At 41.4% G+C, this 115,343-nt stretch carries 101 protein-coding genes and 1 other RNA gene (1 of these 102 cut by a window edge); 45 read left to right on the top strand and 57 right to left on the bottom strand.

All coding sequences use genetic code 11. The annotated features are described in order from the left end of the window. From ACFEL9_RS22180 to ACFEL9_RS22165, 4 genes are all read left to right on the top strand, one after another. Positions 1-1,726: the 3' portion of a sodium-translocating pyrophosphatase gene (locus tag ACFEL9_RS22180; protein ID WP_385894685.1), read on the top strand. 497 nt of this gene lie to the left of the window's left edge; only the last 1,726 of its 2,223 coding nucleotides appear in the window; its start codon lies beyond the left edge, outside the window; its stop codon occupies positions 1,724-1,726. 179 nt (positions 1,727-1,905) lie between these two features. Beyond that, positions 1,906-3,825 (top strand): histidine kinase, encoded by a 1,920-nt coding sequence (locus ACFEL9_RS22175; protein ID WP_385894684.1) that lies wholly within the window; start codon positions 1,906-1,908, stop codon positions 3,823-3,825. Between the two features lie 141 nt (positions 3,826-3,966). Continuing rightward, entirely contained in the window at positions 3,967-4,350 is a 384-nt protein-coding gene (locus ACFEL9_RS22170) for a BlaI/MecI/CopY family transcriptional regulator (protein ID WP_385894683.1), read from the top strand. A gap of 2 nt (positions 4,351-4,352) precedes the next feature. Next, on the top strand, positions 4,353-6,068 hold the full coding sequence (locus ACFEL9_RS22165) for a M56 family metallopeptidase (RefSeq protein ID WP_385894681.1): 1,716 nt from the start codon (positions 4,353-4,355) through the stop codon (positions 6,066-6,068). Between the two features lie 146 nt (positions 6,069-6,214). Here the strand turns inward: ACFEL9_RS22165 and ACFEL9_RS22160 are convergent, their stop codons facing one another. From ACFEL9_RS22160 to ACFEL9_RS22150, 3 genes are all read right to left on the bottom strand, one after another. Continuing rightward, on the bottom strand, positions 6,215-6,382 hold the full coding sequence (locus tag ACFEL9_RS22160; protein WP_385894680.1) for a hypothetical protein: 168 nt from the start codon (positions 6,380-6,382) through the stop codon (positions 6,215-6,217). A gap of 186 nt (positions 6,383-6,568) precedes the next feature. Continuing rightward, complete coding sequence (gene lipA, locus ACFEL9_RS22155) at positions 6,569-7,498, bottom strand: lipoyl synthase (RefSeq protein WP_385894678.1); 930 nt, start codon at positions 7,496-7,498, stop codon at positions 6,569-6,571. Between the two features lie 50 nt (positions 7,499-7,548). Then, the gene (locus ACFEL9_RS22150) at positions 7,549-8,343 is read right to left on the bottom strand and encodes a hypothetical protein (RefSeq protein ID WP_385894676.1); all 795 of its coding nucleotides are present in this window, start codon (positions 8,341-8,343) and stop codon (positions 7,549-7,551) included. A gap of 464 nt (positions 8,344-8,807) precedes the next feature. Here ACFEL9_RS22150 and ACFEL9_RS22145 point away from each other — a divergent pair, with 464 nt between their 5' ends. Both ACFEL9_RS22145 and ACFEL9_RS22140 read left to right on the top strand, forming a co-directional pair. After that, positions 8,808-9,521, top strand: coding sequence for a LytR/AlgR family response regulator transcription factor (locus ACFEL9_RS22145; protein ID WP_385894675.1), 714 nt, complete (start codon positions 8,808-8,810; stop codon positions 9,519-9,521). 226 nt (positions 9,522-9,747) lie between these two features. Next, positions 9,748-11,115 (top strand): T9SS type A sorting domain-containing protein, encoded by a 1,368-nt coding sequence (locus tag ACFEL9_RS22140; protein WP_385894674.1) that lies wholly within the window; start codon positions 9,748-9,750, stop codon positions 11,113-11,115. A 12-nt stretch (positions 11,116-11,127) separates the two neighbouring features. Here ACFEL9_RS22140 and ACFEL9_RS22135 read toward each other — a convergent pair whose 3' ends face one another. The 6 genes from ACFEL9_RS22135 to ACFEL9_RS22110 form a co-directional block, all read right to left on the bottom strand. Beyond that, positions 11,128-12,411 (bottom strand): DUF2851 family protein, encoded by a 1,284-nt coding sequence (locus ACFEL9_RS22135; RefSeq protein ID WP_385894672.1) that lies wholly within the window; start codon positions 12,409-12,411, stop codon positions 11,128-11,130. 74 nt (positions 12,412-12,485) lie between these two features. Further along, positions 12,486-13,049, bottom strand: coding sequence for a Maf family nucleotide pyrophosphatase (locus tag ACFEL9_RS22130; RefSeq protein ID WP_385894670.1), 564 nt, complete (start codon positions 13,047-13,049; stop codon positions 12,486-12,488). Continuing rightward, positions 13,046-13,978: a geranylgeranylglycerol-phosphate geranylgeranyltransferase gene (locus ACFEL9_RS22125; protein ID WP_385894669.1), complete on the bottom strand. Its 933-nt coding sequence runs from the start codon at positions 13,976-13,978 to the stop codon at positions 13,046-13,048. The genes ACFEL9_RS22130 and ACFEL9_RS22125 overlap by 4 nt, the downstream gene beginning before the upstream one ends. 43 nt (positions 13,979-14,021) lie before the next feature. Continuing rightward, on the bottom strand, positions 14,022-14,543 hold the full coding sequence (locus tag ACFEL9_RS22120; RefSeq protein ID WP_385894667.1) for a KdsC family phosphatase: 522 nt from the start codon (positions 14,541-14,543) through the stop codon (positions 14,022-14,024). A 48-nt stretch (positions 14,544-14,591) separates the two neighbouring features. After that, complete coding sequence (locus ACFEL9_RS22115) at positions 14,592-14,933, bottom strand: 2Fe-2S iron-sulfur cluster-binding protein (protein ID WP_385894665.1); 342 nt, start codon at positions 14,931-14,933, stop codon at positions 14,592-14,594. A gap of 86 nt (positions 14,934-15,019) precedes the next feature. Further along, positions 15,020-15,784, bottom strand: coding sequence for a Rossmann-like and DUF2520 domain-containing protein (locus ACFEL9_RS22110; protein ID WP_385894664.1), 765 nt, complete (start codon positions 15,782-15,784; stop codon positions 15,020-15,022). Positions 15,785-15,871: 87 nt separating this feature from the next. On the opposite strand from ACFEL9_RS22110, the gene ACFEL9_RS22105 reads away from it, so the two are divergent. From ACFEL9_RS22105 to ACFEL9_RS22075, 7 genes are all read left to right on the top strand, one after another. Beyond that, positions 15,872-16,717, top strand: a complete 846-nt coding sequence (locus ACFEL9_RS22105) for an alpha/beta hydrolase (protein ID WP_385894663.1) — start codon at positions 15,872-15,874, stop codon at positions 16,715-16,717. 136 nt (positions 16,718-16,853) lie between these two features. Beyond that, positions 16,854-17,579 (top strand): SGNH/GDSL hydrolase family protein, encoded by a 726-nt coding sequence (locus ACFEL9_RS22100; RefSeq protein ID WP_385894661.1) that lies wholly within the window; start codon positions 16,854-16,856, stop codon positions 17,577-17,579. Between the two features lie 272 nt (positions 17,580-17,851). After that, positions 17,852-20,446, top strand: a complete 2,595-nt coding sequence (gene topA, locus ACFEL9_RS22095; protein ID WP_385894660.1) for a type I DNA topoisomerase — start codon at positions 17,852-17,854, stop codon at positions 20,444-20,446. A gap of 358 nt (positions 20,447-20,804) precedes the next feature. Next, the gene (locus ACFEL9_RS22090; protein ID WP_385894659.1) at positions 20,805-21,968 is read left to right on the top strand and encodes a glycoside hydrolase family 53 protein; all 1,164 of its coding nucleotides are present in this window, start codon (positions 20,805-20,807) and stop codon (positions 21,966-21,968) included. Positions 21,969-22,166: 198 nt separating this feature from the next. Further along, positions 22,167-23,033 carry a transglutaminase family protein gene (locus ACFEL9_RS22085; RefSeq protein ID WP_385894658.1) on the top strand — a complete coding sequence of 289 codons (867 nt, stop codon included), beginning with the start codon at positions 22,167-22,169 and terminating at the stop codon, positions 23,031-23,033. A gap of 102 nt (positions 23,034-23,135) precedes the next feature. Then, positions 23,136-23,855: a carboxy-S-adenosyl-L-methionine synthase CmoA gene (gene cmoA / locus ACFEL9_RS22080; RefSeq protein ID WP_385894656.1), complete on the top strand. Its 720-nt coding sequence runs from the start codon at positions 23,136-23,138 to the stop codon at positions 23,853-23,855. A 14-nt stretch (positions 23,856-23,869) separates the two neighbouring features. After that, positions 23,870-24,577, top strand: a complete 708-nt coding sequence (locus ACFEL9_RS22075) for a methyltransferase family protein (protein ID WP_385894654.1) — start codon at positions 23,870-23,872, stop codon at positions 24,575-24,577. Positions 24,578-24,624: 47 nt separating this feature from the next. On the opposite strand, the gene ACFEL9_RS22070 is transcribed toward ACFEL9_RS22075, so the two are convergent. Together ACFEL9_RS22070 and ACFEL9_RS22065 are read right to left on the bottom strand one after the other, a co-directional pair. Beyond that, complete coding sequence (locus tag ACFEL9_RS22070) at positions 24,625-26,064, bottom strand: Gfo/Idh/MocA family protein (RefSeq protein WP_385894653.1); 1,440 nt, start codon at positions 26,062-26,064, stop codon at positions 24,625-24,627. Between the two features lie 143 nt (positions 26,065-26,207). Continuing rightward, entirely contained in the window at positions 26,208-27,650 is a 1,443-nt protein-coding gene (locus ACFEL9_RS22065) for a Gfo/Idh/MocA family protein (protein ID WP_385894651.1), read from the bottom strand. A 163-nt stretch (positions 27,651-27,813) separates the two neighbouring features. On the opposite strand from ACFEL9_RS22065, the gene ACFEL9_RS22060 reads away from it, so the two are divergent. Both ACFEL9_RS22060 and ACFEL9_RS22055 read left to right on the top strand, forming a co-directional pair. Next, positions 27,814-28,146 (top strand): tRNA-binding protein, encoded by a 333-nt coding sequence (locus tag ACFEL9_RS22060; RefSeq protein ID WP_385894649.1) that lies wholly within the window; start codon positions 27,814-27,816, stop codon positions 28,144-28,146. Then, the gene (locus ACFEL9_RS22055; protein WP_385894648.1) at positions 28,139-28,636 is read left to right on the top strand and encodes a methylated-DNA--[protein]-cysteine S-methyltransferase; all 498 of its coding nucleotides are present in this window, start codon (positions 28,139-28,141) and stop codon (positions 28,634-28,636) included. The genes ACFEL9_RS22060 and ACFEL9_RS22055 overlap by 8 nt, the downstream gene beginning before the upstream one ends. A gap of 79 nt (positions 28,637-28,715) precedes the next feature. Here ACFEL9_RS22055 and ACFEL9_RS22050 read toward each other — a convergent pair whose 3' ends face one another. The 4 genes from ACFEL9_RS22050 to ACFEL9_RS22035 all read right to left on the bottom strand — a co-directional run bounded on the left by ACFEL9_RS22050 (position 28,716) and on the right by ACFEL9_RS22035 (position 33,453). Further along, positions 28,716-29,201 (bottom strand): cytidine deaminase, encoded by a 486-nt coding sequence (locus tag ACFEL9_RS22050; RefSeq protein WP_385894646.1) that lies wholly within the window; start codon positions 29,199-29,201, stop codon positions 28,716-28,718. 61 nt (positions 29,202-29,262) lie between these two features. Then, entirely contained in the window at positions 29,263-30,801 is a 1,539-nt protein-coding gene (gene lepB, locus ACFEL9_RS22045; protein WP_385894645.1) for a signal peptidase I, read from the bottom strand. Between the two features lie 189 nt (positions 30,802-30,990). Beyond that, on the bottom strand, positions 30,991-32,151 hold the full coding sequence (locus ACFEL9_RS22040; protein WP_385894643.1) for a sigma-54-dependent transcriptional regulator: 1,161 nt from the start codon (positions 32,149-32,151) through the stop codon (positions 30,991-30,993). Between the two features lie 312 nt (positions 32,152-32,463). After that, positions 32,464-33,453 (bottom strand): pyruvate dehydrogenase complex E1 component subunit beta, encoded by a 990-nt coding sequence (locus ACFEL9_RS22035; RefSeq protein WP_385894641.1) that lies wholly within the window; start codon positions 33,451-33,453, stop codon positions 32,464-32,466. A gap of 182 nt (positions 33,454-33,635) precedes the next feature. Between ACFEL9_RS22035 and ACFEL9_RS22030 the strand changes: the two genes are divergently transcribed. Continuing rightward, positions 33,636-34,643 carry a YpdA family putative bacillithiol disulfide reductase gene (locus ACFEL9_RS22030; protein WP_385894639.1) on the top strand — a complete coding sequence of 336 codons (1,008 nt, stop codon included), beginning with the start codon at positions 33,636-33,638 and terminating at the stop codon, positions 34,641-34,643. Here the strand turns inward: ACFEL9_RS22030 and ACFEL9_RS22025 are convergent. Both ACFEL9_RS22025 and ACFEL9_RS22020 read right to left on the bottom strand, forming a co-directional pair. Beyond that, positions 34,635-35,288: a phosphoribosylanthranilate isomerase gene (locus ACFEL9_RS22025; protein WP_385894638.1), complete on the bottom strand. Its 654-nt coding sequence runs from the start codon at positions 35,286-35,288 to the stop codon at positions 34,635-34,637. The genes ACFEL9_RS22030 and ACFEL9_RS22025 overlap by 9 nt on opposite strands. A gap of 11 nt (positions 35,289-35,299) precedes the next feature. Further along, positions 35,300-35,818: a GNAT family N-acetyltransferase gene (locus tag ACFEL9_RS22020; RefSeq protein WP_385894636.1), complete on the bottom strand. Its 519-nt coding sequence runs from the start codon at positions 35,816-35,818 to the stop codon at positions 35,300-35,302. Between the two features lie 140 nt (positions 35,819-35,958). Here ACFEL9_RS22020 and ACFEL9_RS22015 point away from each other — a divergent pair, with 140 nt between their 5' ends. Then, a complete protein-coding gene (locus tag ACFEL9_RS22015) occupies positions 35,959-36,678 on the top strand; it encodes a hypothetical protein (RefSeq protein ID WP_385894634.1) in 720 nt (239 codons plus the stop codon). A gap of 91 nt (positions 36,679-36,769) precedes the next feature. Here the strand turns inward: ACFEL9_RS22015 and ACFEL9_RS22010 are convergent, their stop codons facing one another. Next, positions 36,770-37,252 (bottom strand): hypothetical protein, encoded by a 483-nt coding sequence (locus ACFEL9_RS22010; RefSeq protein ID WP_385894633.1) that lies wholly within the window; start codon positions 37,250-37,252, stop codon positions 36,770-36,772. Between the two features lie 249 nt (positions 37,253-37,501). Between ACFEL9_RS22010 and ACFEL9_RS22005 the strand changes: the two genes are divergently transcribed. Continuing rightward, positions 37,502-39,445: a T9SS type B sorting domain-containing protein gene (locus ACFEL9_RS22005; RefSeq protein WP_385894631.1), complete on the top strand. Its 1,944-nt coding sequence runs from the start codon at positions 37,502-37,504 to the stop codon at positions 39,443-39,445. Positions 39,446-39,459: 14 nt separating this feature from the next. On the opposite strand, the gene ACFEL9_RS22000 is transcribed toward ACFEL9_RS22005, so the two are convergent. Then, a complete protein-coding gene (locus ACFEL9_RS22000; RefSeq protein WP_385894630.1) occupies positions 39,460-39,624 on the bottom strand; it encodes a hypothetical protein in 165 nt (54 codons plus the stop codon). Between the two features lie 140 nt (positions 39,625-39,764). On the opposite strand from ACFEL9_RS22000, the gene ACFEL9_RS21995 reads away from it, so the two are divergent. After that, a complete protein-coding gene (locus ACFEL9_RS21995; protein WP_385894628.1) occupies positions 39,765-41,600 on the top strand; it encodes an AAA domain-containing protein in 1,836 nt (611 codons plus the stop codon). A 69-nt stretch (positions 41,601-41,669) separates the two neighbouring features. Here the strand turns inward: ACFEL9_RS21995 and ACFEL9_RS21990 are convergent, their stop codons facing one another. Beyond that, on the bottom strand, positions 41,670-42,095 hold the full coding sequence (locus ACFEL9_RS21990; protein ID WP_385894627.1) for an SRPBCC family protein: 426 nt from the start codon (positions 42,093-42,095) through the stop codon (positions 41,670-41,672). A gap of 207 nt (positions 42,096-42,302) precedes the next feature. On the opposite strand from ACFEL9_RS21990, the gene ACFEL9_RS21985 reads away from it, so the two are divergent. Continuing rightward, positions 42,303-43,124 carry a hypothetical protein gene (locus tag ACFEL9_RS21985; protein WP_385894626.1) on the top strand — a complete coding sequence of 274 codons (822 nt, stop codon included), beginning with the start codon at positions 42,303-42,305 and terminating at the stop codon, positions 43,122-43,124. A gap of 31 nt (positions 43,125-43,155) precedes the next feature. Here ACFEL9_RS21985 and ACFEL9_RS21980 read toward each other — a convergent pair whose 3' ends face one another. Beyond that, the gene (locus ACFEL9_RS21980) at positions 43,156-43,842 is read right to left on the bottom strand and encodes a hypothetical protein (RefSeq protein WP_385894624.1); all 687 of its coding nucleotides are present in this window, start codon (positions 43,840-43,842) and stop codon (positions 43,156-43,158) included. Between the two features lie 248 nt (positions 43,843-44,090). Here ACFEL9_RS21980 and ACFEL9_RS21975 point away from each other — a divergent pair, with 248 nt between their 5' ends. Continuing rightward, complete coding sequence (locus ACFEL9_RS21975; RefSeq protein ID WP_385894623.1) at positions 44,091-44,807, top strand: hypothetical protein; 717 nt, start codon at positions 44,091-44,093, stop codon at positions 44,805-44,807. 194 nt (positions 44,808-45,001) lie between these two features. Here the strand turns inward: ACFEL9_RS21975 and ACFEL9_RS21970 are convergent, their stop codons facing one another. The 8 genes from ACFEL9_RS21970 to rpsO form a co-directional block, all read right to left on the bottom strand. Next, positions 45,002-45,829 (bottom strand): SMP-30/gluconolactonase/LRE family protein, encoded by an 828-nt coding sequence (locus ACFEL9_RS21970; protein WP_385894621.1) that lies wholly within the window; start codon positions 45,827-45,829, stop codon positions 45,002-45,004. 52 nt (positions 45,830-45,881) lie between these two features. Continuing rightward, entirely contained in the window at positions 45,882-46,424 is a 543-nt protein-coding gene (locus ACFEL9_RS21965) for a class IV adenylate cyclase (RefSeq protein WP_385894619.1), read from the bottom strand. A 52-nt stretch (positions 46,425-46,476) separates the two neighbouring features. Next, on the bottom strand, positions 46,477-46,917 hold the full coding sequence (locus ACFEL9_RS21960) for a hypothetical protein (RefSeq protein ID WP_385894617.1): 441 nt from the start codon (positions 46,915-46,917) through the stop codon (positions 46,477-46,479). A gap of 177 nt (positions 46,918-47,094) precedes the next feature. Further along, positions 47,095-47,907: a M48 family metallopeptidase gene (locus tag ACFEL9_RS21955; RefSeq protein ID WP_385894615.1), complete on the bottom strand. Its 813-nt coding sequence runs from the start codon at positions 47,905-47,907 to the stop codon at positions 47,095-47,097. Between the two features lie 90 nt (positions 47,908-47,997). Further along, positions 47,998-48,669, bottom strand: coding sequence for a glycerol-3-phosphate 1-O-acyltransferase PlsY (gene plsY / locus ACFEL9_RS21950; protein WP_385894613.1), 672 nt, complete (start codon positions 48,667-48,669; stop codon positions 47,998-48,000). Between the two features lie 87 nt (positions 48,670-48,756). After that, positions 48,757-49,572 carry a 50S ribosomal protein L11 methyltransferase gene (gene prmA / locus ACFEL9_RS21945; RefSeq protein WP_385894611.1) on the bottom strand — a complete coding sequence of 272 codons (816 nt, stop codon included), beginning with the start codon at positions 49,570-49,572 and terminating at the stop codon, positions 48,757-48,759. A 51-nt stretch (positions 49,573-49,623) separates the two neighbouring features. Next, positions 49,624-51,789 carry a polyribonucleotide nucleotidyltransferase gene (gene pnp / locus ACFEL9_RS21940; RefSeq protein WP_385894609.1) on the bottom strand — a complete coding sequence of 722 codons (2,166 nt, stop codon included), beginning with the start codon at positions 51,787-51,789 and terminating at the stop codon, positions 49,624-49,626. A gap of 234 nt (positions 51,790-52,023) precedes the next feature. Continuing rightward, positions 52,024-52,293 carry a 30S ribosomal protein S15 gene (gene rpsO / locus ACFEL9_RS21935; protein WP_276502191.1) on the bottom strand — a complete coding sequence of 90 codons (270 nt, stop codon included), beginning with the start codon at positions 52,291-52,293 and terminating at the stop codon, positions 52,024-52,026. 158 nt (positions 52,294-52,451) lie between these two features. Between rpsO and ACFEL9_RS21930 the strand changes: the two genes are divergently transcribed. Next, positions 52,452-53,060 (top strand): MiaE family protein, encoded by a 609-nt coding sequence (locus ACFEL9_RS21930; protein WP_385894607.1) that lies wholly within the window; start codon positions 52,452-52,454, stop codon positions 53,058-53,060. A 5-nt stretch (positions 53,061-53,065) separates the two neighbouring features. Here the strand turns inward: ACFEL9_RS21930 and ACFEL9_RS21925 are convergent, their stop codons facing one another. After that, complete coding sequence (locus ACFEL9_RS21925; protein WP_385894605.1) at positions 53,066-54,220, bottom strand: galactokinase; 1,155 nt, start codon at positions 54,218-54,220, stop codon at positions 53,066-53,068. A gap of 23 nt (positions 54,221-54,243) precedes the next feature. Here ACFEL9_RS21925 and ACFEL9_RS21920 point away from each other — a divergent pair, with 23 nt between their 5' ends. After that, entirely contained in the window at positions 54,244-55,287 is a 1,044-nt protein-coding gene (locus tag ACFEL9_RS21920; protein ID WP_385894603.1) for an aldose epimerase family protein, read from the top strand. Between the two features lie 2 nt (positions 55,288-55,289). On the opposite strand, the gene ACFEL9_RS21915 is transcribed toward ACFEL9_RS21920, so the two are convergent. From ACFEL9_RS21915 to ACFEL9_RS21905, 3 genes are all read right to left on the bottom strand, one after another. Next, positions 55,290-56,303 carry a GSCFA domain-containing protein gene (locus ACFEL9_RS21915; RefSeq protein WP_385894602.1) on the bottom strand — a complete coding sequence of 338 codons (1,014 nt, stop codon included), beginning with the start codon at positions 56,301-56,303 and terminating at the stop codon, positions 55,290-55,292. Between the two features lie 63 nt (positions 56,304-56,366). After that, on the bottom strand, positions 56,367-57,230 hold the full coding sequence (locus tag ACFEL9_RS21910) for a hydroxymethylglutaryl-CoA lyase (protein ID WP_385894601.1): 864 nt from the start codon (positions 57,228-57,230) through the stop codon (positions 56,367-56,369). A 32-nt stretch (positions 57,231-57,262) separates the two neighbouring features. Beyond that, a complete protein-coding gene (locus ACFEL9_RS21905; RefSeq protein ID WP_385894600.1) occupies positions 57,263-58,273 on the bottom strand; it encodes a helix-turn-helix domain-containing protein in 1,011 nt (336 codons plus the stop codon). Positions 58,274-58,508: 235 nt separating this feature from the next. Here ACFEL9_RS21905 and ACFEL9_RS21900 point away from each other — a divergent pair, with 235 nt between their 5' ends. The 3 genes from ACFEL9_RS21900 to ACFEL9_RS21890 all read left to right on the top strand — a co-directional run bounded on the left by ACFEL9_RS21900 (position 58,509) and on the right by ACFEL9_RS21890 (position 60,737). Beyond that, positions 58,509-59,117, top strand: a complete 609-nt coding sequence (locus ACFEL9_RS21900; RefSeq protein WP_385894598.1) for a hypothetical protein — start codon at positions 58,509-58,511, stop codon at positions 59,115-59,117. Between the two features lie 70 nt (positions 59,118-59,187). Then, complete coding sequence (locus tag ACFEL9_RS21895) at positions 59,188-59,988, top strand: hypothetical protein (protein ID WP_385894597.1); 801 nt, start codon at positions 59,188-59,190, stop codon at positions 59,986-59,988. A 2-nt stretch (positions 59,989-59,990) separates the two neighbouring features. Next, positions 59,991-60,737 carry an acyloxyacyl hydrolase gene (locus tag ACFEL9_RS21890; protein WP_385894595.1) on the top strand — a complete coding sequence of 249 codons (747 nt, stop codon included), beginning with the start codon at positions 59,991-59,993 and terminating at the stop codon, positions 60,735-60,737. A gap of 64 nt (positions 60,738-60,801) precedes the next feature. Here ACFEL9_RS21890 and rlmB read toward each other — a convergent pair whose 3' ends face one another. From rlmB to ACFEL9_RS21865, 5 genes are all read right to left on the bottom strand, one after another. Next, positions 60,802-61,563 carry a 23S rRNA (guanosine(2251)-2'-O)-methyltransferase RlmB gene (gene rlmB, locus ACFEL9_RS21885; RefSeq protein WP_385894593.1) on the bottom strand — a complete coding sequence of 254 codons (762 nt, stop codon included), beginning with the start codon at positions 61,561-61,563 and terminating at the stop codon, positions 60,802-60,804. A gap of 170 nt (positions 61,564-61,733) precedes the next feature. Beyond that, positions 61,734-62,309 (bottom strand): NUDIX domain-containing protein, encoded by a 576-nt coding sequence (locus ACFEL9_RS21880; protein ID WP_385894592.1) that lies wholly within the window; start codon positions 62,307-62,309, stop codon positions 61,734-61,736. A 94-nt stretch (positions 62,310-62,403) separates the two neighbouring features. Further along, positions 62,404-63,657, bottom strand: coding sequence for a methionine adenosyltransferase (gene metK / locus ACFEL9_RS21875; RefSeq protein ID WP_385894590.1), 1,254 nt, complete (start codon positions 63,655-63,657; stop codon positions 62,404-62,406). Positions 63,658-63,752: 95 nt separating this feature from the next. Then, a complete protein-coding gene (locus ACFEL9_RS21870; RefSeq protein ID WP_385894588.1) occupies positions 63,753-65,231 on the bottom strand; it encodes a DUF4270 domain-containing protein in 1,479 nt (492 codons plus the stop codon). 30 nt (positions 65,232-65,261) lie between these two features. Further along, complete coding sequence (locus ACFEL9_RS21865; RefSeq protein WP_385894586.1) at positions 65,262-66,077, bottom strand: glycogen/starch synthase; 816 nt, start codon at positions 66,075-66,077, stop codon at positions 65,262-65,264. A 106-nt stretch (positions 66,078-66,183) separates the two neighbouring features. On the opposite strand from ACFEL9_RS21865, the gene panC reads away from it, so the two are divergent. The 10 genes from panC to ACFEL9_RS21815 all read left to right on the top strand — a co-directional run bounded on the left by panC (position 66,184) and on the right by ACFEL9_RS21815 (position 78,795). Continuing rightward, positions 66,184-67,035 (top strand): pantoate--beta-alanine ligase, encoded by an 852-nt coding sequence (gene panC / locus ACFEL9_RS21860; protein ID WP_385894584.1) that lies wholly within the window; start codon positions 66,184-66,186, stop codon positions 67,033-67,035. A gap of 41 nt (positions 67,036-67,076) precedes the next feature. Next, a complete protein-coding gene (panD, locus tag ACFEL9_RS21855; RefSeq protein WP_385894582.1) occupies positions 67,077-67,421 on the top strand; it encodes an aspartate 1-decarboxylase in 345 nt (114 codons plus the stop codon). Between the two features lie 63 nt (positions 67,422-67,484). Beyond that, positions 67,485-68,498: a lysylphosphatidylglycerol synthase transmembrane domain-containing protein gene (locus ACFEL9_RS21850; RefSeq protein ID WP_385894581.1), complete on the top strand. Its 1,014-nt coding sequence runs from the start codon at positions 67,485-67,487 to the stop codon at positions 68,496-68,498. Between the two features lie 93 nt (positions 68,499-68,591). After that, complete coding sequence (gene ppk1, locus ACFEL9_RS21845; protein ID WP_385894579.1) at positions 68,592-70,679, top strand: polyphosphate kinase 1; 2,088 nt, start codon at positions 68,592-68,594, stop codon at positions 70,677-70,679. Further along, a complete protein-coding gene (locus ACFEL9_RS21840) occupies positions 70,660-71,556 on the top strand; it encodes a Ppx/GppA phosphatase family protein (RefSeq protein ID WP_385894578.1) in 897 nt (298 codons plus the stop codon). The genes ppk1 and ACFEL9_RS21840 overlap by 20 nt, the downstream gene beginning before the upstream one ends. Positions 71,557-71,625: 69 nt before the next feature. Beyond that, positions 71,626-72,441 (top strand): 3-methyl-2-oxobutanoate hydroxymethyltransferase, encoded by an 816-nt coding sequence (gene panB, locus ACFEL9_RS21835; RefSeq protein WP_385894576.1) that lies wholly within the window; start codon positions 71,626-71,628, stop codon positions 72,439-72,441. Between the two features lie 130 nt (positions 72,442-72,571). After that, positions 72,572-74,095: an L-piperidine-6-carboxylate dehydrogenase gene (gene amaB, locus ACFEL9_RS21830; protein WP_385894574.1), complete on the top strand. Its 1,524-nt coding sequence runs from the start codon at positions 72,572-72,574 to the stop codon at positions 74,093-74,095. A 125-nt stretch (positions 74,096-74,220) separates the two neighbouring features. Further along, positions 74,221-75,765: an OmpA family protein gene (locus tag ACFEL9_RS21825; RefSeq protein ID WP_385894573.1), complete on the top strand. Its 1,545-nt coding sequence runs from the start codon at positions 74,221-74,223 to the stop codon at positions 75,763-75,765. 143 nt (positions 75,766-75,908) lie between these two features. Then, positions 75,909-77,582 (top strand): S8 family peptidase, encoded by a 1,674-nt coding sequence (locus ACFEL9_RS21820; RefSeq protein ID WP_385894571.1) that lies wholly within the window; start codon positions 75,909-75,911, stop codon positions 77,580-77,582. 706 nt (positions 77,583-78,288) lie between these two features. Beyond that, positions 78,289-78,795: a DinB family protein gene (locus ACFEL9_RS21815; protein WP_385894569.1), complete on the top strand. Its 507-nt coding sequence runs from the start codon at positions 78,289-78,291 to the stop codon at positions 78,793-78,795. A 174-nt stretch (positions 78,796-78,969) separates the two neighbouring features. On the opposite strand, the gene nhaD is transcribed toward ACFEL9_RS21815, so the two are convergent. After that, the gene (nhaD, locus tag ACFEL9_RS21810; RefSeq protein ID WP_385894567.1) at positions 78,970-80,256 is read right to left on the bottom strand and encodes a sodium:proton antiporter NhaD; all 1,287 of its coding nucleotides are present in this window, start codon (positions 80,254-80,256) and stop codon (positions 78,970-78,972) included. A 238-nt stretch (positions 80,257-80,494) separates the two neighbouring features. On the opposite strand from nhaD, the gene ACFEL9_RS21805 reads away from it, so the two are divergent. The 5 genes from ACFEL9_RS21805 to ACFEL9_RS21785 all read left to right on the top strand — a co-directional run bounded on the left by ACFEL9_RS21805 (position 80,495) and on the right by ACFEL9_RS21785 (position 89,163). Beyond that, on the top strand, positions 80,495-80,977 hold the full coding sequence (locus tag ACFEL9_RS21805; protein WP_385894566.1) for a hypothetical protein: 483 nt from the start codon (positions 80,495-80,497) through the stop codon (positions 80,975-80,977). Between the two features lie 194 nt (positions 80,978-81,171). Then, positions 81,172-81,921 carry a DeoR/GlpR family DNA-binding transcription regulator gene (locus tag ACFEL9_RS21800; protein WP_385894564.1) on the top strand — a complete coding sequence of 250 codons (750 nt, stop codon included), beginning with the start codon at positions 81,172-81,174 and terminating at the stop codon, positions 81,919-81,921. Positions 81,922-81,966: 45 nt separating this feature from the next. Further along, the gene (locus ACFEL9_RS21795) at positions 81,967-85,395 is read left to right on the top strand and encodes a SusC/RagA family TonB-linked outer membrane protein (protein ID WP_385894562.1); all 3,429 of its coding nucleotides are present in this window, start codon (positions 81,967-81,969) and stop codon (positions 85,393-85,395) included. 10 nt (positions 85,396-85,405) lie between these two features. Beyond that, positions 85,406-87,250: a RagB/SusD family nutrient uptake outer membrane protein gene (locus ACFEL9_RS21790; protein WP_385894560.1), complete on the top strand. Its 1,845-nt coding sequence runs from the start codon at positions 85,406-85,408 to the stop codon at positions 87,248-87,250. Positions 87,251-87,318: 68 nt separating this feature from the next. Then, positions 87,319-89,163: an outer membrane protein assembly factor BamB family protein gene (locus tag ACFEL9_RS21785; protein ID WP_385894558.1), complete on the top strand. Its 1,845-nt coding sequence runs from the start codon at positions 87,319-87,321 to the stop codon at positions 89,161-89,163. Between the two features lie 95 nt (positions 89,164-89,258). On the opposite strand, the gene ACFEL9_RS21780 is transcribed toward ACFEL9_RS21785, so the two are convergent. The 8 genes from ACFEL9_RS21780 to ACFEL9_RS21745 all read right to left on the bottom strand — a co-directional run bounded on the left by ACFEL9_RS21780 (position 89,259) and on the right by ACFEL9_RS21745 (position 98,121). Then, a complete protein-coding gene (locus tag ACFEL9_RS21780; protein WP_385894556.1) occupies positions 89,259-90,113 on the bottom strand; it encodes a pirin family protein in 855 nt (284 codons plus the stop codon). Positions 90,114-90,217: 104 nt separating this feature from the next. Then, on the bottom strand, positions 90,218-91,084 hold the full coding sequence (locus ACFEL9_RS21775) for a pirin family protein (protein WP_385894554.1): 867 nt from the start codon (positions 91,082-91,084) through the stop codon (positions 90,218-90,220). Positions 91,085-91,113: 29 nt separating this feature from the next. Continuing rightward, the gene (locus tag ACFEL9_RS21770; RefSeq protein WP_385894552.1) at positions 91,114-91,494 is read right to left on the bottom strand and encodes a hypothetical protein; all 381 of its coding nucleotides are present in this window, start codon (positions 91,492-91,494) and stop codon (positions 91,114-91,116) included. Positions 91,495-91,874: 380 nt separating this feature from the next. Continuing rightward, the gene (locus tag ACFEL9_RS21765; protein ID WP_385894550.1) at positions 91,875-92,429 is read right to left on the bottom strand and encodes a dihydrofolate reductase family protein; all 555 of its coding nucleotides are present in this window, start codon (positions 92,427-92,429) and stop codon (positions 91,875-91,877) included. 42 nt (positions 92,430-92,471) lie between these two features. Next, entirely contained in the window at positions 92,472-93,095 is a 624-nt protein-coding gene (locus ACFEL9_RS21760) for a Crp/Fnr family transcriptional regulator (protein ID WP_385894548.1), read from the bottom strand. Between the two features lie 25 nt (positions 93,096-93,120). After that, on the bottom strand, positions 93,121-95,442 hold the full coding sequence (locus tag ACFEL9_RS21755; protein WP_385894546.1) for a GH92 family glycosyl hydrolase: 2,322 nt from the start codon (positions 95,440-95,442) through the stop codon (positions 93,121-93,123). Positions 95,443-95,522: 80 nt separating this feature from the next. After that, a complete protein-coding gene (locus tag ACFEL9_RS21750) occupies positions 95,523-96,542 on the bottom strand; it encodes a LacI family DNA-binding transcriptional regulator (RefSeq protein ID WP_385894544.1) in 1,020 nt (339 codons plus the stop codon). 94 nt (positions 96,543-96,636) lie between these two features. Next, positions 96,637-98,121 (bottom strand): spore maturation protein, encoded by a 1,485-nt coding sequence (locus tag ACFEL9_RS21745; protein ID WP_385894542.1) that lies wholly within the window; start codon positions 98,119-98,121, stop codon positions 96,637-96,639. Positions 98,122-98,360: 239 nt separating this feature from the next. Here ACFEL9_RS21745 and ychF point away from each other — a divergent pair, with 239 nt between their 5' ends. Next, the gene (ychF, locus tag ACFEL9_RS21740) at positions 98,361-99,458 is read left to right on the top strand and encodes a redox-regulated ATPase YchF (protein WP_385894540.1); all 1,098 of its coding nucleotides are present in this window, start codon (positions 98,361-98,363) and stop codon (positions 99,456-99,458) included. A 131-nt stretch (positions 99,459-99,589) separates the two neighbouring features. Here the strand turns inward: ychF and ACFEL9_RS21735 are convergent, their stop codons facing one another. Further along, complete coding sequence (locus tag ACFEL9_RS21735) at positions 99,590-99,952, bottom strand: hypothetical protein (RefSeq protein WP_385894538.1); 363 nt, start codon at positions 99,950-99,952, stop codon at positions 99,590-99,592. A 185-nt stretch (positions 99,953-100,137) separates the two neighbouring features. Here ACFEL9_RS21735 and ACFEL9_RS21730 point away from each other — a divergent pair, with 185 nt between their 5' ends. Continuing rightward, the gene (locus ACFEL9_RS21730; RefSeq protein WP_385894536.1) at positions 100,138-101,259 is read left to right on the top strand and encodes a lactonase family protein; all 1,122 of its coding nucleotides are present in this window, start codon (positions 100,138-100,140) and stop codon (positions 101,257-101,259) included. A 40-nt stretch (positions 101,260-101,299) separates the two neighbouring features. Here ACFEL9_RS21730 and trhO read toward each other — a convergent pair whose 3' ends face one another. The 5 genes from trhO to ACFEL9_RS21705 form a co-directional block, all read right to left on the bottom strand. After that, positions 101,300-102,337: an oxygen-dependent tRNA uridine(34) hydroxylase TrhO gene (gene trhO / locus ACFEL9_RS21725; RefSeq protein WP_385894535.1), complete on the bottom strand. Its 1,038-nt coding sequence runs from the start codon at positions 102,335-102,337 to the stop codon at positions 101,300-101,302. 146 nt (positions 102,338-102,483) lie between these two features. Beyond that, entirely contained in the window at positions 102,484-104,979 is a 2,496-nt protein-coding gene (locus ACFEL9_RS21720; protein ID WP_385894533.1) for a DUF5686 and carboxypeptidase regulatory-like domain-containing protein, read from the bottom strand. A 75-nt stretch (positions 104,980-105,054) separates the two neighbouring features. Next, entirely contained in the window at positions 105,055-105,417 is a 363-nt protein-coding gene (locus tag ACFEL9_RS21715) for a hypothetical protein (RefSeq protein ID WP_385894531.1), read from the bottom strand. A gap of 162 nt (positions 105,418-105,579) precedes the next feature. Further along, complete coding sequence (locus ACFEL9_RS21710; protein ID WP_385894529.1) at positions 105,580-108,021, bottom strand: penicillin acylase family protein; 2,442 nt, start codon at positions 108,019-108,021, stop codon at positions 105,580-105,582. Positions 108,022-108,091: 70 nt separating this feature from the next. Continuing rightward, on the bottom strand, positions 108,092-109,243 hold the full coding sequence (locus tag ACFEL9_RS21705; RefSeq protein ID WP_385894527.1) for an esterase-like activity of phytase family protein: 1,152 nt from the start codon (positions 109,241-109,243) through the stop codon (positions 108,092-108,094). A 99-nt stretch (positions 109,244-109,342) separates the two neighbouring features. Between ACFEL9_RS21705 and ACFEL9_RS21700 the strand changes: the two genes are divergently transcribed. Then, complete coding sequence (locus tag ACFEL9_RS21700; protein WP_385894526.1) at positions 109,343-109,912, top strand: DNA alkylation repair protein; 570 nt, start codon at positions 109,343-109,345, stop codon at positions 109,910-109,912. 94 nt (positions 109,913-110,006) lie between these two features. Here ACFEL9_RS21700 and ACFEL9_RS21695 read toward each other — a convergent pair whose 3' ends face one another. After that, positions 110,007-110,897, bottom strand: a complete 891-nt coding sequence (locus ACFEL9_RS21695) for a hypothetical protein (protein ID WP_385894524.1) — start codon at positions 110,895-110,897, stop codon at positions 110,007-110,009. 100 nt (positions 110,898-110,997) lie between these two features. Here ACFEL9_RS21695 and ACFEL9_RS21690 point away from each other — a divergent pair, with 100 nt between their 5' ends. Continuing rightward, positions 110,998-111,918 carry a CPBP family intramembrane glutamic endopeptidase gene (locus tag ACFEL9_RS21690; RefSeq protein WP_385894522.1) on the top strand — a complete coding sequence of 307 codons (921 nt, stop codon included), beginning with the start codon at positions 110,998-111,000 and terminating at the stop codon, positions 111,916-111,918. 100 nt (positions 111,919-112,018) lie between these two features. Here the strand turns inward: ACFEL9_RS21690 and rnpB are convergent. The 3 genes from rnpB to ACFEL9_RS21675 all read right to left on the bottom strand — a co-directional run bounded on the left by rnpB (position 112,019) and on the right by ACFEL9_RS21675 (position 115,302). Then, an RNA gene (gene rnpB, locus ACFEL9_RS21685) (RNase P RNA component class A) lies at positions 112,019-112,404 on the bottom strand. Positions 112,405-112,474: 70 nt separating this feature from the next. After that, complete coding sequence (locus tag ACFEL9_RS21680) at positions 112,475-113,494, bottom strand: Smr/MutS family protein (RefSeq protein WP_385894520.1); 1,020 nt, start codon at positions 113,492-113,494, stop codon at positions 112,475-112,477. A gap of 50 nt (positions 113,495-113,544) precedes the next feature. After that, complete coding sequence (locus ACFEL9_RS21675) at positions 113,545-115,302, bottom strand: amino acid permease (RefSeq protein ID WP_385894518.1); 1,758 nt, start codon at positions 115,300-115,302, stop codon at positions 113,545-113,547. Positions 115,303-115,343: the final 41 nt, after the last annotated feature.

The raw sequence follows: 115,343 nt of genomic DNA, 5'->3' as shown, positions 1-115,343 counted from the left end.
TGAAATGATCCGCACAATAGAAGTCTTAACAGGCTTTTCGCTAGGTGCTGAATCTATCGCTCTTTTTGCCCGTGTAGGTGGTGGTATTTATACAAAAGCCGCTGACGTAGGTGCCGACCTCGTAGGAAAAGTGGAAGCGGGCATTCCTGAAGATGATCCAAGAAACCCTGCTACCATCGCGGATAATGTAGGCGACAACGTAGGTGATGTAGCCGGTATGGGAGCAGACCTTTTCGGTTCTTATGTCGCTACCGTGTTAGCGACCATTGTACTGGGCCAGCAAACAAGAGTTATCGATGCTGATACCTTAGGTGGCTTTTCACCGGTTATATTACCGATGCTGATTGCTGGAGTAGGTATATTATTTTCTATTATCGGTACTTTATTTGTCCGCATCAGCGACTCTGCCGGTATCAATACCAATACCGTTCAAAAAGCATTGAACATGGGTAACTGGGGATCGATAATATTAACAGCTTTTGCAGCCTTTGGCCTTGTTTATTGGCTGCTTCCCGAAACAATGGAACTGCGTGGCACCTTGTTTACCAAATGGGGTGTAATGGGTGCTATCGGCGTAGGCCTTTTGGTAGGCGCATTGATGAGTATCATTACTGAATACTATACTGCCATGGGTAAGCGTCCCGTATTATCCATTATTCGCCAATCATCAACAGGTCATGCAACGAATGTAATCGGTGGCTTGGCTATCGGCATGGAATCGACGTTTTTACCAATACTGGTTTTGGCTGGCGGTATCTGGGGTTCTTATGAGTGCGCCGGTTTATATGGTGTAGCTATTGCGGCGGCCGGTATGATGGCCACAACAGCTATGCAATTAGCAATCGATGCCTTCGGACCCATTGCTGACAATGCTGGTGGTATTGCAGAAATGAGTGAACTGCCGGCTGATGTTCGTGAAAAAACCGATGTTCTCGACGCAGTAGGTAATACAACCGCAGCAACGGGTAAAGGTTTTGCCATTGCCTCTGCTGCCTTAACAGCGTTGGCTTTGTTTGCAGCGTTTGTTGGTGTTGCCGGAATTACGGGCATCGATATTTATAAAGCGAATGTATTAGCTTGTTTGTTTGTTGGTGCCATGATCCCGTTCATCTTTTCTTCTTTAGCTATTCGTGCGGTTGGACAAGCTGCTATGGCGATGGTGGAAGAAGTAAGACGCCAGTTTAAATCTATTCCCGGTATCATGGAGGGAACAGGCAAACCTGAATATGATAAATGCGTAGCGATCTCAACGCAGGCTTCTATTAAAAAAATGATGCTGCCGGGTGCTATCGCCATCATCTCTCCTCTTATTATTGGTTTTGCTCCTGGCTTAGGTGCTGAAGCATTAGGTGGCTTCCTTGCAGGTGCTACTGTAAGTGGAGTATTGATGGGTATGTTTCAAAACAATGCCGGAGGCGCCTGGGATAATGCAAAGAAGTCATTTGAAAAAGGCGTGGAAATAAATGGCCAAATGTATTACAAAAAATCAGAGCCGCATAAAGCCTCTGTAACTGGTGATACGGTTGGTGACCCTTTTAAAGATACGTCTGGCCCATCAATGAATATTCTTATTAAATTGATGTCTATTGTATCTTTGGTTATTGCTCCGACCCTGGCACAGATAAGCGGAACGAATCAGGCACATGCAGAAGCCAAAAAAGAGGAAGTAAAAAATGAAAGAGCAACTGCTATGATCGAAAAAGAAAATACAGTTCAGTACAAATAATTGTAAGAGCTTAATCAGAACCATTATCACATAGTCCCGCTGTTTCTACAGGGGGGCTATTTTTTTATTGGAAGGCTGTACATTACTTGCTTTATAATGAAGCACAAAATTGTTGTAGCTTACAATAGATAACGAGCCTGCCGCAATTTTCCACCATTGATTCGCTTAATTCCAGCAAAATGAGTCCGGGAAAAAGGAATGCCTCATCAACAGGATTGTTCATCCGGCCTTTTTGGGCGGGGTTACTAACTTTTGTTTTATTGGCTTCTGTTACCGCCTTCCTCTCCTATCAGCGTTATAAAATTGTTGCAAATGAGGAAAGGGAAAAGGCATACAACGTAACAGAGTCAGTGCATAGCCGTTTATCAACAGGACTTCAATATAGTTTGTCAGCTACCCAGGCCATGTCTTTATTAATCGACCGAAAGGGTACAGTACACAATTTTGATTCTATTGCTCCTCTTATTTACAAAGCACATAAATACATTGATGCCTTACAACTCGTTCCGGGTGGCACTATTAAATATGTCTATCCAATGGAAGAGAATAAGGAGGTGATCGGCTATAACATACTGGAAGATAAGACACGCAATAAAGAGGCCTATAAAGCCATCGAAAAAAGAGAATTATTCTTTGCCGGTCCGTTTGAGTTAAGACAAGGCGGAGTTGGCGTAGTAGGCAGGCTGCCTATTTTTATTAATAATAATTTCTGGGGATTCTCGGCTGTTGTTATCCGGCTGGCAACGCTGCTAAACGCAGCGGGCATAGATACTACCGGCAAGTCAGGTTACTATTTCCAGCTATCTAAAATCAACCCGGACACCAACAAGGAAGAATTTTTTCTTCCGCTGAGAGGTTTTTCAACAAGTCAATATGAAGCATCTGTATCAGTGCCTGACGGGGAATGGAGACTGTCGATTGTACCGGTCAAAGGTCACAAGGCTTTCCAGGCAGCTATGCCTGTAGCCATTTTAGGGCTTATATTATCGATATTAGGAAGCATATTCGCCAGCTATGCCGGCAAGACGCCTTTACGATTAAAAAAATTGGTGGATGAACGGACAGCAGAGTTGGATAAAAGCGAAAAAAGAAATAAAGCGATTGTCAACGCCCTTCCCGATATGCTGTATGTAATAGACAAGGAAGGATGTATTGTTGATTACAGCAACCCTATCGGGCTGCAAACTCTTATGAGCCCTCAACAATTTATCATGCGGAATGTAGCCGAAGTACTCCCCCAGCCCGTAGCCACCAATATCATGATTTATGTTGACAAAGTTTTGCGTACAGGCCAGGTACTAAGTTATAGTTATCAATTAGAAGTTGATGGGGCCATTAGAAGTTATGAAGCAAGATTTGTACCCCATCAAACAGATGATGTATTGGCCCTTGTAAGAGATACAACAGAAGCGAAGAAAGTGGAGGTGGAACTGATACAATCAAGAGAAGATCTCCGCCTGCTCAGCAATCACCTGGAAAACGTGAGAGAAGAAGAAAGACTACATATTGCCAGGGAAATTCATGATGAACTAGGACAACACCTGACCGTATTAAAAATGAATGTTTCGTTACTGGATAAAAGTATTGCGGGGAGCGATACCAGGCTCTCAACAGAATTTAATAAAGTAATCGACCTGATTAATGAGATGGTAAAAGCGGTAAGGAAAATATCCCACGAACTGCGACCGAATGTGTTGGATCAACTAGGTCTTGTACCGGCAATGGAATGGCATAGCAGGGATTTTGAAAAAAGAACCGGCTTGAAAACAAATTTCACAACCGACTTTACAGAAATAACTCTGACGGATAAAAAACGTATTGGACTTTTTCGCATATTCCAGGAATCACTTACCAATATTGCGAGACACGCCGAAGCTACAAGAGTCGACATCTCTTTAAATATCCAGGAAGAAGAAATTATCATGCTTATCGAAGATGACGGAAAAGGATTTAATACTTCTCTTGTTGAACACAAAAAAACGTTGGGCCTGGTCGGTATGCGTGAACGGGCCATCATGATGGGCGGTACTTATATCATTAATAGTTCACCCGGCAATGGCACCATTACCGAAGTAATTATACCGACCGACAAAAGCTGAACGAATAAAATTATACCTGCCTGTAACCTTTTGTAAGCAGTTGCGTTTCATAGTTAACACTGTTAAAAAAAATTAAAAAAGCTTACAGAATTATGCCAATACGAAAATAGTCGTATATTCGGCAGGTAAAACTTAAAACCCATGTCAACGATAAAAAGTATAAAACCAACTGAAAGTGAATTAGAGATATTACAGATACTTTGGGTAAAAGGATTAGCGACGGTGCGGGAGGTGCATGAAGGCTTAGCCGCAACCAAAGATGTCGGTTACACTACTACTCTTAAACTAATGCAGATCATGAATGAAAAGGGCTTAGTGAAAAGAGATGATTCAATGCGGACACATGTTTACCAGGCCGCGGTAAATAAAGAAAAAACACAAAAACATTTGTTGGGTAAAATGATCGACAACCTGTTTGGCGGCTCCCCTACTCAGCTGGTGATACAGGCTCTGGGCGAGCACAAAACCAGCCCGGATGAGCTTGAAAAAATACAAGCCTTATTAAATGATCTGAAAAAACAATAAAAATGTTTGCAATCGGTCAATCCAACTTTCTGCAGGCATTGGGATGGGCTGTAATTAACAGCTTGTGGCAAATGGCATTGTTGTGGGTGGTTTACCAATTAGCGACTGCTTTATTCAGGAAATTAACTTCTTCACAAAAAAACTCATTGGCAGCTTCCCTGTTGTTTACGGGTTTTGGCTGGTTTGTGTTCACCTTTTTTGTTCTACTGACTGAAAGTCCTGTTGCCAGTGTCAGTGCTTTCATTACGATCAATGGAAATGCTGAGGTAAGCTCATGGTTTTCCAGGCTGTTGCCAATAGGATCAATTCTGTATCTTTCATTACTGATCTTTCCCGTTTTGAATTTTATTCGCAACTACCGCTATGTTCAAGCCATCCGTAGTTCGGGGCTTCTGAAGGCCGAGGTTCGCTGGCGGATATTTGTGCAGAAAATTGCGGCGCAAATGGGAATAAAGAAAAAAGTACCTATCTGGGTTTCCGAATTTGTAAAATCTCCGGTTACCGTTGGTTATCTCAAGCCAATTATTCTTTTGCCAGCTGCAGCTGTCAACCATTTGACTGTTCACCAAATTGAAGCTGTTTTACTACATGAACTTTCGCATATCAGGCGTTTCGACTACCTGGTAAATCTTCTGACAAGAATCATTCAGACAGTTCTTTACTTCAACCCGTTTGTCAAAGCTTTTTCTAAAATTATTGAAACCGAAAGGGAAAAAAACTGCGATGAAATTGTATTGCAGTTTCAATATGAGCCCTATGGCTATGCATCCGCTCTGCTTGCATTAGAAAAAGCTGCTCATCTCCCGCAATCATTAGCGGTGGCAGCATCAGGAGGAAAGAAGAATGAGCTGCTGAACCGAATTGAATGTATTCTCGGTATAAATAAAAAGCCAGTGTTTTCATTTAACAGGATAGCTGGCGTTGTGGCCGCCTTATTCTGCTTTGTTAGTTTGAATGCAGTATTATTGTTAAGCAAGTCCGGCATAGAGACAAAACTTAATCCTGGTTTACTGACAGATGCTTCAGGTCCATTTGCATTTATCAGCCCGGAAAAAGAAATATACAGCCAGGAGAAAACACCTTCAATTGAAATCGCCAAAGAACCGACGATAAATCACACAGCTTCCCCGGAAGCTGGGAAAGTAGTTGAAGCCAACAGCGGCAAGCAAGATGCGATCGCTATTCCCGTTTCAAATACATCGATCAACAGTGCACCTTTTGTCAATATAAATTATGTTGAAGATATCATTCCCGAGTTGGACGAAGCCGCTGAGAAGCAAGTGGAAGAAGCACTTGCAGCGTCCAAAAAAGTGATGCTGGAAGATCAATGGAAAGTGGTGGAAAAAAGTATTGCGGAAGCCATGACTCAAAATGAAAAAGAAAAACTCAAGGGCGAATATAAAAAGGCTGTAAATAAGATTGATTGGGAAAATATCCAGGACAAACTCAAAATAGCCTACGAGGAAATCAATTGGAATAAAGTCAATGAGCAGTTAAACACCGCCCTGGCCGAAATAAAATTGGACAGTCTTCAACACGCTTACTCAACTGCAATCAGCAATCTCTCCACTATTCAAAAGGAACTAAAACAAGCTAATCAAAATTGTATTCCTGATTCGGATGTTACATTGAAATCGCTGGAGCTTCAAAAGAAAGAAGTGCTAAAAGCGCTTAACAAGGTAAAAGTAGCCCGGGGAAGAAAGATTGTTCACCTATAAACATTATAGACAAATCTTGCAATAAATTGATAAAGCCCGGTTTAGCCGGGCTTTTTTTTCAAGATGTTTAATAGAATTGGATTCTCAATTATTTACCCCTTTCATCTCATCGACGATCAGGTAGTGTGGTTATTATACAGGTCGTTTTACCTTCTTACGGTCGCACCAAAGCCACTCAGCCGTTCTTTAATAACAGAACTGCCCTTGTCAGATTTGGAATACGACGCAAATGTCACTGCTGTTATTGTGGTAAAAAACACCACAAAAACAAGAGAAACAAATACTAATGCTAAAGGATAACCGAGCCTTTTCATATGGATGAATTTTTTGTTTAGACACGCAAAATTGTGCCAAACAGCTCGTTCGGAAAAATATTCTACAACCAGAAAACCCTTAAAAATAAAATTGGGTATTTTTACCCTCATTTAAATTAGGATTTTTACTAAGATGAAGCAGCTCCGAAAAACAGAAGAAATAAAGGGAAACTAAATACTTTTAAATCAAGCGATTGCCTTACTCATCTCCCACTCTTTTCTGCCAAGCCCTGCGTAAACATGCCTTTCACTGTGGTAAGAGGACCGGACTAAAGGGCCACTTTCGACATAATCAAGCCCCAGGGAATAACCTATCTCCCGGTATTCGGCAAACTCGTCCGGGTGTACAAATCGTTGTACGGGCAAATGTTTGGCAGTTGGTTGCAGGTATTGACCGATGGTAATGACATCGCACCCGTTATCTTTGAGGTCCCTGATAGTTTGAATTACTTCTTCTTTTTTCTCGCCGAGGCCAAGCATGATCCCGCTTTTAGTTCTTCTGCCACCTTCTTTAAGAATTCGTATTACCTCCATGCTCCTCCAATATTTTGCCTGAATGCGAACCTGGCGGGTTAACCTTTCTACCGTTTCGATATTATGAGAAACGACTTCGGGTGCTGCCCCGATAATTCGGTCGATATCTTCTTTTTTCCCTTTAAAGTCAGGAATCAGCGTTTCAAGTGTTGTTTCCGGATTGAGAGCTTTGACAGCACGAATAGTATTTTGCCAGATCATCGCCCCCCCATCTTTTAATTCATCTCTGTCGACCGAGGTAATAACGGCATGTTTCACCTTCATTAAGTGGATGGCCTCGGCCACTCGCTGGGGTTCATCCCAATCAACTGCTTCTGGCCGCCCTGTTGCTACAGCGCAAAAACCGCAGCTCCTGGTGCATACGTTTCCAAGGATCATAAAAGTAGCGGTACCCGCCCCCCAGCACTCGCCCATGTTTGGACAATTACCGCTCTCGCAAATGGTATGAAGCTTATGCGTGTCTACAAGATTGCGAACATGTTTGTAGCTTTCGCCGATGGGAAGTTTTACACGAAGCCAATCTGGCTTTTTCACCCGGGTAGTCTTTTCATCACTTATCGCAACAACTGGAAGTTCTGTCATTTAGCAAAAATACGAGGAAATTGAGAAGATAACTAGTTAGCAGGCTTAGGTCATTTTCGGCGGCCAAAAAGTATAGCTACATAGCCCTGGAAAAACATTCGCTTATCTTCCTGTAACGCCATAATAGGAATTTTGGAGGCGTATGCTTCCAGGCTCATACCGATTTCAAGGGCAGACACGGTTTCATTATATCGTCCGTAATCAAACCGCATAGCAACTTTAGCAAAAGCTCCCGGTTTTACTTTCATTTCACCCCAGCCTTTACCAAATCCACCGCCAGAGACGATCGCACTTTGGTCAAGAAATAATGCACTGTCCTCGGTAGTGTACTTGATTGCTCTTTCTTCTCCCCCTTCACTTACATTCAAATAATAAGGTCGTAATAATCCAATTGCCAGCCCTGCATTATAAATTCCGGTTACTGCGACACCATTCTTATTTCCTTTTTGGCCAAAAATATACTGTTGTCCAAAACCAAGAGTCGCCTGGTAGAAATTGTTGATTTTTCCATAAATGTAGGGATTGCCAAATATGAAATTTTGGCCAAGTCCCTTTTCTTCTTTGCTATTCTTAATTTCTGTAATGTCGAGGCGGTAGATGTTGGTCTTACGGTTGCTTTTCATCTTGCCAAGTTCATAGAAAGCACCGTACCCGTTTGTTCGCAATTGAATACCAAAAATGCTTTGCTTTTGGTAAACTAAAACTCCCTCCTCCGCCTGTCGGACCATCTCGTTTATCTTCTGACGTTTCGCTTCCTTTCTTTCTCTTTTTTGTTCCCTGCTGGTTTGCGCAAAAGAGGCAAGGCCAATAAGGGTAATAATGATGGTCAGGCTGAGTTTCTTCACAAATCGTCTGTTTATATTAGTAACGTAAATTTAGGGCAAAAATTGAAATGACCTCCGTTGTAGTTTAAAACGGCGGGATAAAATCTACCTGCACCCATCTATAATACGACTCAACCTGCGAAACGGATGCCTCAGTGAAGAATAAAAGCAATGAATAAGGCCCGTCCCGATTAGCCCTGCAAGCTATCACTATCAACGGGAAATAAAGCCTGTGCTGGTGGCTCCGATTTGCCGGAAATTCTCTATTGGCTTTGAACCCTATGAAGTTCCCCAAGCGACCGAAAGTATTTTTCCCAAAACCAAGTAACATAACATTTGTCGGCGGAAGCCATATTAACACACAATCTTTCCTCATCGCTAAGCCAAAGGCAATTCATTCACGTCTTTAAGCACTTGATGCTTATATTCTTTTGAATATCATTTTTGCTGGTTAACATTTGCTTTTTAAGGTTAATCCACTTGATATGAATGTTCTCGTGATTGAGTATGAAAAAACAAAGGCTCAAAAAATTAAAGATCTTCTTTCTCAAATCGATGATTCCATCCAGGTAATCGGCATAACAAATGACATGCAAACAGCGGCGGTATGGCTTGCAAATAATAAAGAGCCGGATATCATTTTAGCGAATGAAGAAGTTGTTCCATTCATGCACTCAAAAAGATCGGGAGACATAAAGGCTGTTGTAACTTTTTCCACCATTTCTGAAGAGTATAATTTTGTTGCTTATAGGTACAGAACTATGCGTCGTCTCCTGAACGCAAACAATGAAAAAACCAGGCTCCCCGAAACAAATAAAAAACATCTTAACAATAGTGATAAGGATACGGGTAATGGTTCTTTTAAAGAGCGGTTCCTGGTAAAACAGGGACAGCGCCTGCTGTCCATTCCTGTCGGACAGGTCGCCTATTTCTTTTCGCAAGAGCGGTTCATTTTTTTAAAGACTTTTGATAATCAAAAATTTTTGGTGGAATACCGTATTGAGCAATTAGAAAAACTTCTTTCGCCAGCTACTTTCTTCCGCATCAACAGGTCGCATATTATCTCTCTGCCTACGGTCAGGGAGATACATGCTTATTTTGGCAACCGCTTAAAACTTTACCTGTCACCTGTAGCGGATAAGGAAATTATTGTAAGCAGGAAAAGAGTATCTGATTTTAAAGAATGGCTTGACAAATAATTAAAGACTTCTCCTGGCAATAGTTATTTCATACAGATTTTTTTGCACTTCATGCATGAATTAGGCTAGTTACTGCAGCGTTGCTTGACCGGGCCTGTCGCAATGTATAGTTTAGAATTGTAAACATCCAATTGCACGGATCACATTAAGGCTCTTAAACCCACAATTTTTAGTAGCAAAGATTGCGGCACTGCTTTTTCGTGATTTGAACTCAAAAAGTCACCCTATGTACAAAGCCAGCTTTCTGTTTCTTTTTTTCCTTTTCATAAAACCGGTTTTTGTTTCTGCCCAATGCCTGACGGCACCGCCACCGCCTGCCTGCAATGGCACCGAGCCATTATTGACAGACGATGAGACACTGAATACCGGCAATACAAAATGGTATTATGGAGCTACCGTCATGATGAATAGCCTTACGCTAAACGGAGGTACGTTGGTTGTATGCGGCGATCTTTCTATTAATCAATTTTACATGAATAGCGGGACTATTTATGTCAGGCCCGGAGCCAGGTTAGTCATTACTTCGGGCATTGGCGCCGGTTTGGTTTTGAGAGGAAACTCCTATATCTACAATTATGGCACTTGTGAAATTCAAAGAAACTTATCCCTGGATAATGGCGCAACTTCAGCAAGTCCTAACCTGGTCATCAATGCAACGCCTTCGTCAGTTTTTAAAATGTCAAATCAATATTTCGTGATCAATAACCCGTACTCCTGGTTTGTTAACAATGGTAATGCCGAGTTCTGGGGAGTTATAACGGACCCACAAGCTGCGACTGGCTCCGTTTGTTTGGGCGATGGAAGCACAACCAGGATGGCTGTTTTGATTAATAAGGTTACAGATAGTTATGCGGTTTCCTCTGGCAATGCTTGTTTGCAGGTGTACCAGTATTCGCAGTTTTATAATAGTTTGACCAATAGCTCTGCTTTATATGCTTGTCTTGGGGCCAGTCATAGTTCCGACGCAAGTTGTATTCCGTGGGGATGCCAGCCTAATAACTGGGGAGCTGCACAGGTTTTTACCAATTGCAACAACTGTAACGGATTCCTCGTGTTGCCGGTACAGTTTAAGTCATTTAATACGGTCGCCACCGTCGATGGTAATAAGCTGAACTGGCAATTAGCCGCCGCTATTCCAACAGCAATGTTTGCTGTAAAACGATCGGCCGATGGAATTAACTATCACATGATTGACAGTGTGATCGCCAACAGTTCAAATGCGACATTCTTTTCCTTTATTGACAAAACACCTTTATCAGGAAACAATTACTATATGATCATCTATATAGACCCAACAACCGGCAAAACTATTTATAGCAAGGCTGCGAAAATCCAAAACAGTAGTCACTCACAAATTACGGTTCATCCAATGCCTTTCGACAATAGTTTTTTTATCACGTATGCTGTAGGGATGTGTCCTGAAAAGATAATACTAACGGATATGGCTGGACGAAATATTAACATAACAAAATCGCGGCGGGATGCCGCTAACCAATTAAAAATATCAGTGCTGGATCATATTGAGACTGGTGTTTATATTGTTCACATGCTAACAAAAACAAACCATTTTGCCCGGACAATCTTTAAACAATAAGGCTGACCGTTCTTATGCCGGCTGTTTAAGAATTGCATTGCCGGTAGCGCAGCTAAGACATTTATGTTTAGAACAGTATTCATTCTTTAGTTCAATCAGTGCCTGGGAATCCCAGGCATTTTTATTTTCAATGTTCAATTTTTCAAAGCCTTTTGTAATGACGTTCTTTTCGGGTGAAACCTGTTCAAGACAATGCAGGGCCTTTTCCTTATACTTATTTTCATTATGATAGCTGCCATATGCGAAAAGTATCGGCGCTACCGTATTGATGATTACATTATCGACCATGGACACCCCGGTTTTTTTCTTTCTGAAAGAAGAGGTTTCGTCAAACTGGTAATGATAATGCCAATAGTCATTTGCCGTTACATCAAATAATTCCCGGATTTCTTTTGCAGATTCAGTCTCCTTAATTTTTGAAAATAAATGCGATGACTGGTGTATAAGCATGGCCAATTGAGCCAGGCGAATGACAGGAAAATTTCCCGGTCTCATGCGCAAAGAATATAAAGGCATATGAATGGGTTCAAGATTGTATTTTGATTTCAGGAATTTATATTCCCTTTTTAAAAGGGAAGGATAATCATCTTCAAAATTTTTGTCTAAAAGCCCCGCTTGTCCCATCAACAGTGCTTCAACCTGGTGAATTTGATTTTTATGTTTTGCCAGTATATTTAATGAAAGTGACCTTGCCATTGTTTCAAACGCTTCGGCATTTACTTTCATTCCAAAGTTTTTTGCGAGCATCCACCAGAAAACTTCTTCCCAATGAGAGTTATTTTGTTGAAGATAATTTTCAGCAATAGCTGCTTTTCTTAATAAACGTTCCGCCAACAGCCTTTCTTTCCAGCTTTTCCAGGTAATATCCCGAACAAGATGTATGCTTTTTTCGCATGGTATAAACGCCGGCGAATGCATCAGCTCCTCGTACCGGTCCAGCAATACTTTTGCCACCCGGTTTTTGAGTTCCAGCACAGGAATAGTATTTACTTCTTCAGATGAGAGACCCGGGTTATCATCGTCCCAAACTACATGCAGGACAACACTATCATAGTTCCTGTCATGTTCATGCTTATGCTTTCGCCAATCGGATGTTTTAATATGGAGTTCTATCGTGCCGGCCCAGGTAGTATTGCCAATAACAATTTTTGCATTGGTGAAATCAGGCCCCTGGTTATTATTATACTGCCCGGGCAGGATTATTTGCAGTCTTTCGCCCTCTGCAGTGGCTAATTCTGCTTTATTAAAGTATTGGAACCGCCAGATGAATTGTAGTAAACGTTCGGTGACAGGCAAGGTTTAATGGTTTTGATTTCCTTAAGTTATGAAACCATTTCAATTTGAACAACTCGTCCGCCAAACTTAAAAGTTTAAAAATTTTGCAGTTCCTGTACTACCCTGCTTACCGGTAGTCCCATCACGTTGTAAAAATCCCCTTTTACAGATTTAATACCTACAACACCAATCCACTCCTGAATTGCATAAGCGCCGGCCTTATCGTATGGCTTATACTTATCTACATAAAATTCAATTTGCTCATCTGATAGTTCATGAAAATAGACATCTGTTGTATCGGCAAATGCAATTTCCCTTTGTTCCTGCCGGATAACTACTCCTGTTATCACGGCATGTTTATGACCGGAAAGATCACGAAGAATCGATATAGCTTCTTCCCTGCTTTTGGGTTTCCCAATAATACGGTCATCTAATACTACGATTGTATCTGCAGCCAGGATAACGGAATCAGCCGCTACGACCGACTGAACAGCAACTGCTTTGTTTCGGGCTATATGCACCGCCACAGCCTCAGTGGCTAAACCACTGGGATATGATTCATCTGTTTCCTTCACTACAATTTCAAAAGGCACTTCGGCCCATTCGAGCAATTGTTTTCTTCTGGGCGACTGTGATGCAAGAATGATTTTGGGGATCATAAGTAGAAATAAAAAAAGATCATGGAAAGTATACCGGTAAGCATTGCTCTTTTGGTAAGGCTGCTTAGTTTATGATAGTCGGCGGTGGAAGATGCCTTGAACAATTTTAAAAAAATTATTGCCAGTGGCAATATGATAAATAATATACAATACGCCACCGCCCACCACCATCTGAATTGTAGCACATATACCTGGATCACCACCAGGATGGCAAGCAATATTATCATCCAAACGGCAACATAGACTTTCGTTGCATTTACTCCCCATACTATAGGCATGGTGCGACAACCGTAGCGGGCATCACCCGGCATATCTTCTATATCCTTTATCGCTTCCCTGATCAATGATATGATGAAAGCAAAACCGGCGTATAAAAATGCAAAGCGAAACAATTTTGGCTGCCCCGGGTGATCTGGCGTAAAAGCATCTGCTATTGAAACCTTGGAAAAAAATATCAGCAAAATAGTCCAGCCTGCTAAAAGAGAGATAATAATATTTCCAATCAGCAGCTTCTGTTTGAACGTAGTAGAATATAACCATAATAAGATCACACAAAGAATATTGCCTGCCAGTAAATACCATTTCTCAAACACCGGTAATGCAAGCGCTGTAGCCACTATACCGGCGCTGCTGAGGATAAAATGCCAGGCAATGGCCCAACGCCTGCTGATCACTTTATCAACTACCATTTTCTCCGGCTTGTTTACTTCGTCAATGTTGATGTCAAAATAGTCATTAATAATATAACCGGCTGCAGCAATAACTAATGATGCAATAACCAACAAAATAAAATTGCGGGTGTCATGTGGGGGTATGTTTCCTTTATAGAGCGGGTAATAAATGCAAACCTGAAAGAGCACCTGGGTTAGTGCAATAAACACAAGATTTTGCAGGCGGATCATTTTAAAAAATGCTGCGATCAATCTCATGAATTATTTTTTTGAAAGATACATAACAACTATGAACCGCTCTTTACCTGGAAGCAAGGTCATCAGTATGTTGCCAGTTATCCTGTGCTTTTAATGCTTTTTCAATAACGTCCCTGACGCAGCCCCTGCCGCCGAATGCCGGCGAAATATATTTTGCCGCATCCTTTACCTCCTGTACGGCATCGGAGGGGCAGACCGGCAAACCAACTAATTTCATCGCCGGCAGGTCTGGTATGTCATCGCCCATATATAAAACCTGCCCGGCACTTATACTATGATTAGCGATATAATGACTGATAAAAGTCTTTTTATCGCCAATACCCATAAAGACATCCGTGATTCCTAACTTATGCAATCTGTCCGTAACCGGCGAAGCTGCAGCACCCGACACCACCAACAAACGATATTTTTTCTTGACAGCCAGTTGAAGGGCATATCCGTCTTTAATACTCATTCGCCGGGCCTGCAAGCCATTTTCCAAAACCAATACCGTACCGTCGGTCAACACGCCGTCAACGTCAAAGATAAAAGTGGTAATATTTTCAAAAAGGTCAGTATCGTTCATCTTTTACGTTAGGATGGTTATTATCTTTTCAAAGACAGTTAACAATAATCAAGCTCTATTTTCAATACCTTTTTCTGTTTGAACGGGTACCAGGATGTCAATGTCATTTTCGCCTTCCAATAACAATAATTGGCAGGCCAGTCTTGAATTTGCATTGGTGTTTTTTACTCTTTTTAAATAGTCTTCCTCCCTCCTGTTCATCTTTTCAAAATGCTTCATGCCATTTTCAACGTAGACATGACAAGTAGTACAGGAACAAATGCCGCCACAATTATGATTAAGCTGAACTCCATTGGCTAACGCTATCTCCAGCAAGGTCTGTCCGCTTTCAATACCCGCTAATGATACCGGCTCCAAATCTTGCGCAAATCTAAAACTAATCGTATACATCTGTTTCTGTTCAGGCTGCAAATGTATTGTAAAAACAATATGGGCTTTGATCAAAAGAGTGCATAAAAGATTATTCTTAACTGCATCTACGACTTGGTCTCCTGGATACTTTCCGTAAGCAAGCGGTAAATCTTTTGAAGTTGCGGATGGTTCGCAAGCAGTTCCAGGTGCTTTTGAATAGTCCCCTGGTCATGCCGGATAGCCGGCCCTGTCATTGCAGCAGCGGGTGATGTCGTTTTCAGGCGTTTTACAGTTTCTTCTATCAGAGGTAGCAACTGGTGAAAATCCAATCCCTCGCTTTGACAATATCTTTCCGCCAAAACATAAAGATGATTGGTGAAATTATTTACAATAACCGCTGCTACATGTAACTTCAACCTGTCTTCGCTCGCCGCGAGACCTGGCTTCTCAAACGAAATTGATTCGGCGAGACGTTGCAAAGTTTTTGTAGCCTTGTCATCACTTCCTTCGAAAAATATAGGGATATCCGGCAGACCTGCAATTTCTTTTCGCAGACTTTGCAGGGGATAAAAAACGCCGTAATGTTTGGAAACATGTTGCAATACATCTTTAGATACAGAACCTGCTGTATGCGCAACTACTTTACCGGGTAGTTTTAAATCACTGACCACTTCCTGCAGCGCATTATCAGAAACAGCTATGATGTATACATCGGCATTTTTTGCAAGCAAGCTCATATAGTTAGCCGACTCGGTGTCCCATTCATAAGCCAGCTGGCTGGCAGCACTTGCATTGCGGCTAACGATTTGTACGATCTTATGTTTTGCTGAGATGAATTTTCGTCCCAATACTGCTGCTGTATTTCCTGATCCGATTATTGCGATATCCATGCCGATGCCTCCGCTGCCTGTTTTAGCAAATGATTAAATAGATTTGTAGGCTATAACCCGGGTCAATCGTTTATCAACAATTTGTTTATGAAATTTACACAAAGAGTAGCCCTTCGTTATATCCGGACAAAATTCAAACTTCTTTCTTCCATCTCCAAAAAGAAAGCAGCTGAGAACGCATTCGAACTTTTTTGCACCCCGCAATCCAGGCATGTCAAAGAATTGCCGGCTGTTTTTAAAGAAGGAGAAAAATTGCAATTCAAATTTCAACAGTTTTCCATTGTGGGATATCGTTGGAATAAAGGCGCCAGCCGAACAGCGCTGATCGCTCACGGGTTTGAATCTTCGGCGGTTAATTTTGACCGCTATGTAAATGCCCTGGTTAAAAAAGGATATGAAGTATTGGCATTTGATGCCCCGGCCCATGGAAAAAGTACTGGCAAACAAATAAACGCCATTATCTACCGGGATTTTATCAAATATATACACCAGAAATATGGCCCGATTCAAACTTTCATTGCCCATTCTTTTGGCGGGCTGGCAGTGATGATGGCTTTAGCCGAAATAAAACATGACGTCAATTACCGGGTTGTATTGATCGCTCCTGCTTCGGAAACGAGTACGGCATTGGATCATTTTTTTAAATTTATCCACATCAATGATGGAGCCGTAAGAGACGAGTTTGAAAAAATAATTGTGAAGATGAGCGGCCAGCAGGTACCCTGGTTTTCTATCAGGCGGACATTGCAAAAAATAAAAGCAAAGATTTTGTGGCTACACGATGAGGACGATAAAATCACTCCATTAAAAGATGTGTACCCGATAAAAAAGGAATCGCATCCCAATATCCGGTTTGTCATTACAAAGGGGCTTGGACACAGACGCATCTATCGGGATTCACAGGTTATCAAAACTATTACAGATTTTGTTTGATATGTGTGTCAACCATCGCATGAATGACTACCCTAAATAATGATCACTTACATTATTTAAATCCGTAATGGCCGTTTTATACATAGCTTTCATATTGATTTACCGGGCCCAACTAAACACTTATTTTGTTCACTGCATGAGGCTAATTTTCTTAATATTGATTTTTGTTGCAGGCAATAGCACCTGTCAAAAGAAGAATAATGAGACCATGCCTTCAGTACCTGTAATTCCGACTTCTCCGCCGATGGAAAAAAAATATTCTTACCTGGCATTTGGAGACTCTTATACCATTGGAGAAAGTGTGCCGGCCGCCGATAATTTTCCGAATCAAACGGTAAGCTTCCTGAACCGGGGCCAGACGAATTTTCAACCAGCCAGGATTATTGCCAGGACAGGATGGACCACGGATGAGTTGGAAGCCGGTATCGTGTCGGCAAACGCCGCTGATCCGCTGCTCTCGTCCTATGATTTTGTTTCATTATTAATCGGTGTAAATAACCAATATCGCGGCCGGTCGGTTGAAGATTATAACCCACAATTCGAAGCCTTGCTTAAAAAAGCCATTCAGTTTGCTGGCGGTAAAGCCGGCCATGTAATCGTTTTATCGATTCCGGATTGGGGAGTCACTCCGTTTGCACAGGGAAGAGACAGACAGCAAATCACCCGGGAAATTGATGCTTATAATGCAGCCAATAAATCAATTGTCCAGCGATACCAGGTCCATTATATTGATATTACCGCGGGCACACGGGAAGCTGCTACTGATACTACCTTGCTCGCAGGAGATGGTCTCCACCCTTCGGCTAAAGAGTACGCAAAATGGGCAAAAGCCGTAGCCGAGATAATAAAATCAGAATTATAGATTTTTTTGTAATAAGCGGGTCCACAGGAAAATTTATTTTAAAAATCATTTACAATGAATTAACGGTCGTTCTGTATTGCCTGAAAGCCTTAGCTGATAAGCGTTTGGGACGTACAAGAAGGCGACGCAACAGGCGATGCCCAATGCTGCGAAAGCTGGTTTCCGGAAAAAATTATTATTCTTGTTCTAACTTGCGGCCGCCGGACAGCGGTTTTTTTGATTTTTGAAGCCCTTGTTTTTGGTGTTGTAGCATATATAATAATGGAGTGATTATGGCGAAAAACCTTTTAATTGTAGAGAGCCCTGCGAAAGCTAAAACGATCGAAAAAATCCTGGGAAGTGATTTCCAGGTAAAAAGCTGTTTTGGGCATATTCGTGATCTTGAAAAAGCGGGAATGGGCATTGACCTGGAAAAAAATTTCGAACCACGATATATTGTTTCAGAAGACAAAGAAAAAGTGGTGAAAGAATTAAAGACGCTGGCTAACAAATCAACCGAAGTTTGGCTTGCTACGGATGAGGACCGTGAAGGTGAAGCCATCAGCTGGCATTTATGCGAAGTATTAGGGCTTGATCCAAATAAAACAAAGCGGATTGTTTTCCATGAGATCACCAAGCCGGCGATAAAACAAGCAGTAGCCAATCCCCGTACTTTAGACATGAACCTGGTGAATGCGCAACAAGCCCGCAGGATACTCGATCGTATTGTAGGATTTGAGCTCAGTCCCGTGCTATGGCGCAAAATGAGTATGCGCAATAACCTGAGTGCGGGGCGGGTGCAAAGTGTAGCGGTACGTTTGATTGCGGAAAGAGAAAGAGAGATCAATGCCTTTGTTCCCACCAGTACGTTTAAAATAGAGGGACTTTTTACTGCAAAAGATCTTGCTGATAAGCCGGTAACATTTGTAGCTGAAGGAAAAAAACAAAATACCGCCGATGATGCAGAAGCTTTCCTGAAAAGCTGCGTCGGCGCTGAGTATAAAGTCAACGATATACAGGTGAAGCCGGGCAAACGTTCTCCAGCCCCGCCATTTACCACTTCTACATTGCAACAGGAAGCCTCGCGGAAATTAGGCTATGGTGTAAGCCGAACCATGCTGATCGCTCAAAAATTGTATGAGAACGGGTACATCACTTATATGCGTACCGATAGTGTAAACCTGAGTGATACGGCTTTGGGTGACATTACCAAAAATGTAAAGTCCATGTACGGTGAGAAATATCACCAGTTCAGAAAGTATAAAAACAAAAATGAAAGCGCACAGGAGGCTCACGAAGCGATCCGCCCCACTTACATGAACAATACTACCGTGGAAGAAGCTGATTGGAAACGATTGTATGAGCTCATCTGGAAAAGAACGATGGCCAGCCAAATGGCTGATGCGGAATTGGAGAAAACCATTGCAAAAATTTCTATTTCAACCAATAAAGAAGAATTGACCGCATCAGGAGAAGTGTTGAAGTTTGATGGCTTTTTAAAAGTATATCGTGAGGACAGGGATGATGATGATGCGAATGAAGACGAATCTTCAGGCGCAGGACAGGAAGGTATGTTGCCACCGTTGAGGGTGAGCCAGGTATTGCCATTGAAAGAAATGAAGGCAACAGAACGCTTCAGCAGGCCGCTACCCCGCTATACCGAAGCATCGTTGGTAAAGAAATTAGAAGAGTTGGGCATAGGTCGTCCTTCAACCTATGCGCCTACTATTTCAACTGTTTTAAAAAGAGGTTATGTAGAAAAAAGAGATAAAGAGGGTATTCGCCGGGAATACCGGGTGTTGAAGTTGGTAAAAGATTCCGTAAGCAAGGTGACGGAACATGAAAACACTGGCGCGGAGAAATCAAAACTTTTTCCTTCTGATCTTGGGTTGGTAGTGACCGACTTTTTGAAACAGTATTTTGATGATATCATGGACTATGGATTCACTGCCCGCATCGAAGAAGAGTTTGACGAGGTAGCTGAAGGAAAGATGAAGTGGAATGAAATGCTGAAGGATTTCTATAAGCCATTTAAGAAGGATGTAGAAAAAACAATTGAAACGGCCGAGCGGATAAAAGGAGAAAGAGAATTAGGAACCGATCCTGAAAGTGGCAAACCTGTTGTTGCCCGAATGGGACGCTACGGTCCAATGGTACAGATCGGTCATGCCGATGATGAAGAGAAGCCGCGCTTTGCAAAAATACCCACCGGCCAAAGCATTGAAACTATCACTTACGAAGAGGCCATGGACCTGTTCAAGATACAGGGAACGCTGGGACAATACGAGGATAAAGATATTTCGGTGAACATCGGTCGTTTTGGTCCATATGTAAAGTGGGGCGATGATTTTATTTCAATACCAAGAGGCACAGACCTCGCAACTGTTGACCTCGACAGAGCTATTGAGTTTATTGAAGAAAAGAAGAAAGCTGATGCACCAGTAGCCATGTATGATGGCAAGCCAGTTACTAAAGGCAAAGGTCGGTTTGGACCCTTCATCAAGTGGGAAGGAATGTTTATTAACGTGCCCCGTCGTTATGACTTTGATAACTTAAAACAAGCTGACATCAATGAGCTGATCGATGCTAAAGTAAAAAAGGAAGCCAACCGGTTTATTCAGCAATGGCCGGAAGAAAAAATTGCATTGGAAAATGGTCGCTGGGGTCCGTTTATTCGCTTTGGTAAAAAGATGGTAAAGATGGGACGCAAGGCTGATGAAAGTAAATACACTGCAGAAGAAGCTGCAGCGCTGAGCCTTGATGATGTCAAAAAGATGATTGAAGCGGAAATACCCGGAGCATTTGCCAAAAAAGAAAAGAAACCAGCGGCGAAAAAAGCTGCCGCTAAAAAAGCAACTCCAAAGAAGGCGGCTAAAAAGAAGAAATAAAAGTAAAGGAAGTTTTATCATCACGACATACATTGTTCGGGAAATCATACCGGCAATGAGCTTTATTCATTTTATACAGCAAAGCCCCGCAAATGCGGGGCTTTTTTGGTTGTGTTTTCACAGGTATAAATAAAGTGGGAATATTGTATAGAATATTCCCATATGAATAATTATTTCCCGAATAGACTTATTAAATAGCCAGCGGTACAATGAACGTTTCATGAGTACAGCGTGCAAGGGAAGGTGGATGAAAGCTGAATAGATAGCGGGCTGCCTGAATGGCCTCAGAAAGCGAACCAGAAATGTATTTTGTGGATAAAATTTTTGAATTCTTAATCGTTCCAAATACCCAAATAACATGAAATATGCCATTTATCTTTTTATGGCTTTGACCATACTGCTATCAGCTCATACCTGTAAAAAAGCAGTACAAGCAGCGGAGACCAACCGAAAGGTTTATCGATGGGAACAGTTTTGCATGGGTGTTGACCTTTCGTATGTGAACCAGGTGGAAGATTATGGCGGTATATACCGGGATTCAGGAAAAATTAAGGACCCGTTTAAACTTTTAAAAGACCGCGGCGCCAATACAGTGAGAGTGAGATTGTGGCATGATCCGAAATGGGTGGCTGATCTTAACAATGGAAAAAATTATTATGACCTCAACGGCGTTGAAAAAACAATACGGCGGGCCAAAGAAAATGGTATGGCCGTCAATCTCGATATCCATTATTCAGATCGCTGGGCTGATCCGGCCCACCAGGAAACCCCGGCAGCCTGGAAAGGCTTTCCAATTGAAACGCTAAAAGATTCTGTTTACAACTACACAGTGTTTGTTTTAAACTATCTGAAGAATAAAAATCTTGTTCCCGAAATGGTACAGGTAGGCAACGAAACAAACAGCGGAATGCTTTGGCCGGTTGGAAAAACCGACAAAAATAATGTTCAAAATTTCGCTGCCTTACTGAATAGCGGGATCAAAGCTGTAAGAGATTTTTCACGCCATTCTTCGGTTCGGCCGAAGATCATATTGCACGTAGCCCAACTACAAAATGCGGAGTACTGGGCCAATAACCTTACTATAAATGCCGTGACTGATTTTGACATCCTGGGTCTTTCCCACTATGCAAAATGGTCAACAATCCAAACTATGGCTGATGTAGAGAAAAATATTCGGGCATTAAAAATAAAATATGGTAAACAGGTAATGGTAGTGGAAGCGGCCTATCCCTGGACGGGAGATAATGCAGATAGTTATACCAATATTATCTCTGCGAATGACAAAGCCGCAGGATATGATATTTCTCCGGAAGAACAATACAGGTATATGAAGGACCTGGTGCAGGCAATCATCAACGGCGGAGGCTCAGGCATTACGTATTGGGAGCCGGCGTGGATCAGTTCTAACCTGAATGACGGTTGGGGAAAAGGTTCTTCCTGGGAAAACAATGCGTTTTTTGATTTTAAAGGAAATGCCTTGCCGGTTGTTGAGTATATGTCTTATCCCTATGTTGGCTTATAATTGAATATTTTGATGGCGATGACGATTATTATGAGTGGCTTTAATTTTGCTTTGGTTAAAAATTATTAAGTATTTTAATAGCCAATGGATATGTGAACAGGATGAAGATTGTTTATCATTATTAACCTTCTTCACCCCTGTGGAAAAGTTTAACTATAAATTTTCATCGGCAATAGAGACCTTGTGCAGTAAACGACGATGGACCCAAATAATGAGATAACAGCACTGCTTCAATTATTGGATGACCCTGACCAGGAAGTCTTTGATGTTGTATCGGAAAAGATCGTCGACTATGGCAAACCTATTATTCCCAACCTGGAACACTTATGGGAAACAACCCCGGAAGAACATACGCAGGAAAGAATTGAATTACTAATACATCGCTTACATTTTAAAGATCTGACCGAGGATTTTCGCCAATGGAATATTTCCGGGCATCACGATCTAATGCTGGGTGCTTTGCTGGTAGCCAAGTTTCAATATCCTGATCTTTCTACCACACCTGTATTGCAGGAAATAGAAAAAATTCGTCGCAATATCTGGCTTGAATTAAATAATTACCTGACACCGCTGGAACAGGTAAATATTGTAACAAGTATTCTGTACAGTTACTATGGGCTGAAGGGAAGCGAAACAAATTACACGGAGCCCAATGAGTTTCTACTTCACAAAACACTGGAAGCAAAAAGAGGCAATCAAATCAGTAATGGGATTCTTTATCTTCTTCTCTGCGAATTACTGGATATACCGGTAAGGGCAATTCATTTACCCAAACAATTTGTGATCGCCTATTTCAAGCCGGGCTATTCCGAAGAAAATCTCCCTGATCCGGTACATAAAATTGAATTTTTTATTGACCCTACATCCGGCCAGGTTTTTACGCACCAGGATGTTGAAAGCTATCTTAAGCGAATATCTGTTCATCCGGTAGACGCCTATTTCAAACCCCAAATGAACAAGCAGGTCATCATTCAATTATTGGAAGAGTTTGCTAAATGCTTCGATAACGAAAAGGAATTGTATAAACAAAAAGAACTATTGGAGCTGGCATCACTTTTGGATTAACTATCGCTGTCGATACGAAGAACAGAAATTGACCATACGCTGCGCAGTTTTCAATGATATACTGTATCTTTCGCCCCATTGTTTTCCTGAAATTGTATTTACATGCAAGATGATATTTTCAAGCAGCCTAAAGAGGCTGAAGACTTTAAATTTGGCAACAACGTAGTCCAGGTATTTGATGATATGGTGACCCGGTCAGTTCCTTTTTACCTGGAAATACAAAGGATGATGACTGAAATAGCCACTGACTTTGCCGTACCCGGTACATGCGTTTACGATCTCGGCTGTTCTACCGGCACTACATTGATCAATCTTGATAAGGTAATGCCACCTGATATCGATTTTATCGGTCTTGATAACAGCGAAGAAATGCTGGCGAAGTGCCGGACCAATTTTGAGACGAATGGAGTAAAAAGAAATTTCAAATTACAATATGCCGATCTCAACAAAGGCGTTACTATTGAAAATGCTTCGGTAGTTATAATGTGCCTCACCCTACAGTTCATTCGTCCGTTATACCGGGAAAAACTGGTAGAGGAGATTCACCGCCAGATGAATGATAACGGCTGTTTTATCCTTATCGAAAAAGTACTGGGTGAAGATTCGCTCTTCAACCGCCAGTTTATTAAATACTATTATGATTTCAAAAGAAGAAATCATTACAATGATATGGAAATTGCGCAGAAGCGGGAGGCACTGGAAAATGTGCTGATCCCTTATAAGCTGATGGAAAACCGCGAGCTGCTTTTTAACAAAGGGTTCCGCCATGTCGAAACATTTTTTAAATGGTATAACTTCTGCGGCATGATCGCTATAAAATAGAAATTTCAACAACAATGGTTAAGCTCGGTAATTTACTTTTTCACAACCGCAACTGGTTGTTCCCGCTTTTTTATTTAGTCCTTTTTGTTCCCTCACCTGAAGTTTTTAGTGATCCTGTAACAGCGATGGCCATTGGATTTACTATAACGCTGATCGGCCAGTTGATCCGCATCATCACCATCGGGTTGGTATATATTATCCGCGGTGGAAAGAATCGCCGGGTGCATGCAGAAACATTGGTTACCACTGGCATCTTTTCGCATTGCCGAAACCCCTTGTACGTAGGCAATATTCTTATTTTGGCAGGCCTGGGCGTTGCTTCTAACTCGCTAATTTTTATGGCTATTGCTACACCGCTTTTCTTATTCTTTTACCAGGCCATTGTATTAGCAGAAGAAAATTTTCTGCGAAATAAATTTGGCCAGGACTTCGATGATTATTGCAGCCGGGTGAATCGATGGATCCCCAATCTTTCTGGTATTGGAAAAACAATGGCCAGTATGGAATTCAAATGGAAGCGGGTTGTGATCAGGGAATATACGTCCACTTATATTTGGATGTCAGGGGCCGTATTAATCATAGCAAAACATTTTTACAATCATGATGACCGGTTCGATTTCCAGGGCAATCTCAGAACATTTATCATGCTGCTTGTGTTGCTCCTGTTTCTATACCTGCTTGTCCGTTACATGAAAAAATCAAAAAAGATCGTTAGCGATTAAATAAAAAGCCCGGCATTTTTCAATACCGGGTTTTCATTTTATAGTCATTACAAGGTTAAGCTCCAGCCATCCCTATACTCTCTTTTTACAAATTGATTGGCTTCATCAAAATTGGTGATCTTCATATTTTTTGCATCCCACAACAATTTCTTACGGCCCAAATATTTGTCTTCCCAACCTTTCAGTTTAGGATTTACCATCATGGAGCTGCGAATAGCCAGGTTACCCATCAAAATGCTTTCCGTAAATGGTCCTGCATATTCAAATGGTGAACTGGTTTCGCCTTTTCCATAACCGGCAATACAAGCATTTACCCATTGCAGGTAATGTCCTTCGGGTACACGTTTGATGGTTTCTTTGGGCATTGTTTTTTCTTTCATCAACATAGTCGGCAGTAGCCTTGGATTTGCACCATAGCAGTCCATCAGCATTTTTCCTTTAGTACCCACCAGCAATACACCACCATCCCAGTTACCGAATGCTTCACCGGGCAATAACTCATCAGGGCGTTGCGGCAATAAGCCACCATCATGCCAGGATACTTTGATATTTCCTTTCTTATCCTTCCGTGGATAGTTGAGGTGAATGATGGACGATGGAGGGCAGCTATCAACATAGTTTCCCTCGGCCCACATATCTTTCCAGATGTTGGCTACACTGCACTCAGCTGAATCCGGATAGTCAATTGGCAGGATCCGATAAATAGGATCCATGATATGACAAGCCATATCACCCAAAGCGCCGGTACCAAAAGCCCACCAACCACGCCAATTAAACGGAAGATAAGCCGGGTTAAAATCTATTGCTTTCGCAGTGCCCAACCACAGATCCCAATCCAGTTCTTTTGGAATATCAAATTTCCCGGTAGGTGTTGGAAGACCTTGTGGCCATACTGGCCTGTTGGTCCATGCATGCGCTTCGACGATATCACCAATCATTCCCGCGTTGTACATTTCTTTCGCTTGTCTAACACCATTACCAGAACCACCCTGGTTGCCCATTTGGGTTACTACTTTGTATTTTTTTGCAGCCTGTGCCAGTATCCGGGCTTCATAAATATCGTGTGTGAGTGGCTTCTGCGTGTACACATGTTTACCCAATTGCATAGCAGCTAGTGTTGCTACTCCATGGGTATGATCGGGAGTTGAAATAGAACAGGCATCGAAATTATTCTTTTCCTTTGCCAACATTTCACGGAAATCTTTGTAATAATTTGCCTTGGGAAATCTTTCTCTTGACTTCACTGCCTGCCTGTCGTCAACGTCACACAAAGCGACAATGTTTACATTCGGACTTTTGGCAAATTCAGTTAAATCGCTTTGACCTTTACCGCCAACACCTATACCGGCGATATTTAGTTTATCACTCGGCGCAACAAATCCTCTTCCCAACACATGACGAGGCACAATAAAAAAACCGGCAGCAGCTACAGAGGTGTTCCTGATAAACCTGCGACGGGAATCCGAAACATTGTTTTTCTTTTTCATCGGCAATTGTTATTTTTTCTTGTTAGAAGTTTATGAAATGCAATATAACTAAGAAATTGTTCGAAAAAACAAAGCTATAAGGTTTTAGCTAAGAGTTCTGTGAATTGGAAAACTGGTCGCCCAAAGGTTATCAACATCTTTTGTTATAGTTCCAGCTTCCAATCATGGGCATAATTTCTTTTTACAAATTGATTAGCTGGTTCAAAGTTGGTGATCTTCATATTGGCTCCATCCCATAAGAGTTTTTTCCGGCCAGGAAATTTATTGCCTCCTTTTGCATCTTTCACAACATGGTTATAACTTAAAACAGCGAGATTGCCCATCAATACCGTTTCAGTCAGAGGGCCGGCTTCGGAAAAAGGCGAACTAGTGTATGCACCATATCCTTTTTTACAAGCATTGGTCCACTGTGTTTGATGACCTTCTACACCACGTTCTACTTTGGACCTTTTGGAGGAAGGCAGTTTTACTTCTTTCATCTTGCGGGTTGGCAACAGCATTGGGTTTCTTCCCCAGAGACCTGCCATGATTTTTCCTTTCGTTCCTTCGAAGATGATGCCGCCATCCCACTCTCCCATTTCTTCATCCGGCAATAATTCAACCGGCCGTTTTGGTTTGATGCCACCATCATACCAGATCAATTCGACGGGTGGCAAATTATTACGTTTTGGAAATTGTATATGTGTTTTGGAAGACGGAGGGTAACTATCAGTATTAAATACCTCCTGGAAAAAACCGGTAAATACAGAAGTCACACTGCACTCAACTGATACCGGGTAACCAAGTTTCAAGGCTCGGTAAGGAACATCCATAAAGTGACAACCCATATCGCCGAGTGAACCAGTACCGAAATCAACCCAACCACGCCAGTTAGCCGGCACATAAATGGGATTATAATCTCTCGCAGGAGCTGTACCAAGCCATAGATTCCAATCTAATTCTTTCGGTACGTCAAATTGGCCCGTAGGTCTTGAAATACCTTGAGGCCATACCGGCCTGTTGGTCCATACATGTACAGTATGAACGTCCCCGATCAATCCGGCTTGAACCCATGTTTCAATATTTCTTGTGTCATCACCACTGCTTCCCTGGTTGCCCATTTGCGTAACCACCTTATATTTCTTTTCGGCCTGTGTCAAAATCCTTGCTTCATAGATGTCGTGCGTCAGCGGTTTTTCCAAATACACATGCTTTCCCAATTGCATGCAGGGTAATGCCTGAACAGCATGCATATGGTCGGGTGTGCTGATGATGATAGCATCAATTTCCTTCGACTGCTTGTCCAGCATCACTCTGAAATCTTTATGGTAGGTTGCGCCAGGATGTTTTTTGCGGCTATCTGCGGCCATGCGATCATCTACATCACATAGAGCTATGATGTTTTCAGCGCCTTTATTAAAAGCCTGTTGAATATTATAAGATGCTTTCCCTCCTGCGCCAATGGCAGCAATATTTAATTTATCACTGGGAGCAATGAAACCTCTGCCTCCCAAAACGTGGCGGGGAAGAATGAGAACACCAGCGCCAAAGAATGAAGAGTTACGAAGAAAATCACGACGGGAAATCTTTTTCTTCCTGTTATTCATGTGGCAAAAATTTTGGGCTTTAAGGTAACATAAAAATGATTATCGTTTCTAGTTTAGGATTTATAGTTTCGTGAAAGAAGCCAGTTTTAATAAGTTTTTAAAATAACTATTGTCAGTTTAGCGGCGCTTCATTTATACAAATACAATAAACTATAAGCAATCCATGATAAGCTGGGATGATTTTGAAAAAATAGATATACGGGTCGGTACTATTGTTGAAGTAAATGATTTCCCCAAAGCCCGTAAACCTGCTTACAAGCTGGTCGTTGATTTTGGAAATGAAATCGGGTTAAAAAGATCTTCTGCGCAGATCACCGCTCTTTACACCAGGGAAGAACTATTGAACAGGCAAGTGATTGCAGTGGTCAACTTCCCGCCGAAAAAGATTGCTGATTTCGTCAGTGAATGTCTTGTGCTGGGTGTGTATGATGAAAACAAAAATGTAATTTTATTACAACCCGGAAAGCCTGTAACAAACGGGATGAAAGTTGGCTGAAACATTCACCACATATTATCATTCTCCGGTCGGAATATTAAAAATATCCGGCACTCCAGAATTTATCAGTGAGATAAGTTTTCATGACGCCACTCAAAAACAGCCCGGCAGCAAAAAAGAAATGCCTTCATTGCTGATACAATGCGTCGAACAATTAATTCAATATTTCAATGGAGAACGAAGAGTCTTTGATTTTCCTATCAACCAACCCGGCACAGCTTTTCAACAGGAAACATGGAATTGCTTAATGACGATTCCCTATGGCAAAACGATTAGTTATCTCCAACTGGCTATCAAGACCGGCGACCCAAAAGCCACAAGAGCCGTAGCAAGCGCTAATGGAAAAAACAATATCGCTATTGTTGTGCCTTGTCATCGTGTAATAGGCGCTAACAGGGAATTGATTGGCTATGGCGGCGGTCTATGGCGAAAAAAATGGTTACTGGAACATGAGATGAAGGTGGCGTACGGGGTGCAGACTCTTTTCTAGTTCAGGGTTTATTGTTTCACAAACATTTCTTACAGTTAACAGGCATCAATTGATGCATAAACAAAAAACCACAAACTTCTTATAACAACTCTCCACTTGTAAAAGCAAATGGTAGCAAATAGCCGGCAGTTTTGACCACATAAATTTCTCCTTCCTGGCCGGCAAGAATTAAACGTATCGATTTATGCGTCCTCGTTTCATACTCCAGCAAAGCCTGCCTGCACATACCACAGGGAGAAATGGGGTGATCGCTTTTTACCTCCTTACTATCATAGCTGATAGCTATTGTATCAATAGCAATGCTGGGGAATAGGGTTGCTGCATTACCCAATAAAACTCTTTCAGCACAAATGCCAACCGGATAGGAAGCGTTTTCCTGGTTAGTACCAAATACAGTTTCTCCATTTACTAATCTGGCAGCCGCACCAACAAAGAAATTAGAATAAGGTGCATAAGCCTGCTTCGTCACCGATCTTGCTTTCATTAAAAGATCAGCATCTTCTTTCGCCAATTCCCTTATGTTGTTATATACTTCGTAAGCAAATTCGAATTTGTGCTCGCTCATGGCTTTAAGATACTAAGTATTTAAAAACAAAACCCTCTGGTATGCCAGAGGGTTTGAAACATTATTTGACAATATTGAAGAACCTGCTCCATCGGGGCCCGCCTTCCCAGCTAAACCAGATCATCCAGGCTTTTCCAACAATCCTATCTTCTGGTACAAATCCCCAGTAACGGCTATCCTGCGATCCCTGCCGGTTGTCCCCCATCATCCAGAAATAATCCATCTTGAATGTGTAGTCCGCTATTTCTTTACCATTCAGGAAAAATTTGCCATCCCTGCTGACAAAATCGTTTCTTTCGTACACACGGATAGCTCGTTCATAAATCGAATAATTTTCCGGCATAAGTTTCAATGAAGCTCCTTTTTTAGGGATCCAAATCGGGCCGACATTATCCCTTGTCCACGCATTGTGCAATGCTACTGTGTCATACGGAAAAACACCAGCGCCGCCAGGATAATTAACATCAGTGACAATTGTTTTTATCAACCCATTTTTTTGCATTTTTTCTTTGGCAGCTGCAGTAAGAAGCATACGATATTCTCCGGGCCTTCCGGTAAGTCCATAATCACCTTTATCAATATCAAGATTATACTCATCCCGCATCACATCTTCGTCAAGTGAAGCTGCATTAAGCGTCACCAGGTAATACATTTCTGAATGTGGTGGAAGTTCCTGTTTCACTCCATTTATATAAACTATATTTTCTTTTACTTCCAACGTGTCACCAGCAACGCCTACGCACCGTTTAATATAGTTGTCAGTTTTATCGACAGGATGAACTGTTATCGGGAAGTTTTGCGGATCAGCAAGAATCATCTGGTCATCTCTTGAACCGGCCGCAGCTTTTCGTTTAATATCATAATAAGGATAGGCTGACTCAAATCCTTCGGCATGTATTACCGTATCACCCGCAGGAAAATTAAATACCACCACATCTCCTCTTTTTGGCATTGCAGCAAACCACCGGGTGTAAGGAAGCTTGATCATTTCTGAATAAGATTTACCATTTGTAACCGGCAGGTAATTATGTACAAACGGAACCGATAATGGTGTATTCGGAATGCGGGGGCCATAACTCAGCTTGCTGACAAAAAGGAAATCTCTTACCAGCAACGTTTTTTCCATTGATCCGGATGGAATGGTATAGGCTTCGAAAATAAATGTGCGGATCAAAGTAGCAGCGACAATCGCAAAAATGGCCGCATCCACCCACTCTCTCCACACGGCTTTTTTCTGTTTTTTTGCCACTTCAGCTCCGACAAACCTGGTGTCTTTATGATTGGCCAACCAGGGAAAATAAAAAGGAGCTAACAAAGCAGCCATTGTATGCTGACCCAGTGAAAACTTTCCAAATACTTTGGCGAATTCAATAAATATTCCGGGAGAAATAAACCAACCAACTACGGGAATAAATTGCCAGAAAACCCAATGCTTTGGACGCTTCGCAATATCCTGCATCACCCAGGTATTATAAAAAGGCACATAAGCTTTCCAGGATTGCTCACCTGCTTTTGTAAACAGCTTTGCTAAGCCAAATGAAGGGAGGAAAACAAGTAAAGTACCGATAAGATAAATAATGAGTAAATGTTGTAAAGGCATGAGCCTGATTTTATTTAAGGGTCAAAAGTATTATAATAATTGGCCTGTCAAAATTGTATGGATGAAAGTTTTGTGAAAGAGAGTGAAAGGTAGTTTTAAAGTCCTGAACTGTTTATGGTAAAACGTCAATAGTTTTTATTTCAGAAAATTCGGCTGGTGTCTACAACTCAGAACTTTAAAACATCAAAACTATCTCGGCATTACATAGCTTTTGACATCTTCGCTGGTAATGGTTTTAGCGGACAGAATCACCAGTCGTTCCACCACGTTTCTTAATTCACGAATATTACCGGTCCAATCATAATCCTGCAATAAACGAATCGCATCATCATCAATATTTTTCTTGGCAATGCCATAGTCCGTGCAGATATCCTGCAAAAACTGGTCGACCAAAACTGGGATATCATCACGCCTTTCGTTTAATGAAGGCACATGAATCAATATCACACTTAAACGATGATAAAGATCGAGACGGAATAGTTTTTCATCTACTTCTTTCAGCAGGTCCTTATTGGTAGCTGCAATCACCCGTACATCTACATTAATATCTTTATCAGCGCCTACCCTGGTGATCTTTCCTTCCTGCAGAGCCCGCAATACTTTGGCCTGTGCGCTGAGGCTCATATCACCAATCTCGTCCAGGAACAAAGTGCCGCCATTAGCTTGCTCAAACTTACCAATCCGCTGTTTTACGGCTGATGTAAACGAACCTTTTTCATGTCCAAACAATTCACTTTCTATCAGCTCCGTAGGAATGGCTGCACAGTTTACCTCTACCAAAGGTCCGCTTACACGATTACTTTTCTCATGTATCCAACGAGCTACCAACTCTTTTCCCACACCGTTTTCACCTGTGATAAGAATGCGGGCATCTGTGGGTGCTACTTTTTCAATGGTATCTTTTATTCGCTGAATAGGTTGCGATTCCCCAATCATCTCCTGCACACGGCTTACTTTTCTTTTCAGCACTTTAGTCTCGGTTACAAGACTGCTACGCTCCATAGCATTACGAATGGTAATTAGTAGACGATTGAGGTCCGGTGGCTTCGAAATAAAATCATACGCTCCTTTCTTAACAGCTTCTACTGCCGTTTCTATATTTCCATGCCCCGAGATCATAATAATGGGAACATCGGGATTTGTTTCTCCAGCTTTTTGTAAAAACTCAATGCCGTCCAGTTTGGGCATCTTAATATCACACAATACCAGGTCAAAAGCCTTTTCCTTAAATTTCTTCAATCCCTCTTCACCATCTGCTGCCTCTTCGAGCTTATATCCTTCAAAAGAAAGTATTTCGGTAAGGGTCTTACGGATCGCCTTTTCATCGTCAATGATCAATATATCAGCCATTAAAAAGATTTTAGGGGGCAAAAATATGGATAAGCTGCGACCTACGAACTACGAGCTGAGGGCCCGACAAAATATGCGGAAGTACGGAAAGTTTCTTAACAGTCCTTTAAACCAGAGTAAAAAATAAGAGGCCGGATAGAAATCCAGCCTCGTTTTAAAATCCAATATCCTATGAAAAACCATAACAAAGATGCACATTTAGACCCAAAACGCTGCATGATTAGCAAAAAAAATTATGCGTAAAACTACGTATCCCAAAAAATAAGCCCGGCAGTCTTGACTGTCGGGCTTGGCTTACTCTTAATAGGTCAACTATTTCTTCTGGTACATCACTTCTTTAACCATTTTTACTGTACGGGGAACGCTGGGCAAAGCTCCCGCAACAAGATTCGGCGCATAGTGAAGAGGAGCATCAGCAGCCGTAATACGGCGGATAGGTGCATCCAGGTAATCAAAACCTTCTTTTTGAATCTGGTAAGTAATTTCTGAAGATACCGAAGCAAAAGGCCACTGTTCTTCTACAATTACAAGCCGGTTAGTCTTTTTAACACTTTCAAGGATAGTTTTCCAGTCCAACGGGCGGATGGTACGCAAATCGATTACTTCAGCGCTGATATTTTCCTTCTCCAGCTCTGCTGCTGCAGCCATAGCTACTTTCATCATTTTATTAAAGGAAACAATTGTCACATCTTTTCCTTGCCTTTTTATATCAGCCTTACCAAGCTCAATATAATACTCCTCTTCGGGTACTTCCATTTTATCGCCATACATCTGTTCACTTTCCATGAACATTACAGGGTCTTCTTCGAAGCGAATCGCTTGTTTTAGCAGGCCCTTGGCATCATATCCGTTACTGGGAGATACTACTTTAATACCAGGAATATTGGCATACAGGCTTTCAAACGCTGTAGAATGCTGAGCCCCCAATTGCCCGGCTGAACCATTTCCTCCTCTAAAAACAATTGGACAAGATATTTGTCCTCCACTCATTGCCAGCATTTTAGAGGCGGTATTTAAAATTTGATCCAAAGCTAATACAGCGAAATTCCAGGTCATAAACTCAACAATGGGACGAAGACCATTTTGAGCCGCTCCCACCCCTACTGCAGTGAAGCCAAGCTCGGCAATGGGCGTATCGATCACTCTTTTTGGTCCGAATTCGGCCAGCATACCCTGGCTCACTTTATAAGCACCATTATATTCTGCCACTTCTTCACCCATTAGAAAAACTCTATCATCTCTTCTCATCTCTTCCGACATTGCTTCACGAAGTGCATCACGAAATGCGATTGTTCTTGCCATGTATATATGCTTTTTTAAAAGTCGGGCAAATTTAAGTGAGTGAACGGATAAAACCTAAAAAGGAATGTGGTTAGATGCTGGAATTCAAGAGGCTGAATTTCAAGATGAATTTCATGGATTAAATTAGTCCCACATGAATTTATGACTTCCAACCTCTGACGTCCGTCTTCTTATATTTGCTTATGTCTTCATCTCATTTCCCAATTATTATTGTTGGTGGTGGCCCCATTGGATTAGCCTGTGGTATAGAAGCCAAAAAGGCCGGTGTGGATTATTTAATTATTGAAAAAGGATCGTTGGTTAACTCGTTGTACAACTATCCCGTCAACATGACTTTTTTTTCTACCTCAGAACGGCTTGAAGTAGGCGGTGTTCCTTTTGTTTCCAATAATGCGAAGCCAACCCGGTCCGAAGCATTAGAGTACTATCGGCGTGTAACCACTTCTCATCATTTAAATATTCACTTGTTTGAGGAAGTAAGGGCTGTGGATCGCCAGTTACCTGTTACCGGTAACACGAAACTGGCAACGCCATTTTCAGTCATTACCACAAAAGCCAGGTACACCGCTGATCACATAATCATTGCAACCGGCTTTTACGATATCCCCTATTTATTAAATGTGCCCGGAGAAGATCTGCCCAAAGTCAGCCATTATTATAAAGACCCTCATTTTTATGCCTTTCAAAAAGTATTGATTGTGGGCGCACAAAATTCGGCCGTTGACGCAGCATTGGAAACATGGCGCAAAGGAGCTGAAGTAACCATGGTGATCAGAAATGAAGATATTGGTCAGCGGGTAAAATATTGGGTAAGGCCTGACATTGTCAACCGGATAAAAGAAGGTTCTATTACTGCTTTTACCAATTCAACTATTGCAGCTATCCGCGAACATGAAGTTGATATTAATACACCCGACGGAATGATTACGATTGCCAATGATTGGGTAATTGCCCTGACTGGCTATCAACCTAATCTTGAATTTCTAAAAAAGATCGGCATAAGTTTATCACAGGATGAGGTAATGAAACCTCTGTATGACGAAGCAACCCACGAAACAAATATTAAAAACGTATATCTCGCAGGGGTGATCTGTGGCGGAATGAACACTCATCGTCTTTTTATTGAAAACTCAAGAGAACATGCCGAAAGGATAATCGCTGATATAAAAACAAAAAGACAATCAGTTTGATTGTACGGCCCTAATGAAGTCAGCCAGTTTTTGTCTATGTAGTTTGCCTTCCGTTCTTACACCGCTGCAAATATCAACGCCATAGGGCTGTACTTTTTGAATGGCCTCGCTGACATTTCCGGCATTTAACCCCCCAGCAAGAAATACAGGGACTTTCACGGCTTTTACTAATTCCCGGCTTATGTCCCAGTTATGGGTATTTCCTGTGCCGCCTAAAGTTTTGACAGCAGCTTTGGGATTTCCACTATCTAACAAAAAATAATCGACAAACTCTTGTAGCAGCAAAGCCTGGTCAATAGCCTCTTCATCCATTACATGAATGACCTGCACAATTTTTAACTCCGGCAAAGCTTCCCGGATATGTTCATATTTCCCTTCTGACAATTCATCTACGATCTGCACTGTCGTTGTACCGGTTTTATTTACATGGTCAATTATTTTTTGTGAAGACTGTTCACTTGTTAATAAGAATGATTCAATCCCAACAGGAATTGTTTCAGCAATCTCTGCTATCAATTCATCGGCTATGGGTCCAGGCCCGCTCGGCATTTTTGCAACAAGGCCAACGGCATTTGCGCCGTGAGCTATCGCCATCGCAGCTTCTTCAACTGAAGCAATACAGCATATCTTGATTTTCGTCGTCATGTGTTTACGCTTTATAGCTGAATTTTCTTTTTCATCAGCCAATCTTTTTGCACGTCATTACCTAATACAAAATCATGATCAGCGAATTTTTCGAATCCCCATTTGGTATAAAAATCGATGGCCCGCTGATTCTTTTCCCAAACACCCAGCCAGATAACGTCTTTTTTACCTTTTTCTGCCAACCCGATACACTTTTCCATTAAAGCTTTTCCGACTCCTTTTCCTATCGAGTTGGAAGTAGCATAAATTCTTGCCAGCTCGATGGCATTGGTACTTCCCAAAGATGGTGGGTTATTATTCTCACGCAACCTCGCATAACCCACAGGTTCTTCCTGGTCATAAGCCAACAGGAAAATATTATCTTTTGTGCTCACCTCTTTTATCAAAGCTTCCCTGGTAAACTGTTCGTTCAAAAATTTGCTCATATCCTCCACGCTGTTCTGAGAGGCAAACGTATCATAGAAAGTTTGCCGGCTCATATCAGCGATCAATTCGGCATCCTCGCCGGTTGCAAAACGAATACTAATCATTGAAGCAATCTATTTAATATTGGCGAAAGTTGTACAGAAAAAAAATATGGTAACGTTCGCAATTATTGTTTACCTTTTATCTCTGCTCCACCCCTATCACAACACTACCCTCTCTTTTATAACCTCAAAAAAATCACATCATGAGAAAGTTCTTTCTTCTCTGCCTGCTTATTCCTATAGTTGGAATAAGCCAGAACAAAACTGTTGTAAGCACATTCCGGGTATTTCCCAAAATTGACAAGTCCCTTGAATTTGAAAAAGCTTTTATTTCGCATGCCCAGCGGTATCATGTGGGTAATTGGAAATGGCGTGTTTTCGAAATCCAGTCTGGCCCCGATGCCGGAGGATTTATGGTTGTGGAGGGCCCGTTGAGTTGGGATGAGTTTGATACCCGCGGCAATCTTGGAACCGAACATACTGCGGATTGGGCGAAAAATGTAATGCCTTACACGGCCGACCGCGGTACCTCTAATTATGCTGAATTTAACGAAGAATTGAGCACGGTCGGAATAACAGATTATTCAGAAAAAATTATCATCAATCATATCCTCCCACTACCAGGTAAAATTCAAAGTGTTCTAGACATGGGTAAAAAGATGAAAAAAGCATGGACCGATGGTAAACAATCGGTCGCCGTATACGAGGCCCGTAATTCAGGGGCCCCGGAGATTCTTGTTGTTACCAGGCTAAAGGCTGGCCTCAAAGAATTAGGAGCCGGTTATCGCAAACCCTTCCCGGAAAGATTTACCGCTGCCAACGGTGAAGGAAGTTGGAATGTGTTTCAAGAAGAATTTGCCAAAAATGTAGAAAAGCGATGGAGTGAACTTCTTTTTTTCCGCGCAGATCTCAGTTCTAAATAACTATTCTCTGATAAGAGTGAAAAAGCCAGAACCAGCCGGCATTTTCACTCTTTTAAAAACAAGAAGAAGTTTTTTACAGGCATGATCAGGCTCACTTATTGGTTGAGACATTACACTCGATTTTCCACCCCTCTTTTTCTTTCCGGTAGATCGACGCCCAGGCATAATCAGTAGTATCAGTTAATAACTTTCCAAGACTGTCCGGGCGGATTAATATGACTTGTTTTTGAACAATTGCATAAGCAAGAGATCCATCATCTGAAAAACGGATAATAGGTGCAGCGGAATCATCCCATTTAATGAATTGAACGCTTCCAAAATAAGAACTGATCCTTTTTTTGTTTTCATCCGGGCTTGCCACAGAAACTTTTCCCTTATTAACCGACAGCATACTGTCTGCAAACTCCAACACAAAAAGTTCCGTGTTCCTGTCAAAATGGGCTTTACGTTCCTGTTGTAATAATGATGCTATAGCCTGCAGTTCCTTTTCTTTATTAAAGCCGCCGCAAGTCGTACAACCAGAAATTGACCATACAATTACAACCAGAAAAAAGTAGACTTTCTTATTCATCATTATAGCTTAAAGTATGTTTTTGAACAGGTGACCTATTAAAGCAATTTAGTTTTTATGGTTTTGAAATAGCGACCATTTATCAAAAGAAGACAATAGGACTTTTACGTTACTTCCGGATATTGGCTCTCAACAATTGTTTTTACACAGCCAACCAAAAATTGAAAAATACCGTTTTATCTAACACAAGTTTTTCGTAACTTATACATTCAACAAACACATGTGCAAAACCGGGGCGGATTTCATATAAATGTGAATCGTTCTTTTCATTTATCCGTACGATTTTTGCCCATTCTATTTGCTATGTCAGGATGGGATGTTTCGCATGCACAAGTTTGCCCACCCAATATCGATTTTGAAACCGGCACATTTGCCAACTGGACCTGTTATGCGGGGTCAGTTTCTGGAATCGCTGGCCAAAATCGCATTAATATCTATTCGTCAAATGGACCTGCCTTTAACCAACACACCCTGTATTCCAGGTCACAAAATGGAAATGACAGAGATCCTTATGGCAATTTTCCTGTAGTCTGTCCCAATGGAAGTGGCTACTCTATCAGGTTGGGAAATGACGAAGCTGGCGGGCAAGCGGAGGGTATCTCTTATGAATTTACTATCCCCCCCAATCAAAACAATTATTCGCTCATATATCATTACGCGGTCGTATTCCAGGACCCTAATCACCAGCAATTTCAGCAACCGCGGCTGGAATTGGAAATCACCAACGTCACAGATAACCAGCTCATCCATTGCTCATCGTTTACTTTTATTCCTTATGGAACCATTCTTCCCGGCTTCTTTATTTCACCGATCCGGCGGGATACAACCAATGTCTGGTGCAAGGATTGGTCCGCCGTTTCGATTAATTTAAATGGCAATGCCGGCAAAACGATCCGGCTTTTTTTTAAAACAGCTGATTGCACATTTATCCGCCATTTTGGATATGCCTATATCGACGTTAACACTGAATGCAGCAGTGAGTTTGTAGGTGACGTATACTGTCCGCAGGATACAGCTATACAAATAACGGCACCATGGGGATATCAAAACTACACCTGGTTTAACAGCGGCTTTACTCAAAAACTTGGAACGGATCAAACGCTTCGCATCGAACCACCTCCCCCGCTTGGCACAACCGTGGCTGTTGAAGTAGTTCCGTACAATGGATATGGCTGTTTAGATACATTGTATACAACTATGGTCGATACCTTAAAAGTAATTTCTCAAGCCGGGAAAGACACACTCTCGTGTAACCACGAAGAAGTCCAGATCGGCTTAAATCCCAAGCCCGGTTTTTCGTATAGCTGGAGTCCAACGGCAGGACTATCTGATCCTTCAATTTCAAACCCGATGGCAGCACCTTCCGTAACTACTAATTATGTTCTTACTACCAGGAGCCAGGGAGGAGGCTGTGCAAATAATGATACGGTATTGGTTATAGCTTCTATTATCGATACTTCGATTTCGATATTGGGAAAGGAGGCTTTTTGTGTCACCAGCGGCGACAGTGCTGTACTTTCCATTCAACCAACGCAGCGTATTCAATGGTATAAAGACAACACAGCTATTCCCGGAGCCACTCTTCCCACCTACAAGGTCATTAAATCTGGAGCTTACAAAGCACTGCTTTTTAATGATGATGGTTGCAGCATTGAAACAAGCGAAAAGAATATCACGATTGAAGACCCGATTCCCGGTATTACTTACCCGGTACAATATGCGATCGTGGAATATCCCTTGCAGTTAACCGCAAGAGATTTTGGTGTTAAAAGCGAATGGACCCCTACTACTTACCTGGATAACTCAACCAGCTTTACTCCTGTTTTTAATGGCGCCGAGGATATTTTGTATACCGTAACCATCGAAACAAAAGGTGGCTGTGTAACCATCGATACCCAAATGGTAAAAATTGCAAAAGAGTTAAAAGTATATGTACCGACTGCTTTTACACCCAACAATGATGGCTTGAATGATTATCTAAAACCCATCCCCATGGGCTTCAAAGAACTGAAGTATTTCAGAATATACAATCGCTGGGGACAATTTATTTTTGACATTCGCTCTAACCCCCGCGGATGGGATGGCACTGTGGGTGGTAAGCCACAAAGTTCCCAGGTATTTGTATGGATAGCCGAAGGTGTCGGCGTAGATAATAATGTGTATAGGGAAAAAGGGACGGCCGTCTTAATAAGATAACTGCCTTTTTGTTGCTACTCAATCAATTTCCATAATGTTTCATTGCTTCCAAACATAGCCCTGAATGAATCATAATCATCGCCGGCAACCGGCCTGGAGCTTTTTACTTCTTTAAATTCTGTCCAGCCATTATAAAAATTCCTAAAGATCGCCGGCTGTTGCCGATGCAGGTCTGACAAAAGCGAGGATATTTTTCCAGCCTATTACAGGAGTAACCCGGTGGCTGCAAACTACGGGACAGGGAAATATTATTGAATTGCCCGATTAGTGCAGGAACAACTATTTTTTTTAAGCGACAATTACTAACTATTTTCACCGCATGCATCCGCATGTACAGAAGCTGTTGAAATGTATAGACCTGGAAGAAAAAGAGCAGGTCAGGAAATTTAGTTTAGATCAGCAACATACCCTTAAAGCATTAAAAGCTGAAGGTCTTGCTTTGCACCCCATCATTGTCACCCGCAAGAGTTTTGGCTATGCTGATTATCCCGAGATCAGTTTCAAACTAGGTTTTCCACCTGAAGCTAATCTATTTAAAGATGGAGCCGCAATCGAATGCTTTATTGCAGGCGAAGAACCTGTAAAGGGAATACTCATGAGCCTCGACGGGAAAACCGGTGAGTTCAGGTTATTTGCCCCTGATTTTCCTGATTGGATCGAAGATGATGGTGTGGGCATCAAATTGGCACCCGATACACGTACCACTAGCATCATGAAAAAAGTACTGAACGAGCTGGAGTCGGATAAAAGGCTGTTCAAACTTTTTGAACAACTACACCAGGATGGGAAAGTACCAACAAAGGGGGCAAACAACATACAATCATTTTCTTTATTTATTCGAAATAAGCAGTTGAATCAAAGCCAGCAGGATGCAGTGGCCGCTATTGCAGAAAATGAAGAAATCACGATTGTGCACGGCCCGCCTGGAACGGGAAAGACAACAACCTTGGTGGAAGCAATCGGACAACTCGTTCAAAAGGGTGAAAAAGTGTTGGTGTCGGCGCCCAGTAACACCGCCGTCGACAATATCGCCAAAGGATTAATTGAAAATGGTATAAATGTTTTGCGTGTGGGGAATATGAGCAAAGTAGATCAAACGATCTTTTCTCATACGCCTGAAGGCCGGCTGGCCAATAGTAAACAACAGAAAGAAATCAAACAATTAAAGATAAGAGCCGAAGAATTCCGCAAAATGGCATTGAAGTATAAACGGAGTTTTGGCAAAGCGGAACGGGAACAACGTAATCTTTTATTTAAAGAGGTAAAAAATATCCGTAACGAAATAAAAAAGTTGCAGGCCTATAACGAAGAAAAGCTTTTTACAGAAGCTGACGTCATAGCAGGCACACCAATTGGTTTGTATGATGCAGGTATAGATCATTTACATTTTCAAACCCTGGTGATAGATGAGGCGGGGCAATGCATCGAACCATTGGCATGGTGCATTTTCCCATTAGCCGATAAAATTGCATTAGCCGGAGATCATTGGCAATTGCCACCTACTGTATTAAGTGACGAGGCGGCGAGGCTTGGCTTTAACAGGTCTATTCTTGAAATAGCCATATCAGCCACGAACGCAATTTTCCTGCTGAATATTCAATACAGAATGCGGCAGGCCATTGCCGGTTTTAGCAGTCATTATTTTTATAACGGCTTATTACAAACCGCTTCGCATTTAATCAATACAGGAACACATCTCACCTTTATTGATACAGCCGGTTCTGGTTACAACGAAACGCATGGCCCCGACGGCATCAGCCTGCAAAACGAAGGCGAATTGAGTATTGCCAACCACTTAATTCAGATGGAAGCACTGGACAATTTATCAACAGCTTTTATTTCTCCTTATTCAGGACAGGTTACTGCCGCCAGGGAACTGCTGCCAAAAACGATCCGCATCAGCACCATTGATAGTTTCCAGGGACAAGAAAAGCAAAACATAATTTTGTCACTGGTACGTAGTAATGATGAAGCTGATATCGGCTTTCTGAAAGATTACCGTCGGATGAACGTGGCGATAACAAGAGCTAAGGAACAGCTCTTTGTAATTGGCGACAGCGCAACAATTGGCGCCGACGCTTTTTATAATGCCTTCCTGACCTATATAGAGCAGCATGGAACTTATCGAACTGTCTGGGAATTTGACATGCAATAATTATTCGAAAAACTAAAAAAGTATGCCCTGTCAGGGCATACTTTTTTATGAACGAACCAGAAATGAGATTTAATTTGCTTCAGTATATTTTTTAAAATTATCCAGAATCGCCTGCCAACCGCCTTTTTGCATTTCAATGGAATGCGTGCCCTCCGCTTCAAAACTTTCTACTACTTCGGTTGTTTTACCAACAGGCGTAAAACGAATTTTTACTTTCCGGCCATCACCAAGCGTGTATTCGATATACTCGTTGGTCCGCAAAACATCGTAAACACCTCCAAACTCGAAGCCCATGCTTCCATCCTTTGCTTCCATCCGGGCACTAAAACTTCCACCTTCCCGAAAATCGGCTTTTGCCCATGGTGTGTGCCAATCATCCGAAGCATTGTTCCATTGCGTTATGTGCTCAGGTTTTGTCCAATATTCCCATACTTTTTGTACCGGTGCATTCACGGTATTTTGTACTGTGATGATGGTTTTTTCTTGTGTTTCCATTGCTGTATTTTTTTATTATTATTTCGTTTTACGTTACAAATATCCGGCAACCTTATGTTCTACCGGCTGTGTGAAAGCGACAATAAAAAGGTGGTTTGCGACAACATGGAAACAACGCTATTCCTTTCGTCAAGAAAACCGGTCCGTTAGTGGAACTTTGCGTGGAAGATCAGGAAACAATCCGAAGTTTAGACCCAAATTCAATTTATGCGATTCATTCTTGCGTTTGTTTTGATCCTGTTTTCGTCCTGCGTCAACAGCAAAGAAAAATCGTACACCGGGAGCACTCCTGTTGGTGCTGTTGTCCGCTCTTTCTTCGGCATCCCCCTGGCAGACTCCATTGATTTTATGCGGTGGAAATTATTAATTGATAAAAACAATTTTACCCTGATTTGTAATTATGGAATGGGCAAGCCGAATACCAATGGGTTTATAAGTGGGGGCAAGTCGGTACAATTTAGTGGCGAATGCAGGCACGATAATAATTTTTATACCCTTTTAAAAAATGGAAAGGAACTAAAACTGTTGAAATTGAATGAGAACTTACTTCATCTCGCAGATTCCAGCAATGCTCTTTTAATCGGAAACTCAGGCTGGAGTTATGTGCTAAACAGTCTATCACCAGTCGAAGCCAGCAAACTCAATATAACAGCCCCAACAACCAGCTTGCCAGACTCAATGCTATATACCGGAAGAACGCCATGTGCCGTGCCTGGTATCATTCCCCAGGGAACTTCGTGTTATAAACTGAAATGGAAACTTGTGTTCTATGCTGATGCAGCCAACAATAACCCGACGACCTATAAGGTATGGGGCACACCCTGGCGAAAAGTGGATGGCAAAACAGGCCGCTGGAAAATTCGTTCGACAAAAGATGGACAATTCATCTACGAGTTAGAGGATGAAAACGGAAAAATATTTTTAAAGCTTTTAAAAGCAGATGAAAACATCCTTTTTTTTACTGATGAAAATGAAAATCCATTAACCGGCAACGAGGACTTCAGCTATATTTTGAACAAAGAAAAATAACCTATTGGGATTAGACTGATTCGGCCAACGTTTATCGCAGAATATAAGTTATGCCATTTACATTTTGACGGTACAATCCTGACTTCAACGATCCTCCGAGTCCCCGGCGATCAAGCGACGTATACCACTGCAGGGTAAGGGTACCAATGCTTTTTATTTTTCCTCTCAACATTTTATCATCAAATGACGAGAAGTAAGTAATAGGCGTGTTTCCAACCGATTTTAACTTTCCCCTGATGGCCTCATTTTCTACCGATGAATAATATTCTAAAACCTGCGTACCTATAAACCTAAGTTTACCTTTTAATGCAGCGTTGTCATAATTAGTATAATAATCAAGATTGACCCGGCCAATTGTTTTTAATTTTCCGGCTTTGCCCGGTGTTTCCAGTGGCCCGTAATAAGTGATCGTACAGGTGCCGATATTTTTTACCCTGCCTTTGAAAGCCGTATCAGATTCATTGCCGTAATAGTCAACTCTCCCCATAAAGGGCTGTAGTTTGGGTGCATAATAATTATTGTTCCGTTCTGATCTCAGTTCTGTCCCCCATTCCAATAATCTGCCATCTTCAGAAACCCGTATCAGCACATCCTGGTCGGTAAGAAAACTAAAATAAGTTAAGGTGCTTGCGCCTGAAAAACTAGCCTGGCTTAATTGCTGGGAGACGGCAGCATTGCCTATCATTAGTAATAGCAGTACAAAAAGAAAACTGCGCATAGTTATTTTTTTAACTTAAACATACTCATTTTCCGTGTCAATGTAAATAATGGGATGCTTCAGAGCAATTTGTAATAACCCACACTGTTTGTAATTCTGATGCGATATTTTGCCAGCCGGTTGCATTGCCAATTATTTCTACGCGATATCAAACGTAACATTATCGTGGAAAATCACGTAGTAATACTAACAATTTAGATTTTCATATTAGTTATTTTTAAATATCCAATTCTTAAAAACCATATTTTATGAAACCCACCGTTATCCTCCATCCACTAAAACGGATCCACTTCAGCTATAAATCTGAAGCCACCCTCAGCCAATTCGAAACCAAATTCATTGAACGATACAAGGAACTACACGATGAACTGGCTACCATTAAAGACCAGTTGCTGCAACTGAACCCCGTAATTGAAATAGTTGCCGCGGAATTCAAAAATGTAAAAAAAGCCTTTGACAAGCTTCGTGAAAAGATCATACGAACTGAATGCATGATCGGCATAGGAGCAGAAAATGAAGTTACTCCCGGTCCTTTCAACTTCCGGCCGGAGGAAATCAATAAGGTGCTGAATGAATTTCAAAACATACGTAGTGGCTATTGGGGTATTATGCTACCCATGCATAACCAGTTCAACGTGGTATATAAAAGATTCACAGACTTTGATGATAAAGTCGAGCTTTTTGAAAAAGAATTTTCGGAGCCCCTTTTCCGCAATTTTGAAATCATGGAAATTGATATCCGCTGTTTTGATGAAGACATGAATGAGTTTCGTGCCAAATGGATGGCAATTGCTAATCTGCAGGAAACGTGTTTGGATAAATATACGGATTGGGCAAAACATCAGACTGTGCTTGTAAATGACTCATCCGTTTTGTATGACAGGATAAAAAAGCTATATCAGCACCTCAACGAAATGCAAGATCAAGATATGAGCGATAATGCCAAACGGCCCGGCTTGAATTGACGCTCTGTTTATATTAAATACAAATTTATTTCACAGGATACTGAAAGTTTTACAACACTCACTAATTCGCTTGACAGGTACGGCTTCCATCTCCGTTAAAAACAATACAGGTTTGTAAGATTACAAACCTGTACTATATACAATCCGTTACTGCTAGAAAGGCCCTTCAAGCAAGGACAGCATAGCAAGTAATTTTATTTTAGCTGGTAAGCGACCACTGAATTTCTCCAGAAAGTCGGCACATACACAGTTTTGGTTACGGGGTCAAATCCAATATCTGCTGTATTTTTCTTTTCTGCTTTTGTATCTAATAATAATTGTTTTTCACCTTTTTCATCGATATACCAGATGGCTCCTTGCCAGCAGGATACTAAAAAGTCATTGCCGGAAATATTTTCGATGCCATCAGTGCCGCCTTCCATCCCATCGGTGACCATTGTTAATGTTTTATCATCTTTCACCGCATACATCCCGCCGGCATCAAGCACATAGAGATCTTTTCCACGCATCAATACACCATTTGGTCCTTTTAGATTTTCCAGGTACACTGTTGGTTTATCATTTTCGATCTTGTACAATTTTTTATTTCTTGAATCGGACGCCCATATTACACCATCGCTGCCGATTGAAATATCATTCAAGCCTCCCGCTTCTTCTACAGGTATCGTTTTTTCAATCGCTCCTTTTTGCAGATCGACAACAACAATATTTGTCATGTCGGCTACATAGAGCTTGCCTTTATGTAAGCCCATTCCCTTCGGTGCGTTTAACCCGCTAATCCATTCGGCTGCGATTATCTTGCCGTCCAAACCAACCTTCGCAATGGAGCCCTTTCCATCCTTTCCCCATGGCTCGGTTCCTTCAATATTGGAAACATACAACACTTTATTACTAGCATCAAATAAAACAGATTCCGGCACCTTCAACAAGGTGTCCGTTTCCCAAAGTTTAATTAAGGAATGTTGCGCTAAAGAAATCTGCGAAATAAAAATGGCAAAAAGGAGGAAACTAATTAATCGCATAAAAAGATTTTATTAAACAATATAAAACAAATTATATGACTTTAAAGCGCTGTTAATATGTTTGGTCTTCAATAATTCTATCTTTTTCCAACAGCATATCGCTATAAGAAAACTGGAGCAGGTCCTCCGGTTTTATTTCAAATTCTTTCATATAGAAATCACATTGCTCCTGGAGTTGCTGCCTGGAAAAATCAGCATTGATATTGCTGGCTTCTATTTCTGCAAATGATCCGAGTCCCGGCACTTCGTCAATATGAAATTTTACATTGTCAATAAAATAGATTTCCCGGATTTTTTTAACAACCACTTTTACACCGATTGATTTTGTGAGTACAGCTTTTAACCCCGCCGCATCCCCGATTTTCACGAGGTCAAAATGAGATTGTTTGGGGCCTGATTGATTTTCCCGCTCGTAAAAAATAAGGTTATTCTCGATATTTCCCTCACGCAGTTTCAACCGGCCATTTGAGACCGAAAAGTAAGTGTCTACCTGTTTGTCTATGCCCCTGAAATCAGCATTATGTTGGTTCAGATAGGTTCGAATAGCTTCGGGGTTACTACAACTTGCTTTTATTTCTACGTTCAAAAAAGGCATAAAAAAAGGTTTGCTGATAAACAACAAACCTAATTAAGTTTTAACGAATAAGTTATTCTGCTAGTGCGGCCGCCTTTCTTTTTCTCGCAGGGGGAACTTCTGCTGTATCCTCTCCTTTCACAAAACGCATAGCACTCCAAACATGATCAAGTTCAACTCTTTCAATACTTTCATAGCCTTCGCAGGTGAGCCTGTTCCAACTGCATTCCCGATTAAGATCGGTAACAATTTTTGAGGTAGTCTTTGGATAGGCTACCCAAAATTTACTTTCGCCTTTTAAAGACGGCATTACGTCTTTTAAAATTCCATTTAATTGATTTTCATTAACAGCAAACACCAAAGCAAAATCAATCTTCCTGTTTTTCAGAAGCGGGGTCATGTTTTTGGCGAAGGATAATTTGCTGAATTGCTTTTCGATGGAGGAAGGCAAACCCTGAATCAATAAATTCTTTTCGTCTGCCAGTTGTAACTTTTCAAATACTGTTTGAGACATACTTTTCAAGTTATTTTAAAGAGTTTCAGACAATTACACTACGCATAGCGTCCATTGTCAGAGTTTTCATTAACGGGAGTGCAAAGATAGGTGAAAATGACCGGTTTAACCAGCCTGAATCAAATAAAAATCCCGTCCAGACTGAATTTGGACGGGATTACTTGATACAAATCTATTTTATTTGCCCACAGGTTTGTAATATTTAAGAGCTTCCGGCATATATTTTTCCAGTTGCTGTTTCCTGGTCCCTTCTGACGGGTGAGTGCTTAAGAACTCAGGCGGTTTTTGGCCACTTGAAGCCTTTTCCATCCTATCCCAAAGGGCAATAGCCTCACGGGGATTATAGCCCGCCATTGCTGTCCAGATTAAGCCATAACGATCCGCCTCCAGCTCGTGCTTGCGGGAAAAAGGAAGCAGTACGCCAACCTGTGAGCCAAGACCAAATGCTGTCAAAAAAAGATTTTGGGTAGCTGCTGGTTTATTAGCAAGGGCAACTTGCAAACCCATGCCTACCGCTTCGGCTCCCATTGCCTGGCTCATTCTTTCATTACCATGGTTAAAAATAGCATGGGACACCTCGTGGCCCATAACTGCCGCCAATGCAGCTTCATTTTGCGTTATTGGTAGCAAACCTGTGTAAACAACGATCTTACCGCCTGGCATACACCACGCATTTGCATCTTTGCTTTCTACCAACTTATACTCCCATTTATAGCCCTCCAATTCATTTGACAAGCCTTTAGAAGCGTAATATTGTTCGACGGCTCTTGAGATACGCTGACCAACACGGGTTACCATTTCAGCATCCCTGTTCGCCGAAGGACTAACTACTTTGTTGGTACTCAAAAATTGCTGGTACTGTTCTGTAGCCATTGCCTGCAACTGTGATTCAGGCAAAAGTTTTAATTGGCTACGACCCGTTATCGTATTCTTTGAACAGGCAATAACGACAGTACTGATTAATAAAAAATAGCTTACTCTTTTTAGCATTTTAAACTGTTTATAGTATAAAATTCAATCATTGTACCAAAATACAACGCAACTAATTTCTTTTAAGATGTTAAGATTTTTTTTAAGGACCTATTGATTGCGAAAAGCAGCATTTTCCCTGCGACGTTGCCGGCGGCGATCACGATGTTTTAACACCGGCACTTTGCTCTCACTCCCTCTGAGGAGACGGCCAATGTTCTTTTGATGGGTGAGGATTACCATCAGGGCAACTGCAATAGCAAATACCCTGTAGATGGGGTTATCGACATTAAAGATCACCAATATGAAAATCGGAAATGCTATACTGGCCATTATAGAACTTAAAGAAACAAAGCGTGTAAGAAACAGGACTAAAAGAAAAACTCCTGAACAGGATAAAGCGGTCCATGGAGAAATGCCCAACACCAGGCCAAACAATGTTGCTACACCTTTACCCCCGCGGAACTCAGCCCAAATAGGGAAAATATGCCCCAAAACCGCTGCAAGACCAAGACATATCTGAAGGTTTAATGAAAGTGTTTCGCTATCTGCGTATTGGGGAAGTAATAAAACAAGATTAACAGCTGCTGTGCCCTTAAGCATATCAACGATCATCACCACTGTACCCCACTTTGGTCCCAGGACACGAAAAGTATTAGTAGCGCCGGCATTGCCGCTACCATATTCACGAATATCAATTCCAAAAAAAGATCGGCTAACCCAGACTGATGTAGGAATGCTACCAATTAAATAAGCGAGAACGATAACTAAAAGTTCGTTCATAGAATCTTTGGTGTTGATGTTGAACAACGAAAATACAACAAAATCACTAAGAAGGTAACGTTAATTTAACAGAAAAAACTGCAGAAATTACGGTGAAAGATTAAGAAGCAACCAATTATCTCGTTCAGCTCTTTGGCGAAACTCAAGGCCAAAATTGCGGGCCTGCGCCAAAATATCCTGCTCGTCGTCAGTCAGTAATCCACTAAGAAGAACATAGCCACCGGGGTTAATTTGCCTGGCAATAGTTTCAAGGCTGTCGAGTATGACGTTCTTATTGATATTGGCCAATATAATATCAAACTTATCCTGCAAATTTGCGCTATCCCTCAACTGCAGGTCGACTCTTGAGCAAGTGTTTCGCCTGATATTTTCGGCTGCGTTCTCTATGCTCCATTTATCGTTGTCAATCGCCACAATTTTACTTGCGCCTAGTTTCTCTGCAAGTATGGCCAGCACACCTGTGCCTGTTCCGAAGTCCAACACTTTTTTTCCTGCGAAGTCCAGTTGTTCCATCTGTTGCATCATCAAATGAGTGGTCGCATGATGGCCCGTTCCAAAACTCATCTTCGGTGTGATGATCACTTCAAACTTCACCCCTTCAACTGGTTCATGAAAATCGGCTCGTACAGCGACAAAGTCACCAACAACCACGGGTGAAAAACCAGATTCCCAAAGCTGGTTCCAGTTGGTTTCCTCAATAATTGTTTTTGAAAAATTTAATCCGCCTGACGGTGCAATTGTTTTAAGCAAATTTTCATCATAGTCATCTGAACTAATAAAAGCCTTCAGTGCATCTGCGCCTTCTTCAAATCCATCGAACCCGATTTGACTCAATTGCGCAATAAGGATATCTGATTGCTCCTGTGAAATATTTTGAAACTCGATTTGGATATACTGCCCCATTTATGAAAAATTAAAAACCCTGAACTGGTCAGGGTTTTATTTTTTATTTTGTTATTCACCTTTTGGTGATTCCTCTCTCGGTTTCATTTCCGGCTTTGGGATCAAGGCCTTTCTTGATAATTTGAATTTACCTGATTTTGGATCTGTTCCAATTAGTTTCACTTTGAAAGTATCGCCTTCTCTTACGACACCCTCGAGTGTTTCTAACCGTTTCCAGCTTATCTCTGAGATATGAACCAGTCCTTGTTTACCGGGCAGGAATTCAACAAAGGCACCGAATGGCATAATTGACTTCACCGTTGCATCGTAAACATCGCCGACTGTTGGTACAGCCACAATGCCTTTAATGATTGATACGGCTTTTTCTACACCTTGTTTATTTACACCGAACACACTCACTTCACCCCTATTATTCTTTTCTTCGATGTTAATGGTAGTACCTGTCTCTCTTTGCATTTCCTGGATCACTTTACCACCTGGTCCGATAACAGCGCCGATAAATTCACGGTCAATAAACATTTTCACCATGCGAGGTGCATGTTCCTTCACCTCAGCGTTAGCCGCAGGAATGCAATTATACATCGCATCCAAAATATGTAAACGACCACGACGTGCCTGGTCAAGGGCCTGCTTCATTACTTCCATGCTCAGGCCATCTACTTTGATATCCATTTGAACACCGCAAATACCATCACGGGTACCGGTTACTTTAAAATCCATATCGCCGAGATGATCTTCGTCGCCCAGTATATCCGTTAACACAGAGTATTTATCGCCTTTGGTGATAAGACCCATCGCTACACCCGAAACGTGTTTAGGAACTGGAACACCTGCATCCATCAATGCTAGTGAGCCGGCACAAACTGTCGCCATCGAAGACGAACCATTTGACTCAAGGATATCACTCACTACACGCACGGTATATGCAAAATCGCCGGAAGGCATCATTTGTTTTAATGAACGCATGGCTAAATTTCCATGACCAACTTCACGACGGCTCTGCCCCCTCATCATTTTCACTTCACCGGTAGAGAATGGAGGAAAATTATAGTGCAGGTAGAATTTTGAGTCAACCGATTTTGCGGCGCTTTCTACTAACAGGTCATCTAACGCCGTACCTAAAGTGACAGTGGTTAATGATTGTGTTTCGCCTCTCGTGAATAAAGAAGAACCATGTGGTGATGGTAACACATTTACTTCCATATCGAGGGCACGAACATCTTCAAGTCCACGTCCATCGAGGCGAACTTTTTCATCCAATATCATGTCACGAACAACATAATATTGCAGGTCGTTATAATAATTATTTGCGAGTTTCTTTGTCAGGTCAGGCATTTCCTCTCCCTCAGCCAAACCTGCTTTCAAATGCTCCATCAGTTCATCTTTGATGACAGCGAATTTGTCGCTACGTTCGTGTTTGCTGAATTGACCTTTTGCTACTTCATATACTTTTTGCTTCGCAAAAGCATACACTTTTTCTTCAAGAGCAGGATCAGTTTCAGGTTTGGTATATTCTCTTTTTGCTGTAATTCCTTTTAAAGCTCTCAGTTCTTCCTGCGCCTTTACCTGTACGCGGATTGCGTCATGTGCTGCTTGTAACACACTCACCAATTCAGCCTCACTACATTCTTTGGCTTCACCTTCCACCATCATCAGGTTTTTATCAGTAGCCGCCACTATAAAATCAAGATCTGATTTCTCCATCTCTTCACGGCTGGGGTTGATCTTCAACTGCCCGTTTACTCTTCCCACTCTTACTTCAGAAATGATTTCTTTAATGGGAATATCTGAAACCGCTAAAGCAGCAGATGCTGCCAGGCAAGCCAGGGCATCAGGCAAGATTTGATCATCACTTGAAATCAGTGATACCAATACCTGTACTTCGCAGAAATAATCTTCAGGGAACAAAGGCCTCAATGCACGATCTATAAGACGGCTGACCAATACTTCATAATCGCTCAGACGACCTTCTCTTTTAAAGAACGAACCGGGAATGCGACCTGCGGCAGCAAATTTTTCCTGGTAGTCTACAGATAAAGGGAAAAAGCTTTGTCCCTCTTTTGGCTCCTGAGTAGCTACCACGGTAGCTAATAACATACAGTTGCCCATAGATACCGTAACGGCGCCATCAGCCTGGCGGGCCAGCCGGCCTGTTTCAATAGTAACCTGGCGGCCATCGCCTATGTCAAATGTTTTACGAATAGGTTGTTGTAACATAGTTTGTGAAGTTTGAAGTTTGACATAGAATCAGTCAAACGATTTCAGGATAAAGTTTGCAATTTGTTGAAGCTATAAGGCGGTAAAACACCTGTGTACCAAAAACAGTTATTCCCAACATCCTTGAAGAGGTTGGGAATAATCATTTATAATAATTCTGTTCTTTATATTTTGGATAAAGAAACTTCAGAATAAAAGACCATCCTAACTCCCCTTCAATGGGGACCGGCCGTCTTATTTTCTTATTCCAAGTTTCTCAATCAACTGACGATAACCAGTCAGGTTATGTTTTTGCAGGTAGTTCAACAAGCTCTTGCGTTTTCCAACCATTACCATCAAACCGCGGTGAGTAGAGAAATCTTTTTTGTTTTGCTGAAGATGAGCACTGATCTGGCTGATGCGCTCGGTTAATTGAGCGATCTGTCCTTCGATAGAACCAGTGTTTGTAGCAGAACCACCAAATTCTTTGAAAATGTTGGCTGTTTTTTCTTTTGTTAAAGGCATCTTTGTCTTTTTTAAATTTTCATCCGATTTGTAACCTAAATATTTTGTGGCGGCAAAGGTAAGGCAACTAATTCTAATAGCAAAAGAAAGGATGGCCAAAATTGACCCGGAACCTGCAAATTAAAGCCTTTTCACCTTCTCCTGCTTATTTTTGCCGGATGGAGCTTTCGCAAGACACTAAAAACATCCTTGGTCTTCAGCTTCCTACCGACCCGCGGTGGGTGGACCTGGCCGAAAAATCCCTGGAGGAGATATTGACCGACCATGCCTATTGTGAGCAAAAGGCCGCATTGACCTGTATTTCCCTGATCCAACGCTACAGCGATAAGGAAAAGCTCGTTATAGAACTATCTCCGATTGTGACCGAAGAATGGGGACATTTTCGTTTGGTGCTGGCTGAATTACATAAACGTAAGCTCAAACTGGGCCGACAACGCAAAGACCTTTATGTAAACGAGCTGCTGAAATTTGAAGCAAAAGGCGGCAGTGAAGAGTCACGATTTCTTGACAAGTTGCTGATGATGGCCCTGATTGAAGCCCGAAGCTGTGAACGATTTAAACGTCTTAGTGAGGGGCTTGACGATGAGTATCTGAAAAATTTCTACCGTCGCTTTATGGAAAGCGAAGCTGGGCACTATACTCTTTTCATTGACCTGGCCGAGACATATATCGACAAAGACAAAGTTCGCCCTCGCTGGCAAGAATGGCTGGCCTACGAAACAGAAATAATAAAAGGTTTAGAAGTTCGGGGCGACAGGATACATTAAAAAGATTATAAACTTTTCACGCCATCATCGATCACTGAAGCAAACACTTCAGGCTCATACCCTATTTTGTCGCTATAAAAACTCACCAATCCGGCCGAAAAATCATCAAAACTTTCTTTCCTCACCAGAGCAATAGCGCAACCACCAAACCCTGCACCAGTCATCCTTGCACCAATACAACCATCGTAAGTTTTGCAAAATTCAACTATGGTATCTAATTCCTTTCCGGATACTTCGTACAACTCCTGCAAAGATTGATGGGATGTATACATCAACTCCCCAAACCGATCCAGCTGATTTAATTCCAAAGCGTTTTTAGCCTCTTTTACTCTTTCGTTTTCAGTGACAACGTGCAGGGCCCTTTTTTCGAGAACAGCGTCGCCTATCAAATGCTTGTGCGTATGAAAAGTGCCGGAGTCAATATCGCATAAGTGAGTAACCGTAAGTTCCTGTTTCAACAGCTTCAAAGCAGCGCCACATTCCCTGAACCGCTCGTTGTATTTCGAATCGGCTAATGTCCGGGGCTTATTGCTATTAATAATAGCTAACACATAATCGCCGATTTCAAAAGGAAGGTATTCGTATTCCAGTGAATCACAGTTTAGCAAAATCGCCTTATTTTTCTTTCCCATTGCCACTGCAAACTGATCCATGATGCCGGAATTAAGACCAATGAACTCGTTCTCCACTTTTTTACCAAGCTTTGCAATTTCTATATTGGAAACATCAAGTTGAAAAAGCTCCTTTACCGCAAACATGGTCAGCACTTCGATAGAAGCTGATGAAGACAGTCCGGCGCCGATCGGCAGGTTGCCGTAAAACAACATATCCAATCCGGAAATGATATGTTCTTCTTGTAATAACTGGTTAATGGAACCCAGCGGATAATTAAACCATTCTTTTCCTGTTTTTGCATAGGATGTTTGCAAGTGCAGCTCCGCGGTTTCAGGAAAATTGAGGCATTGAAATCTCAACTTTTTATCAGCGTTCTTTGCAATGGCCAGGAAAGTTCCCCTTGAAATAGCACAGGGCATCACTTTCCCACCATTATAGTCGATATGCTCACCAATTAAATTAACACGTCCGGGGCAAAAGAAAAAATGAGTAGCATCTTTATGGAAACGATTGCGGAAGTTTTCCTGCAATTCACTTTTTGTCATCAGTCTTGAGTTATTTTTAAGCCATGAAAAAGCCGAATAAGAAATATTGTTTCACAAATTTACGGGGTGAAGATATTTATTTGTTTACATTAAGCAATGCAAAAGAAACTGAAGTTTCTATTACCAACTATGGAGCTATCATCACCTCTTTCAAAGTCAAACAACGGGATGGGACCATCAATGATATTGTATTGGGTTTTGACAATGTTGAAGATTATTTATCAAAAAAATATCTCGATGGCTATCCTTATTTTGGCGCTGCCATCGGCCGGTATGCCAACCGGATCAAGGGTGGTGAATTCAGCATTGACGGGAAAATCTATTCGGTAGCAAAAAATAAAATCACCGATCATCTGCATGGCGGGCATGAAGGTTTCGACAAGAAAGTATGGACACCTCTTTCCCATACGGACAATAAGCTTGCATTAAAATACCGCAGTGCGGATGGCGAAGAAGGATACCCGGGCAATCTTGACGTGACGATTGAATTTGAACTTACAGACAATAATGAGCTGATCTATGAGTATACTGCAAAAACAGATCAACCAACTGCTGTTAACCTGACTCACCATAGCTACTTCAATCTTGACAATGGAGAGGGAACGATCGGTAAACATATGGTAAAGATCAATGCTGCGTCAATCCTGGAGCAGGATGACAACTTTGTTGTAACCGGTAAAAGCATAGCTGTAGCTAACACGCAATATGACTTTCGCATTTTTAAACAAATAGACAAGGACTGGATTGCTGCTGATGGATATGATCAAACTTTTGTATTAGATAATGAAGATACTGGTAAGCTAACACTTGCTGCAACTGCTTACTCCAATCAATCCGGGCTACAACTTGAAGTGTACACTAACGAACTTGTGGTTCATTTTTATACTGGTAAATGGATACCGCAATTAAACGGCATCACAAGGAAAAATTACGGACCTTTTAGCGGCCTTTGTTTTGAAACACAAAAGCAGCCGAACGCAATCAATATTCCTGCATTTCCCAATACTGTATTGCGGCCGGGAGAAACATACCATACCAGCACGATGTACAAGATAACTGAGGCCTGATACTAAGAGCTAAAATATTCAAGCTCTTCTTTCAAATCAAGAAAAGGATATTTTGCCTGCAATTCCTTTGTTTTATCAGCCTGCGACTTTAAAAATTGCCGGTGTGCATTCGTCGCTGGTTGAACCGGCCTGTGTTTCCTGGCAATGCTGATCTTTTTCAATTCTTCCATTATTTGCCTTGCTTCATCATCAAGACAGGATGCGCTAAATTTTTGCAATACAAAATCTGTCGCCAGGTAATTGGGATGAGCAAAGTCAATATCATAAAACCGGTAATCACGCAATACATCAATCACCAGCTCGTAAGCCGGAAAATAATGCAGTTTGCCGAATTTATTAACCATGTGATGGACTGCTTCGATCAACCTCGCCTTACTGCGATTATTCTCTACTACGCCATCCCGCAGGTGCCTGACGGGGCTAATGGTAAAAAGGATCTGCAAGTTTGGATTAAATTGAAATAGCTGGTGCATGCAGAGATCCAGCGACTCAATGATCTCCGGGATGGTCAGCAAATGTTTATTGAACCATTGCGCCGGCGCCCGGTGACAGTTGGCCACGGCCCCCTCCAAACCTCCCCCCAAAGGGGAGGCTTTCGAAGACTCAGCTAATTCAGTGAGCCGATAGGAAAATGCAGACCCCAATGTGATAATCACCCAATCTGCTTGTTTTAAAAATTCATGGGCTCTTTGCTGCGATTCATTGATGATGTGCAATCCTTCATCTTTATCCATATGAGAAAAACGGCTATGGTGTTGCCAGCTATTCCAGACTTCGTTTAATTGAAAAAGATCAGCTCCTGTATATTTTTTATTGTGGATATAAGAGATAAGGCTGTTGCAAACACTTACGGGGTCAAACAAAATACCGTTGGGATTTTGCACCAATGAAAATTTTGCATTGCCTAATGCATTACCGATATGCTCTGTAAAACAGGATCCTATTAACAGTAATTTATCCTGGTAATTGATCGGCTTTGATAGCTTTTTAGGTTCAAAATTCAACATGAAATCCATCGTGATAAGTTGATAAGTTTAAATGTCCTGTACCTTGTCCCTTGTGTCTTGTAATCTTGTTCTTTACACAAAGATCTCCCCGGCTATCCGCAAACTTTCTTTTAATGCGTCTTCATTCAACGGAGGCAGCAAATTTTTTTCCCTGAAATATTCAATCATTAATTCGGAGTTCATATTGCCGACCAGTTCATCATCTGCCATGGGACAACCTCCAATTCCTTTCAAAGCGCCGTCAAAACGTTTGCATCCTGCATTAACAGCAGCCTGTAATTTTTCTTCCCAATTAGCAGGAGTAGAATGAAGATGAACACCAATCTCTATCCCCGGCAACGACTCAACCAGGTAATTGGTCATATCGTACACCTGCCCCGCTTCAGCAACTCCAACCGTATCAGCCAGTGAAATGGTTTTAATATCCAATGCTACCAATTGGTTGACCCATTCGAAAACAAAGTCTTCGTCGTATGGATCTCCATATGGATTTCCAAACCCCATAGAAATGTAAACCACCAGCTCTTTGCCTGTTTTGATGCAAAGGTTTTGCATCTCTTCCACCCGGCCGAGCGACTCTGCAATGGACGAATTCGTATTACGTTGCTGAAACGTTTCAGAGACGGAAAAAGGAAATCCCAGGTAAGTTATTTCATCATACAGGCTGGCATCTTCGGCACCACGCTGATTAGCTACAATGGCAAGCAATTTTGATTTACTATTATCCAGTTGCAGTCTTTTTAATACTTCAGCGGTATCGGCCATTTGAGGAATAGCCTTGGGAGAAACAAAACTTCCGAAATCAATCGTATCAAATCCTACCTTCAACAGTGAGTTGATATAAGCTACCTTTTTCTCGGTGGGAATAAATGTCTTCCAACCCTGCATAGCATCCCGTGGGCATTCGACAAGTTTGATTAAAGTATGATCTGTCATGTAAAAAATCTACAACAAAGGTAAGAAACAGATCAGTAGTCCATCTGTTCAGCGATCTTCCGGCGGCGATCGATATTTTCCCGCATTTGATTAAAGAACCGTGCTCTTTCCTTCTCGCCGGTAGAGCTGATGAGCATTGAGCGCTGCATTATGTTTTGGATAGAATGATAAATGTGATTACAAAATTCGGCATTGCGGCTTCCCAAATAATTGATGACGCTGTGGTTTATAAAGGCGATTTTGAATTTCCGGGAGTCTACCAATATCGTATTGTCTCCTAAATAAACTTCGTTGTTATAAAGTTTATAGGCAGCTCCGCCCCAATTTTCATTCAGGAACAGTGGATATTTTTTCCCGATGATAGCCATCTTCTCAACGTGCCTTATTACTTCCTTCATACAGTCGTAAGTATACAGAATGTCTTCCTTATTTTCAAAAACCCTGCTATCCCGGTAATAATCGATCTGCTGAAGGGTAGTATCTATTGCATGTACATTCCAAATTTCCGTGGATGACACCTGGCAATAGGTCTCCGTAATTTTTTTGCCGATTGTCTTGAGTGATTCAGGAATTTTACTGATCGAAAACCGCTCAGTCACCAGGTCGGGATAGCTGAGTATGGTTTTCATAAAAAAGAAAAATTTGAACGCAGCCAATTCCGGTATCTGGAACAGATAGAAAAGCGGCACATCTTTATTCAAAAAAAAGAACTCCGCTCCCTCGAAGGATTTAATCATTTCGATATCCGCCAACATCTTTTTCAGGTATAATTCGAAATGAAAATTGCCCGGGCTTACCAACTTGCCGGAAAAAATATAGGTATCTGTATCCAGGTGGAAAATGCTATCGAGTGAAATATTGAAATGGACGCAGAGTTTTTGAACCTCTTCGAATGATAATGGCTTATCTCCTCTCATTCTCCGGTAAGCACTGTCATTGCTTATATCTAAAAGACTGGCGACTTCATCTACTATTGAGAGATGATGAGGTAAAATGCTTTTAATGTGGTTAAAAAAAACCTGTTGAACCGCCTCCGGTGACATAGTGGCTATTTTAGTAAAAATTGCAAACCGGGTGTTTCTTGTTTTGCAAACTATGCGACTCTTGTATAAATGTAACCTCAATTTTGGCAAAATCCAATTCCCGGTTGGTAAAACATACCCACTATGTGTTATTTAGCAAAAGCCCATGGCAGGTCACTTATTTCTCAATTAGGAAGCTGTGAGGAAGCAAAATAGCTTTATGCCGCAAACCATTAATAACCTAAACCACCCAGTTATGAGAAAGCTTCTTCTACTTATTGCCGGTCTTTCTTCAATCATCGCTGCGGCGCAAACTGATTCGGCACAAACCGAAAAAAAGTTTAAAAACTTCATTGCAAAGATCAAAACCACGGATAACATGTTGGTAAAGGGTCTTGTCTATCCTGGCATGACCACCGATGGGTTGGCAATAAGTCGGTTTACAAAAACAAATGTCAACTCATTGTCTCCTGCTGAAATAATGAGCATACCTGCCGAAAACATTAAATCCTTCACCATCAAACGGAAAAATAGTGTTCTGAAGGGAGCATTGATTGGGCTTGGGATTGGTGCTGTAACGGGCGTAGTGATAGGCCTGGCAAGTGGAGATGATCCAATTGCCCAATACCCCGATCCGTCAACAGATTTTTTGGGTTTGGGAACCATTTCTGTCGCTATACAAAATTCGTTCGCTATGACGGCTGGAGAAAAAGCAGTCGGCGGTGGCATCGGGCTTGGCGTCACAGGAGCTATCGTTGGAACGGTGGTGGGAGCCCTGGTCAAAAAGAAATTCATCATTAATGGCAAAAAAGAAAAACTCCGCAACCTCCAGGCTGACCTGATGATGAGGTTGACAAAGAAATAATCCTATAGGACAGACACAGGCCATGCCGAAAACCTGCAAAAGAGTAGGCATTTTCCCAAAACTATTTATTATGAAAAAGGTAATAAGCTGGCAAAATACTATTGCCCTGGCAAGTGCTTGCCTGACCCTGTTTTCTTCCTGTTATCCGGGAACCGTAATAGACGATCCATATTACGTAAACGAAAACAGGCAAAGGGAAAATATTTATTACATTCCAACTGCACCACATCTGCCGCTGGTTTCAGAAAAACAGGATCTGAATTTTAATCTGCTAAGAGCTTCGGGAAATAAATTTAATGGCCTGGAAGGGCAAGCCGCCTATATGCCATGGAAAAACGTGGCGCTTGGAGTAAGTGTGTCTACCGGGAGACACAAAGATGCAGGCATGAAAATGATTGAGTATAACAGATTCGAATTGATGTCGGGCTATATCAAAAAAATTGACAAACTCTGGACCTTCGAAACGTATGCGGGGCTGGGAACCGGGAAAATTACCAATTATCACTATACAGGACACTCCACAATAAAACTCGGCCATTATTTTATTCAACCGGCTATAGCTGTCGGCAATGATGACAAGACTGTTCAATTAGTATTTGCTTCAAGATTTGCCGGTGTAAATTTCAATGTTTCTGATACGCTGTTTAGCACCGACAGGGAACAATTCAGTGGTAAACAATTAAACAGTTTGTACGACGAACCTTTTCATTTGATGTGGGAACCTGCCTTACTGTTTCGGGCAGGTTGGAAAAATATTCTATTTACCCTGCAATACAGTCACTCCTCGGACCTGACAAATTCTTCGCTTCACCGGTCTATAGATAATTTCTCATTTGGAATTTCAATCAGGGGCAATACCAAATCAAAATGATTATGTTCTCTTTGTTTAAATATGGCCCTACAACAGTTCTCTATGTACTTGTTGCACTATCATTAACCATCCGGGAGGGAAAATGCCAATCGCTTTACCCTCCCTTTACAAAATGGCACCAGGATCCTTTGGGGTTAAAACCTTTTGAATTATCATCGGCGTTTGGTTTCGCATGGGGCTCTGCCGGGGTGGCCGCTTGTGTTATTTTTTCAAAAAAAGATCCATTGTTTCAAAAGAGGATTGCTTTCTACCAGGAAGGTGGGTATTCTTTTGGTTACAAATTTCCTTATACCCGTGTAGTTCAAAATGAAATCGGCGTGTTGTATGATCTTCGAAAATGGCTGTCCGCCGGCTTTGGATGGAATGCCTTTTATTTTAAAGATAAAATAAACAGTACCTGTGGTTTTGGCTTCCGGCCATTTGCAAGGTGGTACCCGCTGGTTACAAAAAAGATGAGGTTATTTTTTGAATATGGAGCAGGCGTTTCATACAGTATCGAAAAATTCCCTTTAACGGGAACCGGTTGGAAAGCAGATACTGCCAGGGTAGGCACCCGGTTTAATTTCACTTCCAAATATGGAATAGGTGCAGAAATAAAATTGTCATCGACACTTACACTCCAATCCGGCATCAGGCATTTTCATGTCTCCAATGGAAATATGGCAGGCATCAAAAGAAATCCCTCACATGATAGCAATGGTTTTTTTGCCGGCATCCTATATACGCCCCGAAAAGAGAAAGCCGAATAACAAGCTTATAATTTATGAAGTTGAGCCCCTGCCTTCTTTGAGATGTTGAGCGATATTGAAAAATTTAAAGTCGTTGTTTCATTACTTCGTACAATATCATCCCGGTTGCTACCGACACGTTCAGACTTTCAAATTCGTTTTTCATGGGAATCTTAATTTTTTCATCACATATTTTCATTAAGGCAGGATAGATTCCATGTTCTTCACCTCCCATTACTATTGCGCAAGGTTCCGTGAAATCGCAGTCGTAAATATTTTTTTTAGCAGTCATCTCACTGGCAAAAACTTTTATGCCATTCAGATGCAATTCATCTACTGCCTTCATTAAACTATTGACACGGCAAACCGGTATTTTTTCCAATGCACCAGCAGAAGTAAGAATAGCATCCTCGTTTAATGCGCCTACACCTTTGTCAGGAATAATAATGGCATCAACGCCGGTACAAAATGCGGTTCGGGCAATGCCACCAATATTTCTGATGTCTGTAATCCCATCAAGTATGAGGAAGAGCGGCGCTTTTCCTTTGTCCGTAACAAATGAAATTACCTGCTGCAAATCGTAGTATTGAACTCTTGCGATCTGGGCCACGCAACCGTCATGATTGCTGACGTTAAAGCCGTTTAATTTAGCTACCGGCACCAGGTTAACGGGTACGCCCTGCTGTGCGGCCAGTCGTTTTATTTCAACAATATCCAGGCCCTGTGCTTTGGAGTCAAGATATATTTTATCAAGTTGCTGACCGCTTTTCAAAGCCTCTGTTACCTGCCTTCGCCCAATGATTAACGAACTTTTTTTAGGACGCTGCTGATGTCTGAAATTTTTCACCGGGCAAAGCTAAGGCTAAGAGATCAAAAGAGAAAAGGAGGTGACAGAGTTATGCTGATAGTTTTCAGCGCTTATTGAACTTTTTAAAGCAATATGATTGTAACTGCAAGTATCAGGAATTATGCTTAAAGAAATCTCTTCGGCCTTACTCCTTTTCTCTTTTCCTCTTTCTAACGCTTAGCCTTCAACTCTTTTTCTCCTTCATCTCTTAGCATCCATTTTACTTTTTGGATCGCTGCTATTGACACGGCATCTGTTATTTCCCCTTGTTCTACCATTTTCCATGCCTCTTCAAAGGGAATTTTTTTAATCGCCAATTGTTCCGTTTCTTCAGGCATCGCTGTGTGTTGCTCCAATTGGCGGGCAAGGTAAATGACCGAATATTCGTCAGAAACCGAATTAGAAAGATGCATTTTTAACAGCAATGTCCAATCTTGGGCAACCAGCCCGGTCTCTTCCAACAACTCTCTCTTAGCGGAGTCTAATGGATCGACATCCAATGGTCCGCCTCCTTCCGGTATTTCCCAACTATACTCATTAATTGCAAACCGGTATTGACCAACGAGGTAAGTATTCAAAGCCTCATCCAATACAACTATTCCAATGGCTAAATTCTTAAAATGCACCTTTCCATAAATTCCTTTCCCTCCATTCGGATTAATGACATCGTACTCTGTTACGTTGATCCATTTGTTGTCATATACTGGCTTTTCTGCTAATACCTGCCAAGGGTTATTTTCACTCATCTTTTGCTGTTTTAAACAGTTTTAAAAAATAAACCCTGCAGCTTATTCAAATCTGCAGGGCTTAAGCCTCTCCTTTGGAGAGGGTTGGGTGAGGTTACTTTAATCCAAAGGCCTTTTTAACTTTTGTCACATAATCCAATTTCTCCCAGGTAAACAGCTCAACTTTCTTTGTGACTTTCTTGCCATCGGGAGAAACAAACGTTTTCTCAACAACTCTTGATTCACGGCCCATGTGTCCATAAGCTGCTGTTTCGCTATACATGGGATTGCGCAGTTTCAAACGTTGCTCAATAAAGTAAGGACGCATGTCGAAAATAGATTCTACTATTTTGCTTATCTGTCCATCACTCATTTCAACTTTGGCAGTACCATATGTGTTTACGTTGATACTGGTAGGCTGGGCAACACCAATTGCATATGACACCTGCACTAATACTTCATCAGCAAGACCGGCAGCTACCAGGTTTTTGGCGATATGTCTTGTGGCGTACGCTGCGCTGCGGTCTACTTTGCTGGGATCTTTGCCGCTGAAAGCACCACCACCATGTGCACCCTTACCACCATAGGTATCCACAATGATCTTACGACCTGTCAATCCCGTATCACCATGCGGTCCGCCAATTACAAACTTACCAGTAGGATTGATATGGTACTTGATATCATCATTGAACAATTTGGCGTACTTCTTATACTTCGATTTTACACGGGGGATCAGAATATTGATGATATCCGCCTTGATCTTTGCCAACATTTTTGATTCTGAATCAAAATCGTCGTGTTGGGTTGATACAACTATCGCATCAATACGAACGGGCTTGTTATTATCATCATATTCCAGCGTAACCTGGCTTTTGGCATCAGGACGCAAATATTTGACCTGCTTATTTTCTCTTCTCAATGCGGCCAATTCTATCAACAATTTATGAGCAATGTCCAATGCGAGAGGCATATAGTCGGCTGTCTCATTACTTGCATAACCAAACATCATTCCCTGGTCACCTGCACCTTGTTCTTCTTTTTTCTTACGGTCAACACCCTGGTTGATGTCAGCCGATTGCTCATGTATGGCGGATAAAACACCGCAGGAACTGGCCTCGAACATGTATTCGCTTTTGGTATAACCGATCTTACGAATAACTTCACGGGCAATTTCCTGGACATCTAAATACGCCTTCGATTTTACTTCACCTGCCAACATAACCTGGCCGGTAGTCACCAGCGTTTCACAGGCAACTTTGCTTTGTGGATCAAAAGCAAGAAAATTATCAATCAAAGCATCTGATATCTGGTCGGCTATCTTGTCCGGGTGGCCTTCAGAAACACTTTCAGAAGTAAACAAGTAAGGCATAGATAAACTTTAAGTTTTAAAATATGGGTTAGTCTATAAAATAAATCGGGTGCAAAGATAGCACCCGATACTATTCAACATTTAAAGGTTTTCCACTAAATTTTTGAATAAACAATCCTCAATTTCATCTTTTGTGTGGGGTGGTTTCCACCGCCCAATCTTACCCTCCCCTTACCGGCTGCGGCATTGACAGACAAGGGAGCTCCAACCGTTTGGCTGAGTAATTTACTGTCAGTGCCTGCCGGGCCAGTCCGGTATAGCTCGTTAATATATACAGGTGCAAACAAGCGAAGATCATAGACCGGCTCCGTATCGTTTACCACATGTTGCACATATCTCGTTAAGTTAAACCGCCAGGTCCTTATACTGTTGCCAGCAGCATCTTTGGAATTAATAAATGGACTAACGCCAAAAGCACTCAAGTTTGCATTGCCGCTAACATCCAGTGAAACATCGTACGGAATGGTCCGATACGCACTAACCGACGAATCATAGGCATCAAGATAAAGATTCGTTGACGAGAAAATTGTATCCTTCGGGTCATACACTTGCTCCATGATCAGCTCCGCCCGGTGAACAACCCTATTGTTCAAACCGCCGAGTCCCGGAATTTTAATGGTGGCAAACGAACCCGGGGAGTTCTGTATGTAAACAAGATCATCCGGCGTGGCTCCACCTACCGACGCTTCCAACGGTGTTCCTGCATAATCTCTCTTTATGAAATTAGCCGAGGCCGATCCTGCCGTATTTCCAGAAAAAGGAAAATAAGCGACGGTTGTATCAGCGTTCATCACAGTGTTTTTATCATACCGGTAATAGATTGCCAGCTTGGTATTGGTACCCATGAGGTCGAATCCCATAATAGCATCTCCACTTACTGATTCTAAAGCAAAGCCCTTGAAAAAGGTACGGAAAGCAGAATCGGTACTGTACGCTCCGTTAAGCCCGCCTTTAATTGAATCATAGCTTAAAAGGCGCTGACCAAACGAATCGTCAAGGCGAATGCGCAGTTGGTTGGCTGTAGTATCCTCGAAAGCTTTTACAGAATCATTTAATGTACGGGGATCTATAGTTCGGGAACCAAGCAAAGTTCCTTTTGCATAATCACTTTTTCTAACTGTATAAGAAGTATCGCCAAAATCACTGCTCTGTGGTATTTCATATACATTGACAGTTTGTGGAGTTAACGTATCACCATATGTCTCCACATAGTTTAACACCAGCACCACCGAATCAATATGCAGGCTATCCGGTTTATTAGCAAAGGTATAAGGGTAGCTTGGGGGCTTCAATTCAAGAAAAATCTTCGCATCGGTTTTGCCAAAGAATGGATCCGTATTGATCTGACCCAAAAAATTTGTAAACGCACTGTTATACCTGAGTGTATCTGTCAGTACCGTGAATGTGTCATTGAAAGTTTGTACTTCCAGGGTAGTATCGAATGTATTGATATTATCCACGGGCGGAATTAAATCGCCACCCAAAGATGTGGACTCATTAATTTTTTTGCAGGAAACCAATAAAATGATGCTGGTAATAGATCCAAGCGTAAGTGCCAGGTATTTATGCTTCACAAAAAAAATTTATCCGTAATTAGTAAAATGTTACTTCCCCGCAAGATCGCCATAGAGTTGTAAATACTCTGTTAAATCAGATTCTTCATTATGAAGTAAAGTTTTCTTCCCCCTTACTTTGGTGAACTCTTCTAACAGCTTCTTTTCAACTTTATCGGCGCCGAAAGTAATAGCATCGGCAAATGTTGCTCCACCCCTGAACATAGCAGTATTGGTGGCTTCTTTATACACTTCCAAATCTTTTTCTTTCAGAGAAGGATGTATAAGAGCTTTCTTCAAAAAGTCAGGACCGAGCTTTTCCTTAAATGTATTTTGACCAATTGTAAAAACTGTTTTGCTGTGCGCAAATACCGGTTCCTTTTTATAAATTGTTTTCAGGTAGGCAGGAATAAGGCCCGTCATCCACCCGCTGCAATGAATAATATCGGGAGGCCAGCCAAATTTTTTTACGGTTTCCAGGGCTCCTTTGCAAAAGAAAATTGTCCTCAGCCCATTATCTTCAAACCATTTGTCGTTTTCGTCATGAAAAATATATTTCCGTTTAAATAACTCTTCATTTTCAAGAAAATAAACCTGTAACCGGGCGCTGGGTAGTGATGCCACTTTTATCTGGAGCGGCATATCATCGTTGTCAACAGAAACATTGATACCCGATAAACGCACAACTTCATGGAGCCGGTGGCGACGTTCATTAATGGTTCCAAAGCGAGGCATGATACAGCGAACTTCAAATCCATTATCGTTCGCTTTTATTGCCAACTTGTTGACGATCTCTGAAAATTCTGTCAATTCCAGGTAGGGTGACATTTCGTTGGCAATAAATAAAATCCTTTTTTTTGCTGACATGTAGTCCCTTTTAAATGAAACGTTTTTTAGAAAACGTGGGCGAAGGTACTATTTTTTACAAGGAATAATTAAGTTGCGCCGATTTTTAGCACTAATTACCCCAACCATGGTTCTATTTAAAAAAGTAAAAGACCTTCAAAACTATCTTGACTTACAGCGAAAAAATGGGAAAAAAATTGGCTTTGCACCTACCATGGGAGCCTTGCATAAAGGTCATTTGTCTCTTATTAACGGCTCAAAAAAAGAGAATGATATCACCGCCTGCAGCATTTTTGTAAACCCAACACAATTCAACGATCCTGCTGATTTTGAAAAATACCCTGTCACATTGGAGCAAGACATAATGCTGCTGGAGTCTGCTGGCACAGACGTTTTGTTGCTCCCTTCTGTCACCGAAATGTATCCTGATGGGGCAACCAACACTAAGCATTACGACCTGGGATACCTGGAAAAAATCCTGGAAGGCGAATACAGGCCCGGTCATTTCCAGGGCGTATGCATGATCGTTCACCGATTGCTTGAAATTGTAAGACCGGACAATCTCTATATCGGTCAGAAGGATTACCAGCAATGTATGGTGATAAAAAAACTGATTGAGTTAACAGGTTTTAACAACCTAACGAAACTGAACATCTCTCCCACCCTTCGCGAGCCAGATGGTTTGGCCATGAGTAGCCGGAATATGCGTCTCACAAAAGATGAGCGAACAAAAGCAACAGCAATCATCCAGGCATTAAACTTTGTAAAAGAAAATCTCCAAAAAGGTGATTTGACAACGTTAAAAAAGCAAGCCGCCAATAATCTTTCAGCAAAAGGATTCAAAGTGGACTACGTTGAAATTGCTAATGCTGACACACTTCAAATAAAAGACAATTGGGATGGCAAAGAAAAATTAGTAACTCTCGCCGCAGCTTTTATGAATGGCGTCCGGCTTATTGATAATGTCATACTGAACTAAACCTGGCCTGCTACTGTTTTTAAAAGATCTAATTTTGTACGATGCAGATAGAAGTATTTAAGTCAAAAATTCACCGCGCAGTTGTTACAGAAGCCAATTTAAATTACGTGGGTAGTATAACAATTGATGAAGACCTGATGGATGCGGTGAATATTATAGAAAACGAAAAAGTGCAGGTAGTAAATGTTAATAACGGTGAAAGGCTGGAAACCTATGTAATCAAAGGTAAGCGGGGCTCAGGTACTTGCTGCCTGAACGGACCGGCAGCCCGCAAGGTCGCTGTTGGTGATATTGTGATCATCATTTCTTATGCCACCATGAATTTTGAAGAAGCAAAAAAATTTAAACCCTGGATTGTTTTTCCAAAAGATGGAAATAAACTTTAATGTTGACCATTTATTTACCGAAACGATATTGATTTGTTGGTGACATAGTTATACTTTGAGGCCATGAATAAGAGGATTTTCATTATACTCCAATATCTTTTTTTGCTTGGCCTGGGGGCTTTCCTGGTATGGTGGTCTATAAAGGATATTGACAATGAAAAATTATCGGAAATCCGCTCCGCACTAACCAATGCCCGGCTTTACCTGTTTGCCCCGGTTTTCATCATTTTATTACTTAGTCATTATGTAAGAACATTGCGCTGGCGCCTGTTGATGGAACCGCTGGGTTACCATCCCGATAAGCTGAATATGTTTTTTGCAGTGATGGTTGGCTACCTGGCAAACCAGGCGCTGCCAAGACTTGGAGAGGTACTGAAATGTACGATCCTGGCCCGTTATGAAAAAATACCTGCTGACAAATTAGTCGGTACCATCATTCTTGAAAGGTTAATTGATGCCCTTTCACTGTTGCTGGTGTTTTGTATTACACTTGCCATTCAGCCGGGTTTGTATTCCCAAATTATCGATACAATTTTTAACGGCGATGTAAAGGATGAGTCTAAAAAAACGCCGGGTTATATTATCGCCTTAATTACTGTAGGAGGCATTGTTCTTTTGATCGGGTTGTGGATGATTATAAAAAAGAAAACCTTTAAAGATCTTGGCATTGCCATGCGGAAAATTGGCAGCAGGATTTGGCAAGGACTTAGTACGATTCAGCATCTTAAAAAAAGGGGCCGGTTTCTCTTTCTTACATTAATACTCTGGTGTCTTTATTTATCCGGCGGCTATATAGGATTTCTTGCATTGCATGAAACTGAACATTACGGAATCAGGGAGGCTTTTACCGTTCTTTCCGCAGGCAGCATAGGCATGATTGTTACACCGGGTGGCATCGGTGCATATGCCTATTTAATTGAAGCCACTATGCAAATGTATGGGCTGCAGCAAAGTATTGCCGTCGCCTTTGGATGGCTACTTTGGCTGGCGCAAACCGTTGTCATTTTTATTGCTGGTATTTTTAGTTTCGCTACCCTTCCCTGGTACAATAAGAGAAAAATGAAAACTGCTGTTTGATCTTTTCTACAATAAGAATTATCTCCATTTCTTGAAATCTTAATACGATCTCTTGTTCTTGTTATTTAATTTTATCGTAAATCGGCATTTTCAATGACGCATGTAAAGCAAAAGACGATTGCAAGAGATATAAGCTGGCTTTCATTTAACGCAAGGGTTCTGCAGGAAGCGGCGGATCATACAGTGCCGCTTCGGGAAAGAATACGCTTCCTGGGAATTTTTTCAAACAATCTCGATGAGTTTTTTCGTGTGAGAGTGGCCACATTAAAAAGAATGATGCAGGTCAGCGGAAAGGCCAATATGCATCTGGAAGCAGACCCCCAACAGATACTGGATGATATTCAAATGACGGTGCTAAACCAGCAAAGTGAATTTGCGAGGATTTGGGATGATGTGCAGCGGCAGATGAAACACCAGAAAATTCACCTGGTAACAGAAACGGAGCTTACACCCGAACAACAGGAATTCGTCAGGGATTACTATGATGAGGAAGTGAGCTCAAATGTTATCCCGCTGATGATTGAAAATATCCCACAGCTTCCTAATCTAAGAGATAAATCTATTTATCTCGCCGTTGTAATGTGGAAGAAGGAAAGTGCCTTGAGAAAAAAGTACGCATTGATTGAAGTGCCAAGCCGGGTACTGGGAAGATTTGTCATCCTTCCTTCCAAACCCGAAGAGCATCGTATCATCTTATTGGAAGATGTGATCCGGTTCAACTTGCCTGAAATTTTTTCCTACTTTGGATACGACCAATATTTTGCTCATGTATTTAAAGTGACGAGAGATGCCGAATTGGATATTGATAGCGACGTATCAACGAATATTATTCAAAAAATTGAAAAGGGTTTGAAAAACCGGCGCAAAGGCAAGCCGGTTCGCTTTGTCTATGATAGAGAGATGGACCCGGGTTTGCTTGAGTACCTCACCCGTCGTTTAAATCTATCTAAAAAAGACAATCTCATTCCAGGTGGCCGCATCCACAACTTCCGGCACTTTATGGATTTTCCGGAGCAGGTTTTTAAAATAAAAAAGCCACGGAAAGATCCCTTCTATCACCCGCTATTGATGGAAAGACGGGTATCTGATGTGGTGCTGGAAAAAGACATTATGCTTCACCTGCCCTATCATTCTTTTACTCCTCTTATAGACATTATTCGTGAAGCAGCTATTGATCCGGATGTCAGCACTATCAAGATTACTTGTTACAGGCTGGCCTCTCAGTCAAAAATCATCAACGCATTGGTTAATGCCGTAAGAAATGGAAAGGAAGTGATTGTTATGCTGGAACTCCGTGCCCGTTTTGATGAAGAAGCAAATTTGGAATGGAAAACAAGATTGGAAGATGAAGGGGCAAAAGTGTTGGTAGGTATGCCAAATATGAAAGTGCACGCAAAAATCTGCCTGATCCGTAAAAAAATTAAGGATAAAAATGTTTTATATGGATTTGTAAGTACGGGCAACCTGAATGAAAAAACCTCAAAGGTATATGCGGATCACTGCCTGCTTACTTCTAATCCTAAAATAATGGCAGATGTGAGCAGGGTATTCAATTACCTTGAACATTATAGGATGGATGGCCAGTCATTAAAAAGCTGCAAGATCATAATTCCCAGTCCGCATATTATGCGGAGAGAAATTTACAAGTTGATCGACAATGAAATCAGGAACGCAAAAAAGCATAAACCATCCGGCATCATTTTAAAAATGAATTCACTTTCTGACGAAGGAATGATCGAAAAATTAAACGAAGCCGCCCGGGAAGGCGTTGCTGTTAAACTGATTATTCGCGGCATTTTTTGTATGCTGTCGGAGAGTAAAAAATTTAAACGCCCCGTACAGGCCATCAGTATTGTAGATGAATATTTGGAACATGCACGGGTGTGGGTATTTCACAACAGGGGCAAAGAAAAAGTTTATATATCTTCGGCTGACTGGATGTTGCGCAACCTGGAACATCGTGTAGAGGTCACTTGTCCTATTTGGGATCCGGGGATCAAACAAGAGCTAAAAGATATTCTAAATATTCAGCTACAGGATAATGTGAAGGCAAGATGGCTTGACAATGAATTGAAGAATGAATACGTGCAAAGTACCAAAAAGAAAATTCGTTCACAGGTTGAAACATATGATTATTTATATAAAAAAACATTGACACCCATTGAGACTGGCAGCCATTGATATAGGAAGTAATGCGGCAAGACTGCTGATCAGCGATGTGATTGCCAGCGCTCCGGGCAACACTCCCGAATTTTTGAAAGTAGCTCTCGTACGTGTACCACTGCGCCTTGGATTTGATGTATTTGACAAAGGAGAGATATCGGCAGCTAAAGCCGATAATGTTGTCAAAACAATACTATCCTACAAATTATTGTTAGATGTATATGGCGTAAAGCACCTGAAAGCCTGCGCTACGTCGGCCATGCGGGATGCATCCAATGGCAAAGCAATCATTCAAAAAGTGAAAGCAGAAACAGGAATTGATATAAAAATTATCAGCGGCCAGGAAGAGGCTTCTTTTATTTACGAAAACCATTTTGCTGAAGGTCTAACCCGTGACGAATCCTACTTATACATTGATGTAGGTGGTGGAAGTACCGAACTTACTTTTTTTAGTGACGGTAAGTTGATCTTTAAAGAATCATTTAATATCGGTACGATCCGGTTATTAAAAAACCAGGTATCGGAAGCGACCTGGGACACCATGAAGGAATTCATTAAAACAAAAACCAAAGGCTATCACCATGTTTCCGCCATTGGCTCGGGCGGTAATATCAATAAAGTATTTTCGATTTCAAAACGCAAGGAGGGAAAACCTCTTTCGCTTGAATTACTCCGTGATTACTACAAAGAATTTAGCAACCTTTCTTTGGATCAGCGCATGAGCCTATATAAATTCAGGGAAGACAGGGCCGATGTAATTGTGCCGGCCTTGCTGATTTATATTAATGTCATGCGTTGGGCTGATGCCGAAGAGATATTCGTTCCCAAGATAGGGTTGGCCGATGGTCTTATTCATACACTTTACGAGGAAGTAAGAGAACCACGATTAGTATGATTGAGAAGGATTAAAAGGAAATCATTTATCTTTCGCCAATCATTTTAAAATTCTTTCAATCCTGGGTCCATGCCTGTAAACAAAGAAGTAAAACGAATCACGACCAACACGCTGCAAAAAATGAAAGAGGCCGGAGAAAAAATCTCCATGCTCACGGCTTATGATTATTCGTTTGCCAAGATCATTGATTCTGCAGGGATAGATGTCATATTAGTTGGCGACTCAGCCAGCAATGTAATGGCCGGTCACGAGACCACACTGCCCATTACACTGGACCAAATGATTTATCATGCCTGTTCTGTGATCAGAGCCGTCGAAAGATGTTTGGTGGTAGTGGATCTTCCTTTTGGTTCTTATCAATCCAATTCGGATATAGCATTAGCATCTGCAATACGCATCATGAAAGAAACAGGTGGACATTCCGTCAAACTGGAAGGCGGTGCAGAGGCCCTGGATGCCATTCGAAAAATAGTTTCGGCCGGCATTCCTGTTATGGGTCATTTGGGACTTACACCTCAATCTATTTATAAATTCGGTACTTATGCAGTAAGGGCAAAAGAGGAAGCCGAAGCCGAGAAGCTGAAAACAGATGCGAAATTGCTGGAAGAGGCTGGTTGTTTTGCGATCGTGCTGGAAAAAATTCCTGCCATGTTAGCAAAGGAGGTGTCACAAGGCTTACATATCCCCACCATTGGTATAGGTGCCGGTGGTTATTGCGACGGCCAGGTTTTGGTAATGCATGATATGTTGGGCATCAATACTGAATTTAAACCACGGTTCCTTCGTCAATACCTGAATATACATGAACAGGCTACAAAAGCTGTACAGCAATATATCACGGATGTAAAGTCAAACGACTTCCCTAACGAATCAGAACAATATTGACAATCCGGTTTAAGGAGCAACATTTAAGGTGATTTCCAATTGCATTGATGGATGGCCATTGCGGTAAACGGTAACTTTAAACATTAAACCTTAGACACTCTCACTAACTTTGCACTTCAAAAATTTTTCTATGGAATTTCTGAAAGTCTTAAACATAGACGACATAAATGCCGGCGTCGGAACAGGTGTTAATTGGATTAAATCCACCGGGGAAACGATCAGTTCCATTTCTCCGGTGGATGGAAAATTAATTGGAAAGGTAGTTGCTGCTGATAAAGAAAGCTATGAAGCAGTAATTAAAAAAGCTGAACAGGCTTTTTTGGAATGGCGTACCTGGCCCGCTCCTAAACGGGGCGAAGTTGTAAGACAAATAGGTGAAGCCTTACGGCAGTATAAAGAGCCACTGGGAAAACTGGTATCCTATGAAATGGGAAAAAGTTTACAGGAGGGATATGGCGAAGTGCAGGAAATGATCGATATCTGCGACTTTGCAGTTGGGTTGTCAAGACAGCTTCATGGTCTTACCATGCATAGTGAACGACCCGGCCACAGAATGTATGAGCAATACCATCCATTAGGTATTGTGGGTATCATATCTGCTTTTAATTTTCCCGTTGCCGTGTGGAGTTGGAACTCGATGCTGGCTTGGGTTTGTGGCGATGTGTGTATTTGGAAGCCTTCAGAAAAAACACCATTATGCGGTGTTGCCTGCCAGCATATAATAAAAGAAGTATTTGCTAAAAACGATGTGCCGGAGGGTGTCAGTGGTTTGGTAGTTGGAGGTCGTGAAGTTGGCGAATGGATGAGCAATGATACAAGAATCCCATTGGTATCGGCCACTGGTTCAACCCGAATGGGGAAAGCCGTCGGTGCTGCAGTAGGCGCCCGTTTAGGGAAAGCTTTATTGGAGTTGGGCGGCAATAACGCTATCATCATTTCTAAAGATGCGGATCTCGATATTGCAATCCTAGGTTCGCTTTTTGGCGCTGTGGGTACAGCAGGCCAACGTTGTACCACTACACGTCGCCTGATTATTCACGAAGACGTTTATGAAAATGTAAAGTCTAAATTGATCAGTGCTTATCAGCAACTTTCAATCGGCGATCCGCTTGATCAAAAAAATCATGTAGGCCCATTGATTGATAAAGATGCTGTAAAAATGTATCTCGATGCAATTGAGGCATGTAAAAAAGAAGGAGGAAAATTCTTGGTGGAAGGTGGTGTGCTGGAAGGCAATGGTTACGAAAGTGGCTGCTATGTCAAACCCTGTGTGGCCGAAGCAAAACCTGACTTTAATATCGTGCAGCATGAGACCTTTGCCCCTATTCTCTATTTGTTGAAATATAAAACCGTGGAGGAAGCCATCGCTATCCAAAATGGTGTACCGCAGGGTTTGTCATCTTCTATCATGACACTGAATCTGCGGGAAGCGGAGCAATTCCTATCCGCCGCAGGTAGCGATTGCGGTATAGCCAATGTAAATATTGGTACTTCCGGTGCCGAGATTGGCGGTGCTTTTGGCGGCGAAAAAGAAACTGGCGGCGGCCGGGAAAGCGGCAGCGATGCCTGGAAGATTTATATGCGCAGGCAGACAAACACGATCAATTACAGCACAAACCTACCCTTGGCACAGGGAATAAAATTCACTGTTTAAATACTAAAAAGCAAAGTATAACGTTGGTATACTCTATCGGGATATACTTTGCTAATTCCTTTGTTTTCTGCTAATTATTAGTAATTTTTACAGCAAAACAATATCCTTAAAACTAACTGTTATCCATGAAAAGGATTTCTCTTGTAGTGGCGTTAAGCTTTCTGTGTTTTCTTTTTTCAAATGCACAATTGAGGGTTGGAATTCTTGGTGGCTTCCACCAGTCCAAAGTGATTGAGGATAATAACATTCCCGGTTGGGATACGATAAAGAACAATTTTTCAAACCGCAACGGGGCTCACTTTGGATTTATTGCTGACCTTCGTTTCAATGACAGGTCAAACTTCTATTTCCAACCTGGTGTGATTTTCTTCACAAAAGGCAGAAACTATAAAAACTCTCCTTCCGATTCCACAGTAGTCTTTAAACGACCTCTATTATCTGATTCCGTAGTCAATACTGTATATTATGAAACGAGAAAGCAGTTTGTAAACTATATTGATCTCCCTTTAAATATCGTTTACAAAATAAAGTTGGCTAAAAAGATCAACTTCATTCTCGGCGGCGGACCTTATATTTCCTTTTTTTATGATGGTTTTGATAAAAAAGAAAATGTGCTCGTAGACGTGAGACTTACAACCGACGAAAATGATGATCTGCCCATTGGAAAAGGATCGGGTAAATACGCCATCTTCAATTACGGAGTTAATGCTTTGGCAGGTTTTGAATTTGGCCGTGTTTTCCTGACAGCCAATTACAGCCGTGGCTTAAACGATTTTTACAAACCCACAGATTATACAGCCACCAATTACAAACATGAGGTAATGGGTGCAACGCTGGGAATATTCCTGGGCAAACAAGTTCCCCTGGTTCCGAAAGATAAAGATGGTGACGGAACTCCCGATAAAACAGATAAGTGTCCCGACATAGCCGGACCTGCCAAACTCTTAGGCTGTCCTGATACAGATAATGATGGCATCCAGGATAGTGACGACAAATGCGCCGGCGAAGCCGGACCTGTAGAAAATAATGGCTGTCCCTATCTTGACAAAGACAATGATGGCGTATTGGATAAAGATGACCAATGCCCTGATATAGCCGGACCAAAAGACAATGCAGGATGTCCATACGCTGACACTGACAAAGATGGAATTAGTGACAAAGAAGACAAGTGTCCCGAACAAGCTGGGCTGGGACGCTACCAGGGATGCCCTATACCAGACACAGATGGCGATGGCATCAACGATGAAGAAGATAAATGCCCCGATGTAAAAGGTGTAGCCGAAAGAAATGGCTGCCCCGAAGAGATCAAAAAAGAAATTGTAGAAAAAGTTGAATACGCTGCCAAACGGATTCAATTCAAGGTCAACAGTGCCGAACTGCAATCAGGCTCATTTAAAGTGCTGGATGAAGTAGCAAACATTTTGAAAGATAATCCTGACATTAAAGTTGCTATTGAAGGACATACCAGCAGTGAAGGTCGTTACGAGGTAAACATGAGGTTGTCTGAAAAAAGAGCCAACACTGTAAAAGATTATTTAAAGTCAAAGGGAATCGACTCCAGCAGGTTGACAGCCATTGGATTTGGGGCCGACAGGCCTTTAAACCCAGGTAAAACTCCCGCGGAAAGAGCTGAAAACCGGCGTGTTGAATTGAAACTAAGCAACCAATAGTGACGAAACAACGTCAAAAAAATCATAAAAAACCCTGCAGACCGGGAAGTTGCAGGGTTTTTATTATCTAATAGTATGAATGGTAAGTACTATTTTTGAGACTTTACCCAATTTTGTAATAAAATATAATAACAAGTAAGAAAATGAAGAGTTTACTGAGTCGTACCCTTTTGATTGCCATAGGAGGTTTGATTAACGTTGCTGCTTTCTCCCAAAAAAACGAAGTGCCAAAAGGCTGGCATTTGCTGGATCAGAAAAAAGATGGTTATTACGGGATCAGCATAGATAAAGCCTACGAGTTCGTTAAATCAAAAAATATTAAGAGTTCCCCGGTTATCGTTGCGGTTATCGATTCAGGTGTTGATACCCTGCATGAAGATCTGAAATCAATTCTTTGGAAAAACCCCAAAGAAATTCCCGGAAATGGTATTGATGATGATAATAACGGCTATGTGGATGATATCTATGGCTGGAACTTCCTCGGTGGTCGGGACGGCAGAAATGTAGAAAAAGACTCTTACGAAGCAGCAAGAGTATACCATCGTCTCAAAAGCAAATGGGAGGAAAAAGATGCTGCATCCGGCACCCTTTCTGTCGACGATACTAAGGAATACAAAATGTGGTTGAAAGCAAAGTTTGATGTGGTGGGCGATATCAATCCCTTTGAAGTGATCCAGGTAAAAAGAATGTACAAGGAGCTAAAACTCGGAGACTCCATCATCCGCAAAGATCTCAGCAAAGAAGAATACAATTGTAAAGACCTCAGCAGCTATACCCCTTTAAGCGACCAGGCAAAAAAAGTAAAAACCATTCTGTCATCTATCTGCAAAGGCAACGATAATGACGATATTTCCAATCAAATGATCCTCGATGAATTGGAAGCTGACATCAATAAATTTGAAGCTGTTGATCGGGCGCCCAAAGATTATCGCAATGAAATCGTTAAGGATAATTACAACGACATCAACGACAGGTTTTACGGCAACAGCAATGTAATGGTCAGCAAAAATGCCGCCTTACACGGAACCCATGTATCTGGAATTATAGGAGCCATCAGGAATAATGGCATTGGAATGGATGGTGTAGCGGATAATGTGAGGATTATGACAGTCCGTGCCGTGCCGGATGGTGATGAACATGACAAGGATATTGCTTTGGCCATACGTTATGCCACAGATAATGGCGCAAAAGTCATTAACATGAGCTTCGGTAAAGGCTTCTCTCCTGAAAAAAAATGGGTAGACGACGCTGTTAAATATGCAGGAAGTAAAGGAGTGTTATTGGTTCATGCGGCAGGCAATAGCCATCAAAATCTTGACAGCACTGAAAACTATCCTAGTGTAGTTTTTGAAGACGGTAAACGAGCCCCTAATTGGATCACGGTAGGCGCCAGCGGCGATCCGAAAGCAGGTGGCCTGACAGCAAGTTTCTCGAATTATGGTAAAAAAGAAGTAGATGTATTTGCTCCCGGCGTAAAAATTTACTCAACAGTTCCGGGGGGTAATACTTATCAAAATTTGCAGGGAACAAGTATGGCTTCACCTGTCGTTGCGGGATTGGCAGCTTTTATCTTTCAATATTATCCAAAACTTAGTCCTGAACAGGTAAAAACAGTGATTGAAAAATCAGCACAGAATCCGGGCGTAAAAGTAAAAGATCCGGGAACCGGTGAAGAAGTTGATCTGTCAGACATCAGCAAAACTGGCGGCGTGATCAATGCTTACGAAGCGATCAAACTTGCGTCAACATTAAAACCGGAAGGAGTTAAGACAACTAAACCTGTGAAATCGAAAGTGACTGAAAAAGTAAAACAGTAAGTTTTTTAAATAATTGCAGAAACCCCGGCACTGTTAGCGTATCAGTCTAAAGTGCCGGGGTTATTTATGACTAATTGCCAAGGGACAATTGACCTCATCCGCGACCTAATTTACTGAGGACACTTTTCATTTCGTCTGGATGTCGGGTTCCGATAAGAAGCCTCTCACCATTTTTAAAAATAATTTGTAATCCTGTGTCACCTGAAAAGATATAGGCTCTTCCCAAGGAGCAAAACGAATACCCCCGCCAGTAGTAACCGGATTAAATTTGCTCACGAAAACTTCCTGTATAGTATGCCAGGAATAGTTTTTAAATGATCGTTCAAATGGAGCGAAGCGAACATAAATACCGTCCGTTCTGATTTGGGTAATTAGCCTGAGATCACTAAAAATAATTGCTACGACGCATATCAACAGGCCTACCAAAAACAAGGTTGAAAATCCGTCAACGCTCCCATTGTGTATAAAAAATTAAGGAGTAAAGTCAATACAAAAATCCCCGCCATCACCTTAAAAAAACTCCTTGTTTTCTTCCTATCGGAACCCTGTATTTCTTCAAACAGTATTTCGGTAGTCATCATATAAATTTAAAGCTTTGAATAAAAATAATATTCCCCAGACTCTCAAACTGAGTTTACTGAAAAAAAAATTAACTTTCCCCCACTAACCGTAAGCGTCAAACAATAAACATTATATATATATATATATGCGACCCGATCTTTCCCGTGTTGGCAACTGGTACCACAATTATATTAACCTTGTACCTGAAGATGAGTTATCCGAGGCATTTGTAAAAGAAAGTGTTTCGTTTGTCCGTTTCCTGGAAACAATTCCTCCCGATAAATATGACTATCGCTACGCCGAAGGCAAATGGACCATTAAAGAAGTGTTGCAACACATTATAGATTCGGAAAGGGTCTTTGCCTACCGTGCTCTCCGTTTTGCTAGAAAAGATGCAACTCCTCTCCCGGGTTTTGATGAAAACAACTTTGCAGCCGCTGCCAAAGCTGATGCCAGAAGCTGGGATAAACTGGTAGAGGAATTTAAAGTGGTAAGGCGATCCTCAGAATTGTTATTCAATTCTTTCGACGAAGAACAATTAGACTCGAACGGTATAGCTTCCAATACCCCGAACTATGTGTTAGCCGTTGGCTTTATCATTATTGGTCATGTCATACATCATCAAAAGATTGTAAGAGAAAGATATTTGTGAGAGGATTGATTTCTTTCAAAGATTATTAAAACCTTGTTTGAAATCCAATGAGCACTAAATCACTCTTGCAAACACAACGAACCGGAAGAATATTTCAACAATTTTCTTTTAGGCTGAAAACTTAACAGATTATGCATAACGAACCTTATCGATCTTAATCAGTTTACTTGTTTTCTAGCCAAATAATTGGTGTTGCAGAATATAGACGATAGCTCCTGCAAAGTAGCCGGCCAAAGCCAGCCAGCCTATCTTTTTAAGATACCAGATAAAATTAATTTTTTCCAAACCCATTGCTGCGATGCCCGCTGCCGAGCCTATTATTAAAACACTTCCTCCTGTGCCGGTGCAATAGGCCAAAAATTCCCATAAGTAATGATCTGTCGGATAGGTATTGAGATCATACATACCTTGCGTGGCGGCAACCAGAGGAACATTATCTATTATGGAGGAGAATAACCCAATGCTCATCACAATTATATTCTGATCCTTTAAGGTCTTATCCATCCATGAAGAAGCAAGTGCTAATTGGCCTATTGATTCCAGCGCCGAAATGGCAAGCAGTATACCAAGAAAAAAAAGAATGCTTGAGGTGTCAATCTTTCTTAGTGCATAAGCAACTGTATAATTTTTCCTGTCGGCCTCGTCTTTTTCACTATGAATAATCTCGGTAATGATCCATATCAGCCCCAGGCCGACCAGGATACCCATAAAAGGAGGTAAATGTGTAACCGTTTTAAAAACCGGAACCATTAGGAGTATAGATAATCCTGAAAAAAAAACAATATTCCTTTGTTTGATCTCTTTTGGTGTCAGCGAATTATTGTCGCCAAATTGCTGTTCCGGTTTTGTCACGTTTCCCTTAAACACAAGACGCATACACAATAATGGTATAAGCATGCATACAAAGCTGGGAATAAACAACTTTACAATTATGTTACCGGCTGTTATCTGATTTCCTATCCATAGCATAGTCGTCGTTACATCCCCTATAGGCGACCATGCTCCACCTGCATTTGCCGAAATGATGATCAGGCCGGCCAGCATCCACCGGTCATTTTTATCAGCAACCAGTTTTCGAACCAATGAAACCATTACGATTGCAGTGGTTAAATTATCCAGAACAGCTGAAAAGAAAAAGGCAAGCAGCGCTATTATCACCATTAACTTTTTTTTGCTGGTGGTTTTTATTTTGCTCGTAACAATTTCAAAGCCATCGTGGGCATCAATCAGTTCTACAATAGTCATGGCACCCATCAGGAAAAACAATATTTGCGATAGCTCACCCAAGTGATGCGATAATTGTTCTGTAACCGCTTCTTTATCTTCCGTGAAGAGTATATAAACAGTCCAGCAAAGAACACCGGTTACCAGTGCGGAGGCTGCTTTATTAAGGCGGATTGTATGTTCAAATGCAATTGCTGCATAACCTAAAATGAAAATAATAATGATAATTAAAGCCATAGCTGTAAAAATAAGGAAGAAAAATAGTGTATGAAGATTTTCAGGTTCAGAAGTGAAAAGCACTGGTAATTTAATCGGAGAACATTTTAGGCTATCGCAACTTGTGTCAAAAAAAAGCCATCGGAAACAAGGGTTAGAAGTTTTTGAATTGTCTTATCAGATATATTATCTGACTTTTGCATTTCTTTTAAACTTTACTGGCATTATTTTTCGTTCAATAACAACAAAATAAATCACCATGAAAAAAATAATATCCGTTTCATTTTTTCTTGCTGCCATTGTTTTTACCACCTCTGTTTCTGCTCAATCCTATAAAACAGGTGTGGGTGTACGGTTAAGCAGCAGCCAGGCCATGGTTAATAATTCTATTTCACTGAAACATTTTTTAAATGAACGATCGGCCATCGAAGCATTATTTTCATTTGGTGATCCGCTCGCCATTGGAGCTTTATATGAAGTGCACAAGCCATTTAGTTCAGAAGGTTTGCAATGGTTTTATGGCGGGGGTGGCTACCTCGGCTTTGTAAAAACATGGAACCCCAATAAAAACCGCAACGAGACGGATGTTAACGTGGGGGCACAGGGTGTAATTGGCCTGGATTATAAATTCACGAATCTTCCGTTGAATTTATCATTGGATTGGAAACCCGAACTCAATTTGGTTAGTGATATCAACTTCGAACCGGCAGCAGTCGGCTTTACAGCAAGATTTACTTTCTAAAAATAAAAACGCATAATCTTTTATTTAAACCCCGCTAAACTGCGGGGTTTATTATTTTTCGATAAAGCCCCGGTTACAAAACCGCATAATTTGGCATTGATCAGGCTTAAGAAATGCACATCTTTTCAACTTTGTGCGTTTTGTTGCACTTTCTTCCCGTATATTTAGACTTCTTTAACAACTAACGCATGCTTATGCTTAAGAAAGAAAGGCAGTCTTATATTTTACAACAGGTCAATCTTCACAATAAGGTTCTCTCCTCTTCGCTCAGCCTTGAAATCAATGTGTCGGAAGATACCATCCGCCGGGATCTCCAGGAATTGTCTTCGGAAGGCAAACTGCTAAAAGTTCACGGCGGAGCCCTCTCCCGTTCGTTTAGCAATGTTCACATTCCCAGCAACGGGGTTTATTCCCAGGATCAAAAAAAAGTAATTGCGCAAAAAGCCATTGCGCTGATCAGTGATGGCATGTTTGTATTAACGGGTGGAGGCACCACCATTGTGGAAATGGCCAGGCTGTTGCCAGGTGAGTTAAAGGCCACTTTTGTTTCCGGAAGCATCGCCGCTATTCTTGAATACATGGATCATCCCAATATCGAAGTGATCCTGATCGGCGACCGGGTTTCTAAAAGCTCCAAAATAACGGTCGGTTCCGAAGCAATTTCCAAAGTAAGACAGATGAAAGCCGATATCTGTTTCCTCGGCACGAATGCCCTTGATCTCAACAACGGTGTAACCGACAATGACTGGGAAGTGGTGCAGTTGAAAAAAGCAATGATTGAATCCTCTCAAAAAGTAGTGTGCCTGGCCATTGCAGAAAAGATCAACACATTTCAACCTATACAGATTTGCCCGTTGGATAAGATCGATGTATTGATCACTGAACTCAATCCGGATGATCCAATATTGAGACCCTATGCTAACGCAGGAATTCAATTATTGTAAACATATTATAAGAACCATTTTTTAAACACTAAAACTAAAATAGCCATGAGAAAATCTCTCCGGTTTATAGCAGCCACCCTGCTTGTGACTGTTTTCCTGCTGCCAGCCTTACATGCGCAGGAACGGACCATACTGGGAACGGTGCTATCGGCTAATGACAAGACTCCAATTCCGGGGGTCAACATCATTGTAAAAAACACGAAGACAGGAACACAAACCGATGCTTCTGGCAATTTTCAAATCTCAGTGAGTACCGGACAAACACTTCAATTTTCATCAATTGGTTTTGCAACACAGGAAGTTGCTGTTGGTGAAGGAAACTCAATGAGTGTATCTCTTATGCAACAACAGGAGACATTAAGTGATGTTGTGGTAGTAGGATATGGTACACAGAAAAAAACTAATCTAACAGGAGCCGTTTCTACAATTGATGTTAAGAAAACATTAGCAGGCAGGCCAATAGCAGATGTGGGAAGAGGGTTGCAGGGTGCGGCGTCTGGTCTTAGTGTAATTATTCCCAGCGGTGAAGTAGGGTCTGACCCGATTATCAAGATAAGAGGACAGCTGGGATCACTACAGGGTGGGAGCTCTCCTTTAATATTATTGGACAATGTGGAAATACCCAGTATTCAGGTAGTAAATCCGAGTGATATCGCGTCTATTACAGTATTGAAAGATGCGGCGTCCGCCTCTATTTATGGAGCCAAAGCTTCGTTTGGGGTTATATTGATCACTACAAAAAAAGGTGCAACTGGCGGCAAGCCCCAAATAAATTATTCGAACAATTTTTCTCTCCAAAATGTATGGAAAGACCTCAAAATGGCTGATGTAAATGGATTGAAATATACCGTAATGGCTGCAGAAAGGATTGGGATTACCACGCCGACAGGCGCATTTTACCTTGTGGACAGGGAAAGCTATGAAAAAGCCGTGGCCTGGAAGGAAAAATATGGCAACACCATCGGGCCAGATGATCCTACTGTTTTTGGGAGAGACTGGTATGTTCGGGGAGCCTCAAATACTCAAAAAATGGGTGTCAGGACATATAATCCTTATGACTATATGGTTAAGAAATGGGCGCCCACTCAACAGCACGATTTGTCTGTAGGTCTTACACAGGGAAAAACTTCCTATAACATAGGTTTAGGTTTACTCGATCAAAGTGGCATGTTGAAACCGGCGAAATCGGATAATTTCACACGCCACAATATTTCCCTAAAAATATCCAGTGAGCTTAATAAATACGTTACTATTCGCGGAGGAGCGCTGTATTCAAGAAGAAATAAAGAATATGCTTATGCTACCAACTCTACAACTGCCGACCCATGGTATTATTTATACAGGTGGAGCTCATTATATCCGTTAGGCAAGGATGAAAATGGAGATCCCATTCGCAGCCCTGAAAGTGAAGTTGCTGCGGCGAACACAGCTAACATTTTACAAAGGTATTCTAACATTAACCTGGGAGCAACGGTCAATATCACCAACAATTGGAAAGTAGATTTCGATTATACCTTTTCCAACCAGGATGAAACCTGGAAGAGGCCAGGAACAAGATTTACCGCAAGGAACTCCTGGGTAGCTCCCAAAATACGGTTGAACGAAAATAGCGATACAGTTTATGTAAATAATGAAGGGCTGGCAGTACCCAAAACAACGCCTGGTGCGTTTCCAGCTTTTGATCTTTCGAAGGACACATACACTGCCTTAGGATCGAATCCGGATCATTTTGCCCGGACCGCTACAAACTTTTTCAGCCATACAATAAATGCTTATACAACTTATGGCCTGAATTTAAAGGAGGATCATGCATTTAAGTTTATCCTTGGTATCAATCGTGTAACAGCAACTACCGAATGGCAATCGTCTCAAATCACCAACCTGATAGATATTACAAACCCCCAGTTTGATTTTGGCATCGGCACACAAACTGTTGATGGGGATAAAAGATGGGAATCGCAGTTAGGGTATTTCGGACGTATCAATTATGCTTTCCAAAACAAATACCTCGTAGAAGGAAATTTACGTTATGATGGCTCTTCAAAATTCCCCGAAGTCTTGTGGTGGAGATGGTATCCCTCCGTATCTGCCGGTTGGGTCGCCAGCGAAGAAAACTTTATGTTATGGACAAAACCTGTAATCAATTCTCTTAAGTTCAGGGCTTCCTGGGGTTCTATTGGTGATCAAAGTGTGCCAAATTCTTTATACATGCCTATTATGGCCACCGGACAATCTACCTGGATTAATGGAGCCAGAGTAAACTACGTAGGTTCACCCGCTGCGATTGATGCAGATATTCAATGGCAGGATATTGTAAGTAAAAATATCGGAGTGGATATTGGCCTGTTAAAGAATAAGGTCAACGTTTCTTTTGATCTCTTTGAAAGAAACACGAATAATATGATCGTTCCGCAAGAAGGTATTCCTTTAACATTTGGCGTGGGTGCTCCCCTTGGAAATTACGGCTCACTGCAAACAAGAGGTTGGGAATTATCAGTTGATTTCAACCATACCTTCAGCAATGGGCTTCGTATTAATGCAAGAGTAAATATTTCTGACGCAAAAACAATCTTGACTTCTTATGGATCGGGCACACAGGTCACTAGTAACTACAATGGTAAAGACATCGGCGAAATCTGGGGATATCGTACAGACAGATTATATCAGTTAGATGACTTTGAGTTGGATGCAAGTGGAAAGCCGATACTCATTACGCTCACAGCAGCAGAAAGTGCTCTTTACGCAGGACGGCAAGCCTACAAATTAAAAACCGTAGACGGGAAAAAACCAGTTTACCAGGCATTTCTACAAAACTCAGCCAACTTCCGTTTTGGTCCCGGCGACGTCAAGTTTAAGGATTTGAATGGTGATGGCGAAATCAATAACGGGAAAGGAACATTGGCAGATCACGGAGACCTTGAAGTAATCGGAAATTCCAATCCACGCTATGAGTATGGATTCAGATTAGGAGCAGACTACAAGGGTTTTGATATCAGTGCTTTTTTCCAGGGAGTGGGAAGCCGCCAGATATGGGGGAATGGGCTTTTGGCAATTCCCGGATATAACTCTGCTGATGGAGCAATGCCTGAAGCAATTGCCGGTAATTTCTGGACTCCGGACAATACGGGAGCATTCTATCCCGCGGCTTATAATAATGCCAATAGCAATACAGCTAACAACATGCAGATACAGGATCGATACTTGTTAAACATGGCCTATTTAAGGCTCAAAAACCTTACGCTGGGTTATTCCCTGCCAAAGTCGGTAATTCAAAAGGCCTGGATCAGCTCATGCAGGGTATATGTGGGTCTCGAAAACATCATGACCTGGGATCACTTAGGAGATCTGCCAATCGATCCTGAAACCATCAGTGGTTATTCTATGTGGAATGAGTCTAATTATAACTCGGGTCGTACCGCCATGGGAATCCCCGCATTTAAGAGTGTTTCATTCGGTCTTCAACTGAACTTCTAAAAAAACAATAATGAAATATCTAAAATATCTCTATAGCTTTTACAGCTTGTTAGCCTGCTTATTTTTCCTTTCTTGCAATAAGAAAGTACTGGATCGTCCGCCTCTTACAGAGGTGATTGACGGGCCGGGTTTCTGGAGAAACGAAGATGATGTTCGCCTGTATGCAAATGCGTTTTATGCCAATTATTTTAATGGTTACAACACTTCGTTTACTGCGGACTATACTCCCGTAAGAGGATATACTTTCTCCGATGATTTGACCAGTAAAAATGTCCAGTCAAGTTTTGAAAGTAGTGTTCCTACTTCACGCGGGTCTACCCTGGAATCCGCGGCATGGATGGCCAGTTATGCTGGTCCCACCTGGGACTTTGCATGGGTACGCAAATCAAACATCTTACTAGATCGCCTCGAGAATGTAGTAAAGCCTAAAATTTCTGAAGATGCTTACAAACACTGGATGGCCGTTGGAAAATTTTTCCGGGGATTTGAGTATAGCCGATTAGTTAGTGTGTTTGGAGATGTACCCTATTTTGATAAGGAGGTTCTAAATACTGATTTAACCACTTTATACAAAGATCGGGATGACAGGGGCGTTGTCATGGATAAAGTGTATGATGATTTCAAATATGTGCTCGCTAATATCCGGGAAAATGACGGGACTCAATTTTTAAACAGAAATATTGCAGCTGCATTTATTTCCCGGTTTATGTTATTTGAAGGAACATATCAACACTATCACGGCTTAGATGCAGCAAGAGCAAAAAAATACCTGGAGTTTGCGGTGGAAGCGGCTGAAATTGTGATGAACAGCGGTAAATATAATTTTACCCGTGATTTTAAATCTTTATTCGCAACCGAAAGCCTGGCCGGTCATCCCGAAGTACTTCTTTACAGGGTATATGACGCAGCTTTGAATATAACGCATTGTATTGGTTCTTATTCAAACGGAACCGAGACGGTTGGAGTGGATCCAAACCTGGTTTTGATTAAGTCGTTTATAGCGAATGATGGAAATGTATGGCAAAACTCTGCCATTGCAAATGCATCTAGTTTTGTGATTGCTGATTTAGCGAAAACAAGAGACCCCCGCTTTGAAGCTTCATTTATAGATAAACCTCTCGCTTCATCAGCTACTCTTTTATATGGATATAAGTTTGCATCAAGGGAAGCGATAACCTTTATTGGAAAAACGTATCCTCCGGCATGGGGAAGTAACACCAATACCAGTGATGCTCCTGTTATGCGCCTGGCAGAAGTTGTACTGAACTGGATCGAAGCAAAGGCAGTATTGGCTGAATACCTCGGAGGCGGCGCTGTTACCCAGGCCGATCTCGACAAATCCGTGAATGCCATCCGTAGTCGCCCGTTAGATGCAGCCGCCATTGCAAAAGGAGTACAAAAAACAGCTCCGTTACTTCTTGCTGCGATGCCTAATGATCCATCCCGCGATGCAGATGTACCTGCATTGATTTGGGAAATCCGTCGTGAAAGAAGAATGGAATTTGTATTTGAACACACCAGGCTGTTAGACCTGAAGAGATGGAAAAAACTGAGCAACATGGACTTTAGCACCAACCCGGATTATTTTCTTGGACCGTGGATAAATGTACAAGCAGAGATACCCAGCTATCTTACGACCGCTAACAAAGGGAAAGTGAGAGTAAAGAAAATTGACGGCACTATTGTAACATATGATGGCACTAACGCAAGTGAGATGGTTGGTTTTTGGATGGTTGAGAATGCACAAAACAGAAATGCTTTTACCGATCGTTCATACCTGGCTCCTGTTGGACAATCACAGATAATTCAATACGAGGAAAAAGGGTTTAAACTAACACAGACAACAGGCTGGTAAGAATTCATTTTTTATTAATCGGGAGTCTACAAGCTCCCGATTTTTCTTTTCTATAATTCTTGTAAGCAATGAAAAAGCTACTCTCCTTCTTTACTACTGTCATATTGCTGGTTGGAATAGCGTATTCACAGGACCCTATCACTTTTGTCCATCTCTCCGATACCCATATTGGCAGCGCCACCGGTGCTGAAGATCTTCGGAGAACCGTCAAAGACATCAATGAAAATCCAACAATCCAATTTGTTGTTATCTCTGGTGATATCACCGAGTTTGGATCGGATGAAGAAATTAAATTAGCCAAACAAATTCTCGATAGCTTAAATAAACCCTGGCACATTGTGCCCGGCAACCATGATAGCAACTGGTCTGAAAGTGGCTCCAATACATTTAAAAAAATATTTGGTAGTGAAACATTTTCTTTCAAAGCTGGTCAATACCTTTTTCTCGGCACTCACTCAGGACCCAATATGCGTATGAGCCCCGGACAAATTCCGCGGGAAAATATTGTATGGCTCGATTCGATTTTAAAAGTTGCCGATGATAAGCCGATCATTTTTGTCAATCATTATCCACAAGACTCTTCATTGAACAATTGGTTTGAAGCCATCGACCGGTTGAAACAAAAAAATATTCAATTGATTCTTTGTGGACATGGTCATGCTAATCGTCAATTAAACTTTGAAGGCATTCCAGCAGTAATGGGCCGTTCCAATCTTCGGGCAAAAAAAGAAATTGGCGGTTATAATATTGTAACGATTAAAAACAACACCGTCAGCTACCGGGAAAGAACACCCGGCGTTGAAACAAAACCAGCCTGGGCCACTGTTGAAATAAAAAACCTTGACTTCAAAAATTCAACTGCATCGTACTATCGTCCCTCGTATGACATCAATAAAGCCTTTCCCGGTGTAAAGGAAAAATGGACCTACCAGGATAACAGCGATATTGGTTCGGGGACAGCCACTAACAATAAGTTGATATTTGTTACCAATACAAATGGCGAAGTAGTAGCATTGAACAAAAAGAATGGCAAACCCGTTTGGAAATATTTTACCCAGGGTAAAATATATGCCATACCTGCTGTAAGCGATAATATTGTTGTCACCGCATCGTCTGACAACTTTATTTATGCATTGGATGCGAAGAAGGGCAAAATGCTATGGAAGTTGCAGGCAGAAAAAGCAGTATTAGGAAATCCGCTGATCAGGGATGGTGTAGTGTATATCGGCGCATCAGACGGGCATTTCCGTGCTATTGGTTTAAAAGATGGAAAGCTTCACTGGGATTTTAATGAAGTAAAAGGCTTTGTTGTTACCCGGCCACTCATCTACAATAATCAAATCTATTTTGGTTGCTGGAACAATGATTTTTATTGCCTCGATATTACTTCAGGCAAGCTAAGATGGAAATGGAATAATGGAAGTTCGGGAAGGATGCTGTCTCCGGCAGCCTGTTTCCCCGTGGCAACCGGCAGCCGGGTTTTTATTGTTGCACCGGATCGATATATGACATCATTTGATGCCAATACCGGCGATGTGATCTGGCGAAAACAAATGCCTGACTTACGGGTGAGAGAATCAATGGGACTTTCAAAAGATAGCAGCCTGGTATTTGTAAAAACAATGGATGGAAATGTGTATGGAATTTCTACATCAGCCAATGAAATGTCACCGGTTTGGAAAAGTGATGTTTATTTGGGTTACGAAATCAGTCCTACCGCCATCATAGAAAACAACAATATCGTTTTTGTTCCTACACAATCGGGAACAACGGTTGCGATTGACAGGATGAGCGGAAAAACTTTATGGAAACATAAAACATCCAATGGTTTAATCACCAATTTGCTACCGGTCGCCAACAATCAACTCCTTGTAACAACCATGGATGGTAAAGTTTCCTTATTGAAATTTTAAAATTATCTGAACTGAATGATAGGAGATAAATTGGATTTATGGGAAACGGAAATATCCTCTTAATCCCATAAATCTACCCCACTCACGGTTCAGACTTAATATTCTAATTGTCCAAACACACCATTCTTATAATCCGCAATAGCCTGCTCTGTTTCTTCCTGTGTATTCATCACAAAATTATCTTTCGCTGCAACGGGTTCATCGATAGGTTCAGCCGATAAAAAAAGAATTGTCGTATCTTCTTCCGCCGACACCAATATTTCCTCATTATCTTTTTCAAACACTACAAGCTGGTATTGATCGACTGTCTCCTGGTTTACACATAATTTTCCTTTAGCAACGTATAACAAGGTCCAATATCCCGGTGTGGCATCAAACTGAACTCTCCTCCCTTTTTCTATTGCTCCGGCAATAGAAACAACAGGTGTAAAACTTTTTAAAGGTCCTGTCTTACCATCATAACTTCCACTGGCGAGACGAAGCTGCACTCCTTCCTGCTCCATCACTATTGGTTGTTCTTCCTTTGAAACCTGCTGGTATGAAGGTTCGTTCCATTTAAAAGCCCTGGGTACATTGATCCAAAGCTGTATGAACTCCTGTACACCACCTTCCTGCAACATTTTTTTTGAAGGCCCCTCACTGTGCAGGATGCCTTTACCCGCAAACATCCATTGTACCTCGCCCGCTTTTATAATAGCGTCATGGCCAGCACTGTCTTTATGATAACCCTCGCCCTGCAACATAAAAGTAACAGGCGCAAAGCCCCGATGCGGATGCGGGTGAATCCGAAACTCCGCACCTGCTTTTACCGTTTCTGGTTTTAAATGGTGTATAACAATAAACGGATTGGCGAAGCGAAAATCCTTATGCGGCAGCGGTTGTAATACTATTTCTTCTTTAGTAATCTGCTTTTCCCTGCCTGTGAGAATGTGATCAATTTTCTTTTGCATAAACAAATTTCTCGGAATGAATAAATATCTTATTAAAATTGTCCTGCCGGCCTAATTGTCATGCTTCGACAAGCTCAGCATGACAATTAACTGACAACTACTTTCTAATTTAACACACCAAATTTGCCAGCCTGGAAATCCTGTATCGCCTCATATATTTCCTCCTGCGTATTCATGACAAACGGACCGTAGCTGGCAATTGGTTCATTGATGGGCTCACCGCTGAGCAATAAGATCACACTATCTTCTTCAGCTTTGATAACAATTTCTTCGCCGTCATTTTTAAATAAAACAAAACTATGTTCAGCAGCTTTTTCGCCGTTTACTTCAATAGCCCCATTGATCACCAACAACGCCGTGTTGTGTGTTGCAGGAATACTTGTTGTCACTTCACCCTCCTTTTTCAATTTTATATCAAAAAGATTAACTGGTGAATAGGTGCTGGCCGGGCCTTTTACATCTCCTATTGCTCCTGCAATGACATTTATTATTCCTGCGCCACCGGGCAATTCTATCTTGCCCATTTGACTGGCTGTGATGGCCTGGTAATGAGCCGCCGTTGATTTATCTTTCTTTGGCAAATTCACCCAAAGCTGTACCATTTCAAATGGTCCGCCTCTTTTAGAAAATTCCTCTTCATGGTATTCCTTATGAAGAATACCGGCGCCGGCTGTCATCCATTGCACATCACCCGGATTAATCACACCAATGTTACCCGTGCTATCATGATGAGCTACACTGCCCTTGTATGCTATGGTCACCGTTTCAAAACCTTTGTGCGGATGCACATCAACGCCCCTGATTTTGTTGGATGGGCCGAAATCATATTCAGCATTAAAGTCCAGCATCAGGAAAGGGCTAATTCTTCGCTGATCAATGGAACCGGGTATATAATTGAAAACCCTGAAACCGTCACCTACCATACCCGGCCTTGCAGCCCGTGGAACTATTTTTTCGATTTGTTTTTTCATTTTACTCCTTTATTTTTTAAGTCATTTTTTTACTGTACCCGGATATTCAAACCGGCATTTTTCAAGGCATCATCTATTAGCACAAATGAAAATTTTCTTCCGGCTTTTTCTTTTTCCAAAATATCATTGATCGTATTGTGCAATGTTATTTCATCATTGCCTTCAACCCGGGTGATTATTGTATCCAGGTTCTGAAAAGAGAATAGCTTCCTTAGTTTCTTTTCCTGGGCATCGCTCACGTCTTTTGTCAGCAGGACAATGTCAATTTGATATTGCTGAAATTTTGTGATAGCCTCTTCATCGCTGAATGCCTCCACTCCGCTCCATTCCTCGCTTGCGCTAAGAATGCCAACTGTTTTTTCAACCGCTTCTTTTGTGTTGCCTACAACCAGTATTTCTGTTTTTTTCATAAATCCTCCTTAAATGAGGCACAAAAATACCGGCTGACAAACCCGTTCTCCAATAATGTAGATTAAGTCAAAAACTTAATGTAGGTTAAGAAAAATTATCGGTCTGAAACCGGCAGTTGTCTTTGCGGAAATAAGCATAGAGATTGTTGAAATAGTATCATTAAAAAGTGCAAAAAGTACTGCTTAACCAAACGAATGCGTAGCTCGTATAAATCGCTAAGCCTTGAGGCATCCTGTCGAACTTTGGTTAAAGGGGGTAATAGGAAAGTGAATTAAATCAAGCTAAAATTGGATTATAATTAATAGCAAAAGGGTGCTTATAACTTTGCTACTTCCGGTATTCAACAAGCCGATTAAATAATACTCATTCCGAATGAATATTATTTAACTGCTTTGTAACAAACCTGCATAACCCCAGAGTGGGATGTCTTAACGCCCGCCAGTTTCAAATTTAGCCTTGTATTGATCTCCTTAAACAATGGCTTACCCTTTCCAATGATCACGGGCATTATAGCAATTCTGAATTCATCGATTAAATTCAAATTCATAAAGGTGGAGATCAGTGCCGCGCCACCATATAGCCAGATATTTTTTCCGGGTTGTCGTTGTAACTCGCTGATGGTTTCTGCGATATTGTCTTTTATGACTATTGGATTGCCGTCAAATTTATCTTTTGATGAAGAGAATACATATTTCTTCATGTTGTCTAAAGCCCCGTAAAAACTCTTTTCAAAATCGGAGTTGCTGTCGGTAAGATTGTAACTGCCCCACATCTCATAACTCACCCTGCCATACAAAACGGTATCAATCTCCTGGAGAAAGTCAGTTAGTTCTGAGCCACCCTCCTGGTCAAATACAATCCAGTCTATTTCACCATTTGGTCCTTCAATAAAGCCATCGAATGATGCGGCGAGGTTTAGTATTATTTTTCTCATCTCTTAGTTATTTTAAACGAGTTTACCCTTTCTACCGATACATCATTTAGTGTTTTTTCCCAATGGTCCGCTCAGCATCTTACTCAAAAACTCCGGCGTCACTCCGATATACGAAGCAACATATTTCTGCGAAAGGCTTTGTATCAGCGAGGGATATAGTTGGCAAAACGCATTGTATCGTTCTACCGCCGGCAAACTGAGATTGTTAACAAGCCGATGCTGGTAAGTGGCTAGAGAATTTTCAGCCAGTATCCTGAAAAATCGTTCAAACTTGGGTACCCGTGCATAAAGCTGGTCAAGATCCGGCTTTTGCATTAAAATGATCTCGCTGTCCTCAATGGCATCAACAGTTAAGGTGCCAGGCTGCTGTTTCAGAAAGCTGTGCATGTCACCTATCCACCAACCGGAAGGAGCAAATTGCAAAATATGTTCAAACCCATTTTTGTCGATAGAATAAAGGCGAAGCAACCCTTTTGTTACGAAACTGGTAGTTGAATAAACATCTCCTTCCTGGAAAAGAAATTGCTTTTTTTTGATCTTTTTAAAGTGAAGCAGGGATACAAAATAATCTTCTTCTTCCGCAGTAAGCTGAACATGACGGGCAATATGCTTCAATAGTAATTCGGTTGTCATCAGGTTGAACAATATCCAAAAATAGTTAAACACGAAACAGTATTGACCAACTGATCTATCATTTATAAGTAGGCTTTTTAGCCAATTCAGGATATTCATTAAAAAATGAATAAGGATAGGCCGACGCTTCCATTCCTCTTTTTTTATTGGGCTGGTTGCCCATTGTCCAGTTTAATGAACCACCTTGCTTTAATGAAGAATGACTGATCCAGTTCGTGGTAATGGGTTTACCATTCCATTGCAATGATTGCACATATTTATTGTCGTTACTGTTGGTTGGCGCATTGATCACCAGTTTTTTGCCGGTAGACAAAGTGATCGTCATTTTTTTAAACAATGGCGTCCCCAACACATATTGATCAGTTGCGGGACAAACGGGATAAAAACCCATAGCTGAAAATACATACCAGGCAGAGGTTTGTCCATTATCTTCATCACCGCAATAGCCATCTGGGGTAGGTTTGTATAATTGGTCCATTGCCCGGCGTATCCAATATTGAGTTTTCCAGGGTTGACCGGCATAGTTATACAAATAGATCATGTGTTGTATCGGTTGGTTGCCATGGGCATACTGTCCCATCTTCATGATCTGCATTTCACGGATCTCATGGATAACACCACCATAATAACTTTCATCAAAGACCGGTGGCATGATGAAAACGGAATCCAGCATAGCAGCAAACATCTCATTGCCACCCATTAATTTTTTGAGTCCCTCAATATCATGAAATACGCTCCAGCTATAATGCCAGCTATTACCTTCGGTAAAAGCATCGCCCCACTTGAAAGGATTAAACGGGTTTTGAAAATTACCATCTTTGTTTTTGCCCCTCATCAGTTTTGTTTCCGTGTCAAAAAGATGGCGATAGTTCTGCGATCTTTTTAAGTACAACTCTATTTCTAATTTGGGACGTTTTAATGCTTCGCCCAGTTTGGCGATCGTGAAGTCATCATAAGCATACTCCAATGTCCTGGCTGCATTTTCATTTATGTTTACATCATACGGAACATACCCGAGGGTATTATAATACTCTACGCCTTTCCTTGCAACTGCTGTTAACGGTCCTTCTGTATTGGCATCTTTCAACAAGGCTTCATACAACGTATTAATATCATAGCCCCGCAATCCTTTGATATAGGCATCCGCGACTACTGAAGCAGAATTATTGCCGATCATTACATTTCTGTATCCCGGGCTTGACCACTCGGGAAGAAATCCTCCTTCTTTGTATGCATTGATAAGCCCCTGTTGCATTTCAAGATTGATATCAGGATACACAAGATTCAGAAATGGATATAAGGCCCGGAATGTATCCCAAAAACCGGTTCCTGAAAATAGATAACCCGGCATTACCTGGCTGTTATAAGGACTATAGTGCATCACTTTTCCTGCGGCATCCAGTTCATACATTTTTTGCGGGAAAAATAAAGTGCGATATAAGCAGGAATAAAACGTACGAACTTGCTCAATAGTTCCACCTTCCACCATTATTTTACCAAGCACATTATTCCAGCTTGCTTTTGCCTTTTTTACTACCTCATCAAAACTGCTGTTTCCCAGTTCTCTCTTCAAATTAATATCTGCCTGTTCAAAGCTGATAAATGAGGACGCCACCGACATATTTATTTTTTCCAGCCGGTTGGTTTTAAACTGAACAATGGCGCCGGTATGATCTGCAGTATATTCCAAGGTGTCCTTTGCAAGATCACCTGCATACCAGGCATGTCCCACTGCAAAAGGTTTATCAAAATAGATGACAAAATAATTTTTGAAATTGGATCCTGCTCCGCCACTATTTTTGGTGGTATAACCGATGATCTTTTTTTCAGCGGGAATAATTTTGATATACGAACCCTTATCAAAGGCATCTATTACGATAAAGGAACTATCGGATTTCGGAAAAGTGAACCGAAATTTTGCAGCTCTTTCAGTAGGTGCAATTTCGGTAGTCACATCATGGTCGGCCAGGTAAACACTGTAGTAATACGGTTTTACTATTTCAGCTTTGTGAGAATACCAACTGGCCCGGTCAGCCTGTTTGAATTTAAGAGAACCTGTAACCGGCATGATGGCGAACTGACCATGATCGTTCATCCAGGGTGAAGGTTGGTGTGTTTGTTTAAATCCGTTTATCTTATCGGCTGCATATGTGTACGTCCAGCCATCACCCATCTTTCCTGTTTGCGGTGTCCAAAAATTCATACCCCAGGGAACTGCAATAGATGGGTAAGTGTTGCCATTCGATAAGGCTGGTTTGGAATCGGTGCCCATCAATGGATTTATCCATTCAACGGGGTCACTTACACGGGTGACTAACTGGCTTTTTGACTGGATGAATAAAAAGGTTAATACAACCAGGAGAACAAGACTAGGCTTCATAAAAATATAGTGTACTGCTTATAAAATGTGTTTAGCAAACAATTGCTTCAAATATAAAACTAAAACGGTTTAGCAGTACTCTACGTTGATCCTCTCTGGATAAGTTGTGGACGAAGTTTGATGCGCTGAACCGGGATCCTGGATGTCCTCCCGCGGTCTAGCTGGCGGATAATAAGCTTGATTGACTGCCTGGCAATTTCATCGATAGGTTGCCGGATAGCTGTAATACCGCCGGGGAATAGGCGAAACAGGTCGTGATCATCAAAACAGATCATAGCGATATCTTCGGGCATCTTCAATCTCATTTGCTGGATGCATTCCAACCCAGGGATTCCGAGGTAATTCGTTGCAAAGAAAATAGCATCGGTTTCAGGCTTCGCTTTTAAAAACTTTTTTAGTTGCCTGATAATATCATCCTGGCTTGTACCGTAAGCTATCTCCAATATTTGTTCATCAATTTTTTTAACCTTCCTTTTTTTCAATGCATCTTTAAAAGCCAGTTTTCTTTCTTCCATTTGTACCAGGTGCAGATCCACGGTAACAAAGACAATATTTTTATATCCCCTTTCAAGCAAATGATTCATCCCCATCATCATTCCATTATAATTATCTACCAACACACGGGATATATTGTCGGTGGGAAAATAGCTATCTATTAAAACCAGGGGTTTATTGTGTTTGGCAATGGCATCTATTTCTTTCTCCATTCCCTTAGCAGGCGTGATGAGGTATCCGTCGACCTGTTGTTGGGAAAACATTCGCAGAATGTCAATTCCTCTTTTCGCCTTATTTTCCGTGCTGCTATACAACAGGCGATAACCAGCCTTTTCCGCTTCTTCTTCAATAATGTGCGCAAGCATTCCAAAGAAATGTCCTGAAATGCTCTCTACAATAAGTCCGAGCATTTTCGACTGACCGGTGCGAAGGCTAACGGCTACCTGGTTGGGAACGTAACCCAACTGTTCGGCAATAACCTGAACTCTTTTTTCAAGATCTTTGCTTATCCGCATTTCGGCCGCCCGTCCGTTCAAAATAAATGACACCGCTGACGGAGAAATGCCTGCTTCTTTCGCAACGTCTTTCAAAGAGACCCTTTTCATTTGTTAATTTTTTAATCGATAAGACATATTGATTTCATCCTAAGCATTTATATAGCAGTCATAGGTAGGCTGAACTTAACCCAGGCAAAATTTATCACCCAAAAAATAAATAAGCCAACGTGATGGCGGTAATGATACAAACAAGATCGGCCAATAGCATAGCGCCGATAGAATATCTTGTATTTTTAATGCTTACCGATCCAAAATAAACAGCCACAACATAAAAGGTAGTATCGGCTGCTCCCTGAAAAATTCCTGACAGCTTGCTTGCAAATGAATCGGGTCCAAATGTGGTCATGGTACTAACCATCATACCTCTTGCGGCGCCACCACTTAAAGGCCTTATCAATGCAGTAGGAAGTGCATCTACAAATCGTGTATCCCCGCTAAACATAGCAAAGAAACTTTTCATACCCGATATCACTGCATCGAACGTACCGCTTGTACGAAGCATACTGACAGCCACTAAAATTCCCAATATATATGGAATGATCCTTATTGCCGTATCAAATCCATTTTTTGCACCCTCTACAAAAGCAGAAAATAAATCTATTTTTTTATACAATCCGCCTAAAATGATCAGCAGAAAAACAAGCAATATCAGGCCACTGCTGAGCATACCTGAGAATGATTGGATATCTGGCGCTTCCAATCTGGAAATATATAATACCAGTAATGCAATGATAGCCGAAATGGCCAATACCCATGTTATAATCACAGGCTGAAATAAATTTATCTTTTGCCTGAACGAAACGATGATCATGGCAGCCATTGTACCAACAAATGTCACGATCATACAGGGAATAAAAACATCAGTAGGATCAGATGCATGTTGTGCAGCTCTTACTGCTATTACGCTAACCGGTATTAAATTTAACCCCGCCGCATGCAGACAGAGAAACATGATCTGCGAATTGGAAGCAACATCTTTATTAGGATTAAGCTCCTGCAGACTGGCCATTGCTTTAAGTCCAAAAGGAGTTGCAGCATTATCAAGCCCCAACAGGTTGGCCGAGAAATTCATGATCATATGACCCATTGAAGGATGGCCTTTAGGTATCTCCGGGAAAAGTTTTGAAAAAAAAGGCCCGACTATGCGGGATAAAACTCTGATGCCTCCTGCTTGTTCGGCAATATTCATAAAACCAATGAACAATGCTAAAACGCCTATCAGCTTTAAACATATTTCAACAGCTACCCAACATGTTTCTATAATGCCATCAACTTTTCTTTCCAGTTTTTGCTGAACAGAAACATATGTATAGACTTTTATATTAGGGTTTGCCCCCTTAATGACGTTTACAGAATCATGCGACAAATCATCGGTAAGTAAAACTGTTGCTTTATGAGCGGAATCTTTTTTAAAATAACCGAACTCTCTCAAAGACCCGACATATTGGGGAGAAACATTTTGATTTTGCGGTGATCCAATCGTGACATAATAAACGCTGTCATATTTATCGGACGACTTTCCTACAACCATTCGGTTAAATATCTTCTCATCTCCCCGCAGCATTCTAAAACCTGCCACCAAAACAGCAATAATGATAAAAGCCGACCATATCCTGCTCAAAGCCATATTGGTTTTTCTTTTGTAATTTTTAGATGTAAGTGCATTTTAAAAGACTGGGGTTGAAGGTAATGGAAAGTTTGATATTATGTGCCAGCCTGCCCCCATTTCACCTATCTTTGCGCCCCGAAAACAATTAGCAGTTTGCAGTTGGCAATTACCATTAATCGCCATCAACTACAAGCTGAAAATTTTTTAAAAAAACAATTGGCGAACTGCCAATTGCAAACTGAAAATTTTTAGAAAAAATGGCTTTACAAGCAGGGATTGTAGGATTACCAAATGTGGGAAAATCGACCTTATTTAATGCGGTGAGTAATAGTGCAAAGGCACAGGCAAGCAATTATCGTTTCTGTACCATCGACCCCAATGTCGGTTTAGTGGATGTTCCGGACCCAAGACTGAATAAACTGGCAGAGCTGGTAGTGCCTAACCGTATCGTTCCAACCCAGATTGAAATAGTAGATATCGCCGGGCTGGTACGTGGCGCCAGCAAAGGCGAAGGTTTGGGAAATAAATTTTTGGGGAATATCCGGGAGGTGGACGCCATCATTCATGTGATCCGCTGTTTTGAAGATGACAATATTTTACGTGATGAAGGGGCCATCGATCCGGTTGGCGATAAAGAGATCATTGATACCGAATTACAATTAAAAGATCTTGACAGCGTAGAAAAGAAAATCGCCAAAACAGAAAAACAGGCAAGAGTTGATCCAAAACTAAAACCTGAGTTGGAAGTTTTGTTGCGTTGTAAAGAGCATTTGGAAAAAGGTCAGAGTATCCGTGAGCTGGATCTGTCCAAAGAAGAAAAGGTAGCCATTGCAGATCTTTTTCTTTTAACTGATAAACCTGTTTTGTACGTCGCCAATGTGGATGAGCCTTCGATGCATACCGGCAACAAATATTCTAACGCATTGAAAGAAGCCGTAAAAAATGAAAGAGCTGAAGTGATCATCATGAATAATTCCATTGAGGCACAAATAGCAGAGATGGAAAACCCGGAAGACAAGCAGCTGTTCATGGAAGAATATAAAATGACCGAGCCTGCGCTTGACAGGCTGATCCACTCCGCCTACAAGCTTTTAAATCTCTACACCTACTTTACTGCCGGCGTACAGGAAGTAAGGGCCTGGACCATACACGAGGGCTGGAAGGCGCCGCAGGCTGCTGGTGTTATCCATACCGATTTTGAAAAAGGATTTATTAAGGCGGAAGTGATTGCCTACAACGACTTTGTGCAATATGGCTCGGAAGCTGCTGCCCGTGACGCGGGGCGTTTACGCATTGAAGGAAAAGAATACATTGTGAAAGATGGTGACGTGATGCATTTCAGATTTAATGTATAAGTCAGAACCACGATTTGGAGGATTTTAATGGACTATTAGGATGTTCTTCCACCTTGTTCATCTCCTTAGAAAAAATTAATTGAATAAAAAGCCCCGGATTGCCGGGGTTTTTAGTTCATAGGTATTTTCTTTTAATAACACAAATTATCAACCAGGTACTGCGCTTCATCATAAGTGAGCCAGTAATCGGTAAGCTCACCACGGATAATACTGTTATTGGAGCGATTATAAAACTCCATATGCCCCCTCCTGCTCAGGTCACCATAGATCACACTGCCTTCATAAGGTGTAAATCCGGTGGTGGATCGGATGATGGTATAACCGTTATATGTTTCGACAACAAAATAGGGACAATAAGAATCACTGTACACTACCTCGCCTCTTTCCTTACTTAACCAATAGTCCTGGTCGTAACTGTAATCTCTTTTAGAACAGCCAACAAATATTACCGCTGATAAGATTAATAATGCTGAGATAGTAAAAAACTTTTTCATGGTATTTGAGTTACGGTTAATAATTTTAAAATATGGCGTTAATTAATGTCTTAGTGATAAGACTATGCGATGTGATACAAGGTTGATAGAACGCTTGTTAAAATGAATTAAAATTCCTGTCCGGTTATTGGATACCTGTTAAAGAATTTGTACAAAGTTGTTAAGACATCCATTATATTAGTTGTATGAAATACTTACTACTGACACTTGCGCTGCCTTTTTTGTGCTTGACAAAAGCCCCCAAAGAATACTATCTTCTCGTAGGCACTTATACCGGTGGTAAAAGTGAAGGTATCTACGTGTATACGTTTAACAGTGACGATGGAAGTTTCAGGGAAATAAGCCATGTAAAAACTTCTAATCCCTCCTTCGTTGCTATTTCTCCTGATAAAAAATTTGTTTATGCCGTGCATGAAAACGCCCAGGGTGGAAATGGCGGGGAGATATCAGCGTTCGCTTTTGATAACTCCAAAGGAGAGCTTACTTATATCAACCAGCAAAAAACCGAAGGTGATCATCCATGTTATGTGGAGGTAGATAATACCGGTAAATGGGTTTTTGCAGGCAACTACAGCAGCGGAAGTTTATCCGTGTTGCCGGTTAATACTGATGGCAGCCTGGGCGAAGCGACCAGCCATATCAATCATACTGGTTCTGGAAAAAATAAAGATCGCCAGGAAAAACCACATGTGCACTGCACACTCATATCACCGGATAATAAATGGCTTTTTGTTCCTGACCTGGGTATTGATAAAGTGATGATCTATGGCTTTGATGATAAAACCGGCAAACTCACTCCTGCATCAACACCCTTCGCCTCGTCCACACCTGGTGCCGGTCCACGACATTTCACTTTTCACCCCAGTGGAAAATTTGCTTATCTCATCGAAGAACTTTCCGGGCATGTTGTAGCCTATCAATATGGAAAAGGTAAATTAAAACAACTGCAGAGAACAAGCACAGTGCCCCGTGGTCAAAAAGGTTTTGCCGGCAGTGCTGATATACATGTGTCGCCTGACGGCAAATTCTTATATGCCTCCAATCGCGGCGACTTCAATAATATTGCCATTTATAAAGTTGATATCAACACAGGAAAGCTGAATATAATCGGATTTCAGTCAACACTGGGAACTGCACCCCGTAATTTCAATTTTGATCCTTCTGGTAATTATCTGTTAGTAGGTAACCAGGGCAATGATGAGATCGTAATTTTCAAACGAAACCTGAAAACCGGCCTGTTGACAGACACGGGGAAACGCATTGAAGTAGGCAAGCCGGTTTGTTTAAAATGGATACCAAAAGAGTAGTTGCCATTTATCGGCAACTGGTAACCGGCAACCTTATCGTTCACTGGCCGTTGTTTTTTAACTCCGCCATGCGGCTTCTTGATTTGTTAAAGACATTTCGTCCTTTATCGATGCCTTTGCGCATTTCCTTTTGCTGCTCCGGCGGCAGATGAATAAAGTCCTGGCATTCTTTGCTGCAGCAGTTTTCATATTTTTCCCGGCATTCATCACATTGAATGAACAAAAGATGACAGGCATCATTAATGCAGTTGACGTGTGTATCCGCTGGTTTACCGCATTGATGGCAATTAGCAATAATCTCATCGGTGATCCTCTCGCCCAGGCGCTGATCAAAGACAAAGTTTTTCCCGTGAAATTTATTTTCCAGTCCTTTTTCTTTTACCTGGTTGGTATAGTTGATAATACCGCCTTCGAGATGAAAAACATTTTTAAATCCCTTGTGCAGCATAAATGCTGAAGCCTTTTCGCAACGGATACCACCCGTGCAGTACATGATGATATTGCGATCTTTATCTTCTTTCATCATCTCAACCGCCATCGGTAATTGGTCCCGGAAAGTATCACTGGGTATCTCAATTGCCTTTTCAAAATGTCCTACTTCGTACTCGTAGTGATTTCGCATATCAATCACCACGGTATTGGGATCGGCAGTCAGTACATTGAACTGCTCTGCATTTACATACTTACCTTTATTATCCATGTCAAAGCTGGGATCATGAATACCGTCCGCAACAATTTTGCTCCGAACTTTTATGTCGAGAACATAAAAAGATTTTCCGTCGTCATCCACAGCAATGTTCAGCCTGAGTCCGTTTAGCGGCTGAATAGAATACAGGTAAGATCTAAAAGCCTCGAAATTGGCAGCAGGTACGCTTACCTGCGCATTGATGCCTTCATGCGCCACATAAATGCGACCCAACACGCCGATTGCACTTAACTGGCGGTATAATTCGTTCCGAAAATTTTCGGGCTCCTGTATTTTAAAATAACAATAAAATGAAATAGTGGTGCGTGGTGTTGGATCTTGCTTAATACGATCTTTTAGCTCCTGCCGGGAGACCCGATTGTGTAATGCCATAATTCTTGAAATTTGACCCCGCCTGAAGCGGAGAATTCTATTAATTGGTCAGTTGCAGGCTGAACCAAATTTCGGGCGCAAAGATAAGGAAGATAACGTTACTGGTTGCCAGTTACCGGTAAACCAGAAACTGGTAACGGGTAATTTTATTTAAACTGCACCTTTCCTCCTATTATGCCACCAAAGCCAACCCTTACGCCAAACTTATTTCCCAATCCTGGCTGGTAAGCATTGACAAAATCAACCCGGATCACTTTAAAAATGTTCTCAAGGCCAGCAAATATCTCCACATAGTAGTTATTGCTATTTACGTAAAATGTATTAGCGCCACCAACGAGATTCCATTTGAGCTTATTAAAGAGGGGAATTTTATTCGTGAGCAATCCATTGAAATGATGTTCCGCATGGCCAAACGCATAGAATTGTTCAGCATTGCTGTATCGATAATACGGCGCCAACTGGAAACTGTTCAGGTACTTAACATTATAAAAAGTCTGGCTCCCGTTAAAATGTTTGAGATCAGGAATGAAGACGCTCTTATCATTGATAAACCCACCCATACCTAACCTGTATTTGAATTCTCCACCCATTTTAAAATTCATCTTATCGGCTACCGTGAATTCCCATTTATCAAAATTGACATCCGATCCAAAAAGATCCTTAAATCCTCTGGTGTAAAAAAGGGATAAAATGGGTTTATTGGAACCCAACGGCATTTTTCCCCATGGATATTCAATAAATCGTTGGCCGGGTTGCCAGCTTACACTGATGCCTGCTACCAATGCCTGGTGTTTTTTAAAAGGCAACAGGGCCAGCTCATAGGGATGATTGGGTAATAAGCTATCTGCTTTGTTGAAGAAAGAATAGTCTGTTGTGTTCATCAATGGCAACCGGTCTTCATAGCTAGCGTGAACATTAACACTGAGGCCACTTTCCAATTTGTTGTTATACTCGATATGCCCAAACCAGTTTTCATACAGCTTCATGTAATTCTTTTTCCCAAATAACGTATACGCTGCATTGGTTAGGGGATCTATTGGATTATCATGGTTAAACTGTGAGAGACGTTTGCCACCGGACAACTTCAAATATCTTTCGCGATAACCATGCTTTTTGGGCTTAATCATAAAATCAGCATAGGAATTCAAATGTGAATTGCTAAACCCATACCTCGTATTCCAGTCGAGCTGATAATTGTACTTACTTTTAATATGAGAGTACGAAAAGCTTTGTTCAACATTTATTGATACCCCCTCCACAGTATTGTATTCAACCTGGGATATCAGCGGCTTGAGTCGCCAGTTCAATGTAGATTTTCTGCCATACCAACTATGTCCTTGTCCTGACCAAAAAACACCTTCCACCGAAATCGGTTTTTGATTTTTTCGCAACGAATCAATCGACCGTTTTGACCGCAGGGAATCACGCATCAATTTTGAAATGCTGTCTTTAAAAACAAAATTTCTTTTTTCATCCGTTTCCAGCGCAACAGGCCTGATGGCATTCCAATAATTTGAATCCTTTTTATTAAATGCAGTGTCATACCGCATAATCGTACGGCCAAAATGCTTGCGGGCAAAGCCGGGATTAATGTTATAGTCAGAATAAATATTGACAAAGTTGCCGGTGATATGAAAGCCAAATTGCTTTATAGCTACATACATTACCTGGCTTTTTATTTTCCAGATACCCGGCTCCACCGCAACATGAAGTTGTGTAATTCGCATGGTATCCAACAACTCCAGCTGATTTTCTTTGGTAGTAATAAGATCTGTACTGAAAATGCGCCAATCATTTTCAGTAATCTGAATGGTGCCACTGAATAAGGGTTCATTCTTTCTTCGGGGTATTACCCGGATCGTATTGACCATTTCGCCATCTTCCACAAAACTTCCTTCATACTTGTACCGGTAGTAATTCAAAGCTCCATCAGCAATCGGAGAAATAAATCCCCTCGGATTAATGTTATTGTCGAAAACTGAGACATTGTTTTGATAAAAATTGATAAAGAAAGGAAAGCTTAACCCATAACCACCACCGCTTTCGCGGGACGAAATGACCCGGTACTTTATATTATTGGGCTGGGAGAAATCGACCTGCGTAACCGATTCGGATAAAAACAAAATGCCTTTCCCCAATGAATCGAGTCCGTCGTTAGCATCCCGTTCTATTTTTTTTCCAAATATTCTTTTGGGCATAGCGCCTGAACGCATCAGGCCTTTGATGTAAACATTTACAGAAAAAGAATCAACCTGGTTATTATAATAATTTCTTTTTTTTATTGCATTCCGGATGATTTCGTAGGCGGGGTCCTCTCCTTTTTTAACAATCACCTCGCTCAATGTAAGTTCCTGTATTGATAGTTTAAAATCGACTATCTGATCGCCATCCGCCACGGAAATTGTTTTCTCCTGCCGGGCATATCCGACATACTGGGCTACCAGCGTATATTGACCTGCGGCCAGTGAAATAGAATACCTGCCTGAGCTATTGGCATTGGTGCCCTTGTTGCTTCCTTTAATACTAACAGACGCGTAGGGTAACACGTTACCTTTTTCATCAGTAATCACCCCGGCAACTCTGCCGGCATTTGAAGAAAAACAATAAAACAGAAAGAGAAAAATGAGTAGAATTGGTTTCATACGCAGAATAATGAAACGAAAATACTCCTGCGGTTGTTACAAAAAACCCAAAGTGTGCTGCCGTCAGAAGGAGGGCTAGGTTGTGGAACGGGTTGTTTTGGTGCTGCGTAAAAAAGTTCCGCTCATAGCTGCAAAGCCGGCTACAAGACCACCGATAAACCCGGTAATAAGTATTAGCAGAAATGAATTAGGTCCAATGCCGAGCAATTCTCCTATCCTGGCGGATAATATGCCATCATTCTCGATATCAATCCAAAAGGAAAGTCCGCTCCACAATAATAAAACACCGCAAAACGCTGCTAAAAACGAAAGTCCTGCCTTTTGTATCACCAGCAGTCCTACAAGAAAAGCAGCGATAGCAATGCCCCACCATGGCAGATATAGTCCGGCAATAAAGGATAGCAATGCGGTTAATATGAGTGCGGCTAAAAATTTCATCTGTTTATTTTTTATTGTTTAATTAGGTCAGAACTTGTCCCGAACTAGCTTCGGGATGGAACGCCTCTAACATTCCTCCCGTGTGTCATCAATTAACATGGGCGTTTCATATGATTAATAAAAACTTAATAATGATAATGCAAAAAAAATAATGGGTGAATATTAGCCTTTCTCAAACTTCATAGTCCACTTTACTTTTTTGTCCAGTGCGTCAGATTTTTTCATGACCCACAACCGATAATATTCACCTTTAGCCCAGGCGCTAACAAAATTATCATAGTAACGGCTACCGGGGTTGCCGCTTTGCCCGCCAGGATATACACCATACGCTTCTGTAATGGGTGTAAGGTGCACAATCATTCTCCAGCTTGGCCCGTTGCTGTGTGAAGTGGCGTTGATGATCTCTTTGCCACCACCGTTCTTTATACCGGTAACAGCAAAAGGTAGTGCGTTTGCCCGCAACATATGATAGATGGTGGTATTTTTAAATTCGGCCCAGCCGAGTTTATTTTCCTTTTCTTTCGAAAGTAAAAATGGAGCGGCTAATTTGAAACTTGCAGTTATTACATCAACAGCGGTTTCTTTTTGTGGTGTGCTGATATCATCCGCATATTGAAACAGGGAATCCTTAAGCAATCCATCAATTAAAGTAGATTCATGAGGATAAATGGGATCTTTTGCTTTAGCAAATTCATCATGCCAGACTTGTTTTTCAAGACTATCCATCCATACATCAAAAATAGTGGGAGCTTTTTCCTCCGGATTGTTTTCAAGGTTCCAGGTTTTGAATAAGTCCAGCAGTCTCTTTTCATCGCTGTTCAATTTTGTTTCATCGATATGAGTCATTAAAAAAGGTCGAATAATTTCCGCCTTCGTGTTATAATTATTATTCTGCAGCTCCATCATGTCCTTAGGGACTATTTGTTGCATATTGCTTAATCTTTTATTAATGGCATACCCCCTGTAAACTGCATAATCACCCGGAACAAAATACGGGTAAGCAGAATCCGTTGCCAATTGATTGGCACTGCTGACAAAGCCTTTTTCAGGATTGACGGAATGCGGGTTTTCTTCCTGTGGTATCATTCCCTGCCAACTATAACTATCATCTTCGCCGGGCATTATGTATTTACCTTGTTCAGGCCAGCGCAATGGTATTTCACCTTGTTGCCAGATCGCAATATCACCTCGTTTACTGGCAAAGACAATGTTTTGTACAGGGCAGGTAAAATATTTTATTGCCGCGGCATAATCGTCATAATTTTTTGCCCTGTTCAACCACCACCACATCAGCAATTCATTGGAAGGATCATGAGCTTTCCATCTTATCGCAATAGCTTTATCTGCCGAACTCACATTGGTAAAACTTTTATCATACATAACCGGGCCAAAAACAGAATAAGCTACGGTGTCATAAACTGAATGACCACCCCTTACTTTTATTTCTTCAATCCGGAGCTTACTGTCGGTCCATTGCCCGTTATGCCAATACTGCTGCTTTGAATCGTCTTTAAATTTTATTTCATAGAAGTCCATGACATCAATTCCTCCGTTGGTAAAGCCAAAGGCGATACTATCATTAAATCCAATGACCACGCCGGGTATGCCCGGAAACGATGTGCCATACGCATTAAAGGAAGGCGTATTCATCTGCAATTCATACCAAATGGCAGGAACAGTGAGATCAAGATGGGGATCGTTGCACAAAATAGGAAAGCCACTTTTGGTTTTGATGCCACTCACTGCCCAGTTATTGCTGCCGACTCCCGGTGTAGGTTTATCTGTTTTATTTATTTCCAAACTGTCCTTCTCCTGAAGGTAGACCGAGTCTGAATTTGAAGGAGCTATTGCGTTAACGGAAGGCAACGGATAAGATGTGCCTTTGGGAATAATGGGATTTAACGAGTCCTGTGCGTAAGGAAAAAGCATTTTCATTTCTGCCTCTGAAAATATTGTATGCAGGTTGCTATATTGAAAATCGTTGGCATAACCGTAACCGGCAAGTGTTTTAGTCATTTGTTTAATAAACAAGGCTGTCTTGAGTGTTGACCATTTTTCAGGTTTATAATCCAGCAGTTTGTACTCAATTGGCAACTCACTCTCCTTCATATTTTCAATAAAAGAATTAATACCGGCAGTATAACTCTTCACAGCTTCACGGGTATTTTCATTTTCTTCGAAAGCTTTTGCCATATTTTCTGCGCCATATGTCAGGCCCATGCGACGTTGTTCCCTGTCATAGTTAATAGCTTTTTCGCCAATTACTTCACTTATCCTTCCAGCCGTGGCTAAAGTTTGAAACTCCATTTGCCAGAGACGAAATTTCGCATGCAGGTAGCCTTGTACGAAATAAGCATCGTTATCATTATCAGCAAAAATGTGCGGAACCAGTCTTTCATCAAAATAGACAGCCGTTTTTGCATTTAAGCCGGTAAACTTCAGGTCTTCATTAAAATCATGATCGGCAGCCTCCGCATTTTGCCAGAAACCATGTTGTGGACTGAGAAACTTTCCCATCGGGGGAACTGAACCCCATTTTTTATTGAGCGCAAATACAAGACCTGCTGTAACAACAGTGGAAATAACAAAGGGGATTATCCTCATAAGCAATCAAATATTCAGAAAGATAAAAAAGAAAAAATGGATAGTTAATTTATTTACCAACAAAAAATGTTCAGGGTAACACTTCGAAAAGCAAAAATTGCGTCTTCTCTTTAGCGTTAAAATTATTGTCCGTCACCAATACAAGACTCCTTCTTCCGTTTGGAAGTATCGGGCCGAAGGTTACTCCCTCTACATTGAAAATATCCAGCTTCAATGTATTGTTCACATCCAGCAAAAGTTTTTTTTGTATAGGCCTCCTGGCTGGCTGAACTTTCAACGAAGGTAATTCAGCAATATTTTCGGCACCTGTCGCATCTGCCAGGTATACTTTTATGTCGGTCGGTATTCTTCCGGTAGAATAAGCTCGTTCAATAACGATAAACTTTTCATCCCCGAGATAAAGGATGTCGGACACGCCATTTATTTTAAATGCCCCGGGAGGATTTGCCGGGTAGGGTACCGCATCGATTTCATACGCATATTGTGCCACTTGTTTTTTTGAAGACAGATCAAATTTCAAAAACCTTACCCAGGAGGTGGAATCGCCAAGACCCGCTTTTGATGCATCTTCGTACAAAGCTTCCTCAACACATACAAATAAGCTGTTGTAATCTTCAGCAAAATCCAAACCTTCAAACACACTGTTGTGACGCGGACCTTTTTCAACAGCCTGCAAATGCATATTACCTGGTAACGGCAAGCTATCAATATACCGGCCATTATTATCCATGATGACAATATCAGGTTGCTGGATATCCTGCACAGTATCCCGCACCCTTCTTTGTCCTTCGCTTCCACGGATAAATATATTATGTATGGGATCAAAACGCATCGACTCCAGGTCAGCCGAGTGAGGAAGATCTTTGGTAATGTCGGAATATAGAACCCCTCCCGGGTTTAATATGGGCACCATCCCGGTAAAAACAACGCTGTCGATGCCATTTTCATTCAGCAAAAGCTTTGCCGTGTAAAACCTGGCCGGACCTTTTACTGAAGGATCATCACAAATCATGTAGTACACATCCTTCGCTTTATCATGGTCAATACCTGACAAACCTCCAACGACTGTGCCCTCGTATTCGATACCATTCGGAACGACATATTCATTCACAAACTTTAGTCCGCTGATAGTGTACTTTGATCGTGTTGATGAGATTTTTTTGGAGGAGGTGCAGCTACTGATGAAGAGAATGCCAAAAGAAATAACCCAATAGTTCCGCATCAAAATAGTTTTAGCGTCAAAACTACGATGCCAGTCCCATTTTTCTGCTACGCCCAGAAATGAATTAATTTCAGCATTTACAGTATCAATTCAGATCTAATGGCAGGAGAACTGTCCATCATACAAAAACTTTTAATCGCCAACAGCAGCCCTGAGGCAAAGGCCGCTCACCAAAAATTTGTTCCGGGAAACGAAAAAACATATGGCGTAAGAATGCCATACCTGAATGAATTAGCCGCCCGATATAATACAGGCGGATTTGCTCTGGTGGAGGAACTCTGGCGAGCGGGAGCTCTTGAAGAAAAAGTATTAGCCGTAAAAATTTTGGGGAAGATTGCAAAAAAAGACCCGGCCCGTTCGCTGCAATTGGTGCAGCTGTTTGCAGACAATATTGGTAACTGGGCCGTTTGTGATGCGATAGGTATGCAGGGACTAAAACCGATACTTAAAACACACCAAAAAGAAATATTTGAATTGGCAAAAAAGTATAACCAGTCTGCTGATTTTTGGCAAAGAAGACTTTCGCTCGTTTTAGTCGAATGGTACACGAGATTCAAAGAACTCCATCCACAAATTAAAAAACTGGTGAAGGCCCTGGAAGATGATAAAGAATACTATGTAAAAAAAGCTATTGTATGGATCAATAAGAATTTAGAAAAAGGAAAGTAAGATTATGAACCTAGATTACTTCTTCTAAAAAAAATACTCCCCACCGAAGTGGGGAGGCTGGGGAATCTCCAAATCACCGTTTATAGAGAGAAGTTTAAGGTAAGAGGATGATGGTCTCTTTGTTATTCCATTTCAGTAATGCTTTATTATCACAGTCGCCATTATTAGGATAGGTGTAATCCAATAAAAATTCATAAGAGCCGATTGTCATTTTCAATGTTCCTTCACTTATCCAGGCGCAGCTAACTTTTTTGATGAGTGCATCTACTGTTTTGAGAGTAATCACTACACCGTTTTTGAAAGTAGTTTTTGATTCTCCTTCGATGGAATAAATATCGTCGGCTATTTCTGTGGTTGCAGCTCCAGCTATTTGTGTAACATACTTTGTTTTTTCATAGGTGTAACCACGGCCGTTGGGGAAGGTTACTTTTCCGCCTGTTACAACTACTGAAAATTTGATGTTACCATTCTCGCTGAGGTTAGTGATTACTTTAGTTCCCTCAACTTTCACCCGGCCTACCTGGAAGTCAACTAACGTGATAGTGACCACTGATCCTGACTGGCGTAAAGGACCTGTGAAATGCAAAACAATTTTTCCCTTTCTGAATTTAGTATCAGGACAGATATAGCCTTCGCCAAAATCGATCGTTACAGTTTTAGGATAAGTGTTATCATCGGGGGTAACGGTTATCACCGCATTAGCTCCGATACGTACACGCAGTTTCAAAAAAGGAAATGGACGCAGTCCTTCTGCACGGCCTGCACTCAGGATGCCTTCTTCATCAGCAGCAGTCATGCTGATATCCTGTACGTCATCATAGCTGGCTTCGGCTTCCATGCCTTCAGCAGAATACTCGGCTGCTTCTGTTTCGGACACGGCAGGACGGGATGGCTGGCTGGCTTCTTTTTTACACGCAAAAAAGAAAATACTTAGGGAAAGAAGGATGGTGGCTAAGGGGAACCGGTTAATGGTCAAAAGCTTCATATAATTACTTTTAAAAAGTTTTTAATTATTACTGCATCTTTGGAACTGCTAAAAGAGACAAAGTTTAACGCGGCCTTAATTTTTTTATCCTTTCTTTTGAATGAAGCAGATAATTGGCTTTATAAAAACGTATTATTACGAGGTAAATAAACCCGTTCTTTTAACTTGTACCGTTTTCATAGCGTTGTTCACCGGGCTCAACTATCACTATCATTTCGAGAAAAGACTTATTAATCACGAAACAATTTTTTTAAATAGTTTCATTGACCAATTCCTAATTTACCTCCTCGCCTTCCTGGTTCCCTATCTTTTTATTGCAATGCAGGAAAAAGATAAAAAGTTCAAAAACCCCTGGTTATTGACCTGCATCGTTTTGTCACCTCTATTGTTTGCGATAAAAGTGAGAATGAATACAGCTATTTTTATCAGCACAGATCCGCAATGGAACAATTACTGGAACGATATCATTTATTGGCCTCTTCGAATGATTGTGTTAGTGGTGATGTTATTTATTTGCAAGCAGGTATTTCACAAAAAGGAAAAAAAATTCTATGGTCTTTCAGACAAACAGCTAACCTATACCCCTTACCTGATAATGCTGTTGGTGATGATGCCGTTGATCGCTGCTGCATCAACGCAACCTGATTTCCTGGCTACATATCCCAAAATGAAAACAGTGCTGCCATTGCCTGCGGAAGCCAACCCCGCATGGTTCTATAAGCTTTTGTTTGAACTTTCTTACGGCACTGATTTTTTTTCGATCGAAATTTTCTTTCGTGGTTTTCTCATTGTTGGTTTTATAAAATGGGTCGGCAAAGATGCTATTTTGCCCATGGCTTGTTTTTATTGCTCTATACATTTTGGAAAACCTTTGGGCGAATGTATCAGCTCTTATTTTGGGGGGTTATTATTGGGCATCGTTTCGTACAATACAAGATCTATTTATGGAGGTTTAATTGTACACTTAGGTATTGCGTGGCTAATGGAATTGGGCGGTTATATTGGCAACCTCACGAAATAGTCGGTTACAGTTCAAAATTCTTGTACCGGTATCCTGCCGACATTCCATAAATGGCGATGCCGGTCAATTAACAAAGTAAAAGACCGGCATCGTGTCAATCAATTACTACAAGCCTGTAAGCCGGATCCTGTTTTCCGGCTTGAAAGCCGGAACGGTTATCATTTATCTGTTCCGAAAGTTGCCTCCCGGAATCAATCTGCCTACCCATCAGCATCGGACGAGCCGCCCTCAATCGCTGACCTATGTGGCATTTCAGCATGCAAGGTTTACCCACCAATGATGTTACCACCACCAGTCGTGAGCTCTTACCTCACGTTTTCACCCTCATCCGCCTGCGGCGGACAGTTATTTTCTGTGGCACTATCTGTTTCGCCGTGATTTGTGTCGCCACAAGCCACCTTGAACCCGGCTCTTCACCGGTGCATTGCTCTGCGCTGTCCGGACTTTCCTCCTCATTCTACATGAAGCGATAACCCGGCTTGTAGCAAAAAATTTCAAAGATCAATTGCAAAAATACTTATAAGTTAGAAACCTGCGTCTATAGATTAAAAGAGAATTAATACTGGAAGAATATCTCCGTAGCCCCATAACCAAACTGTGGATGATACTGGTTCACAAAAGATTTAACTTCTTTTCTCAAACGAAGCAAATCATGAATCTCGTCTCTTAATCTTCCGGTTCCCATACCATGCACAACGGTTAGTGACGGCTGCATATGAGACAAAGCGAGATCATAATATTTTTCAAAGGTCTTTAACTGCAGGCCCAGGATTTCGTAATTACTCATGTTTTGCCATTCATCCGTCAACTTTTCAGCATGCAAATCGATAACTGTTCGGGGCGACTCCAGATGCTGTCTTGCTTCTTTTGCATTATACACTTTAAATCCTTTGGCTGCCAGCTTTCCCAATTCTATCCTATCCTCAATCAATTTATCAGGATACTTATCAAACAATTTGTAAGAAAACGTGGCGAGGTTTTTTTCTTTCACCTCTTCAATCTTTGCAAAAAGCTGTTTGGCTTTAAGCTTTACCGACGACTCATAATAATCAGCCTTCTTTTTATCGGGTTGAATCAGCGAAAACTCGAAATCAAAAGAAGGGTTATCATTCATGTCTTCAAAAGGGATATCATGGAGATAAAAGTCTTCAAACGGATTGATCCGGTTTTTTAAATCAAAATCTGTTTCACCAAAAAAGCTCAGCTTATAAATAAAATTATATGGCGTCTCCGTACGATTGACCAAATGAACTTTTAACTGCTCCACCACAAGATCTCCAAACTCATCTGTATCCATAACGGGCAAGAAAGTAAGCCAAACACCATCCACGACTTTTTCAACCTGTGTCGGCTTTTCCCGCTTCACATCATCCACATATTTTTTTTGCTTTTTTGGCGGCACAATTTTTTTCTCCGTGAATCGCTTGAAATAAGGAAAATCAATTTGATCCATATAAACAGGAAATCTCACGCCTCTTATTTCCACCATCGCCATTTTCTCATTGATGAAATCGACAATTTTTCCTTCTTCATTGGAATGCAGTACCAATACAATGTCTCCAACCTGGTATTTCATGCTGCAAAGATAGGAAGAGGTGAATAGTGTGCGATGAATGCCTTTATCACCTATACACCGGCAGAAGTTTGTAGCGCCAGTTTACTATTGCGGTAACCATAGAAGAAGTAAATAACCAGTCCCAGTAACAACCAACCGAGAAACCATGCCCAGTTACTCTTGGTCATACCTGTTAGCAAATAGAGACAGGTAGTAACACCCATCAAAGGAATAAGGGAGAATTTTTTTATAAAACTGAGTACGCTTAATACAATACAAATTGCCCAAAAACTGATAATGGATATTTTAGGTGTTGCCAGGTCCATAAAAGAAGCATCACCTGCTATGTAATCCTTATTAGCGGAAAAATCAAAATCAAATGCATCTTTAAAATATCCCTTTCCATACTGTACAAAAAGAAAAAGGGCCAGGGCAATGATAAGCGGATAAATAAATTGCCCGTTGATGTAAGGCATGTTAAATCTTCCGGGTGTCTTTTCTTTTTGCGGAATTAACAACACGCCCCCGCAAACAAGTACAAAAGCAAACAGGGTCGCAATGCTGGTAAAGTCAAGCACGAAAGTTTTATCGGTAAATAAAATCGGCACACCAACCACAAGACCTGTCACGATTGTTGCAAAAGAAGGGGTTTTGAATTTGTGATGAATTTTTTGAAATACCGGTGGCAGCAGACCATCGCGGCTCATGCTCATCCAAATACGTGGCTGCCCCATTTGAAAAACCAATAGCACACTTGTCATCGCAATTACGGCGCAAATCGAAACCAGTAATTGCATCCAGCCGATATCCAGGTTTTGTGATTCAAAAATAAAAGCCAACGGATCTCCTACTCCATCGAAATTTTTATAATGCACGGCCCCCGTTAACACCAATGAGAGTAAAATATAAACAACGGTACAAATGACAAGCGAATAGATCATTCCCTTAGGCAGGTCACGTTGTGGGTTTTTGCTTTCCTCCGCTAAAACACTTACGGCATCGAACCCAATATAAGCAAAGAACACACCACTAACCGCCGCCATAACGCCACTGAAACCATTAGGCATAAATGATTTTATCCCTTCATCGTTTGCAGGCTCCCAGTTAAACGTTAACCCGTTTGAAAACACTAAAGCGCCACCTACCAGGATCACCAATGCGACAATAGCAAGTTTTAATATCACCATGGCATTGCTGAAGTTTCGACTTTCCTTTATTCCCCTGTAAACAAGATAAGTAATCAGCAGGTTGATAATGATGGCGGGCAAATCAAAGATGATCCGCAATCCGCCGATCATGGGCGCCGAATTCCAGGCATTTATCAATTCCTGGTTGGAAGACCCCTGTGTAATAGCTTTATGGGCTTCTATATAACTCGTAGCGAGATAATCCGGAATGTGAAGATTTATTTTATGCAGGAAAGAGGTAAAATAATCACTCCAACTAAAGGCGACATATATATTCCCTATGGAATACTCCATGATAAGCGCCCAGCCAATGATCCAGGCAAATAATTCACCAAAGCTGGCATATGAGTAGGTGTAAGCACTTCCGGCGACTGGTATACGACTGGCAAACTCTGAATAACAAAAAGCGGTAAAAGCACAGGCAATTCCTGTGATAATAAAAAGTACCACCACTCCGGGACCTCCTTTAAAAACAGCCTCACCCAAACTACTAAAACTTCCGGCGCCAATAATGGCGGCAATGCCAAAAAAAGTAAGATCTCTTACTGTTAATACTCTTTTTAATCCTGTGCCATGTCCCTCTTCACTGCCTTCAGCTAATATCGATTTGATCTCCTTTTTCCGAAACAAAGAATTTGCCATCGCCGGTTTGGTTTGAAGCCCTCAAAATAGGTAAAAAAATG

Source organism: Terrimonas alba, from assembly GCF_042434975.1.
In the GTDB taxonomy this organism is placed as follows: Bacteria; Bacteroidota; Bacteroidia; order Chitinophagales; family Chitinophagaceae; genus Terrimonas_B; species Terrimonas_B alba.
This window is presented reverse-complemented; position numbering and strand designations above follow the sequence as displayed.

Excerpts from the sequence above, each read along its gene's own strand:
- ACFEL9_RS22175 (WP_385894684.1), top strand. The coding sequence starts at position 1,906 with ATGAGTCCGGGAAAAAGGAATGCCTCATCAACAGGATTGTTCATCCGG.
- ACFEL9_RS22170 (WP_385894683.1), top strand. The coding sequence starts at position 3,967 with ATGTCAACGATAAAAAGTATAAAACCAACTGAAAGTGAATTAGAGATA.
- ACFEL9_RS22165 (WP_385894681.1), top strand. The coding sequence starts at position 4,353 with ATGTTTGCAATCGGTCAATCCAACTTTCTGCAGGCATTGGGATGGGCT.
- ACFEL9_RS22160 (WP_385894680.1), bottom strand. The coding sequence starts at position 6,382 with ATGAAAAGGCTCGGTTATCCTTTAGCATTAGTATTTGTTTCTCTTGTT.
- lipA (WP_385894678.1), bottom strand. The coding sequence starts at position 7,498 with ATGACAGAACTTCCAGTTGTTGCGATAAGTGATGAAAAGACTACCCGG.
- ACFEL9_RS22145 (WP_385894675.1), top strand. The coding sequence starts at position 8,808 with ATGAATGTTCTCGTGATTGAGTATGAAAAAACAAAGGCTCAAAAAATT.
- ACFEL9_RS22140 (WP_385894674.1), top strand. The coding sequence starts at position 9,748 with ATGTACAAAGCCAGCTTTCTGTTTCTTTTTTTCCTTTTCATAAAACCG.
- ACFEL9_RS22130 (WP_385894670.1), bottom strand. The coding sequence starts at position 13,049 with ATGATCCCCAAAATCATTCTTGCATCACAGTCGCCCAGAAGAAAACAA.
- ACFEL9_RS22125 (WP_385894669.1), bottom strand. The coding sequence starts at position 13,978 with ATGAGATTGATCGCAGCATTTTTTAAAATGATCCGCCTGCAAAATCTT.
- ACFEL9_RS22120 (WP_385894667.1), bottom strand. The coding sequence starts at position 14,543 with ATGAACGATACTGACCTTTTTGAAAATATTACCACTTTTATCTTTGAC.
- ACFEL9_RS22115 (WP_385894665.1), bottom strand. The coding sequence starts at position 14,933 with ATGTATACGATTAGTTTTAGATTTGCGCAAGATTTGGAGCCGGTATCA.
- ACFEL9_RS22110 (WP_385894664.1), bottom strand. The coding sequence starts at position 15,784 with ATGGATATCGCAATAATCGGATCAGGAAATACAGCAGCAGTATTGGGA.
- ACFEL9_RS22105 (WP_385894663.1), top strand. The coding sequence starts at position 15,872 with ATGAAATTTACACAAAGAGTAGCCCTTCGTTATATCCGGACAAAATTC.
- ACFEL9_RS22100 (WP_385894661.1), top strand. The coding sequence starts at position 16,854 with ATGAGGCTAATTTTCTTAATATTGATTTTTGTTGCAGGCAATAGCACC.
- topA (WP_385894660.1), top strand. The coding sequence starts at position 17,852 with ATGGCGAAAAACCTTTTAATTGTAGAGAGCCCTGCGAAAGCTAAAACG.
- ACFEL9_RS22090 (WP_385894659.1), top strand. The coding sequence starts at position 20,805 with ATGAAATATGCCATTTATCTTTTTATGGCTTTGACCATACTGCTATCA.
- ACFEL9_RS22085 (WP_385894658.1), top strand. The coding sequence starts at position 22,167 with ATGGACCCAAATAATGAGATAACAGCACTGCTTCAATTATTGGATGAC.
- cmoA (WP_385894656.1), top strand. The coding sequence starts at position 23,136 with ATGCAAGATGATATTTTCAAGCAGCCTAAAGAGGCTGAAGACTTTAAA.
- ACFEL9_RS22075 (WP_385894654.1), top strand. The coding sequence starts at position 23,870 with ATGGTTAAGCTCGGTAATTTACTTTTTCACAACCGCAACTGGTTGTTC.
- ACFEL9_RS22070 (WP_385894653.1), bottom strand. The coding sequence starts at position 26,064 with ATGAAAAAGAAAAACAATGTTTCGGATTCCCGTCGCAGGTTTATCAGG.
- ACFEL9_RS22065 (WP_385894651.1), bottom strand. The coding sequence starts at position 27,650 with ATGAATAACAGGAAGAAAAAGATTTCCCGTCGTGATTTTCTTCGTAAC.
- ACFEL9_RS22060 (WP_385894649.1), top strand. The coding sequence starts at position 27,814 with ATGATAAGCTGGGATGATTTTGAAAAAATAGATATACGGGTCGGTACT.
- ACFEL9_RS22050 (WP_385894646.1), bottom strand. The coding sequence starts at position 29,201 with ATGAGCGAGCACAAATTCGAATTTGCTTACGAAGTATATAACAACATA.
- lepB (WP_385894645.1), bottom strand. The coding sequence starts at position 30,801 with ATGCCTTTACAACATTTACTCATTATTTATCTTATCGGTACTTTACTT.
- ACFEL9_RS22040 (WP_385894643.1), bottom strand. The coding sequence starts at position 32,151 with ATGGCTGATATATTGATCATTGACGATGAAAAGGCGATCCGTAAGACC.
- ACFEL9_RS22035 (WP_385894641.1), bottom strand. The coding sequence starts at position 33,453 with ATGGCAAGAACAATCGCATTTCGTGATGCACTTCGTGAAGCAATGTCG.
- ACFEL9_RS22030 (WP_385894639.1), top strand. The coding sequence starts at position 33,636 with ATGTCTTCATCTCATTTCCCAATTATTATTGTTGGTGGTGGCCCCATT.
- ACFEL9_RS22025 (WP_385894638.1), bottom strand. The coding sequence starts at position 35,288 with ATGACGACGAAAATCAAGATATGCTGTATTGCTTCAGTTGAAGAAGCT.
- ACFEL9_RS22020 (WP_385894636.1), bottom strand. The coding sequence starts at position 35,818 with ATGATTAGTATTCGTTTTGCAACCGGCGAGGATGCCGAATTGATCGCT.
- ACFEL9_RS22015 (WP_385894634.1), top strand. The coding sequence starts at position 35,959 with ATGAGAAAGTTCTTTCTTCTCTGCCTGCTTATTCCTATAGTTGGAATA.
- ACFEL9_RS22010 (WP_385894633.1), bottom strand. The coding sequence starts at position 37,252 with ATGATGAATAAGAAAGTCTACTTTTTTCTGGTTGTAATTGTATGGTCA.
- ACFEL9_RS21995 (WP_385894628.1), top strand. The coding sequence starts at position 39,765 with ATGCATCCGCATGTACAGAAGCTGTTGAAATGTATAGACCTGGAAGAA.
- ACFEL9_RS21990 (WP_385894627.1), bottom strand. The coding sequence starts at position 42,095 with ATGGAAACACAAGAAAAAACCATCATCACAGTACAAAATACCGTGAAT.
- ACFEL9_RS21985 (WP_385894626.1), top strand. The coding sequence starts at position 42,303 with ATGCGATTCATTCTTGCGTTTGTTTTGATCCTGTTTTCGTCCTGCGTC.
- ACFEL9_RS21980 (WP_385894624.1), bottom strand. The coding sequence starts at position 43,842 with ATGCGCAGTTTTCTTTTTGTACTGCTATTACTAATGATAGGCAATGCT.
- ACFEL9_RS21975 (WP_385894623.1), top strand. The coding sequence starts at position 44,091 with ATGAAACCCACCGTTATCCTCCATCCACTAAAACGGATCCACTTCAGC.
- ACFEL9_RS21970 (WP_385894621.1), bottom strand. The coding sequence starts at position 45,829 with ATGCGATTAATTAGTTTCCTCCTTTTTGCCATTTTTATTTCGCAGATT.
- ACFEL9_RS21965 (WP_385894619.1), bottom strand. The coding sequence starts at position 46,424 with ATGCCTTTTTTGAACGTAGAAATAAAAGCAAGTTGTAGTAACCCCGAA.
- ACFEL9_RS21960 (WP_385894617.1), bottom strand. The coding sequence starts at position 46,917 with ATGTCTCAAACAGTATTTGAAAAGTTACAACTGGCAGACGAAAAGAAT.
- ACFEL9_RS21955 (WP_385894615.1), bottom strand. The coding sequence starts at position 47,907 with ATGCTAAAAAGAGTAAGCTATTTTTTATTAATCAGTACTGTCGTTATT.
- plsY (WP_385894613.1), bottom strand. The coding sequence starts at position 48,669 with ATGAACGAACTTTTAGTTATCGTTCTCGCTTATTTAATTGGTAGCATT.
- prmA (WP_385894611.1), bottom strand. The coding sequence starts at position 49,572 with ATGGGGCAGTATATCCAAATCGAGTTTCAAAATATTTCACAGGAGCAA.
- pnp (WP_385894609.1), bottom strand. The coding sequence starts at position 51,789 with ATGTTACAACAACCTATTCGTAAAACATTTGACATAGGCGATGGCCGC.
- rpsO (WP_276502191.1), bottom strand. The coding sequence starts at position 52,293 with ATGCCTTTAACAAAAGAAAAAACAGCCAACATTTTCAAAGAATTTGGT.
- ACFEL9_RS21930 (WP_385894607.1), top strand. The coding sequence starts at position 52,452 with ATGGAGCTTTCGCAAGACACTAAAAACATCCTTGGTCTTCAGCTTCCT.
- ACFEL9_RS21925 (WP_385894605.1), bottom strand. The coding sequence starts at position 54,220 with ATGACAAAAAGTGAATTGCAGGAAAACTTCCGCAATCGTTTCCATAAA.
- ACFEL9_RS21920 (WP_385894603.1), top strand. The coding sequence starts at position 54,244 with ATGAAAAAGCCGAATAAGAAATATTGTTTCACAAATTTACGGGGTGAA.
- ACFEL9_RS21915 (WP_385894602.1), bottom strand. The coding sequence starts at position 56,303 with ATGGATTTCATGTTGAATTTTGAACCTAAAAAGCTATCAAAGCCGATC.
- ACFEL9_RS21910 (WP_385894601.1), bottom strand. The coding sequence starts at position 57,230 with ATGACAGATCATACTTTAATCAAACTTGTCGAATGCCCACGGGATGCT.
- ACFEL9_RS21905 (WP_385894600.1), bottom strand. The coding sequence starts at position 58,273 with ATGTCACCGGAGGCGGTTCAACAGGTTTTTTTTAACCACATTAAAAGC.
- ACFEL9_RS21900 (WP_385894598.1), top strand. The coding sequence starts at position 58,509 with ATGAGAAAGCTTCTTCTACTTATTGCCGGTCTTTCTTCAATCATCGCT.
- ACFEL9_RS21895 (WP_385894597.1), top strand. The coding sequence starts at position 59,188 with ATGAAAAAGGTAATAAGCTGGCAAAATACTATTGCCCTGGCAAGTGCT.
- ACFEL9_RS21890 (WP_385894595.1), top strand. The coding sequence starts at position 59,991 with ATGTTCTCTTTGTTTAAATATGGCCCTACAACAGTTCTCTATGTACTT.
- ACFEL9_RS21880 (WP_385894592.1), bottom strand. The coding sequence starts at position 62,309 with ATGAGTGAAAATAACCCTTGGCAGGTATTAGCAGAAAAGCCAGTATAT.
- metK (WP_385894590.1), bottom strand. The coding sequence starts at position 63,657 with ATGCCTTACTTGTTTACTTCTGAAAGTGTTTCTGAAGGCCACCCGGAC.
- ACFEL9_RS21865 (WP_385894586.1), bottom strand. The coding sequence starts at position 66,077 with ATGTCAGCAAAAAAAAGGATTTTATTTATTGCCAACGAAATGTCACCC.
- panC (WP_385894584.1), top strand. The coding sequence starts at position 66,184 with ATGGTTCTATTTAAAAAAGTAAAAGACCTTCAAAACTATCTTGACTTA.
- panD (WP_385894582.1), top strand. The coding sequence starts at position 67,077 with ATGCAGATAGAAGTATTTAAGTCAAAAATTCACCGCGCAGTTGTTACA.
- ACFEL9_RS21850 (WP_385894581.1), top strand. The coding sequence starts at position 67,485 with ATGAATAAGAGGATTTTCATTATACTCCAATATCTTTTTTTGCTTGGC.
- ppk1 (WP_385894579.1), top strand. The coding sequence starts at position 68,592 with ATGACGCATGTAAAGCAAAAGACGATTGCAAGAGATATAAGCTGGCTT.
- panB (WP_385894576.1), top strand. The coding sequence starts at position 71,626 with ATGCCTGTAAACAAAGAAGTAAAACGAATCACGACCAACACGCTGCAA.
- amaB (WP_385894574.1), top strand. The coding sequence starts at position 72,572 with ATGGAATTTCTGAAAGTCTTAAACATAGACGACATAAATGCCGGCGTC.
- ACFEL9_RS21825 (WP_385894573.1), top strand. The coding sequence starts at position 74,221 with ATGAAAAGGATTTCTCTTGTAGTGGCGTTAAGCTTTCTGTGTTTTCTT.
- ACFEL9_RS21820 (WP_385894571.1), top strand. The coding sequence starts at position 75,909 with ATGAAGAGTTTACTGAGTCGTACCCTTTTGATTGCCATAGGAGGTTTG.
- ACFEL9_RS21815 (WP_385894569.1), top strand. The coding sequence starts at position 78,289 with ATGCGACCCGATCTTTCCCGTGTTGGCAACTGGTACCACAATTATATT.
- nhaD (WP_385894567.1), bottom strand. The coding sequence starts at position 80,256 with ATGGCTTTAATTATCATTATTATTTTCATTTTAGGTTATGCAGCAATT.
- ACFEL9_RS21805 (WP_385894566.1), top strand. The coding sequence starts at position 80,495 with ATGAAAAAAATAATATCCGTTTCATTTTTTCTTGCTGCCATTGTTTTT.
- ACFEL9_RS21800 (WP_385894564.1), top strand. The coding sequence starts at position 81,172 with ATGCTTAAGAAAGAAAGGCAGTCTTATATTTTACAACAGGTCAATCTT.
- ACFEL9_RS21795 (WP_385894562.1), top strand. The coding sequence starts at position 81,967 with ATGAGAAAATCTCTCCGGTTTATAGCAGCCACCCTGCTTGTGACTGTT.
- ACFEL9_RS21790 (WP_385894560.1), top strand. The coding sequence starts at position 85,406 with ATGAAATATCTAAAATATCTCTATAGCTTTTACAGCTTGTTAGCCTGC.
- ACFEL9_RS21785 (WP_385894558.1), top strand. The coding sequence starts at position 87,319 with ATGAAAAAGCTACTCTCCTTCTTTACTACTGTCATATTGCTGGTTGGA.
- ACFEL9_RS21780 (WP_385894556.1), bottom strand. The coding sequence starts at position 90,113 with ATGCAAAAGAAAATTGATCACATTCTCACAGGCAGGGAAAAGCAGATT.
- ACFEL9_RS21775 (WP_385894554.1), bottom strand. The coding sequence starts at position 91,084 with ATGAAAAAACAAATCGAAAAAATAGTTCCACGGGCTGCAAGGCCGGGT.
- ACFEL9_RS21770 (WP_385894552.1), bottom strand. The coding sequence starts at position 91,494 with ATGAAAAAAACAGAAATACTGGTTGTAGGCAACACAAAAGAAGCGGTT.
- ACFEL9_RS21765 (WP_385894550.1), bottom strand. The coding sequence starts at position 92,429 with ATGAGAAAAATAATACTAAACCTCGCCGCATCATTCGATGGCTTTATT.
- ACFEL9_RS21755 (WP_385894546.1), bottom strand. The coding sequence starts at position 95,442 with ATGAAGCCTAGTCTTGTTCTCCTGGTTGTATTAACCTTTTTATTCATC.
- ACFEL9_RS21750 (WP_385894544.1), bottom strand. The coding sequence starts at position 96,542 with ATGAAAAGGGTCTCTTTGAAAGACGTTGCGAAAGAAGCAGGCATTTCT.
- ACFEL9_RS21745 (WP_385894542.1), bottom strand. The coding sequence starts at position 98,121 with ATGGCTTTGAGCAGGATATGGTCGGCTTTTATCATTATTGCTGTTTTG.
- ychF (WP_385894540.1), top strand. The coding sequence starts at position 98,361 with ATGGCTTTACAAGCAGGGATTGTAGGATTACCAAATGTGGGAAAATCG.
- ACFEL9_RS21735 (WP_385894538.1), bottom strand. The coding sequence starts at position 99,952 with ATGAAAAAGTTTTTTACTATCTCAGCATTATTAATCTTATCAGCGGTA.
- ACFEL9_RS21730 (WP_385894536.1), top strand. The coding sequence starts at position 100,138 with ATGAAATACTTACTACTGACACTTGCGCTGCCTTTTTTGTGCTTGACA.
- trhO (WP_385894535.1), bottom strand. The coding sequence starts at position 102,337 with ATGGCATTACACAATCGGGTCTCCCGGCAGGAGCTAAAAGATCGTATT.
- ACFEL9_RS21720 (WP_385894533.1), bottom strand. The coding sequence starts at position 104,979 with ATGAAACCAATTCTACTCATTTTTCTCTTTCTGTTTTATTGTTTTTCT.
- ACFEL9_RS21715 (WP_385894531.1), bottom strand. The coding sequence starts at position 105,417 with ATGAAATTTTTAGCCGCACTCATATTAACCGCATTGCTATCCTTTATT.
- ACFEL9_RS21710 (WP_385894529.1), bottom strand. The coding sequence starts at position 108,021 with ATGAGGATAATCCCCTTTGTTATTTCCACTGTTGTTACAGCAGGTCTT.
- ACFEL9_RS21705 (WP_385894527.1), bottom strand. The coding sequence starts at position 109,243 with ATGCGGAACTATTGGGTTATTTCTTTTGGCATTCTCTTCATCAGTAGC.
- ACFEL9_RS21700 (WP_385894526.1), top strand. The coding sequence starts at position 109,343 with ATGGCAGGAGAACTGTCCATCATACAAAAACTTTTAATCGCCAACAGC.
- ACFEL9_RS21695 (WP_385894524.1), bottom strand. The coding sequence starts at position 110,897 with ATGAAGCTTTTGACCATTAACCGGTTCCCCTTAGCCACCATCCTTCTT.
- ACFEL9_RS21690 (WP_385894522.1), top strand. The coding sequence starts at position 110,998 with ATGAAGCAGATAATTGGCTTTATAAAAACGTATTATTACGAGGTAAAT.
- ACFEL9_RS21680 (WP_385894520.1), bottom strand. The coding sequence starts at position 113,494 with ATGAAATACCAGGTTGGAGACATTGTATTGGTACTGCATTCCAATGAA.
- ACFEL9_RS21675 (WP_385894518.1), bottom strand. The coding sequence starts at position 115,302 with ATGGCAAATTCTTTGTTTCGGAAAAAGGAGATCAAATCGATATTAGCT.